The sequence below is a fragment of the Pontivivens nitratireducens genome, assembly GCF_011290545.1.
GTDB classification, from domain to species: Bacteria; Pseudomonadota; Alphaproteobacteria; order Rhodobacterales; family Rhodobacteraceae; genus Pontivivens; species Pontivivens nitratireducens.
In genome coordinates, this window is the sequence record NZ_CP049811.1 from 1,576,836 (window position 1) to 1,687,751 (window position 110,916).

Genomic DNA, 110,916 nt, shown 5'->3' on the forward strand with positions numbered 1-110,916 from the left:
GACGTGATGCGATCATGCGGTCAGCCATGCAAGCGTAAACAGGGTGATTCCAGTCGAAATCAGGATCGCCCGGGCGATCGTATCCGTTTTGATCCCGTATTGCAGCGCGATGACGAAGGGCATGGCGCCGCATGGCCCCGCAGCGACCAGCAGGGCAATTTCCGCCTTGTCCACATCCACCTCGGTCATGGCGAACATGCTGATCAGCAGGATCGGATGCGCCAACGTCTTGATCGCCACGACGGACCATGTGGCACCGCCGGGGCGGCGGAAATCGGTGCCCGCCACGATTATTCCCAACGCGAAGAGGGCGCTTGGCGGTGCGGCACGACCGACAAACTCGGCGAAGGTAAACGCGCCCTGCGGGGTGAGCGGTTCGAGCGCGTAGGTGCCCAGCCCGGCAACGATAGCGAGCAAGGCCGGATTGCCTATTGTCATCCTCGCCACCTTGCCCGGTGCAGCGTTGCCTGCCTTCATGATGTCGAGGATCAGGATCGTGCCGCAGAACAACAATGCGATGTCCACGATGATAATGCCCGCGACGGTGGCGGAGGCTTCCTCGCCATAGATCCGCTCCGCGATTGGCAGGATGTAGAAGAGGTGATTGACTAGGGCGCAGGTCATGCCCAGCAGCAACGCTTCGGGTCGGGTTCGTCCGAAATAACGCCGCACCACCCAGTAGCCGAGGGCGTAGACCGCGATTTCGGATGCCAGATACAAACCGAGGGCACGGTAGTCGAACGCCGCGAACGGGGCGCGGGCGACCACGAAATACACCAGCGCGGGTTGCGCCACGTAATAGGTGAACCGGTTGAGGTTGCGGGCAAAGTCCACATCGAACCATCCGCGCCAACCGGCCAAAACGCCGAGGGCCAGAATGACGAAAACCGGCAGGATGGGATCGGAGAAGGTGGAAAGCATTACAGGTCCGTATGTTACCCGATCATATGGGCGGAACCGGGCCGCGACTGCAATGCAGAACGCCGCCCCGCGTGAACGGGACGGCGTATCATATCAGGTCGATCAAGGGCCGATCAGAGCGAGTTGACCCATTCGTCAACATCGCGCTTGGCTTCTTCCTTGGACTTGCCGTAACGCTCCTGAATCTTGCCTTCGAGCACCTCGCGGTTGCCCTCTGCCTGATCCAGATCGTCGTCAGTCAGCTCGCCCCACTTCGCCTTGGCGTTGCCTTTGACTTGTTTCCAGTTGCCTTTGAAAATATCGTTGTTCATCTGAAATCTCCCGAAATACTTAAACTCACAACGGCTTGAACCGTCACCATATCAACGTGCACCGGGCGTGAGCGTTCCAAGGTTTCGGATCAGTTTTTCGACTGGCTGGCACCGACTGTCCTCAGCACCAGACGGCGTGGCAGCAGAGCGAGATTGACCATTCTGCAAGCCTTTCGGGGATAAACAGCGTTGAGGATCAGGTGAGGGACACGACGCCACCTTTCAATAGGTGGCGTCGTGTGCTCATCCAGTCGGCCCCGACGGGCAGCATCCGTCCTTCACGCCGCGTAAGTCCTCGCTACCTGCCCTCGCGGCACCTTACGATTCCCGTAGGGCCTATCGGCCCTCGCGCGACCTTACGATTCCCGAAGGACCTATCGGCCCTCGCGCCGGGCCATGAAGGCCAGCCGTTCGAACAACTGCACGTCCTGCTCGTTCTTGAGCAAGGCGCCGTGCAACTTGGGCAGGGCATCCTTACCGTCACGTTTCAGGTCGGCAGGGTCCAGATCCTCAACCAGCAGCAGCTTCAGCCAGTCCAGCGCTTCGGAGGTGGAGGGCTTCTTCTTCAGCCCAGGCGTGTCGCGAATGTCATAGAACTGCGTCAGCGCCTCGTGCATCAGGGTTTTCTTGATGCCGGGGAAGTGCACATCGACGATGCGCGCCATGACGTCTGCCTCGGGGAACTGGATGTAGTGGAAGAAACAGCGGCGCAGGAACGCGTCGGGCAGTTCCTTCTCGTTGTTGGACGTGATGATGACAATGGGGCGATGTTTGGCCCGGATTGTCTGCCCCGTTTCGTAGACGTGGAATTCCATCCGGTCGAGTTCCTGCAACAAGTCGTTGGGAAATTCGATGTCGGCCTTGTCGATCTCGTCGATCAGCAGAACGACACGCTCCTCCGCCTCGAAGGCCTGCCACAGCATCCCCTTGCGGATGTAATTCGCGACGTCCTGTACGCGGGAATCGCCCAGCTGGCTGTCACGCAAGCGCGACACGGCATCGTATTCGTACAGGCCCTGCTGCGCCTTTGTCGTGGATTTCACCGTCCATTCCAGGATCGGCAACCCCAGCGCTCCGGCAATCTGACGCGCCAGTTCCGTCTTGCCGGTGCCCGGCTCACCCTTGACCAGCAGCGGGCGCTGCAATGCGATGGCTGCATTCACCGCGACCGTCAGATCGCCTGTGGCAACGTAGTCTTTCGTACCTTCGAATTTCACTTCCATACCCTTTCGTGCGTGTCTCGTACCTCCGTGGGAGAGAACGAAACCTGTCCAATTCGCGCGTGACATCGGCGGATTTACGCTTTATGCCCCGGACCTATAGAGGGATAGGGCGCATGTACATTGCCCTGCAAGGCAATGATCGTTCGCTTCGTTGAAAACGTAAGGTGATAACGATGAAAGCTGAAACGGTTCTGGATTCGGACTACAAACCGGCCGAGGACGAACCCTTCATGAACGACCGGCAGGTCGAGTATTTCCGCCGCAAGCTGCTCGATTGGAAATCTCAGTTGTTGTCCGACAGCAAGGACACGGTGACCGGAATGCAGGAAGGTACCCGAAACATTCCCGACGTGTCGGACCGCGCGAGCGAGGAAACCGATCGCGCGCTGGAATTGCGCACCCGTGATCGTCAACGCAAGCTGGTCTCCAAGATCGACTCGGCCCTGCGCCGAATCGAGGATGGCTCCTACGGCTATTGCGACGTGACCGGAGAGCCGATCAGCCTGAAACGGCTGGACGCGCGCCCCATCGCCACGTTGAGCCTTGAGGCGCAGGAGCGTCACGAGCGTAAGGAAAAGGTCTATCGTGACGACCGCTGAGAGGCATCGCGACGGGTGATCGAGGGGGGCGGTCCGCACAGGGCCGCCTTTTTGCGTTTGGGTCGCACCGGATATGGCCGGTGCGGGAAGGGGAGCTGACATGCAGATCGCAATCGTCGGAGCGGGTATCGCCGGGCTGGCTACCGCCGTGGCCTGCGCCCGTCGAGGCATGCAGGTTACGGTATTCGAGCGCGCCCCCGAACTGGGCGAGGTCGGTGCCGGCATCCAGATCGGCGCGAACGGCATGGCCGTGCTGACCGCCTTCGGCCTGGCGGATGCCGTGCGGCGGGTGGGGGTCAGCCCCTCCGCCGTGCAGATGCGCAGCGCGGATGCGACACCCCTGATGCGGATCGCAATGGGTGCGGATGCGGCGCGGCGCTGGGGCCACGTGCCGGTCAATCTGCACCGCGCGGATCTGATTGCGCTTCTGGCCGATGCCGCCCGCGCGGCCAAAGTGCAGCTGGTAACGGGTGTGGATGTCGGCGGTGCGCAGGCCACGGATGGCGTGCTGCATGTCGGCGGGCGAACGGAACGCTTCGATTTGATCGTCGGCGCAGACGGGGTTCGATCCGGCCTGCGAGCGCAGATAGCCGGGGTCAGCGAGCCGCGCTATACCGGCCACGCGGCCTGGCGCGCGCTGATCCCGCATGAGGGTACCGGCACAGTGACAAACCTGACCGTGGGCCGCGACCGGCATCTGGTGACCTATCCGATCCGGGGCGGCCGAATGCTCAACGTCGTGGCAGTGGTGAAACGGCGCGAATGGACCGGGGAGGGCTGGGCACAGGAGGACGACCCCGACAATTTGCGCGCAGCCTTCGCCAACTGGAACGACATGGCCGATGCGGTGCTGGCGCAGGTGCGCGAAACCTATCTGTGGGGATTGTTCGACCACGCTCCGTTGCAGAGCTGGTCACGGGGCAAGCTGGTGCTGGTCGGCGATGCCTGCCATCCGATGCTGCCGTTTCTGGCGCAGGGCGCCACGCAGGGTCTGGAAGATGCATGGGTGCTGGCTGAGACGCTGGCCGCGGGCGCCCCCGTATCCGCCTACGAGGCTGAGCGCAAACCGCGTGCGACGCGGGTACAACGGGCGGCGCGCGCGCAGGGGCGGCTCGACCATGTGGGCTTTCCCTGGCGGCCCTTCGTGCATCTGGGAATGCGGGGCGTGGGCGCGGTCGCGCCGGATTTCGCGGCGCGGCGCTTCGACTGGCTCTATGCGCATGACGTGACGCGGACGGCGATCCCGAACTGAGCTACCGGTACCGGGTTGTGGGACCGGGTTTCACTTTCCCCAAATATCCCCGCCGGAGGCATCAGTCAGAAATCCAGCGTTACCTTGATCGGCACGTGATCCGAAGGTTTCTCCCGGTCGCGCACATGGGCATCGATCTCGCATGATTGCAGGCGGTCGGCGCATTGCGGGCTGAGCAGGAAGTGGTCGATGCGAATGCCGTCGTTCCTTTGTCGTGCGCCGGCCTGATAATCCCAGAACGTGTAGGTTTGGGCCGCGCGGGTCTTGGCGCGTAAGGCGTCGGTCAGGCCGAGGTTCAGCAGGCGGCGATAGGCGTCGCGCGTTTGCGGCAGGAACAGCGCGTCATCGCGCCATGCGTCCGGGCGGGCCGCGTCCTCGGCCTGCGGGATCACGTTGTAATCGCCTGCCATCAGGAAAGGCTCCTCGGTGGCGAGCAGGTCACGGGCACGGGATTCAAGCCGGGCCATCCATGCCAGTTTGTAATCGTATTTCGGCCCCGGTGCCGGGTTGCCGTTGGGCAGGTACAGCCCGCAGATGCGCAGGCCGTTCACCGTCGCCTCGATATAGCGGGCCTGTTCGTCCGCCTCGTCTCCGGGCAGGCCGCGCATCACATCCTCCATCGGGGATTTCGACAGGATGGCGACGCCGTTGAAGCCCTTTTGTCCGTGGGTTTCGAGGTTGTAGCCCAGATCCTCGATCGGTTCGCGGGGGAAGCCCTCATCCACCGATTTGACCTCTTGCAGGACGACGACGTCGGGTTTTGCCTCCTCCAGCCATTGCAGCAGGGCGGGCAGGCGGGCCTTTACGCCGTTGATGTTGAAGCTTGCGACGATCATGGTCCGGCCCTCCGCTGAATGGGGTTCAGCTTTAAGACGCGGGGCGACGGTAGGGAAGGGGGATCAGACCAGATTGTCGGTCCCGCTGAGCCAGGCGCGGGCACGGTCATGTTCGTGCGACTGATAGATGCGGATGTCGAGAGCGGGGAATCGGTCAGCCTCACCTTTTGCCGCCTCGGCGATCCAGGCCTGATTTGTGACGACGGCCGCCTTGTCGATCTTGCCCAGCAGGCCTTCCACCTTGGGCAGGCGGTCGATCTCGGCGCGAATGGCGTCCGCGTCGGGCAGAGTGACGTCGGTCATGTCCGCCAGGCAGGTGACGTGTTTCAGCGGTTCGGCAAGCGTGATCAGCCGGTCGAGCGCGGCTTTCATCGCCTGCATCTCGACCCGACCGGAGGCCGTGATCTCAATGCGGTTGGACGCCTTCAGTTCCACGTTCAGCATGACAGGTCCCTACATCGAGAAAGACGTGCCGCAGCCGCAGCTGGACGTGGCATTCGGGTTCTCGATCACGAAACGTGCGCCGATCAGCTCCTGTGTGTAGTCGATCACCGCATTGGTCAGGAACGGCAGAGAGACGCTGTCCACGAAAACGCGCTGGCCGTCCTTTTCCAGCACCAGATCATCATCGGCGGGCTTGTCCTCCAACTTGATCTCGTACTGGAAGCCGGAACATCCGCCCCCCTCGACCGCGACGCGCAGCGCCTGCGGGGCGTCCGTGGCCTCATTGATCTCGGCCAGACGCGCAAAGGCGCGGTCCGAGACTTTCGGTGGCAAGGTCAGGTCCATCATTGCGTCCCTTCGGCTCTCATGCGATTCCCTTATCGAAATAGGCGCGGATATGTCGCCTCGCAAGGGAGAGGGATCATGCTGGCCCCCTATGCCACCATCGAACGCGAAAGCCGCGGTCGTTTGCACGCCGAGGACGGCAGCGCCCACCGCTCCGCCTTTCAACGGGATCGCGACCGGATCATCCACTGCTCGGCGTTTCGGCGGCTCAAACACAAGACGCAGGTTTTCGTGGAACATGAGGGTGATTATTTCCGCACCCGCCTGACCCATTCCATCGAGGTGGCGCAGGTGGCGCGCACGATCTCTCGCACCCTGGGTCTGAACGAGGATCTGGCCGAGGCGGTGGCGCTGGCTCACGATCTGGGCCACCCGCCGTTCGGCCATACCGGTGAGGATGCTTTGGCGGAGGTGATGGCCCCTTACGGCGGCTTCGATCACAATGCGCAGGCGCTGAAGATCGTGACCGATCTGGAACAGCACTACGCCGAATGGGACGGGCTGAATCTGACTTGGGAGACTCTCGAAGGCATCGCGAAGCATAACGGCCCGGTTTCGGTTCAGACGGACGGGGACGCGCTGCCCTTCGCGCTGGCCGAATATGATGCGCGTCACGATCTGGAACTGGACAGCCACGCCGGGGCGGAGGCGCAGGTCGCGGCGCTGGCCGACGATATCGCCTATAACAATCACGATCTGCATGACGGATTGCGCGCGGGGTTGTTCACTGCCGAGGATATCATTCGGCTGCCCATAATTGGCAGATGCTTTGCGCAGGTGGATCGCCTGTGGCCCGGTCTGGATGCGGACCGGCGGCGGCACGAGGCGCTGCGCCGGGTGTTCGGGGTAATGGTCGAGGATGTCTTGCAGGAAAGCCGGCGTTTGCTGAGGGAGGCACAGCCCGGATCGGCGGCGGAGGTTCGCGCGCTGGGCGCGCCGGTGATCCGGTTTTCACCCGCGATGTGGGCCGATCTGAAGGTGATCCGGGCCTTTCTGTTCGCCAACATGTATCGTCACTGGACCGTGCGGCGGATGCGGCGCAAGGCAGCGCGGGTCGTGCGTGAGTTGTTCGAGGATTTCATGGCAGACCCGGGTATGTTGCCGCAGGACTGGTCCGTGGCGGCACTGGAGGCGCGATCCGACACCTTGCGCGCGCGGATCGTGGCGGATTACATCGCCGGCATGACGGACCGCTTCGCCATCGAGGAACACCGGGCCCTGCGTGGAGAGATGAAGCGGGGATAGCCGTTTGCGTTGACCTCCCATATGCCCGTGCTAAACCGCGCAGGTACAAGGAGAGATGCGATGAACCTGTTTGCCGAGATCAAGACGCTGGTGCTGGAAACGCTTGGGGCCATGGCTGCCGAGGGTGTGCTGCCGGAAGGTCTCGACTTGCGAAACGTCTCGGTCGAGCCGCCGCGCGATCCCTCGCATGGCGACATGGCGACCAATGCCGCGATGGTCCTGGCGAAACCGGCGAAGATGAACCCGCGCGCAATCGCGGACGGGCTGTCGGCACGGCTGGCAACAGACGGCCGCATCGCCTCGGTCGAGGTGGCGGGACCGGGCTTCCTAAACCTGCGTCTGGCGGCAGGGCAGTGGCAGCGGGTCATCCCCTCGGTCATCGCGGCAGGCACCGATTTCGGACGCTCGGACATGGGCGGGGGGGAGAAGGTGAACATCGAGTTCGTCTCCGCCAATCCAACGGGGCCGCTGCATGTCGGTCATACGCGCGGGGCGGTGTTCGGCGATGCGCTGGCCAGCCTGCTGGACTTTGCAGGTTACGACGTTACCCGCGAATATTACATCAACGATGGTGGCGGGCAGGTCGATGTGCTGGCCCGCTCGGTTTACCTGCGGTATCTGGAGGCGCACGGGCAGAAGGTCGCCTTTCCCGATGGGACCTATCCCGGCGATTACCTGATCGCGGTGGGGCAGGCACTGAAGGACCGCGTCGGCGACGCCTATGTGGATCAGCCCGAGGACGTCTGGTTGCAGGACGTGCGGCTGTACTCGACGGATGCACTGCTCAATCTGATCAAGGCTGACCTCGCGGCGCTGGGCGTCACGATGGACCACTGGTTCAGCGAAAAATCGCTCTACGGCACAGGCCGGATCGAGGATGCGCTGAAGGCGCTTGACGACAAGGGGTTGATCTATCAGGGCACGCTGGAACCGCCCAAGGGCAAGCTGCCCGAGGATTGGGAGGCGCGTGAGCAGACCCTGTTCCGCTCCACCGCGCATGGCGATGACGTGGACCGTCCGGTGCGCAAATCCGACGGGGCGTGGACCTATTTTGCGCCCGACATCGCCTATCACTACGACAAGATCGAGCGCGGCTATGACCAGCTGATCGACGTGTTCGGCGCGGATCATGGCGGCTACGTCAAGCGGATGAAGGCCGCAGTCTCCGCCCTGTCCGATGGCAAGGTGCCGCTGGACGTGAAGCTGTGCCAACTGGTCAAGCTCTACAAGAACGGGGAGCCGTTCAAGATGTCCAAGCGGGCCGGCACCTTCGTCTTGCTGCGCGATGTTGTGGATGAGGTCGGACGCGACGTGACCCGCTTCATGATGCTGACGCGCAAGAACGACGCGCCGCTGGATTTCGATTTCGACAAGGCCCTGGAACAGTCCAAGGACAATCCGGTATTCTACGTCCAGTACGCCTATGCCCGCGTGAATTCCGTCATGGGCAAGGCGGAGATCGCGACGGATGACGCGACATTGGCTAAGACGGACCTGTCCGCCCTGACGCATGAGGCGGAACTGGCGTTGGTCGGAAAGATCGCGGAATGGCCGCGCTTGCTGGAAACGGCGGCGCGCACTCATGAGCCGCACCGGATCGCGTTCTACCTTTATGATCTGGCATCCGATTTCCACGCGCTGTGGAACCGGGGCAATGACGCACCCGAATTGCGTTTCCTGCAGGATGACGCAGCCGCGACCGCGCCGCGACTGGCCCTGATCCGGGCCTGTCAGCTTGTGATCGGCGCTGGACTTGGTATCCTCGGCGTTACCCCGATGAACGAGATGCGCTGAGCGCACGAAGCAGAGAATTCGCGCCCCGTTCGGCGCTGGGTTTTGGGGTTGGAGCAGGGCTGCGCACCAGATAGGGTGTGGGCAGAGGATCGAGTATGCGCAAACAGGCATCTGACGGCACGGAATCGACCGGACTATGGGGGCGCATCGGCCGCGGGGTCGCGGCGCTCGTCTCGCTGGCGCTGGTTGTCGGGCTCGGCATGTGGGTATGGCGTATCGGCACGCAGGACGTGACGCAGGTTCCCGTGATTCTGGCGCAGAACGGTCCGATGCGTGTGCAGCCGGAGGACCCGGGCGGCACGCAGGCCCCCCATCAGGGGTTGGAGGTCAACGACGTGGTCGCGGGTGGTGGCACCCCGCTGATCCGCGATGAGGTCACCCTCGCCCCCGCGCCCATGGACCCCGGTGAGCCTGAGGTCGAGACCGACACGCCCGAGGAGCAGGAGGAGCCCGCGACCGAGGATGTCGCCGCAGCCCCCGGTTCGCGCCTGTCGCCCGTGACCAGCCTGAACCCGCGCGCCCGGCCCGACGACCTGTCCACCGTGGTGACGGAGGCGCCCCCGGCCCAGCCCGTCGAAATCGAGGACAGCGCCATTCCGCAAGGCGCGCACATGATCCAGCTCGGCGCATTTGACAGCGAACAGGTCGCGCTGCTGCAATGGGCGGGCCTGATCGACGCTCAGCCCGATCTGCTGGAAGGCAAGCAACGCTATATCGAACAGACGACCTCCGGCGGGCGGACCCTGTTTCGCCTGCGCGCGGTCGGCTATGGCTCCGCTACGGAAACGCGGGCGGCCTGTGCCGCGCTCGCGGCCCGCGGGTTGCAGTGCATTCCGGTGCAGAAGCGATGACCACAGCTTTCATCATGGGCGTATCCGGCCCGGTTTTGACTGCGTGGGAGCGGGATTTCATTCGTGAGGCTCAGCCTTGGGGCTTTATCCTGTTCGATCGCAATCTGACGGATGCCGATCAGATCAGGGCACTGAACGCGGACTTGCGACAGGCAGTCGGGACGGATGCGCCGATCCTGATCGATCAGGAGGGTGGTCGCGTGCAGCGATTGCGCCCCCCCCTGGCCGAGGAACGGATGCCGCCGCTGGATTTCATGCGGCTGCCTGCGGGAAAGCGTGCGCAGGCCATGGCCCTGCGCTATCGCCATATCGCATACGAGTTGCACGATCTGGGGATCGACGTGAATTGCGCCCCGATGCTGGATGTGCCGGAGGACGAAACGCATCCGTTTCTGATGAACCGTTGCTACAGTCGTGATCCGGGCGAAATAGCTGAAATCGGTCGCGCGGTCATGCAGGCGCACCTTGCGGGTGGCGTCCTGCCCATCGCCAAGCATATTCCCGGCCATGGGCGCGGCACCGTGGACAGTCATTTCGGCCTGCCCGTTGTCGAGGCGGATCTGGATGAACTGCAACGGGATTTCGCGCCCTTCGCGGCCCTGTCCGACATCAGGATGGCGATGATCGCGCATGTCGTCTACACCGCGCTGGACGCGCAGGCCTGCGCCACCCTCAGCCCGGTGGTGGTGCGCTATATCCGCGATGTTCTAGGCTTCGGCGGCTTGCTGATGACCGACGATCTGTCGATGCACGCGCTGGGCGGCTCGTTCGAAAACCGGGTGCGCGGATCGCTGGACGCAGGGTGCGACATGATCCTGCATTGCAATGGCGACCCGGCGGAAATGGTGGAGATCGCAGCCGCCGTCCCCGTTTTGAGCGGCCCCGCCGCCGCGCGGGCTGAGGCTGCCTTGGCGGAACGTCGCCCTCCCGAACCATTCGACGCGCAGGCGGCTTCTATCGCCCTGGCCGCGCTGGAAGCGGAGGCGCGCGATGCCTGACGACCTGCTGATCCGCGACCGCAACGAACGGTTGGCAGCCGAGGCATTGGTCGTGGATGTGGGCGGGTACGAGGGGCCGCTGGATGTGCTGCTGACGTTGAGCAGGACACAAAAGGTGGACCTGCGGCGCATCTCGATGGTGGAGCTTGCGGATCAGTATCTCTGCTTCGTGGACCTCGCCAAGGAATTGCGGATCGAACTGGCGGCGGATTATCTGGTGATGGCGGCCTGGCTTGCCTTTCTCAAATCGCGCTTGCTGCTGCCGCCGGACCCGACCGAGGACGGCCCGAGTGGTGAGGAGCTGGCCGCGCATCTGGCCTATCAGCTGGAGCGGCTGGAGGCGATGCGAAACGCGGCGGCAAAGCTGATGGCGCGCGACCGGCTGGGCCGCGATTTTCTGGCGCGCGGGCAGACGGAGGATGTCACCATGAAGCGGCGCATCGTCTATGATGCCAGCCTCGTGGAACTGCTGCGCGCCTATGCCGGTGTGAAAACACGTGAGGATTTTCAGCCGCTGCACTATCAGCGCGACGCGATCTACACGATGGAACAGGCGCTGGAGCGGATGAAAGGACTGATCGGCGCGGTTCTGGACTGGTCCGATCTGGAGGAGTACCTGCCCGAGGCATGGCGGTTGGACCCGAAGAAACGCCGCTCGGCCCTGGCATCGACCTTCGCCGCGTCGCTGGAGATGGTGAAGGCGGGAACCGTGGATATGCGGCAGGCCGAAACCTTCGGCCGGATCGAGTTGAGGGCGCGGGCATGAGCACCGAAACTCTCTTCGAGGCACCGCCGATGGCGGAGCAGGAGCGCATGGTGGAGGCGATCCTGTTCGCGTCCTCCGAACCGCTCGACACGCGCGCGCTGGCCGCCCGGTTGCCACATGGATGCGACGTAGCGCAGGCGCTGGCGCTGTTGCAGAAACGATATGCGGGGCGTGGCGTGCATCTGCTGCGATCGGGCGACAACTGGGCGTTCCGCACCGCTGCGGACCTGTCGTTCCTGATGCAGAAGGAAGTGGTCGAGACGCGAAAGCTGAGCCGCGCTGCCATCGAGACATTGGCAATCGTGGCCTATCACCAGCCGGTAACGCGCGCCGAGATCGAGGAAATTCGCGGCGTCTCCGTCTCACGCGGGACGGTGGATTTGCTGATGGAACTGGATTGGATCCGGCTGGGACGCCGCCGACAGACGCCGGGCCGGCCCGTCACGTTTACCACAACGCCGGGATTTCTAGCGCATTTCGGCCTTGAAACGGCCCGTGATCTGCCCGATCTGAAGGAATTGCGCGCGGCGGGGTTGCTCGACAATCGCCCGCCACCCGGCACTTCGGTGGAGCGGGAGGTGGACGACGACCACGATCAGGACGATATGTTCGAGTAGGTTTATGGAAGAGGTTCGGCAATGAACATGAATTCGATTATCAACATGGTGATGCGTCAGGTGATGCGCCGGGGCGTGAACTCCGCCTTCAAGAAATCCGATCAACTGCTGTCGCGCACCCGGCAACGCCCCGACCCATTGGCGGATCGGGAGCGGGCCTTGCAGGAGCGTGAGGATGCCCTCGCCCAGATGGATCGTGAGGATGCCCTGCGCCAGCGCGAGGAAGAGATCGCGCGGCGAGAGGCCGAATTGCGCAATCGTTGAACGGGACCCGTCAGATTAGCAGCCGAAGCCGCGTGCTGAGGGCTGCGTCTCCGACGGGGATATTTCGAGAAAGTAAAATCTAGAGTTTGAAGTGCTTCGCCAGCTTCAGACCCTGACCCTGATAGTTTGAATTCATGTCGGCACCGTAGAGTTTCTCGGGCCGCTGCTGCATCTTCTCATAGACCAGACGCCCGACGATCTGCCCGTGTTCCAGAGCGAACGGGGCCTCGTGGCACCGAACCTCCAATACCCCGCGTGAACCTGCGCCGCCGGCATCGGTATTGCCGAATCCTGGGTCGAAGAAGCCCGCGTAGTGCACGCGGAATTCCCCAACCATGGCGAGGTAGGGCGCCATTTCGGCGGCATATTCCGGCGGCACGTGCACCGCCTCACGGCTGACGAGGATGTAGAACGCGCCGGGGTCCAGGATGATATGGCCGTCCGTGGCGTGCACCTCCTCCCAGAACGCATCGACCGGGTAGTGATTCAGGCGATCGAGGTCGATCAGAGCTGTGTGAGGCTTCGCCCGATAGCCCACCGGCCCCTCAAGGCTGAGATCGACGGAGAAGCCAAGCCCGCCGTCGATATGGGCTGGTCCATCGACCAGCCGTGTGGAGGCGTGCAGAACCCTCAGGGCATCGTCGTCGAGCATGGCCTGGCCCTGGCGAAACCTGATCTGGTTCAGACGCAGGCCGGGCCGTACCAGCACGGAGAATGAGCGGGGGCTGATCTCCGCCCATAACGGCCCGGTATACCCGGCGTCGATCCGGTCGAACTCCTCCCCCTGATCGGTGATCAGGCGGGTGAACAGGTCCAGACGGCCGGTGGAGCTTTTGGCATTGGCCACCGCGTCGATTTCCGGGGGCAGGGCGAGGCTCTCCATCAGGGGCACCAGATAGACGCAGCCCTTTTCCAGCACAGCGCCGTTTTCCAGCGCTATGTCGTGCATGGCGAAATCGGCCAGACGCTCGGTCACGGTGGCGGTTCCCGGCAGGAACGAGGCGCGCACCCGGTGCGCCACTGTTCCCAGCCGCAGATCGAGGCTGGCGGGCTGAATCTGCTCCATCGGGATCGGTTGGGTCGCGGTGATCGCATTTGCCGCGATCAGCCGGGATATCGCCTGCGAAGGCAGCACACCCACGGCATCGTTGATCGGGGTGGCGTTCATCGGGCTGGCGTCGGTCGTCACGGGCCGGGTCATACGGGTAGCCTCGCAAGCGAAACGCCGGGGCTGGGGGCACCGGCGTTCAAAAAATCAATTGGTCGGGCTAGCAGGACTCGAACCTGCGACCTTCCGTCCCCCAGACGGACGCGCTACCAGGCTGCGCTATAGCCCGACCGTGGGCGAGGTATTGCCTCAAACGGCGGGCGGCTTCAAGCGCGTTTTCTATCATTCTTCGGTATTGGGGGCAGGATGAGTGTCCATCCGCTGTCGAAGGTTTTCCAGACGGGTCAGGATCGAGCGCATCGCGGCGGCGCGGGCGGGATCGGACGGTTTTGATTCAGTCGGCGTGGCGGGCATGTCATCCTCCTGTTCGGCCAGCCCCTCGACCGGCACGTCGTTCCACAGATCGGGTTCCTCCACCACGTCATCGGCATCAGGGCTGGCGTCGGGGGTTCCGTAGCGTTTTGACAGGGATTTCACTCCTTGTTCGCGCAGCATTTTCTGAACGCCGCGAATGGTCATGCCCTGCGTATAGAGCAGCTCGCGAATCGCGATGAGGAGCTGGACGTCCTCGGGGCGGTAGTAGCGACGTCCGCCGCCCCGCTTGACGGGTTTGATCTGGGTGAACTTGCTTTCCCAGAATCGCAGGACATGCGCGGGGACGGCGACCGTCTCCGACACTTCGGAGATCGTCCTGAAGGCCTGCGATGATTTTTCCATATGCCCTGCGGCGACCTCAGGCCTTGTTGCCTGCGTCCACCCTGTCCTTCATGAGGTGAGAGGGGCGGAAGGTCAGCACGCGGCGCGGGTCGATCGGGACCTCCTCACCGGTCTTGGGGTTCCTGCCGATGCGGGCGGTCTTGTCCCGGACGGAAAAGGTGCCGAAGGACGAAATCTTGACCTGCTGGCCGCTGACCAGTGCGTCAGACATGTGTTTGAGCACGTCCTCAACCAGTTGAGCGGATTCATTGCGGCTCAACCCGACCTCACGATAGACAGCCTCGCTGAGGTCCATACGTGTCAATGTCTTCTCGCCCATGGGGAATCCTTCGTAATCCGCGAAACGTTCCGGAAAGCGTATTGGGATTCACGAAAGAGAGTCAATATCAGGGGTTTGCAAGACGATGCGAAAGCGGCGCTTTACCAGCGCATCAGCGCGGCACCCCATGCCAGGCCGCCGCCGATCGCCTCCATCAAAATCAGGTCGCCAGACTTGATTCGGCCATCCGCGCGCGCGACGGACATGGCCATAGGTATCGAGGCGGCCGACGTGTTTCCGTGATCCTGGACCGTCACCACGATCCGATCGATAGGCAACGACATCTTGTTTGCGACAGCCGAGATGATGCGCAGATTGGCCTGATGCGGCACCACGTAGGATACGTCGTCGGGCGATACGCCGGCCTTTTCCATCGCTGTGTTGCCAGCTGCCGAGAGTTTGCCGACCGCGTGCTTGAAGACCTCGGGTCCCTGCATCCGCAACACGCCTATCGTCCCGGTGGATGAGACGCCGCCATCGACATAGAGCAGGTGGTTGTACTTTCCGTCGGAGTGCAGGTCGGTGCTGAGGATGCCGGCATCCGCGCTGGTTCCGTCACCCTCACGCGCTTCGAGAATCACGGCTCCCGCGCCGTCCCCGAACAGGACGCAAGTTCCCCGGTCGGTCCAGTCGAGAATGCGGGAGAAGGTTTCCGCCCCGATCACCATGATCCGTTTGGCCTGCCCGGCCTTGATCATCGCGTCCGCATTGGCGAGCGCATAGATGAAGCCCGCGCAAACCGCCTGCATGTCGAAGGCGAATCCGCCAGCGCCGATGGCATGCTGGACGCGCGTGGCGGTAGAGGGGAATGTCTGGTCGGGCGTCGCTGTGGCCAGGACGATGGCGTCGATGTCGGACCCCTGCAGCCCGGCATCGTTCAACGCGGCCCGTGCGGCCTCGATCGCGAGATCGGAGGTTTTCTGATCATCGGCGGCGAAGTGGCGGCGCTCGATGCCTGTGCGGGCGCGAATCCACTCATCCGTGGTGTCCAAGGTCGCCTCGAACTCCGCGTTCGAAACGACACGTTCTGGCAGATAGTGGCCGCAACCGACGGGAACCGCACGTAATATTGTCATTCGTTGGGCTCCGCTGCCTTCGCCACTCGCTCCGCGACCTTTTGGGTGAAGCCGTTCTGGGCCAGCCGGAAAGCCAGCTTGATCGCCGCAGAGACGCCCGTCGCGTCCGCGCCGCCGTGGGATTTTACCACGGCGCCGTTTAGGCCGAGGAACACCCCGCCATTCCGGCGGCGCGGGTCCAGGCGTTTTTGCAGTCGGCGCAGCGAGGTCAGGGCGAACAGGGCACCGATGCGGCTGAAGACTGAATGCCCCATCGCCTCACGCAGGAAGCTGTGAATCAGGGTTGCCGTGCCCTCGGCCGTTTTCAGAGCCACGTTGCCGGTAAAACCGTCGGTCACGATGACATCCACCTCACCCGTGCCGATGTCGCTGCCTTCGGCAAAACCGACGAAGCGCATACCACTGTCCGGTTCGGCGGCAAGGGATTCGAGCAGGGTCGCGGCCTCATGCAAGGCCGCACGGCCCTTGTGCTCCTCCGTCCCGACATTCAAAAGCCCGACGCGCGGCTGGTCGAGGTTGAGATCGAGGCGGGCATATTCCGTCCCCATGATTGCGTATTGGACCAGATCGCGTGCCTCCGCCCGGATGTCGGCACCCACGTCCAGCACGACGGTATGACCCGTCTTGCCGCGCGACGGCCACAGGACCGCGATTGCGGGGCGGTCCACGCCAGGTGCACGCCGCAACCGCAGCATGGAAATCGCCATCAGCGCGCCGGTATTGCCACAGGACACAGCGACGGTCGCATCGCCCTTTTCCACCGTCTGGAGCGTACCCCACATGGAACTGTCCTTGCCCGAGCGCATGGCGCGGGAGGGTTTCTCCGTCATGGAGATGACATCATCACAGTGTCTGATCTCGACAATACCGTCGAGGGCCTGCTGTTTTTCGATGAGGGGGCGAAGCTCCGCCTCGTCACCATGGACGATATAGCGGATTTCATCATTCTTGCTGGCGGAGATTACCATCCCACCAACAATGGCTGCCGGGCCGCTGTCGCCGCCCATGGCATCAATCGAGATTACGATATCGCGGGCCATAGTTCTGGTCTGCCTCCCATGGGTGCGGTCTGACCGCACCCCGTTTGACTACCAGCTAACTTACGCGGCGTCTTCGTCCAGATCGATTTCGTCAGCAAGTGCCACGACTTCACGATCTGCATAGTGACCGCAGGAGGGGCACACGTGGTGGGGGCGACGCAGTTCGCCGCAATTGCCGCACTCGTTCGGGTTGGATGCAACCAGCGCATCGTGGGAACGACGCATGCCGCGCTTGGAGCGCGTGATCTTGCTCTTTGGAACTGCCATGACTAACCTCGGTCGTTTTCGCGGGTCTCGCGTGACCCTGATATGTTTCGTGGCGCCCGGAGGGATTATCGCGCCGCGACTCCACCCGTAAAACGTCTCTTGAATGAGAGCGGCAAAATACGCATCACGCGCAGCGGTGCAAGGGGAATCTTACGACTTGTCCGAGAGTTTCTCCTTCAACGCTGCCAAAGCGGCAAACGGCTTCTCCTTCTCGGGGTCGTCATCGGCTGTATTGGTGATGTGATCGCCGGTTCCCACGCCCTTCGCCTTGGGGTAGGCGGGCAGGGCCAGGGCGGCGGCCTCCGTCGCGACCAGACCCACGTCCAGCGTGCGGGTCAGCGGTTCCAGCGCGTCCTCCTCGTCGCTGTCCAGGTCGATGTTTTCGGGGTCGATATCGGGGGAATAGACCCGCTCGACCTTCTCATCCAATCTGGTTTTGACCGGGGCGAGTGTTACGACGCAGCTTTGCACGACGGTGCCGCGCAGGCGGCCGTTCAGGCGCAGACCGTCGTGCCCCTCTCGTTCGATCATGCCCGAGAAACTCAGCTCATCGACCGATATCGCGCCGAACAGGTCCGCCAGGGCGGCGCGCTCCTCCTCCGTCGCGGTCTCATCAAAGCTGTGCTGTCCGTCGCGGATCAACCGTTGAGTGGCGAGCGGGCGGGGAAACTCGATCCTGGTTCCCCGGTGCGGTGCGTTAGCCATGTGATCGCTCCTGTCATCTGTTCTGCTTGCCCTGCGAAGATGCGCAGGTTAGCAACGTTTGGAAATAGCCTGACGCCCGTGGGAGGCCAACCTTATGATCCGTATTTCCGATTTTAACGTGCCCGGCCTCAACTTGGTGGGGGTGGCGCTGGCCGCAGCCCTGGTTCTGGGGGCCTGTGCACCGCGATTTCAGAGCCATGGCTACGCCCCGCCCGATGTCGAGCTGGACCGCATCGTTGTCGGACAGGACACCAAGCGCACCGTCGGCACCGCGTTGGGGCGTCCTGGGGATACCGGGATCCTGACCGACGACGCCTGGTATTACGTCGCGACCAATACCGAGACCTATCTGTATCGCGCCAAGGAAGTGACCGAACGTCGCGTGGTCGCCGTGCAGTTCGACGACGATCAGATCGTGCGCGATGTTTCCGTCTACGGCATTCAGGACGGGCGGCCGGTCGAGCTGGTATCGCGCACGACCGAGACGTTCGGCAACGAGCTGTCCGTGGTTCAGCAGATTCTGGGTAACGTCTTCAATCCGGGGAACCTGATCGGCGAGTGAGACCGATCAGTCCCGGCGCACGTTACCGGCGCGCATTAAGGGTCCGGGCGCGTTAAAGGTCAGCTTTCCTTCGTCTCGCCTCCGTCGGGCTCGAAGGTCAGCGCCACGCCGTTCATGCAATAGCGCAGGCCCGTCGGCTGCGGTCCGTCGGGAAAGACATGGCCCAGATGACCGTCGCATCGTGCGCAGACGACCTCCGTCCGGCGCATAAAGAAACTGCTGTCGTTATGTTCCTCTACCGCGTCTTCGGTCGCGGGGCGCACGAAGCTGGGCCAGCCGGTGCCGCTCTCGAACTTGTCGGCCTGCGTAAACAGGGGCTGGCCGCACCCGCGACAGTAGAACGTGCCGGGCTGTTTGGGAAAATCGTCATGTGTTCCCGCACGTTCCGTCCCCTTTTTGCGCAATACCTTGTATTCCAGCGCGTCCAGCTCCTCGCGCCACTGGGCCTCGGACTTTGTGAACTTTTCTTTCATGATCGACCTTTTCCTTGCAATGCGGGGCGGGCCCGCCAGTTTTGCTATACATAGGTCATGTATCGCGGGAGACACCCCATGAAGGTCTTCAGGAAAGGTCGCTATCGCGTGAGGTTCTCGCAGGATGTGGCGGATGTCTCTGCGGCACAGCGCCTGCGCTCCAGAACCTTTCGTGGTGAGCAAAGCGGCGTCGATGCCGATGATTTCGACAGGTCGTGCACTCATGTCCTGATCGAGGAGGAGCGCACCGACACCCTTGTCTGTTGCTATCGCCTGATGTCCTTCGCCACGGGGGGCGACATCCAGACCAGCTATTCCGCGCAATATTACGGGTTGGAGGCGCTGAGCGTCTATCCCGGCGCAATGGTGGAGATGGGCCGATTCTGCATCGCTCCGTCCCATAGGGACCCCGATATCCTGCGCATCGCCTGGGGGGCGATGGTGCGATATGTCGACGATCACGATGTGGAAATGTTGTTCGGCTGCTCATCGTTTCCCGGTGTGCAGGAGGAGGCCTACATGGATGCGTTCGACCTGCTGAGGGAGCGGCACCTTGCGCCCAAGCGTTGGTTGCCCCGGGTCAAGGCACCGCGCATCTTCCCCTTTGGTCAGCGGTTGAAGAAGCCGGATCTCAAGAAGGCGATGAAGGGGATGCCGCCGCTCTTGCGGACCTATCTTCTGATGGGGGGGTGGGTGTCGGATCATGCGGTGGTGGATGACGACATGAACACGCTGCACGTCTTCACCGGGTTGGAGATCAAGGGCATTCCGCCCATGCGACAAAAGCTGCTGCGCGCAAGCGCGCTGTAAAATCGGGCCGCGCGGATTCGGAAAAGTGCGAGGGAGCATCTCCTTGGGATGGACCGGATGCCGTCGTGGCCCTAACCTCCACCAGCAAAGCGGAGGGGCATATGAGCATCGAGATCGACCCGGACTGGTTCGTGGATGAGGCGATTACCGAGGAAACCCGCGCCTTCGTCGCGCGATTTGTGGAGCAGGTGTCGAACCTGCCCCCCACCCACACGATCCCACCCGAGGTGACGCGCAAGGCCCGCGACGATGGGCGCGGGGTCTTTCCCTCCGCCGGTCCCGACGATGGCTCCCACTGGCACGAATTCGAAAACGGGCGGTTGCGCATTTCGCCCGGGATTCCGGGGCGGGGGGTGTATCTGCACGTGCATGGCGGCGGCTGGACGCTGGGGCGGCCCGCGCATTACGATCGCCTGAACCAGGCGATTGCCGCAAAGACCGGTCTGACGGTCGCATCGGTCGAATACCGTCTGGCCCCCGAACATCCCTGGCCCGCCTGTCTGGAGGATTGCCGGTCGGCAGCAGTGCATCTGATCGGTCAGAAACCGTTTGGTGAAGGCCCCCTGTTCATCGGCGGCGAATCCGCCGGTGGCCATCTGGCCGCGCTGCTGGGGCTGGAATTGCGCGGCATGGTCGCGGGGCTGTGCCTGAACTATGGTATCTACGATCTGGATTTGACGCCCTCTGCCGCGCAGTGGGGCAGCCGGTCGCTGGTGCTGTCCACCCCGACGATCCAGTGGTTCGTCGGCAATCTGGCAATGAACGCCGAGGCGCGCCGCGCCGCGTCGCCGCTTCATGCCGATCTGGCCGGATTGCCGGCCGCATTGTTTCAGGTCGGCACGTTTGATCCGCTGAAGGACGACACGCTTATGATGGCCGCACGCTGGGCCGGGGCGGGGAACGAGACGGACCTGGCGGTCTATCCCGGCGGTATCCATGTGCTCGACGCCTTCGACATCGAGATTGCGGCACAGTTTCATGCGCGGCAGGCGGCGTTCCTCAACCGGGTGTTGGGGTAAGGGCCGCTTCGCTCAGACTGAGCAACTTGCGCAACCCGCGTCCGTGCTGCCCCCGGCGGGCGAGCAAAAGGCGGCGTGTCGCGGGGCGCGATGACCGTTTGATTTCCGCCAGCAGAATATTGGTCAGGATGAACAGCTCCGTCATCGGTTCGGCACTGATCGCGCGGCCATAGGCCTCATCGAATGGCTGCGTCACGTATAACGGCAGCCCGATGCGATTGACCGGGCCCGGATCGCGCACCGACAGCGCATAGATGGCGGCACGGGTGAGGAACTGCGCGGCGTCCACGCTGGCGGGGCGAAAGCGGGTGTTGCGAAAGTCGATGGCGCAGGTGCGCCCATCTGCGAGCATCACGTTGTCTGGCTTGTAATCGTTGTGAAACTTGACCTGACGCACGGGAAGGCCGGTCAGTTCCCGCGCCAGCCGTGCGATCTCAACCCCCATGGCCGGTGGGGCGTCAACTGTGGCGACCTTCACCCGCCCGGTGAAGTCGTGCGCGGCATCGGGCCGCTCCACCAGATCGTGAAGAGTGGTGAGCCAGATCGCCGCAGCCCGGATCGCCGCGTCGCTGGAGGTGGAATCGGCGCGGATCAGATCTGCGGCCGTTTGCCCCCGAACCTGTTCGCTGATGACCAGACCTGCCTGCTCGACATGGGCGATCAGGGCGGGCACGGCACCGGCGGGCAGGCGTTCGGTCAGCAGCTCATGCGCGGCGGCAACCCCCTCCGGTCGTTGGTCGAGCGATTGCGGGCCAAAAAAGCTGGCCACCACAGGGCCGCGCGCACTGTCGAGCGCAAGAACCGTCTTTGCCGGTTTGGCGCGCAGCAGGCGTACATTGTCGAAGGGCAATCCTTCGGGCCAAGCCTGTTCCAGCCGGGCGAGGTGGGCGCGACGCGTGCGGGTCTGGCGGATCATCCGCCGGTATGGCTCATATGGCGGCCCATCTCGCCAGAGACAGTTTGACGGGAATAGTCGAAATCGTGCCCCTTGGGCTTGCGCGCGATGGCGCGGCGGATGGCGTCGTGCAGGGGGGCGTCGTCGTCCGAGGCGCGCAGCACCTTGCGCAGATCGGCGTCGTCGTCCTGCCCCAGACACATGTAGAGCTGACCCGTGCAGGTCAGCCGCACCCGGTTGCAGCTTTCGCAGAAATTATGGCTGAGCGGCGTGATAAAGCCGATGCGCCCGCCGGTTTCCTCCGCCCGCATGTAACGGGCCGGACCGCCGGTGTTCAGCGGAATGTCCGTCAGGGTGAACTGTTCGGCCAGTGTCGCGCGCACATCGTCCAGGGACCAGTATTCGTCCAGCCGTTCGATATCGTCGCCCATCGGCATCACCTCGATGAAGGTCATGTCCAGCCCGCGGGCGTGACACCAGCGGACCATGTCCACGGCCTCATCATCGTTGATGCCCTTGAGCGCGACGGCGTTGATCTTGACCTTCAGCCCAGCCTCCAACGCCGCATCTATGCCGTCCATGACCTGCGCGAAACGGCCCCAGCGGGTGACGGCGGCGAACTTCTTCTCATCCAGCGTGTCGAGCGAGACGTTGACCCGCCGCACGCCCGCATCGAACAGCGGTTGCGCGAAGCGGCGCAGTTGCGAACCGTTCGTGGTCAGCGTCAGCTCATGCAGCGCGCCGGAGTCCAGATGCCGCGACATGCCCTCGAAAAACGACATGATTCCGCGCCGCACCAGCGGCTCCCCCCCGGTCACGCGCAGCTTCTTGACGCCCAGATCGACGAAGGACGTGCACAGACGGTCCAGCTCCTCAAGGCTCAGCAATTCCGCCTTGGGCAGGAAGGTCATATGCTCCGACATGCAATAGGTGCAGCGGAAATCGCAGCGGTCCGTGACGCTGACGCGCAGGTAGTCGATGGTTCGCGCGAAGGGGTCGATCAAGGGGGCGTTTTGTGTGTTCATGTGCCCAAGACTATGCATGGCCGACCTCTCTTGCAAGCTGGACGAAGGCGCTGTTGTGTAGGGGCAGGAGGGTTGCGGATGCTGCGTAAATGGATCGTACCGGCGCTGGCGGGCACAGTGATCGGATGCGCGCCCGTCGCGCCTGTTGGATCGACGGTGGAGCAGGTGCTGGGCCCGGCGGTGGAGGAATCGCGCCCGTCCCCGGTTACCGCGCGACTGATCGGATCGACCCTAGCGGAGGTATCGACGGAGGGTTCGGGAAAATGGCTTGCCATGGCAACGGTGGACCGGCGCGTTCCCGGCTGGATCACCGATCAGGAAACCGGGGTCAGCACGCAGGTCGAACTGCGCCCCTTGCAGGGCGACGGGATCGACCGCATCTCGCTCGACGCTTTGCGGGCCCTGGGCATCGAAGAGGCCCGTCTGGTGATCGGCGATGTCTATTACGATGTTTCCGCCCTCAGGTTATCTGATTGAACTGAAAAGGATTTTTAACATGATACTCTACGGACGCGATATGTCGCCCTTTGCCCGCCGCGTCGCGATCTGGTGCGCCTTGCAGGATCGCACGATCGAGCGGCGACAGATACAGGTCGCAGGGCCTGAGTGGGAGGAGGTCAAGGCCGTCAATCCGCTGGGCCGGGTGCCTGCGCTGGTCCTCGACGACGGGGAGGTGCTGGTGGAGACTTGGGCCATCACCGATTATCTGGAGGAAACCGCGCCCGAGGATCGGCGCCTGATCCCGGCCAGCGGTGCCGCCCGGCGGTCGATGTTGCAGGACATCGCCTATGCCACCTCAACCGGGGAGAAGATCGTCGCGCTGGTCTATGACAAGCTGCGCCGCCCCGTCGAGTTTCACTATCCCGCCTGGATCGAACGGCTGGAGGGGCAGATCATCGCGGGCTTGCGCGCGATGGAAGGTCGCGTTCCGATCGAGGGGTGGATGTCCGGCACGGATGCGCCGGGCGGTGGCGATATCGCCACGGTGGTTTCGGCCGATATGGCGCGGCTGGTCTTTCCCGGCATCGACGCCGGTCCCCTGCCGCATCTGGACCGGTTGATCGCGGACGCGCAGGCGATCCCCTGTTTCGCGCAAACCCGGCCGAAGATGTGAGGCTCGCGCCCTCGCGCAGGACGTTTCTGGCGGGGTTGTCCGGGATGGCCCTGCCGGCAAGCCTGCGCGCACAGGAACGGCGGGTCATCGCGCGGGCGCCGCATCAAAGCTGGCTGGGGCGGCGCACCGTGTCGTTCCTGTGCATCGAGGGCGCGGGCAGTGTCGCGCATATTCTGGAGGGCAGCGATCTGGGCGCGCGACACCGGCCCTATGGCACCTTCGACATTGCCAACGCGCTGATCGCGCTGGATCTGGGGGTTGAGAGCGGGGCGCAGGGTGCGCGGGAGTGGGATCGCTTTCGCCGCCCCTCCGCGCCACACTGGCCGGGCATATGGCGGCGGGACCACACGCTGGCCTCTGCGTTTGCAGCGTCGGTTCTGTGGTATTTTCAAGACATGGCGGTTGAGGTTGGCGATGCCTATGCCGCGTATCTGCGCCGCTGGGGCTATGGCACCGCGCAGGGGCAGGGCGATGCCTTCTGGATGGATGGCACGCTGGAGGTCAGCGTAACGGAACAGGTGGGCTTTCTGGCCGCATTGGGGGCCGGGGCGCTCAATGTCTCAATAGACGCGAGCGAAACCGTGATCGCCATCGCGCAGGACGGTTCGATTGCAGGGGTGGACGTGCACGGGGTGTCGGGGGCCGGGCCGGTTTACGGACGGGGCTTCGGCGGCCCATACGGGGGATGGTATGTCGGCTGGATGCAGCCGCCGGGGCGGGCGCAACTGACATTCGCGCTGTATGTGGAGGCTATGACCTACCGCGAGATTGACGGCTATGGCCGGGCGATGAGCGAACGTCTGCTGGCGCCGATCGTGTCGAATACGCTATGACCGAGGGGAGGAGCCGCCGCGATGACTGAAACCCTGTATCAACCACTGGTGCCTGCGCGCGAAAGCTGGTCCGCGATGCGCCGAGATTTCCGGTGGCCGCGCCCCGCGCTCTACAACATCGCAGAACAGGCCTGTGAACGGTGGGCGCGGGCGCAGCCGGATCGGCTGGCGTTGACCTATCTGCGCCCGGACGGAGAGTTGCGGGATTACAGCTATATCCAGCTCAGCCGGGCATCGTCTCGACTGGCGAATGCCTTCGCAGCGCGTGGCGTGAAACGAGGCGACCGGGTGGCGGTACTGCTGCCCCAGACGCCCGAGACGGTTCTGACCCATCTGGCGGCCTACAAGCTGGGCGCGATCGCGGTTCCGCTGTTCACCCTGTTCGGCGAGGACGGGCTACACTACAGGCTCCACGATTCCGGGGCCAAGGTCGTGGTCACGGACGGCGCGAACCTGCCGAAATTGCTCAACATCCGTGACCGGTTGCCGGATCTGGAGTTCATCTATTCCATCGACGAACGCAATGCCGGGTCCTTCGGGTTCTGGCAGGAACTGGGCAAGGCGGCGGATCATTGCCCCGTCGCCCCCACCACGCTGAACGATCCGGCGTTCATCTCCTACACCTCTGGCACGACCGGGCCGCCCAAGGGGGCGCTGCACGGGCATAAGGTCCTGCTCGGCCATCTGCCGGGGGTCGAGACGCATCACGAGGGCCTGCCGCAAGCCGGGGACCGGATGTGGACGCCTGCCGACTGGGCCTGGATGGGCGGGCTGACCAATGTCATGTTGCCCGCGCTGAGCATGGGCGTGCCGCTGGTGGCGCACCGGATGGCCAAATTCGACCCGGATCAGGCCTTTGACCTGATTGACAGGCTGGCGATCCGCAACGTGTTCCTGCCCCCGACAGCGCTGAAACTGATGCGTCAGACCTCGGGGGACCCTGCGAAGCTGCGCACGGTCGGATCGGGGGGCGAGGCGCTGGGTGCCGATCTGCTGGATTGGGGGCGATCGCGTCTGGGCGTGACCATCAACGAAATCTATGGCCAGACCGAATGCAATCTGGTGTTGGGCAACATGAGCAGTCTGGACCCGCCGCGTCCGGGTTCCACGGGGCGTGCGGTGCCGGGGCATGAGGTTGCCATCCTCGACAGCTCCGGCAATGCACTGCCACCCGGTGAGGAAGGGCAGATCGCCATCAAGCGGCCCGACCCCGCGATGTTCCTCGAATACTGGAACAACCCAGCAAAGACAGCGGAGAAATTTGTCGGTGACTGGATGCTGACCGGCGACGTCGCGCGGATGGACGCGGACGGCTTCGTTTTCTTTGCCTCGCGCTTGGACGACGTGATTACCTCCAGCGGATATCGCATCGGGCCGAGCGAGATCGAGGAATGTCTGACCGCCGACCCCGACGTGACGATGGCAGGCGTGATCGGCGTGCCAGATCCCGTCCGGACCGAGGCGGTGCGGGCCTACGTCGTCCTACGCGCCGGTACAGCCGAGCAGGGCAAGGCGGCAGCGTTGATCGCACGGGTCCGCGAAAGGATCAGCCCGCATGTCGCCCCGCGCGATGTCGTCTTTGTCACGGAGCTGCCGATGACCGCCACAGGCAAGATCCTGCGGCGTGAACTGCGCGACAGGGCGCATCGCGGGACGTGAGCACCATTGCGTTCATACTGTGTGGCTACGCGGCGTTGTGCCTGACGATGGCGGCCTATGGCTGGACCAGACCGACAGGCGGAATCGACCCAAGGACGCAGGTCGTCGTGGTGCTGGGCGGTGGCGCGCGCGGCGGTCAGTTGCAGCCGGTCGGCCAGGCCCGCGTTGCGGCCGGCGTGGCGTCACTGGGACCGGGCCAGACCCTGCACCTGACCGGCGGCTTGGCGGGCGGCGGGTCCGAGGCGGCGCTGATGGCGGCGGAGGCTATGCGTCTGGGCGTGGAATCGCACAGGATCACGCAGGAGCATGAAAGCCGCACCACACAGCAGAACGCCCTGTTTTCGCAGCCCATCATCGGGGATCGCGCCGTTGTCATCGTCAGCGACAATTTTCATCTGGCCCGGGCGGCGATGCTGTTTCGCGGGCATGGGTATACCGTCACGGCACTGCGCGGCACGACTTATCGTCGTGGGATGCGGCGTGCACTATGGTTCTTCGCGCGTGAAGGACTATCTGGACCGATCAATCTCTTGCGGCTGATCGCCTGGGGGCTGGCCGGAGGGCTGGGTGCCTCACGCGATTGGCGTATTCGAACCCTGACCTGAGGATAATCCATGGATCCCGTTACCACATTCGCGCTGATCGGCGTCCTGGGCATCGGCTCGCAATGGCTGGCGTGGCGGTTCCAGTTGCCGGCGATCGTCCTGATGTTGCTGGCGGGCGTCCTGGCAGGACCCTTGACCGGGCTGATAGATCCGGAGGCCAGCTTCGGATTTCTGCTCAAGCCCATCATTGCGGTTGCGGTCGCAGTCATCCTGTTCGAGGGCGGATTGACCCTGAACTTCAAGAGCTTGCGTGATGCGGGCCCGTCGGTGTTGCGGTTGGTTATGATCGGAGCGCCGGTCGGCTGGCTGCTCTCCGCGATAAGTGTGCACTACATCGCCGGGCTGAGTTGGGAGACCGCCATCGTGTTCGGTGGCATCATGATCGTCACCGGCCCCACCGTGGTGACGCCCCTGCTGCGACAGGCGAGGATGGAGCCGCGCGTCGCCAGAATCCTGAAATGGGAGGCGATCGTCAACGATCCCATCGGTGCCCTGGCAGCCGTTCTGGCCTATGAAATGGTGGTGGCGCTGCGAACCTCCACCACCGTGGGGGGCGCGATCTGGCACATGGTTCTGGGCATCGTCGTCGCCAGTGTGCTGGGCTATCTGGGGGGGCGTGTGATTGCATGGGCGTTCAACCGGGGCAAAGTGCCGGAATATATGAAGGTGCCTGTGATGTTTGGCGCGCTTCTGGCGATTTATGCGGCGTCCGACTATATCCTGCATGAAAGCGGCTTGCTGGCCGTGACCATCATGGGCGTCGTTCTGGCGAACACGCATTTGCCGTCTCTGGACGAAATCCGGCGGTTCAAGGAACACGCGACCGTCATTCTGGTCTCGGGCGTTTTCATCCTGCTTGCGGCGTCACTGACCATGGCGGAACTGGCCAGCATCGACCTTCGCATCGTGTTGTTCGTCGCCATCGTGATCTTCATCGCCCGGCCCCTGACCGTGCTGCTGTCGCTGATGGGCAGCGGTCTGCCGTGGACCGAAAAGTCGATGATCGCCTGGATCGGACCGCGGGGCGTCGTTCTGGTCGCTGTGTCAGGCCTTTTCGGAACGCAACTTGCCGAACTGGGGATCGAGGACGGGCGAAGCCTGACGACCCTGTCCTTCGCGCTGGTCGCGGGCACGGTGGTGCTGCACGGATTTTCGATCGGTCCGTTGGCGCGGCGGTTGAAGCTGACATCCGAGGCCGTTCCGGGCCTGTTGATCGTCGGCGGTTCACGCTGGGCGGTCAATCTGGCGCGGGCGTTGGAGAAGGCGGAAATCCCTACGATGATCGTGGATCGCAACTGGTTCCGCCTGCGCGCCGCGCGTGAGGCCGGGGTGAAGGTGTATCACGGTGAGATCCTGTCCGAGACTGTCGAGCATACGCTGGATCTGAGCGCATATGGTGTCGTTCTCGCCGCGACGGACAACGATGGCTACAACGCGCTGGTCTGCACCGATCTGGGCCCGGAATTTGGCAGAAGACAGGTGTTTCAGGTTGGCCGCTGCGATGAGACGGAGGGCCGCGCGGCCCTGCCGGTCACCATCGGGGGGCGCGCCTTTGGATCGGGTATGCCCTATGAGGATTTCATGCGGCTGGAGGCAGCAGGCTGGGCGTTTCGCGTGACCAGACTGACCGAGGAGTTCGGGCTCGACGATTACCTCGCCCTCAACGAGGACGCCCGGATTCTGGGGCGGATCAATGACAGCGGCTTGCTGTTTTACGATGGTAAGCCACCTGAGAAGATTCCTGCCGGAACGCGGATTTTGGCATTTCATCACAAGGATAAGGATCGCGGGTCCGGTTCGTCCTGATCTGCGGCCCGCCTTCGCGGGGTGGGGGCAACACTCAAAGGTGTTTTGCCGCCTCCTTGCGCGCGATTGCCCGCATTCCGTCCGAATGCAGGCTCAGGAATTCAGCGACGCGCGCGGGATCCTGTCGGGACAGGGTCCGCAACCACCATCCGATCGCCTTTTGCGTGAACCATTCGTGATCGGAAACCAACGCTGCGATCCACGTCAGCACCTGCTCGCGCCGTTCCAGATGCGCGGCGTCGGGGTGTCGTCCCTTTGCCCAATGTAATGTGCAGACCAGGGCGGCGCGGCGCGTCCACATGTTCTGATGTTCCGTCCACATCGCCACGGCATCAAGGCGAGAGGGGTCTGCGATCAGGCGACGCTCGATAGGCTTTGCAGCCGCATCGGCAATGGCCCAGCTGTCGAACTGAACGACCCAGCGTTGCACCTCGTCCCAGACCGGCGCGTCATCCGGTTTGATCCGCGCCTGGGTCAGAAGTTTGGTCGCGGCAATCCGCGCCTCGTAAATGTTACTGTCCCATAAAGCCGCGGCCAAGGTGACCTTCGCATCGCGGTCCAGATCGGCACGCCAGGAGCGAACGAGGTTTTCCACCGTGTCATTGCCCAGACCGAGGTAGCGGCGTTCGACCTTGTGATAGGTCGCCATTTCAGCCGCGCGGACAGGATCCGCGCGGGAGATGAGAGCGTCGAGCGCCTCGACCGGGGTCGGCATCAAGACGATTGCGGTGATAGAATGACATGATCCGTACCACCGCTCCGCCGGAAACGGGTGCCGCGCAGGCGACCGTTTTCATAGCTGTAGACGGTCGGACCATTGCTGCCCGGTACGATCAATCGTCCATTGCGATCGATACGTCCGGTGCGTCGGTGGCTCTCGGCGCGCAGCGTCTCGTATGGGGCGACGGTGTCGATCACCACGACGGAGCCGTCCTGGTTGACCTCCGTCACGTGAATTTCATGACATTGGCCCCCGTTCCACGCACCCTCACCCCAGACGCCCAGATAGCGGTTCCAATTGTCGGACAGGCCGACCTTGGCGGGTTGAATCTCGTTGCGCCGATACGGATCGTCATACAGATCGACAGTATAGCACCCCGCCCTGATGAGCGCGGAATCCGGCAGACTTGCCTGCGGTTCGACACATGCCGACAGCAGAACCAGCAGCGATGCGCTTGCCACGATGCGTTTCATAATCTCTCCTCGAACTACTCGAACGTCCCGATCTTGGCGTCGGATACGAATGGAACTTTACTCTACCGTGACCGATTTGGCGAGGTTTCGCGGTTGGTCCACGTCCGTCCCCTTGGTCACGGCCGTATGATAGGCAATCAACTGCGCAGGTATAGCATAAACCATAGGTGCGAGCCGGGGATCTACCGTCGGCATCACCAGAACCTCAGCCGTGCCGTGCCGTGCAATTTCGGCGCCTTCGGCATCGGTTACCAGCAAGACACGCCCGCCGCGGGCCATGACCTCCTGCATATTGCTGACCAGTTTTTCAAACAGCGCGTCGCGCGGCGCGAAAACGATCACGGGAACGTTTTCGTCGATCAGGGCGATGGGGCCATGCTTCAACTCGCCCGAGGCATAGCCCTCGGCGTGGATATAGCTGATTTCCTTGAGCTTCAGCGCCCCTTCGAGTGCCATGGGATACATCAGGCCACGGCCCAGGAACAGAATGTCGCGCGCACCGGCAAGCCATTGGGCAAGCTTGGCAATCTGGGGTTCGGTCGCGATCGCTTCGTTCATCAGGCGGGGCAGTTCAAACATGCGCGAGACCAACTGCGCCTCGTCCGCCGCGCTCAGGTGTCCGCGCGTGCGACCCGCGTGAATTGCCAGCGACAACAATACGGTAAGCTGGCAGCTGAACGCCTTGGTCGAGGCGACGCCGACTTCGACCCCCGCATGGATCGGCAACGCCGCGTCCGAGGCACGGGCGATGGAGCTTTCCATGGCGTTGACGACGGAAACGATGCTGCCAGCCTTGCCCTTGCAGTAGTTGAGGGCGGCCAGCGTGTCCGCCGTCTCACCCGATTGTGATACGAACAGTGCCATGTCGCTGTCTCGCAGCGGCGGGTTGCGGTAGCGGAACTCGGACGCGATGTCGATTTCGACGACCATGCCCGCGATCTGTTCGAACCAGTATTTCGCGACCTGACAGGCATAAAAGGCCGTGCCGCACGCCACCATGATCAGCCGGTCGGTTCCGGTGAAGTCCACCGCGTCGGCTGCACCTTCGATCCGGTCACGGCCCGGACCGGCGTAATGTTGCAGTGCGTAGGACAGCACCTCGGGCTGTTCGTGCACCTCTTTGGACATGAAGTGGCGATGCTCGCCCTTCTCCGCGATCATGTTGTCCAGCGCGACGGTTTTCGTCGGCCGGTCGGTCGCGGCGCCATCGGTGTCGAAGATTTCCGCACCGGCGCGGGTCAGAACGACGTGATCGCCATCGTTCAGATAGGTGATCCGGCGGGTAAACGGCGCCAGCGCCAGAGCGTCGGAGCCGACGAACATTTCACCCTCCCCATGACCGATCGCCAGAGGGGAGCCGCGTCGCGCCGCCACGATCAAATCGTCCTCCCCCTCGAACAGGAAGCACAGCGCGAACGCCCCTTCGAGACGTTTGAGCGTTGCCACCGCAGCCTCGATAGGAGGCAATCCGTCCGCCAGGTTTTGTGCGCACAGGACGGCCACGGTCTCGGTATCCGTTTCCGTGACGAAGGTATGCCCCTTGCCCTCCAGCTCCGCCCGCAATTCGCGGAAATTCTCGATGATGCCATTGTGCACGACCGCGACGGGGCCGGAGCGGTGGGGGTGGGCGTTTGCCACCGTCGGTTTTCCGTGGGTCGCCCAGCGGGTGTGCCCGATGCCGGAACGGCCCTGGATGGGATCGACCACCAGCAGATCGGCCAGCGCGCCCAGCTTTCCCACCGCGCGACGACGGCCCAGAACGCCGTCGTGCACCGTGGCGATGCCGGCGCTGTCATAGCCACGATATTCCAGACGGCGCAGGGCCTCGACCATCAGGGGGGCGGCGGAATGCTCACCCAGGATACCGATAATGCCGCACATCAGCGTTTCTCCTTAAGGGCGCGCAGTCGCGCCACCATGCGGGCGCCAAGGCCCGGCTTGTTGACTTGCCGCGCGCGCCCGATGGCCAGATCGCCCGGTCCCACATCGCTGGTCACGACCGAGCCGGAGGCGACATAGCCGCCATCCGCGATGGTCACGGGTGCCACCAGGGCGGAGTTCGAACCGACGAAAGCATCCGCGCCTATGATCGTCTTGTGCTTGAACACCCCGTCGTAATTGCAGGTAATGGTGCCCGCGCCGATATTCGCACGCTCACCGATTTCGGCATCGCCGATATAGGTCAGGTGATTGACCTTCGCGCCTGCGTGCAGGACGGCATTCTTGACCTCGACGAAATTGCCGACGCGCGCGCCGCCGCCAACCTCCGCGCCGGGGCGCAGGCGGGCATAGGGGCCGATCTGGGCTCCCTCGGCGATGTGACAGCCCTCAAGATGGCAGAAGGCACGGATTTCCGCCCCGGTTTCCACCGTGACCCCGGGGCCGAACACCACGTTGGGCGCGATGGTGACATCGCGGCCGATATGCGTGTCAAAGGCGAAATGCACGGTTTCTGGGGCGGTCAGGGTGATGCCTTCCTCCAGCGCGCGGGCACGGCGAGTCCACTGGAACACGGCCTCCGCCGCTGCCAGATCGGTGCGGGAGTTTACGCCCATCGTCTCCTGCTCGGCGCAGGTCACGGCGGCGCAAGTCATCCCGCGCGACCGGGCGAGGCCGACGATATCGGTGAGGTAATATTCCCCCTTGGCATTATCGTTGCCGACCGCCCGGACCAGATCAAGCAGGATGGCGGCATCGGCCATGACGACGCCGGAATTGCAAAGCGTGATGGCGAGTTGTTCGGGCGTGGCTTCCTTCGCCTCGACGATGGCCTGCAAACCATCGGGGCCGGTGACGAGGCGACCGTAGCCGCCTGGGTTCGCCGCCTCGAACCCCAGCACCACCACTGCGGTACCATCTGCGCGCGCATCGCGCATTGCGGCCAACGTATCGCCCGAGATGAACGGCGTATCGCCGTAGAGCACCACCGCGTCGCCGTCGAACCCCTCCAGACCCGCCGCCGCCTGCTGCACGGCATGGGCGGTGCCCAGCTGTTCGGCCTGCACTGCGAAGATCGCATCGTCGCGCCAATCACGCACCGCCCCCTCGACCAGATCGCCGCCGTGACCCGTCACGACGATCAACCGCTCTGGCTCAAGCGTGTTCGCGCTGGCCATGGCGTGGACCACCATGGGCGCACATCCGATCTGGTGCAGAACCTTGGGCAGGTCGGACTGCATCCGCGTGCCCTGGCCGGCGGCGAGAATGATTGCGGCTGTTTTCATTATGATGTGGTCCCTCGTGTTGGCGGGCTTATAACAGCGGCATGCGGTGCCGGAAAGCGCACCGACGATCAGGTTTCGTTTCAGTCGATTGCATCGGCACCATTTCGAGGAGTTCCCATGCGCACCGCAATATTCGACCTGGACGGCACGCTGGCGGATACCAGCGCAGACCTGATTGCGGCGGCGAACGCCTGTTTCGTCGGGCGCGGGCACGCGGCGCCGCTGGATCATGCGACCGACGCGTTGACCGCTTTTCGCGGCGGGCGGGCCATGCTGGGACTGGGGGTCGAACGACTTGGTCTGACCGATCTGACCATCGACGAGGAATACCAGACGCTGCTGGATCATTACGACGCCCATATCGACGTGCACACGCGTCTCTATCCGGGGGTGGAGGCCGCACTGGACCGGTTGGCGGCGGATGGATGGGTTCTGGGCGTCTGCACCAACAAGCCCGAATGGCTGGCCGAAACCCTGCTGCAAAAGATCGGCATCCGCGACCGGTTCGCCGCGATGCTGGGCGCGGATACGCTGCCGGTGCGCAAACCCGACCCCGAACACCTGATCGAAACGGTGCGCCGCGCCGGAGGCAACATGGCGCGTACCGTGCTGATGGGCGACACCACCACCGACCGTGACACGGCGCGCAATGCCGGCGTTCCGGTGGTGCTGGTGGGGTTCGGCCCGCTGGGGGCGGGGATCGCGGAGTTGAAGCCGGACGCGATCCTGACGCATTACGATGAACTCGGCGATCTGCTGGACGGATTGGTGCCGCGCTGAAATCCGCCTGATTAGGCTTGACCCCTTTCGCGCAAGGTGCGAAATGCACCGCCAGAGACGGGACGTTAGCTCAGTTGGTAGAGCACAGTGTTCACATCGCTGGGGTCACTGGTTCGAATCCAGTACGTCCCACCATCTCTGAAAATTCCTGTATTTTTCAATAGTTTTCATCTGTTGCGATTGTGTCCAACGAAGCAGGCGAGCAAGGTTTGGATGCGCGCATTCCCGAAGGATGCTTGTGCGCGTTCGATGCGCATTTCCCCCCGCCGGTGGGGGTGACAGACGGCCCGCATGCGGATTATGGGGTTGCATTGCCCTGTAGGTCCACCGTCTGATGGCTTATCACTCAAGAAATCTGGAGTTCCAAGATGCGTTTCAAAACCACCCTGTCCGCGATTGCACTGGCCGCTATCGGCACACAGGCCGCAGCACAGTGCGAAAGCGTCACCTTCTCCGATGTCGGCTGGACGGACATCACGGCGACGACCGCGACTGCATCGGTCGTGCTTCAGGCGCTGGGCTATGAGACGGATGTGAAGATCCTCTCCGTGCCCGTGACCTATACCTCGCTGGCCGAGGGCGATATCGACGTGTTCCTCGGCAATTGGATGCCGACGATGGAGGCCGACATCGCCCCCTATCGTGAGGCCGGAACCGTAGACATCGTGCGCACCAACCTGACGGGCGCGAAATACACATTGGCCACCAATGCGGCGGGCGCGGAACTGGGCATCGCGGATTTCGCGGACATTGCCGGGCAGGCCGACGCGCTGGATTCCACGATCTACGGCATCGAGCCGGGCAATGACGGCAACCGCCTGATCCTCGACATGATCGAGGCGGAGGCATTCGACCTTACCGAATTCGAGGTCGCGGAAAGCTCGGAGCAGGGGATGCTGGCGCAGGTGGAGCGGGCCAGCCGCCGGGGTGAGCCGATCATCTTCCTCGGCTGGGAACCGCACCCGATGAACGCCAATTTCGACATGACCTATCTGACCGGGGGCGACGACTGGTTCGGCCCCGATCTGGGCGGCGCATCCGTGATGACGAACACGCGCGCGGGCTATGTCACGGAATGTCCGAATGTCGGCACCTTGCTGGAAAACCTGGAATTCTCCCTTGAGATGGAGAACGAGATCATGGGCGCGATCCTCAACGATGGTGAGGATCCCGAGGATGCCGCGAAGGCCTGGCTGGCCGCGAACCCCGATGTGTTGGACACTTGGCTGAAGGACGTCACCACGCTGAACGGTGAGAGTGATGCGAAAGCTGCCGTCATGGCCGTGATCGAAGACTGACCCAATCATTGAAAGAAACGGCGCGGGGCCCCCTCGCGCCGTTTTCACGATGAACGACAGGAGCGACGGATGGAGTGGCTGACCAACAACAAGATCCCCGTCGGCGATACGGCTGAGATCGTGTTCGACTGGTTGCAGCGCAACGGCACCGAGGTGTTCGACGCGATTTCCGACGGCATGGAAGCGACGATCGACACCTTGCTGTGGATTTTCCAGACGCCGCATCCGCTGATCATCATCGCGGTATTCGTTGCGCTGACATGGGTTTTGCAACGCAGTTGGCAGACCTGTCTGCTGGTGTTCGCGGGGTTCCTGTTCATCCTCAATCAGGATTACTGGGAGGAGATGACCGAAAGCATGACGCTGGTCCTGTCGGCCTGTATCGTCTGCATGGCCATCGGCGTGCCCATCGGCATCGCCGCCGCACACCGGCCCCGGCTCTATGCCGTGATGCGGCCCGTGCTGGACCTGATGCAGACGCTGCCGACCTTCGTCTATCTGATTCCGGCGGTGATCTTCTTTGGCATCGGGATGGTGCCGGGATTGTTGGCCACTGTGATCTTCGTGTTGCCCGCACCGATCCGGCTGACGCAACTCGGCGTATCCTCGACCCCTGCGCCGTTGCTGGAGGCGGCGGATGCCTTCGGCGCGACGCCGCGACAGAAACTGTTCAAGGTCGAGCTGCCCTACGCCGTGCCGCAGATCATGGCCGGGCTGAACCAGACGATCATGCTGTCGCTGTCTATGGTGGTGATCGCCGCGCTGGTCGGGGCGGACGGGTTAGGCGTGCCGGTGCTGCGGGCGCTGAACCGCGTGGATTCCGCGCTCGGCTTCGAAAGCGGCTTCATCATCGTGGTGGTGGCCATCATGCTGGACCGGATGTTGCGGGTCAGGGGACGGAAATGAGCGTTGCGATCTCTTTCGATGCGGTGAACATCGTCTTTGGCGCGGAGCCGGAAAGCGCGCTGCCGCTGATGGATGCCGGGCAGAGCCGCGCGCAGATTCAGGAGCAGACGGGGCAGGTACTGGGCGTGCACGATTGCACGCTCGACGTGAACGTGGGTGAAATTCTGGTGCTGATGGGCCTGTCGGGATCGGGAAAATCCACCTTGCTGCGGGCGGTCAACGGCTTGAACCCGGTCGTGCGCGGATCGGTGACGGTGCGCGCTGGCGACTGGTCGGCGGAGGTTACCTCGGCCAGCAAGGCGGACCTGCTGAAGGTGCGCCGCGAATGCGTCACCATGGTGTTCCAGCAATTTGGCCTGCTGCCGTGGCGCAGCGTGGCAGAAAATGTGGGACTGGGCCTTGAGCTATCAGGAATGAAGAAGACGGAGCGGGCAGACCGCGTGCGCGAACAGCTCGATCTGGTGGGCCTGTCGGAGTGGGCGGACCGCAAGGTTGGGGAGTTGTCGGGCGGAATGCAGCAGCGGGTCGGGCTTGCGAGGGCCTTTGCCACGCAGGCGCCGATCCTGCTGATGGACGAACCTTTCTCCGCGCTCGACCCGCTGATCCGCACCCGGTTGCAGGATGAACTGCTGGAATTGCAGCAACGGCTGAAACGCACGATCCTGTTCGTCAGTCACGATCTGGATGAGGCGTTTCGCATCGGCGACCGCATCGCCATAATGGAGGGCGGGCGCATCGTGCAATCGGGCACGCCACAGGATATTCACGCCGATCCCGCAAACGAATATGTCGCTGATTTCGTGGCGCATATGAACCCGCTGGGCGTTTTGCGCGCGCGGTCGGTCATGGTCCCCGCGCAAGGGACGGAGGATGGTCGGATCGGGGCGGATGCCAGCGTCAATGATGTGATCCATGCACTCGATACGGCGCAAAGCCTCGCCGTGGTTGAGGAGGGCGCGGTGGTGGGCCGGATCACGCAGGGCGATGTTCTGAACGGACTGGCGAAACCGCAGACCTAGAAACGCAGGCTTAGACAGTGCCGAGCGGTTGGAAGATCGGGCCTTGGGGCGTCTCCTCGAAATGCGCCGTGATGCCGAAGACCCGATGCAGCAGGGCAGGGGTCAGAACTTCCCGCGGCGGACCGTCGGCGGCAATGCGCCCCTGATCCAGCGCGATCAGCCGCGTGCAATGACGCACGGCAAGGCCCAGATCGTGGATCGAAACCAGCACCCCGTGACCGCCTCGCGCCAGATCGCCCAGAACCTGCATCGTGGCAATCTGATGCGCCGGGTCCAGACCCGCCACGGGCTCATCCGCCATCAATAGCGGCGCTTGCTGTGCCAGTGTCCTTGCGATCAGGACGCGGGCCTGCTCACCGCCTGACAGCTCCGTCGCGGGGCGGTGGCGTAGCGCCTCCAAATCCATCCGGTGCAGAGCGGCGGTTACGGGGGCAGGATCGGTGTCCTCATGGGGCAGACGACCGAGGGCGACGAGCGCCTCGACACTGATCGGCCAGGCAATTTCCCGCGATTGCGGCAGCCACGCGACATGCCGCGCACGTAGTCGCGGCCCCATCTGCATCAGTGAACTGTAGCCGGAAAAGGGGATCAAGCCGAGTGCTGCGCGCATCAACGTCGTCTTGCCCGCCCCATTCCGCCCGATCAGGCCCACGACCTCCCCCGCCGCGATGTGTAGCGATATGCCGTCCAAAACGATCCGGTCACGCCGGAATGACTTGAGATCGGTGAGGGTCAGCAGGCTCACATCTCCCTCCGCTGGGTCAGGATCAGGCGCAGGAAAAACGGCGCTCCGACCAAGGCGATCAGAACGCCCAGCTTCAGGTCCCGTTCCGGTGCAATCAGGCGCACGGCGATGTCCGCCGCCAGAACCATCGCCGCCCCGCCGAGCGCGGAGGCAGGCAACACCCGCGAGGGTTTCGCGCCAACCGCGCGGCGCAGAATATGCGGTGCGACCAGCCCGACGAAGCCGATGGACCCGGCCACCGCCGTCGCCGCCCCGACCGTCGCCGCAACGCCGAGGATCAGCATCAGGCGCAAGCGTGCCAGATCTATTCCCAGCGCCGCTGCCGCATCCTCGCCCAGTGTAAGTGCGTCCAGACCCCGCCCGAGGCTGAGCAACGCAACGGCCCCCGCCGCCATGAAGGGTGCGACCAGCCCCACATGCTGCATCGAGCGATCCGCGAGGGAGCCGAGCAGCCAGAACACGATCTCGCTTGCCGCGAACGGGTTCGGGCTGAGGTTCAGAACCAGAGAGGTGCACGCTCCCGCCAATGCACTGATCGCGATCCCGGCGAGGATCAGCGTCAATGCCGACCCGCGCGGTCCAGCCAGCAGCAGGATCAGGACGACCGCCCCAACCGCGCCGCCCAACGCCGCGAGGGGCAGGGCCAAGGCGAAAGCCGCTGCAAGACCCGACTGGATCGCCAGAACCGCGCCCAGCGCGGCAGAGCCGGAGACCCCGATCAGCCCCGGTTCGGCCAGCGGGTTTCGCAGATAGCCCTGCAACGCCGCCCCCGACAGACCCAGAGATGCCCCAACCATGACCGCGAGCAGCGCACGGGGCAGACGAATTTCGCGCATCACAAGGGTGATCGCCTCCCCCTCACCCCGAAACAAGGCGTCGATGCTGTCGGAGACGGGCAACCCCGCCGGTCCGATCAGAAGCGACGCCGCGAACAGCAAAAGCACCAGCGCGCCAAGTCCTGCGAAGACCCGTATCATCGCGCGGCTTCCTGCAAATCGCGAATGGCACGCAGGACGTAGGGTGTGCCGCAAATCCAGTCCGGTCCGGTATTCGCGCGGGGCAGGGCCATTGCCTGCAACACGGGATGGGACAGGATTTCCTCGGATCGCGACGCGCCCGGATAGGGGGTGGAGGTTATCAGCATGTCGGGCGCGCGCGTCACCAGCAGCTCCAGCGGCAGACGCCCCCCGCCGGGGCGATCAGCCATGACGTTGCGCAATCCGGCCGCCTCCATGATATCGGCCGCCATCGTTCCGCTGCCCAGAGTGTAGCCATTCGCCTGATAGATCGCGGCGCGCACCGCGCCGACCTCATAGCGCAGGGACAGCAGATCGGCCTCGAACCGGGCGATCAGCGCGGTCGCCGCAGCCTCGCGCCCCAGCGCCTCACCCATTTTGGTGATCCTGTCAGGCACCTCGTCCAGACCGCTGGCGGGGTCGAAACGTTGTACGGGAATGCCCAGCCGCTCCAGCATCGAAACGGTGGCCCGCGCGGTATAGCGACCGGCCAGAACCAGATCGGGGTTCAGCAGAAAAATCTCCTCCGCCTGACCCGCGTTGCGCGGCCAGGAGGCAGCCTGCCGCGCCATGGCGGAGGGTCGCGGATCGGAGGCGAGGCGCGAAACGCTGATCAACTGACCGGGCGCGGCCAGCAGCATGGCAAGCTGATCCGTGCACAGGTTCAGCGACACGACGCGCTGCGGGGCGTCGCCCCCGGGGGGTGCATCCAGAAAGTTGTCCCCGGGGGGCGCACCCAGAAAGTCGCTCATGGCGGGCGCACCCAGAAAGGTGCACAACAGCCAAACGTGCCAGAACCGGCTCAGAGCCTGTTCGCCGCCCGTTGTCGGGCCAGCGCGCTGTCACGGTCCGTCACGCCGATCAGGTTTGCGACCATGCGCAGCAGGGCGTTTTCATCCTCGCTGCGATCATCGTCGGACAGGGCGACATACCACATTGCCTCGATCACGGCGTCGCGTTCCTCGTAGGGGACGGCGTCCTTGATCAAACGGGTGAAGCGTACGGTATCGGATGCTTGCGCTTCCAGGGCCTCCGCCTCGGTGCGCAAGCTCACCGCGTCCGCCTCGATCAAGTCGTAGCGATGGCGCAGGACCGCGTCGATCCGCGCGACCTCGGCCGGGTGATACAGATCGTCCGCCCGCGCCACGCGCACCAGCAGTGCCGCCATTGCCAGACGGGCATCGTTGGCATCCAGCGTCGTATCATCGGGGGTGCCGGTCAGTTTTCTCAACAGGTCAGCGAACATCAGTCCTTGCCCCGATACGGTTGCACGTATTGCAGCGCCATGTCCCACGGGAAGAATATCCACGTATCCTGCGAGACGCCGGTGATGAAGGTATCCACCATCGGCTCCCCCTGCGGTTTTGCGTAGACGGTCGCGAAATGAGCCTTGGGATACAGGGACCGAACCAGTTCCAGCGTCTTGCCGCTGTCCACCAGATCATCCACGATCAGCACGCCCTCGCCATCGTTCCGCATCAGGGCATCGTCGGGTTTCTTGAGCACCTCAGCCGTGCCCTGATCCTGATGCGCGTAGGATTTGACGCTGATCGTATCGACCGTGCGAATGTCCAGTTCCCGGGCCACGATCATGGCAGGGGCCATGCCACCGCGGGTGATGGCCACCACGGCGCGCCATTTGCCGCCCGCACCCGGACCATCGTTTTCCAGCCGCCAAGCAAGGGCGCGGCTGTCACGGTGGATTTGATCCCAAGAAATATGGAAGCCCTTTTCGTGGGGCAGACGGTCGGCCATGCGGCGTCCTTTCGATTATTCGGCAGCGGGTTTGCGGCCGACGGCAACGTCGATGTCGGGCGCGTCCTCGGCCTTCATGCCGACGACGTGATAGCCGCTGTCGACATGGTGGTTTTCACCCGTGACACCGGAGGATAGGTCGCTGAGCAGGTAGAGGGCGGATTTGCCCACGTCCATCGTCGTCACGTTGCGCCGCAGCGGGGAGTTCAGCTCGTTCCACTTGAGGATATACCGAAAATCACCGATTCCTGACGCGGCAAGCGTCTTGATCGGGCCGGCGCTGAGCGCGTTGACGCGGATGTTCTTTGGCCCCAGGTCCATGGCCATGTATTTGACCGAAGCCTCCAGCGCCGCCTTGGCCACGCCCATCACGTTGTAATGCGGCATCACCTTTTCGGCGCCGTAATAGGTCAGTGTCAGGGCGGCTGCGCCGTCGTTCATCATCTTTTCCGCGCGCTGCATGATCGCGGTGAACGAATAGACGGAGATGTCCATGGACATGCGGAAGTTGTCGGGCGAGGTGTCCACGTAGCGGCCGCGCAATTCGTTCTTGTCGGAAAAGCCGATAGCGTGCACGACGAAATCGAGGCTGCCCCATGTGTCCTTCAGCTCAGAGAAGACGGCGTCCATGCTGGCCGCATCCGTCACATCGCAGGGCAGCACGATGTTGGAGCCGAGGCTTTCCGCCAGGGGTTTCACCCGTTTGCCCAGCGCATCGCCCTGATAGGTGAACGCCATTTCGGCCCCGGCCTCGTGCAGGGCACGTGCGACGCCCCAGGCGATGGACTTGTCATTGGCCAGACCCATGATCAATCCGCGCTTCCCGGTCATCAATCCCGACATATCTGCCATTTCGCCTCGCGCTCCACTCTTGTTCTGCTGGTCAGTCCGCTTTACGTCAAAGGATCGGCAGCATCAAGAATATGTCGGTGTTCGCACCAACTTGGCGGAGGATCACGCGATGAGCGACGACACGGCCCGGACCGGTATTTTCGCCGGCGACGATCCTTTCGCGCTGGCACGGCAATGGCTGGCGGAGGCGGTGAAGTCCGAACCCAACGACCCCGATGCCATCGCCCTAGCGACCGCAGACCCCGACGGTCTGCCCAATGTGCGTATGGTTCTGCTCAAGGAAATCGAGGCGGATGCCTTCGTTTTCTATACCAATTTCGAAAGCGCGAAGGGGCGGGAGATTGCGGCGACTGGCAAGGCGGCGTTCGTGCTGCATTGGAAAAGCCTGCGCCGCCAGATCCGGGTGCGTGGCCTGACCGAGCAGGTCGAGGACGCGCAGGCGGATGCCTATTATCACTCCCGTGCGTTGCAAAGCCGCATCGGTGCCTGGGCATCGGAACAATCCCGACCGCTCGATAGTCGGGCGACGCTGATGGGCAAGGTAGCGCGGTTGAGCCTTGAAAAAGGTCTGAACCCCGACCGTCCGCCATTCTGGGGCGGCATCCGCATCCGCCCGGTCGAGATCGAGTTCTGGGCAGACGGCGCGTTCCGCCTGCACGACCGCTTCCGCTGGACGCTGGGGGATGAGGGCTGGACGGTGCAGCGATTGAATCCTTAGCGCTTCGGTCGTGGCCGGACCGGAGGAGGGTGACAGCGCCCGCCCCTCAGGGGCCGACGATAATCCGCAACGGCGTTCCGTTCTGTTGCGTGGTGGTAAAACTCTCACGCAGGCGCCCTCTGTCATAGCCTACCGGCGCACGCTCCGCAGGGATTTGCGTGCCGTCCGGATAGGTGACGACAGCGTGCCGTGCCCCAGGGTCGGAATAGCTGACAGCCATTAACTGCGTATCTCCCAGCTCCACGAGGATGGCGCGCGTACCGGACCCATCCGTGCCGGCGCGGCTGAAATAGGTGATCGGGTCCAGCCTTCCGTCGCGAAACAGGCGCACGGGCAGATCGACCGCATATTCGAAGGTTGCAGGTGCGGCGTGCAGGATCGTTCCCTGCGCCAGAAGCCGGCAATCGCAACTGTCCTGCAACCCCAGCGCGCTCAGATCCTCATGGCACGATTGCAGCGCCTGCGTGATCGAGGCTTGCGCGTTGTCACCGCCGACAACCGAGACTTCGACCGGGCACTGCGCCTGCGGTGCGCCGCGTACGATCGCCTTGGGTCCCTCGGCCAGCAGATAGGCGCGACCATCGGCGGAGCGGAAGAAATATGCGAGTTGGTCCAGCCGGATTTCCTGCGTGCGCCGGTGCTCGGCAATCTCGGCATAGCTGCGGCTGGTGGCGTCCTGCACGACCCGCGATATGTCATCGGTCGTCGTGGAAATCAGATCGCTCTGGAACGGTGTATACAAAAACTCCCGCGTCACCCCGTCTGCATCCGGCAAGGGGCCGACAGGTGCGGTTGCGCAACTGGTCAGGGCCAGAAACGCAAGGAAAAGCAGGGTGCGAGGTTGCCGATTTGCCACGGTCGGTTGCATGTATGCTCCGGTATTCAATGGGGACCGGTGGTTTGCTTGACACGCATGTCGCGCGATATCTATCCTTTTTTCAGTCTCTACGGGGGGCGGTCCACCATGATCGCGACGTAGCTTGGGACTGCGGTGCGTAGGGTGCGGATCGGATTTTGGACGCTTTCTCTGTCATGCGCATGGGTTGCATGTGCTTGGCGGACAATAAGAAAATGGTATTTGGATGATTACGGGACAGGTGAAGTGGTATGACACCACGCGCGGGTTCGGATTCCTGGTGACGGAAGACGGTGCCGGAGATGTGATGATCCATGCAAGTGTGTTGAAGGCCGCCGGCCTGCGCGATCTGGTCGAGGGGATCGCGATAACCGTCGAGGTTGAGGAAACCGATAAGGGCCGTCAGGCCTGCGCGGTGATCGAGGCGGATGTGCCAGACGGTGGCGACGGAATGATGGCGGACCTGCTCGAAGCCATTCCGGGCCCGCAGGAGGTTGACTACGTGCCGGCCCGTGTCAAATGGTTCGACAGGGTCAAGGGCTTCGGTTTTCTGAACATCTTCGGGGATGATGAGGATGTCTTTGTCCACATGGAAACGCTGCGCCGCTGCGGTATCGTCGATCTGCAATCGAACGAGGCCATCGCGGCCCATATCGGGGACGGCCCGCGTGGTCGAATGGTGATGTATGTTCGCGACTGGGACAGCGTCGTTTCGTAGTGCCCTTTGCCTTGTCTTGCTGCTGGCTACGCCCGTTGCCGCACAGCAATGTCGTGAGGACCGGGTGGACATTCGTCAGGACGGTCTGCGTGTTTCCATTGAGGTCGAGATTGCGGACACCGATGAGGAACGCGCGCGCGGACTGATGTTTGTCGAGGACATGGCGCAGCTGGAGGGCATGTTGTTCGTCTATCAGGACGAACCGCGTCAGCGCAGCTTCTGGATGCGCAATACCCTCATCCCGCTGGATATGCTGTTCGTGGCGGCGGACGGGACCGTCCGTGATATTCACGTCAATGCCACTCCGCTGGATGAAACGCCGATCCCATCCGCAACCAACGATATTTTTGCGGTGCTGGAGGTCAATGGCGGCCTGACGGAAATGCTGGGTCTGACACCGGGTGCGCAGTTGCGACATCCCGCTTTCGACACCAACCCGATCTGGCCGTGCGATTGACCCTTTTCATCCCGGCGCGCATTCGCTAATCCCTGCTGCATGGTCGGGGTGTGGCGCAGCCTGGTAGCGCACCTGTTTTGGGTACAGGGGGTCGTGAGTTCGAATCTCGCCGCCCCGACCAGTTAAATAAGGCCTTTGCGGGGGATAGGCTCCCGAGGTTGCAACAGCGTTGCAACGGTTGTTGAATCAGCAGTTTCAGATGTAGACCCGCGCGAGCATGCGATCTGCTGCTGACCGGCCACGCACTGACCGCCACCTTCCACGATGCTCAAACCGCTCAGAGCGCCAATATGGTCGCAGTCGATGCGCTGCTGCAGATCTGGGCCATGAGCGGCACTGCGATGAAAGCCACCACCGGCAAGAAAACCGCGCTGTCCTATCGGGGATTGAGCTGATCGAGGATATCCGCACACCGCGCCATGTGTTCGCTGGGGTGGTATCGTGAGGCCGCATCCGGATCGGCGCATTGAATGGTGTCTGGCGCTGCAAACGTTGGCCTTTGGCCTGTTCCTGACACTGCCTGCGGTCTCGATGGATGCGATTGCCTTTATGCAGCTGTGGATGCCGGGGGCGTGGTGGGGCGTGACCTTTGCTGCGACCGGCGCGCTGCATTGCTTGGCTCTGCTTTTAAATGGCCGCCGCTGGTGGACGCCTTATGTGCGCGCCGCGATGACGATCAGCAACCTGCTGGCCTATACCTTACTACTGGCGGGGTTCTGGCTGCTGGATCCCCATACCACGGCCGTGGCGACCTATGGCGGGCTGTGCGTGGCGGCATGCACTTGTTTGTACGGCGCGATCAAGGACAGCGTTCACGCCGGAGACACCCATGCTGTCCGCCGCTGAGGAGGCGGGTCTGCTGACGGCGCTGGCCGCGATTATTGCGGCGATCAGCGGGGCTGCGATCCGGCAAGGGGGCAAGGAGCGCGACCCTCAGCGCAGCACCGAGGATGAGCGCCTGCGCCACGACCTGGAGCGTGCGATCGCAGGACTGCACCGCAAGTTGACCGTGATCGACGATCAGGTGGAGCGGTTGGGCGACTTGATGGTGCGTATCGCCACAACTCTGGACTTAATCATCAGAAAACTGGGGAGCTAGAATGCTGACAGTAGATGAAATGATCCGCGATATCTTGCTCAGCGAGGGCGGCTTTGTGAACGATCCCGATGATCCGGGCGGGCCGACCAATTGGGGCGTGACGATCTATACAATGTGCCGCCTGGGGCTGGATCTGGACCGCGACGGCGATATCGAGGATGTGCGCGCCCTGCCGATGGGGATGGCGCGCAGATCTTCGCGACCGAATATCTGTGGAAACCCAGCATCGATGCGCTGCCAGCACCGCTGCAACCGGCAGTGTTTGATATGTAGGTCAATGCGGGATCGCGGGCGATGCGGCTGCTGCAGCAACTGCTGCGCGATTGCGGCTATGCCGTCGGGGCGATCGACGGGCTGATCGGGCCGCGCACCATTGTCACGGGATCACGCCCCTCATGGGTGCCCAGCAGGTCGAGGATTTTGTCGCCTCCTATAATTCGCAATAGCTATAGATGATTTTGGTGAAGCTGCCTTCGTCATCGGGGCGCAGCACTAGAGCGGCATTGCCTGAGAAATAGCTCCCGGTCATCGTCATCACAGGACGCTACGTGCGATTAATCAGGCTGCGCAGGATCACCCTAGGCGGTTATTGTCGAGGCCGGAACATGGTGGAGTTCGTCGATAGCAATGAAGCAGCGCTCGAAGACCGCGATCACCTCGTCAAAGCCGAGGCGATAGGTGTTACGTAAATTCGTCTTCGCTGAAGGGGCTAGCTCTTTGCAGCGTATACGTGCTCCCTGACTATTGGTATTGTTGCAGCTCCCTGAACCCAAACGATTTTTTGCAGATTTGGGTACAGGGGGCCGTGAGTTCGAATCTCGCCGCCCCGACCACTTTCTTCACGCAACTTTTCTCTCGATGCGGATGCGGTCTTGCCTCTGCCAGATCCTTCGCAAGTGGCCACCCCACCGTGCAGGGTGGCCGGTACGATCAGTTGCCTACTGCCAAGAACATGCCCGAGAAGATCTCGCTCTCGTTGTCATCACGAACGCGGAAGGCGGCGCCCATCTCCTGCGTCGCGCCGCCAGGGCCATAGAAGCGCCCGGAAATATCGCTGTCGGCTGCCGCTGAGAAATCCGTTGAATCGTTGTCCTGGTTGGTCGCGACCAGTTCCGCATCCCATTGGTTGCCATCGATCGCCGTAGTCGAACCGTTGACGATGTTGAACTCGTTCAATTCCTCGCCGGGCAGGTCGGTCAGGACGAGGTTCGTAAGAAAGCTGTTGGCCCCCTCAACGATATCGCCGGTGACGAAGTTCATCTCAACCGAGGCGTTGCCCGTGACCTCACTGATGACCAGCGGGATCGTATCGCCCGGATTGACGTTGTCGTTGCGCACGTAGAGGCCCAGAACATTGCCGGTGAAGGTCACGCTGTTTGACGTCGGCAAATCCGCAACATCCGTCAGCGACCCGGCATGCCAGCCCCCGACGAAGGTCTGTGGGTTGGACGAGGGGGGCACATAGCGCCACATCCCGCCGAGAACAGAATCGTAGGCACCCAGATCGAGCGCCTGAAGCTCCAGATCGCCGTTTGCGTAGTCTGTGGAAACGTAAACGCGGTTGACCAACTGTACGGCGCTGGATGTTTCCCGGTCGTTGAACGCGGCGTTGATCAGCCCTGTTTCGGAATCGTCGGTGAACAGGATGCCCTGCAGCTTTCGCGCGTCCGACTGAATCCGGCCCAGAACCGCATCGGGCGAATCGCCAGCCGGCGGCGCTGGATTCGCCTCGCGATAGCGTAGGGATTTTCCGATTCCCCCGCTCGCCCGCGAACTGGAAAACTGCCCTTCAGACAGCTGAGCCAGCGTCAGACTGGTAGGAGGGGTCGGTCCGGGGGCGCTGGCTGAACCGCCACCACCGCCGCCACATCCGGCCAGAACACCCGCTGCAGCGAGCAAAGGCCACATCCGCAAACACATCTTGAAACTCCTCCTTTGGACTTGACCCAGTAGACCGTCGGATCTCTCATGGAGCAAGCATTCGATCACCGGACCATGATTAAACTTCCAATGTTATTGGTGCGATGCAACATTCCTGCACGTCCGTGTTGAAAAGGACGCGGCGCGCACCATTGTTGCCTCTACGGTATGTTCAAGGAGATGATCACGAATGCAGGGTACGAACCAGGCTCAGCCGCCGGCGGAGGAATTGGCCTATCGGCGTATCTGTGTTGTGGGTGGCGGCGCGTGGGGGACCGCGCTGGCCTCGGTCGCGCGGCATGCCGGACGCGATGTATCGCTGTGGTGCCGCAGTGCCGAGGTGGCGGAGGCGATCCGGGACCGGGCCGAAAATCCACGCTACCTCAAGGGGATCAAGCTGGCCTCCGGTATCAAGGCCACTACCGATATGGCGCAAGCCCTGCACGAGGCGGAGGCAGTCCTGCTGATTACACCATCCCACAGCATCCGGGAAATGACCCGTGCGATTGCGCCGCTGACATCGCCGCACTGCCCGATCTTTACCGGGGCGAAAGGGATTGAGGCGGACAGTGGTCTGCTGATGACCGGCATCATGGCCGAGGAGGCGCCGGGCCGGGTGATCGGCGCCATCTCCGGCCCCACATTCGCGGTTGAAACCGCAGCCGATCAACCGACGGCAGTCACCATCGCATGTACTTCGCGTGCGACGCAGCCCGGCAGCATGGCGGCCGCGCGTCTGGCAGCGGCACTGACCACTTACAGTTTCCGTCCCTACATCTCGGACGATCTGACGGGCGTGGAAATCGGCGGAGCCATGAAGAACGTCATCGCCATCGCCTGCGGCATGTTGCACGGCGCCGGATACGGAGAGAACCTGCGGGCCGCTCTGATCACCCGTGGTCTCAGTGAGATCAAGGAACTGGCCGTCACCATGGGCGGCTCGCGTGAGACGGTCACGGGGTTGAGCGGTATCGGGGACCTGATGCTGACATGTTCATCCCCGAAATCGCGCAACTTCTCCTACGGAACGCAGCGCGGGCAGGGGTTGAGCGATGCGGAGGTTTTCGAAGGGCGTCCTGTCGTTGTCGAGGGTCGCACCAACGCCGTGACCGTGACCGATCTGGCGCGCAAAAAGGGTTTGCACATGCCGGTCTGCGAAATGGTCCGCTCCATCGTCGCTGACGGTGCCCCAATAGGCGAGGCCTTCGCCAATTATTGGAGCGCGCCGATTGAGGGCGAACCTCGGGCCCTCGATTTCAAGATCGCGCATCCCGCGACGTCTGCCGCACATTCCCGCTTCGGAGGATCGAAGACATGAGCACCCCACCCTCAGACGCGACTTTCACGCTCGCCACGGATCTGGACGGCACCTTTCTGGGCGGCAGCGACGCGGACCGAGCTGCCCTTTATGACTGGATCGAGGCGCGCCGTGACAGTGTCAGCCTGGTCTTCGTATCGGGGCGCGATCCCGAGTTCATCCACTCCCTTTGTTCCGACAACTGGGTGCCCTGGCCCGATTATGTCATCGGTGACGTCGGCACCACCGTCGCCCGCGTGGACCGGCACGATGAGGACAAGCGAACCCTGACCCATCTGCCCGAGCTGGAGCATGAGATCGCCGCACGCTGGGGCGATGCCGGTGAGCAGGTGCGCAAGGCCCTCGCAGATGCGCGCGGGCTGAAACTTCAACCGACGAAATTCCGCTACCGCGTCAGCTATGACATGGACCCGGATGCATTCGATCCCGGCGCATGTGAGGTCGTCACGGGCATGGGGCTGGACTGGCTGGTCTCGGACAATCGCTATTTCGATGTCTTGCCACGTGGCATCAGCAAGGGCCCGACGCTCGAGCGGTTCATCACCGCTTTCGGGATGTCGCGCGGGCGCGTATTGGTTGCGGGGGATACCCTTAACGACCTATCCATGTTCAAGACGGGTCTGAACGGAGCCGTGGTCGGTGGTGCGGAGCAAGCCTTGCTCGATGCGACCAGGGACATACGGACAGCCCGCAAATGCAAGGCGATCGGCGCCGCAGGAATCATGGAGGCGATTGCCGCCTTCAACCTGCACCCCGACGCGAATGGAGAACAGGAATGAGTTCCGATCTGGTCATAGTCTATCACCGTCAACCTTACGAAGAGGTCGAGGTCGACGGCAAGATCGAGTTGAAGGAGAATTCCAGCCCCAACGGGATCGTCCCCACCCTCAAGAGTTTCTTCGGTCGCGTGGAAAAGGGCAGTTGGGTGGCGTGGAAGTACGCCGACGACCCCTCGAACCCCGATTTCGAACGGGTGGTGGAGATTGACGACAGCTACGGCAAATATTCCGTGTCCAGATTGCCCCTGACCGAGGAGCAGGTGCAGAGCTTCTATCACGTCAGTTCCAAAGAAGCCTTCTGGCCTATCCTGCACGGGTTCAAGGAACGCTACAATTACGATCCGGTTGACTGGCCCACTTTCCGTCAAGTGAACTGGGCCTTTGCCGAGGCTGCAGCGGCCGAGGTCAGCGACGATGGCGTCGTCTGGATACACGACTACAACCTGTGGTTGGTGCCAGGCTATCTGCGGCAGTTGAAACCGTCCGTGAAGATCGCGTTCTTTCATCACACACCCTTCCCGAATCCCGACATCTTCAACGTCCTCCCCTGGCGGGAGGAGATCGTGAAAAGCCTGCTTCAGGCAGATGCAGTCGGATTCCACATCCCGAGATATTCCAACAATTTCAAAGCTGTGGCGCGCTCCATCACCTCCGCTCGCTCAACGGATGAGACACCGACGCCTGAGGCGATGTCGCCGCGCGGAATGGCCCTGTCCGAACGCCATACCGTACGCGCCATGCGCCACCACGACCACGATATCCTGATCGACACTTCTCCGGTGGGCGTCGATACCGACTATATCGCGTCCGTCGTCGCTGACCCGGAAGTGCAGGCGAAGGTTGCCGATATCCGCTCCGAAATCGGAGAGGATATGCAGCTGATCGTGTCCGTGGCACGAACCGATTACACCAAGGGCAATGTCGAACAGCTTGAAGCTTACGAGCGGTTGCTGGTTTCCCGCCCCGATCTGATCGGCAAGGTTCGCCTGATGCATGTCTCCGTCGGTGCGAACCGCAACATGACGGCGTATGAAGAGGTACAGCAGCGGATCGAGGAACTCTCGGGCCGGATCAACGGCACGTTCGGCTCGTTCGAGTGGCAACCGGTTTCGCTGATCTCGACCGCGATACCCTTCCGTGACCTGATCGCGTATTATCGTGCTGCGGATGTCGCCTGGATCACACCTCTGGCGGATGGCTTGAACCTGGTTGCCAATGAATTCTGCATGGCGCGGGACGATTTGGGTGGAGCGCTGGTCCTGTCGGAATTTGCCGGAACTGCCGTTCTGTTGAAAGGCGCCATTCCCGTTAATCCGTTCAGCTTCGCGTCGATGGATCGCGGCATTCAACAGGCGCTGGACATGGATGACGAAGAAAAGCGTAGCCGTATGAAGGGCCTGCGTGAAAGCGTTCAGAAGTTTGACATCAATGCCTGGGTCACGTCCCAGACTGAACTGTTCGACCGTCTGCGTAAATTGCCATCCAAAGAGGCAAAATCATGAGGCGGATCATCGCGGCGCTGGCACTTATCGGGGCCACATGCCCGTTGAGTGCTCACGAGTACTGGCTCGAAGCTCCGAGCCATCAGATCGAGACCGGGGATGGGATCGAAGTCGGCATTTTCGTCGGATCAGACCTTGTGGGGCAGCAAATGCCCTATTTCCCTCAGGCATTTCGCAGCCTGCAGCATTATGCTCCGGGTGAGGATGGTCAGTTCATTTCCGGGCGAATTGGCAACATGCCGGCCTTGGGCTTGGCGGATCTGCAGGAAGGGCTTCACATCGTTGCTCAGGAAACGCGTGACTCTCGCCTGACCTACGAGGAAGAGGGCAAGTTCGAGAGTTTCCTCGCAGCGGAAGGTATCGAGTATATTCTGGATGAGCATCGGGCGCGTGGCTTGCCTGAGGTCGGATTTTCCGAAACTTATTCCCGCTCGGTAAAAGCCTTGATCGGTGTCGGCTCCTCCGAAGGTGATGATTTCCGGGTCGGTCTGCCGGTCGAATTGGTCGCGCTGGACAATCCCTTCACCACCGAGGGCAACATTCAGCTGCAGTATTTCGTTCGTGGGGAGCCTGCATCGAACGCCCGCATCAATCTGTTTCATCGAAGCATTGGTGGAGACGTCATCGAAGTTCCGTTGACCACCGACAGTCAGGGCATCGCCGTGGTGCCTGAGAGCGGAGCCGGGTTCTATCTGGCCAACGCGGTGCATATGGATGCGGTCAGCAATGCCGGACCGACCGCCTGGCATTCGAGCTGGGCGTCGTTGAGCTGGACGAGGTGATCAATCCAGCGTTTGAGCCGAGGATTGTAATAGTTGCAGGGTCGCGGATCTGAGCGAGCCTCCGCTTTCGAGCAGATCTCTGGCTGCGGCAAGTGTCACGGGCTCTTCCACTCTGGGCGCAAGTTCCGTCGCGTTGGGTCGGAACGGCTCGGGGCGGGGTGTGACACGGTTAGCCGAAGCAATGATTTCAGATGCTTCGTCGTTTCCCCTCAGGTGCGCCGGAGATGCCATTTCGATCGCATCGCTGGGCAAACCGAGCGTGAGTAGACCACGCGCCGCACTTACCCTCGCGGCATCCCCGGCGACCCCTTCGGGCAAAAAATTCGCGTGGTGCAAAACCGCACGAGCGTAGTCCGGATTGCCCGGTGCTGTGGACTCGATCAGGTCGGCAGCAACCCTTCGCCAGATCTCCGCCATTTCCGGCTCACGGTCCGCGCTGGCAGTAAGCAGCTGCAACGATTGCGACAGTGCCCCATCGCGCGCCCGGATCGAAGCCAGTAGCCTGATCGCTTTGCGGCCGAGTGGGGTTCCCCGCATCTGGAAAGCCGTGGCGGCGAGATCCAGCTCTGCCCCGCGGTCCACGGATATGTCATCGTTCAACTCAATTTCGATCAGATGCGCCCTGGCATGATGACCAACCAGATCCGTGCCGGCTGCAAGAGCCTCGAACCCCGTACGGGCTGTTTGAACATCACGACGGCGCAGTGCAATCCGGGACGCGGTCAGTTGCATTTCGCGGGACCCGGGGATTCCCGAACGGTTGGCGAAATCCAGTGCCCGTTGCGCACTGGCGAGAAGTGAAAGCTCCAGCCATTTTTCGGCAACGCGCTGCGCGATCAGTATGCGGTGTTCGGGAGGGAACGTGCCGAGGGTCGCAAGATCGCCATCGACATGGCGCCTCGCCAGAAATGCCTCATCGTTCGCCAGCCGTGCCCAAAGCCCCAACACGCCCGGGCATTCGACATGGGTGAGCAATGCGATGCCCGGTTCCATGCCGTCGACGATCCGCGCCATATCTGTATAGGTAGCTTCCGCCCCTAGGATGCCCTTATGGCGACCAAGGATCGCCAGACTCTCCGCTCCCAATCCAAGTCCGATCGCCTGTTCGATCGTATCGCTTAGAATGCGTTCATTCAGCGCATCGAACTCACCGTAGAGCGCAGTCCGATTCGACACATAGGTGGAATATTGCTCCTGTAGAGTTGCGAATGTCTGGGGAACGGGGGCGTTGCAGCCTGGGTCATTCGCCGGATAAGAGCGCGTCGGCGTATCGAATGCAGTTCGGATATCGACATTTGGCGTCGAGGCAAGTTCGGGCACAACGACGTCTTCGATCGACTCCTCGGGTTCGCGCTCAGGCTCAGGCTCCGGCTCCGGCACGGGTTCTTCCACGACATCCTGCGTGTTTGGCGCATCCTCCGACAATTTGAGAAGCCCTTGATCCGCAGCGCGGGTCAGTTGCTCCACGAGCCGATCGCGAACGTCGCTCAGGTCAGGCCGGGAAAAAATCTCCGGGGTAGCAGGCGGTTCGGACGGCAACATATACGAAGCTGAATCGTCGATGACTGTCCCTGCCTGCGATAGATCCGGTGCCTTCACGGCGGGTTCGCTTCCCGTATCGCGAATATCGACCACGAGGTTACGGTCCACTTGGGGAAAAACCTGAACCGGGCAATTGCAGCCCAGCCGCAGAATGAGGTCGTCGCCAACAACGTTTATATCCAGCAATCTCGTACGGGGAATGCGGTCAAAGATAGTGTCGAGGGACAGATTCCCTATGTCAGGCAGATTGATCGTAACAATCCGATCTTTCTGTATCGCGGACCACTCATCGGGAGGGGGCGTGTCTATGACCAGCCTGGTAAATGTAGCGTGTTCACCGGAGCGTACAGTGGTAAGATCCTGTGCGCAGGCCTGATTGGCAATCAGGAAAACAGCAATTGCGAGCCACCTCATGCCGCAACACTCTCACTTCGCAACGCCGTATCGAGGTCGTCGAAACTGGGGCGGAGTTCCGATGACATGCACTGCCGTCCGATTTCCACACACATATTCGGGGCATGACCGTGAAGGCTGGCCACGAGAACTTCACGGATCAGCATGTAGAAATTGTGATCTGCCTCGGCCAGTTCATTGGCCTTTGTCGCGAATGGGCCCACCAGCGCATAGGCGAGAAACACGCCGAGGAATGTGCCGACCAGGGCACCACCGATCATCTTGCCCAATACCGCGGGCGGTTGGTCGATTGACGACATCGTCTTGATCACACCCAGAACCGCCGCGACGATACCCAATGCGGGAAGCCCGTCCGCCATGTTCTGCAAGGCATGACTGGGCTTGAGAGCATGATGCAGATGCGCCTCCAACCGCTTGTCTATGACCTCCTCAACCTGATGCGGGTCGTCGTAGTTCATCGAGGCTGCGCGGAGCGTGTCGCAGATGAGGGTGACGGCCGTCGCATCGGCCAAAATGCGAGGAAACCGTTGGAAGTGAACGCTTTCTTCCGGTTGCTCGATATGCTCCTCGATCTGCACGGGATTGTTGCGCGCTATGCGGAGCAGTTCGAACAGCAGGATCAAAACATCGGAATAATCACCGGCTTTCCATTTTGGCCCGGTAAACACCCGTCCCACATCGCGCAAACTGCCGCGAATCGTGTCTCCTCCGTTGGAAATGATGAAGGCACCGACAGCGGAGCCCCCGATAATCATCATTTCATAGTGCAGCGAGGAAAAGATGATGCCGAGCTTTCCGCCCCCCCAAAGGTACCCTCCGATAACCATGGCAAATACGATCGCAAGGCCGAAAAAACCGGTCATTTATCTGCTCCAACTCTGCTGTACACGATCTATTCCTGTACGACTGCGGCATGACGCCCTGCCATGACGGCGCTCAACGCGTAGGCCTGTTCGGGCGTAACGGCGGAAAGGATAGCCCCTGCTGCCTCAGGCTCCATACGCATCAGGAAACCGGCTGCAAAACTCGGCTCCATTGCGCCGAAAAGGGGGGCGGCGGTGGCAGGACGCATACTTTCGTAGACGGAAACCAGACGTACGACATCTGTCTCCGCTGCGCCGGAGGCCACGGAAAGCGTATCGCGAAGCGTTTGCTCGGCCTGCTCCAGCTGTTCTATCTGCAGGGCCAAAGCACGCTCCGCATCGGCAAGTTCGCGGGTTCGCTCATTTACCTGCTGTTCGAGCAGATCGAGTTCGGCCTCACGCCTTTGAAGCGACTCGAGGAAGACATCCTGCTGCGAGGTGTCTGCAGGAGGCTCCCCGAGATTGGCATGTGCGGGCCCGATTGCCCCGGACAGGGCGCTTGCCCATTGCGGGCCCTCGGTGGCGATCCTCAATCCCGCGGATGCCGCGAAGATACAGATGATCAGGACAAGAGCCGGGACTCTGGAGCGGCTCATCGTTTCATAGCCTTGTAGGCATCGCGCAAACTGCCGTCGAAGGAGGACGGCGTAGGCTTTTCCGGCCGCGTTACGGGAACGGCTGTGCCGGAGCGGGAATCATGTAGCGTGGCGAGCAGAAGCTCCAGCCGGCCGGCGGCTTGCTCCGCGCGCGCTGTTTGTACGGTCATGTCCGCCACCGCATCGACCGATTGTTTCTGAGCGGTCGCGACCGCCGATGTCATTTCATCGACCCTGTGCGAGAGGCTTGCAATCGCAGCGCCCATGCCGCGATCCAGACGGCCGAGAGCCTTTAGCCGTCGAGATACGACCATGCAGTAAACGGCGAGTGACACCGTAGCGAGGATAAGAAGTCCGTCGGCAAGTAGCGACATGGTGATACCTTCAGTTGAGTATGAATTCCGCGATGAGAAGATCGTGCACCCTGTCCGGGCCCACGATTACCGAAATCCGACGCAGCATCTGGGCGCGCAGCGTCAGCAAAGCGGCAGGCTGCTCCAGCATCGTCGGCTCCACCGCGCGCAGATAGGTTGCGATCATATCGGCGATGCGAGGTTTCACCGCCATGACCTCCGCTTCGTATTGCGGCCGGATGTCGAGCGTGGCGGAAAACCGCAGATGATCCGCGCGTGAGTTCGGGCCGAGGCTGATCACTTGCGGGTCCAGAGGAACGAAGGACGTTTGATTCGGGCTCGGCCTGTCGACAGCGGCTGCAACCTCCACCGGTTCAGCCTCCTCCGGCATCAGATGGAGAGGATCCAGCGTGACGAAGGCGAAGCTGCCCGCACCCGTCAGGACGCATAGAATCAAGGTCACCACCACGGGAAACCGCTTCTTGGCCTTGGGGTCAGTTTCGTCCGACGGTTCGCTCATCAAATTACCCTCATCGTGTTCGGGATCCGTTCTAGCGGCGCACCACTAACCAATTCTTAAGAAGCCGGAGCTTATCGATGAGTACGGACGAAGGCCGGAAGCGCCGTCGAAGACCCTGGAACGAGGTATATAAGTGAGCGATCTGATCTCCCGATTCGAGGCTATGCCGGGCCGTTTTCGTCTTATCGCCGGCGGGGCCGCCATAGCAGTGATGGCGCTGCTCCTGCTTCTCGCTCGTGTGGCGGGCACGCCGCAGATGGCGCTGCTGTATTCCGGGCTGGAACCGAGCGTCGCCGCCGAGGTGCTGACCGCGCTTGAGGCGGAACAGGTCGAACATGACGTGCGGGGCAACGCGATTTATGTGTCCGAGGATCGTCGCGACAATTTGCGATTGCAGCTGGCGGGCCGTGGATTGCCCGCGAGCGGCGGAGCGGGATATGAGCTTCTCGACGAACTTTCTGGATTCGGCACCACGTCCCAGATGTTCGATGCGGCCTATCGGCGCGCGCAGGAGGGCGAAATCGCCCGTACGATCGCCTCGGCCCCGGCCATACGTTCGGCGCGCGTCCATCTTTCACGAACGGAGAACTCTCCGTTTCGCAGGAATCAGCAGGCGACAGCCTCGGTGACGGTGACCATGGCCAATGCGCCGCTGTCATCTGACCGGGCCCGCGCGCTCAGACATCTTGTGGCATCGTCGGTGCCCGATCTGATGCCCGAGGCTGTGTCGATCATCGACGCGCAGGCGGGCATCATCATTGGCGAGGATTCCGATGATCCCGCAGCCAATGCCAGCGATCGGGCAGCGCAGATGCGGGCGAACGTACTGCGCTTGCTGGAGGCGCGCGTGGGCCCCGGGCGGGCGTTTGTCGAGATCAATGTAGATACGACTCTTGATACTGAAATCGTTACGGAACGTGTCATCGATCCGGACAGCCGTGTCGCGATAAGCACGGATGTCGAGGAGGATTTGGAGCAGGCCACCGGATCCGGGCCGGGTGCCGTAACAGTCGCCAGCAACCTTCCCGACGGGGACGCCGCCGCCGAAGGCAACAGCAATTCGCGAGAGGTTACCCGCACGAGGGAGCGTGTGAACTACGAGGTGTCCGAAGTCCTGAGGGAAAGGACCAGCAATCCCGGCCGGATCAGCCGCCTGTCCGTCGCAGTTCTGGTCGATGGGATGGAAACTGCCGGACCTGACGGGACCACATGGCAGCCGCGGCCCCAAAGCGAAATCGCCGCGATGGCGGAGCTTGTCCGCGCTGCTGTGGGTTTCGATGCGGCCCGAGGCGACGTTCTGACGATCGAATCGATGCAATTTCCCGAACGCGGTGAGGTGGGGACTGTCGCCAACGCGCCTGCATTTATTGGAGGTACGATACCTTTGAGCCTGATTTTGCAACTCGGCGTTCTCTCGGCAGTCGTATTGCTTTTAGGCCTGTTCGTCCTGCGTCCAATTCTGCTGACGCGGCGCGACCTGGATACCTTGCCCAATCCGGCTGAGCTGCCGTCACCCGAAAACGGGGCGGCTATCTCGCCGGAGCTTCTGATGCTGGAAAACATGCCCAGCGAGCAGGAGGCCGAGAAACCTGAGACTCCGCTGGCGCGTCTTCGCGGAACGGTCGAGGGCAGGAGACCTGAATCCGTCGATCTGCTGCGCAATTGGATCGACAGCGGAATGACCGAAGGAGTGCCGTGATGAGCGCCCGATTGTTCCGCCTCGATGACATCGAACGTCCCGCCGCCGCAGCTGCCACCACCGAACCAGTTTGCGGTGAGCAATTGCGCAAGGCTTATGATGAGGGGTACGCCAAGGGGTTCACCGACGCAGCTACGCGCGCGACGGAAGCGGTCACACAGCAATCCGAACGCGTGACCACCGCGATATTCGAAGCTGTGTCCGACGCCCAGATCACAATGCAAAGCGCACGGGCAACGGCGGAGGCCGATCTTCTCGATCTGATTTCGGAGATAGCACGGACTGCGTTGTCCGAAGCTGCGGCACGCGATTTTTCCGAGCAGGTCGCAACGGCGGTAAGGCGCGAACTCGATCTCGCGCCAGGGACCAGCATCACGGTCAGCCTTTGCCCGGAAGAAGCCGGTATGATCACGGAGGCTATTCCGGAAGGTATCGTTATCCGCAGCGCGCCTGACCTGTCGCCTGGATGTGCGACCATCGCCACCGATAGCGGACTTACCAAGCTCGACATTTCTACTGTCCTCACCCGCATCTCGCAGACACTTTACCCAAATTCGACACAGGAACCTGAATATGACCAGCGAAACCACGCCTGAGGCAAATGACATGAACCGCCTGGGGGAGATTGAAACACTCACCCCCCGGCGCAGTGGCGGCCCGTCGCCGCAGGCCTTTCGTGGCGTTCCGATCGAGGTGATCGTCGCTGTGGGGCGGGCCCGCCCGATGATCGCGGACCTCGCACGATTGCGGCGCGATTCTGTGCTGTCGCTGGATACGACATTGACCGATCCGGTCGATCTGTATGTCGGGGATCGGCTGATCGCGCGGGGCGAGTTGCAGGAAATGGAGGACGGAAGCGGCAGACTGGGTGTGCGGCTGACGGAAGTGGCGGATCTGGAAGATGCGGTTTAGCGCCGCCGTCCTGTTTCTGCTGCTTCTGGCGGCTCCGGGTCATGCGCAAAGCATCGCTGTCGACCTCGGCGGCGACAGCGTTTCGATGCGCACGGTACAGCTTTTCCTCATGGTGAGCGTGTTGAGCCTGGCGCCGGGGCTGGCGGTGATGGTGACCTGCTTTCCGTTTATCGTGACGGTCCTGTCGATCCTGCGGCAGGCGATCGGCGTTCAGCAGGCGCCGCCGAACATGCTGATCGTCAGCCTCGCATTGTTTCTGACCTGGTTCGTGATGGAACCGACGCTGGAGGCCGCGTGGGAGCAGGGAATATCGCCCGTGATCGAGGGCACGCTTGAGGTGCGGGACGCCATTCCGATCACGATCGAACCCTTTCGCGGCTTCATGCAGGCACGAGTAGACGTGGATACGCTCGATACACTGGCGGATGCGCGCGGGATCACGCTGGAGGAGGGCGCGCCCCCGCTTCACATGCTGGTGCCGGCGTTCATGCTGACGGAGGTTCAGCGCGGGTTCGAAGTGGGCTTTCTGATTTTCCTGCCCTTTCTGGTCATCGACCTGGTGATCGCCGCAATCCTGATGTCCATGGGAATGATGATGGTGCCGCCCGCCGTCGTCGCGCTGCCCTTCAAGCTTGCCTTTTTTGTGCTCGCCGACGGCTGGGCCCTGCTGGCGGGCGCACTGATAAGGAGTTATGCCCCGTGAGCACAAAATTGGCACACGCGTTGCCTGTTCCCGACCGGGCGCAGCTCGACTTCACACCTACGCAAAAGGCCGCAATCATTCTCGCCGCACTCGGTCCGGAGCAGTCAGCGCCTCTGATAAGCGACTTGAATGAGGCTCAGCTGCGCCGGTTTGCCGTGACGATCAGCGGATTGAAGCGCATTCCTCAATCCGCAATTCTGGATGTGATCGACGAATTCATGAGCACACTCGGTGACGGTGCGGACATCTCGGGCGGTGCCGAGGTGGCCCGGCGGATGCTGGAGGGAGCACTCGATTCCAAGCAGGTCAATCGCATCATGGGCGATGTAGACAGCTCGATGAACCGTTCGTTATGGGACAAGATGGGCCTGGCCCCGGCGGCGGCTGTTGCCCGGTTCCTTCAGAATGAACATCCGCAGACCGCAGCAGTGGTGTTGAGTGAATTGAGGTCGGATCGTGCCGCGGCAGTTCTGGAACTACTCGACAGCACATTTGCGCAGAACGTGGTGTTGCGGCTGTCGCGGGCACCGCGGCTGGAGCCTAAGGTCGTCGCGATGGTCGAATCCGTGATCATGCGCGACTTCCTGTCCATCGCGCTGGAAGGGGGCAACACCCGCAGCCCGGCCGACTTGATCGCTGGGCTAATGAACAATGTGTCCGGGACCATGCGCGGCGACATGCTGGGTCATCTGGAAAATCGTGACCCAGACCTGACCACGGAAGTGAAGCGTGTGATGTTCACCTTTACGGACATCGTGAAAAGGGTGGAGCCGCGCGACGTTGGCAACGTCGTACGCAACATGGATGAGGCCGTTCTACTCGCGGCATTGAAATCAGGTCAGACGGTCAGCCGCGAAAGTGTGGAGTTCATTCTGTCCAATATCTCCAAGAGACTGGCAGAAAGGTATGTCGAGGAGATCGGACAGATGCAGGACATCAAGATCAAGGACGGAGAGAAGGCTCAAGCCGACTTGATCGCGGAAATTCAAGCACTGGCGCAAAAGGGCGATCTGACGCTGATCATGCCCGACAGCGACGGCTGATATGCCCTGTGGCAAGTCCTTCGCGAGGGGCCAGTGAAACGCGTTCGCGTCAGAACGCAAACACTGGTAAAATGGCGGAGGCGGTGAAAGCGCGAGATCTGCTTCGTCTGCCCCCACCTGCCGTCACCCGAATCCTTTTAACCATAGGAATTCATATAAATTATTCGCCGCGTGCCCTCTCCCGCCCCGAGGTGGCACTGATACAGGCCAAGGCGGTTTTGTACCCTCGATTTGCACCACAAACCGGGGGACCACGCCATGTTGACAGTCAAGCAGATCGAAGCCGCGCGGTACGGTGTTTCCCCGGTGCGCCTGTCCGATGGCAATGGTCTCTATATCCGGCTGAACAAGGGCGGCGGCAAGGGGACTGTTGCATTAATAGAAAGCCATGACAAATTTCATGTTTTCGAGGTCGGCCATGCCGTGTAAGTCCCCATTTAAGCACCACCGGTTTCCACGTCAGATCATCCTTTGCGCTGTTCGGTGGTATCTGCGTTACCCGCTATCATATCAGGATGTGGTTGATCTGCTCGAGGAGCGTGGGATCAACGTGGATCGGTCAACCGTGTATCGCTGGGTGATCAAGTTTGGCCCACAGATCACCAAACGGACAGAGAAACATCTGCGCCGCGCCAGCGTCGATTGGCACGTAGATGAGACCTACATCCGTGTTAGCGGTAAGTGGCGTTACTTGTGGCGCGCCGTTGATGCCAATGGCCAGATGATCGATTTTCGCCTGACTACTAAGCGAGATGCAAAGGCGGCAAAAGCCTTTTTGAATAAAGCGATTGAACGCGTAAGACTACATCGGCCGGTGACTATCGTCACAGACAAAGCGCAAAGCTATCGACGTGTCATCCGCGAGATCAATCACCGTTACGATCCACATTTTGACAGCATCCGGCACATCGATCAGAAATGGCGGAACAACCGCATCGAGAGCGATCACGCAGCCATGAAACGGCTACTCGGATATCGGCAGAGCTTCCGATCCTTACGATCGGCCAAGGCGACCCTCAGCGGCATCGAGACAATCCGAACCATCAGGCGAGGTCACGTCCATCACAAGATATCAGGCGTCAAAGGTGAGATCGAATTCATCCGCAGACTATTCGAGACCGCTGCATAACCCAACGCGCGCCCCAGAGTAGATCCGCGGTAACAGAATTAACGCAACAGTCCCGGATAACCTCCCCGAAGAGAGATTCGAAGCCCTAGTCAGCTACCTACAGAAACGGATTGACAGCACCCGCCTCGGCAAGACCCGGAAGGCGCGCTGCCAAGGCCGATATTCGACCTTTGAGGAACATCAGGCCAAATGAGTGTCATGCTTTCCAAGCATCAACGATATTTTTGAAGCCACTACCCTGTCGCACGATTAAGAACCTCTTCGGCCCACTGGTTCAGGCTTTTTCCCGATAGCTCGGCCGCGAGCGCAGCCTTTCGATGCACTTCGGGATCGACACGGAACATGACCTGGCCGGAAAAGGCCTTCTGCGGTTCCTTGCCAACTTTCGCGCACGTTTCGATGTAGTCTTCGACAGCCTCATGGAAGGCTTCGCGCAATGCTTCAACCGTGTCGGCATGAAAGCCAACACCATCACGGATACCGGCGAGACGTCCGGTGAAGATTCCATCGTCGTCATCATACTCGATGCGGGCCGAGTAGCCTTTGTAGGTCATGGAATTGGTCATGGTGTTACTCCGATCCGTTCCAGAAACGCCCGCGCGGCGCGCACTTGGTAGCGTTTGGCTTCCTTGGCGGGGTGCGGTCTGTGAAACGTCTCGACCTCGCCATCCTTCTCGAACCGCACCCGCGAGCCGCGCCCTTCAATTACCTGTGCGCCAGCGGCGACAAGCAGACGCTCGACCGCTGACCATTCGATTGTTCCCGATACCGGGTCTGTAAAGACAACGGCCAGAGTCTTGCGGTGTTTGCTGTTCATCAGGTTATGTAGCTCTTGCTTGCAATTTTTGCAAGCATATCTTTGCCCCGGGACTGTTGCATTAATTTTGGCAGGCTGATCTGCGGCTGCTGGATGCCGCTCGGTCAGGCAGCCGCAGCGAACAGGCTGGCGATGAACGCGATCTCGCCTTTGACGCCGGGTTGTTTGTGGTGGATGTGACCGCGTTTGATGGATCGGATCGTTTCGATGCCACTCAGGGTCGCTTTGGCGGTTCGCAATGAACGAAAGCTCTGACGATACCCCAGGAGACGCTTCATCGCGGCGTGATCGCTCTCGATCAGGTTGTTTCGCCACTTCCGGTTGATGTGTCGGATACTGTCGAAATGCGGGTCATACCGATGATTGATGTCGCGAATGACGCGCCGGTAGGCAGGCGCTTTGTCCGTGCATATTGTGACTGGCCGATGCAGCCGGACCCGCTCGATGGCCTTGTTGAGGAAGGCCCTGGCCGCCCTCGCGTCCCGTCTGGCGGTCAGTCGGAAATCGACCATCTGACCGTTCGCATCGATCGCCCGCCAGAGGTAGCGCCATTTGCCTTCCACGCGGACGTAAGTTTCGTCGACGAGCCAATCGACGCTTGCGCGGCGCAGGTGTCTCTCGGTTCGTTTCGTCAGTTCCGGGCCGAACTTCTGAACCCAACGATACACCGTGGATCGATCAACCACCACGCCGCGCTCAGCCAGCAGATCCACAACATCCTGGTAGGATAGCGGATAGCGCAGATACCAGCGCATCGCGCAAAGGATGATCTCTCTGGGAAAACGGTGGTGTTTGAACGGTGATTTGCGCGGCATCGTGGACCTCCGGAACGGACCATCAGCAGGTAGCCCGAATTAATGCAACAGTCCCGAAAATCTTCACCGAAGCGGCTATTCTACAAAATGTAGAGCCACACCAAGGTTTCGCAAAACTGTACCTTGAAATGTACCCGACATAATGTGGATCAGAAAAAACCAAGGAATCCCAGCATGTTCGCTAGAATAAATGGCGGAGCCGATGGGATTCGAACCCACGGAACCTTTCGGTTCACACCCTTAGCAAGGGCGCGCCTTCGACCACTCGGCCACAGCTCCGCAGATGGGTCTATCAGGGGTATCGTGCGGAGAACAAGGGCCAAAATGCGCTAATTTTCAGGAATGCGCACTTCTCTACTTTTGCGCGGCCGCACGCATTTGCGATATAGTCTGACCCGGTGTCAGAGCCTCGGTTGCGATATCGAGATGCAGCACAGCCGCCGTTCCGCTGTTACAGGCATCGGCAAATGCGCTGGCGAAATCTGCGGTCTGCGTCACACGACGTCCGAACAGTCCGCATGACTGCGCGAAGGCCGCGAAATCGGGATTTTTCAGATCGGTGCCGCTTACCCGAGCGGGATAAGTCCGCTCCTGATGCATCCGAATGGTGCCGTAGGTCTGATTGTCCAGGACGAGGATGATCGGTGTCGCGCCTTCCTGGGCGGCGGTGGCCAGTTCCATACCTGTCATCTGAAAATCGCCGTCACCGGCAAAGCATATGACGCGGCGGTTCGGTGCTTCGATCGACGCGGCGATCGCGGCGGGTATGCCGTATCCCATTGCCCCCGATTGCGGCGCGAGCAGCCGGCGCGCACCCCCGACTGGTATATGCCGTGAGGGCCAGACCGCGAAATTACCCGCGCCATTGGTCAGGATCGCATCGTCGGGCAGGACTTCGCGCAGATGGGCGCACACTTCGACCATATCGACGGGGGAGGGTTGCGCGCGCGTATCGAGGACCGCTTCGACGCCGGATCGGGCCTGTTTGCGCCAGGCGGACCGCGCATCGCTGTCGGACAGGTTCATATCCTTCAGCGCGGCGATCATGCGGTTGGGCCCGGCATGAAGGGTGAGATCCGCCGCATAGACCTTGCCCAGCTCGCTATCGGCTGCGTGGCTATGGATCAGCGTTTGATCCGGGCTGGGGACGCGCAGCAAGGTGTAGCCGTCCGTCGTCATTTCCCCGAACCGGGCATTGATCGCCAGAATCACATCGGCTTCGCGCAGCAGGTTCGCGGTGGCGGGCGTCATGCCGACGCCGGCATCACCAGCATAACAGTGTGAGGTGTTGTCAATCAGGTCCTGCCGCCGGAACGAGACGACGACAGGCAGGTCCAGCCGCTCGGCCAAATGTTTCAGATCATGTCTGGACGCATCGGACCATCCGGCACCGCCGGCCAGCAGGATCGGGCGTTCCGCCTGTTCGAGCAGGGCGGCGATCCGCGCAATATCGGCCGGGTCCGGGGCGGCCTCGACATGGGGCAGGGCGGGAACCGGGCTGGCATCCACCTCGGCACGCAGAATATCCTCGGGCAGGGCGATGACGACCGGACCGGGTCGACCGCGCGTCGCAACGGAATAGGCGCGAGCGATGATTTCGGGAATGCGACGGGCGTCCTCGATCTCGACCGCCCATTTGGCCATGCTGCCGAAAACGGCGCGGTAGTCGAGTTCCTGAAACGCCTCGCGTCCCTTCATGTCGCTGCCCACCTGACCGACAAACAGGATCATCGGAGTGGAGGCTTGCATGGCCGAATGCACACCGATGGCGGCGTTGGTGGCACCGGGCCCGCGCGTGACGAAGCACAATCCGACCTGACCTGTCAGTTTGGCCCAAGCCTCGGCCATGAACGCGGCGCCGCCTTCGTGGCGTGCATTGACGAAACGGAAATCGCGGTCGTGCATGGCGTCGAGCACGGCAAGATAGCTTTCCCCGGGCACACCGAATCCGATATGCGCCCCCTGTGCCAACAGACACTCCATCACCATTTCGCCGCCGGTCATCATCTGCTCCCTATCTTGATGGCAACACACAAGGGCGCACTGACGATCGGGTCAAGCCCCAGTGATAGAGGGCCTTGTAGATGCGGTCAGGATGGGTGACGTTAAACGAAAAAGGGGAGGCGACATATGGGTCCGCTCAAGGGTATTCGGGTTGTAGAGTTCGCAGGTTTGGGTCCGGGGCCGTTTGCCGCGATGTGGCTGGCCGATATGGGGGCCGATGTGGTGCGCATCGACAGGCCCGACGGTCGCGCTCCGTTTCCGATGAAATACGACGTGCTGGCCCGGGGCCGCAGGTCCGTCACCGCGGATCTGAAAACGGACGAAGGGCGCGCCCGTGCCGCCAGCCTGATGCAGGCGGCTGACGTTGTGATCGAGGGATACCGCCCCGGCGTAATGGAGCGTCTGGGTCTGGGGCCGGAGGAGATCTGCGCGAAGAACCCTCGCTTGATCTATGGCAGGATGACCGGCTGGGGGCAGGATGGGCCTCTGGCGGAAACCGCCGGTCACGACATCAATTATATTGCCCTGACCGGCGCGTTGCACGCGATCGGCGAGGATCGACCGCAGCCGCCTCTCAATCTGGTAGGGGATTTCGGCGGCGGATCAATGTACCTGATTGCAGGCATTCTGGCCGCACTGGTCGAAAGGGGCGTGTCCGGCGAAGGGCAGGTCGTGGATGCGGCGATCGTCGATGGCACCGCGCACATGATGGCGATGATCTATGGCATGCAGGGAAATCGACTGTGGCGGGACGCGCGGCAGGCCAATTTCCTGGACGGCGGCGCGCATTACTATCGCTGCTATGCCTGTGCGGATGGCCAGTGGCTGGCGGTGGGGGCGATAGAGCCTCAGTTCTACGCCCTTCTTTTGGAGCATAGTCAGGCCGAAGGGATCGAGGGTCAGCTCGATCCTTCCGATTGGGCGCGCAGTGCTGCAGTGTTGGAGGAGGTTTTCCGCAGTCGCCCGCGCGACGAATGGCTGGATCTGATGGAGGGGACGGACGCCTGTGTCGCGCCGGTCCTGTCCCTGCACGACGCTCCTGAGCATCCGCACATGGCCGCACGGCAGATATTCGAGCGGCGCGACGATATCGTTCAGCCCGCACCCGCGCCGCGCCTGTCGCGTACGCCCGGCGCATTGAATCGCCCCCCGCCCGAGAAGGGCGCCGACCTCGCCGATGTCCTGCACGAATGGGGAATTGAATGAAGCAGGAGGCTCTTGATTTCCTGCAAGAGGCCCGCGCCCTGCACCGCCTGATCGCGGCGCGTCCCACGACATTTCTGAACGAGGCGACCCTGTTCAAGGGCTGGACCGTCGAGGAGATCGTGCGTCACCTACACGTCTGGAATGTGATGGCCGATCTTTCGCGGACCGATCCGGAGGCCTTTGCCGCACAGATCGAACATGTCGGGGCAGGCATCATGTCGGGTACGACACGGCAGGTGGAGCGTCAGGTCTGTACGCTGCACGGGCGACCTCTCATCGTGGCCTGGCAGGACCGATATGAGCGTATGGGTGCTGAATGGGCCTTGGTGGACCCCCGCTTGCGCCTGAAATGGGTCGGTCCCGATCTGTCTGCCCGGACTTCGATTTCCGCCAGTATCATGGAGGTGTGGGCGCATGGACAGGCTGTGTTCGATATCGCCGGCGTTTCGCGCAGCCCCACACCCCGGTTGTGGAATATCGTGGCGCTGGGCCTGAATACGTTCGGGTGGAGCCATCAGGTCAACGGTTACGAGGTGCCGCCCGCCATGCCCCTGGTGCGTTTGACATTGGGGCAGGAGGTGCGCGAATGGGGCGACCAGACGGTCGGACGGATCGAGGGCCCGGCGGAGGCTTTCGCCCAGGTCGTCACCCAGACGCGCAGCATCGCAGATGTCCCGCTGACAGTTATGGGTGACGTGGCGCAACGGTGGATGCAGATGGTGCAGTGTTTTGCCGGCCCGCGCAATGCACCGCCGTCCGCGGGTACGCGGCATATCGCTCAGACAGGATAGTCAGTCGGGGTAGGGAGCACCGGAGGCAGCCCACTCATATTGTGCGCGCGTCTCGACCGCACAGGGACGAACGGCGCGCAAACGTTTCAGAGCGACGGCGGCCTCCTCCCCACGTTCCACCAGTAGCCGCAGAAGGATCATTCCCGACCGCCCGCAGCCGCCGCGACAATGCACGATGACACCTTCACCGGCATCGAGGCGGGCATTGATATCCTTAGCCATTTTCGCCCAGTCCAGACGGGTCTGCGGGGCGGGTGCGCCGAAGTCGGGGATGGGCAGATGCGCCCAAGCCGCCCCAATCGCGGCGAGAGTCGGCGCAAGCGGTCCGGACATTTCGCGCGTGGTCGTCAACGACACCACCAGCGTCGCGCCCCAATCGGTAATGTCCTGCATCGTTTCTTCGTCCGGCAGGGGCATGATGCCGATGCGTCCTGCACCGGCAGCGATCGTGGGTATCCCGAAATGCACGCCATCCCTCACCATGTTTAAGTGGTGGAGAGTGTTCTGCGCACGGCGTCGCGCCACCCGGCATATTTGCGGTTGGCGGTTTCGGTATCCATCTGCGGCGTGAACTGCTTGTCACGTTGCCAGCTCTTGGCGAAATCCTCGGGCGGACCGGCGATATCGCTCTGCATCGCGGCGAGGTAGGCGGCGCCCAGCGCCGTAGTCTCCCGCACGATGGGGCGATCGACGGGGGCCTGCAATTGATCTGCCAGCGCCTGCATGGTCCAATCACTGGCCGTCATGCCGCCATCGACGCGCAGAACGGTGGCATCGGTCGCGGCACCGTCCTTTTTCATAGCCTCGAACAGGTCGCGGGTCTGATAGGCCACGCTTTCCAACGTTGCCTTCGCGATTTCCTTGGGCCCCGTGTTGCGCGTCATGCCGAAAAGGGCACCGCGCGCGTCTGCGTCCCAGTAAGGTGCGCCCAGGCCCGTGAAGGCCGGAACCAGATAAACGTTCTGATGGGGATCAGCATCCTGCGCCAGACCGCCTGTCTGCCCCGCCGATCCGATCAGACCCAGCCCGTCGCGCAACCACTGCACCGCAGCCCCGGCCATGAAGATCGACCCTTCCACTGCGTAGGTCGGCTTGCCCCCGATCTGATATCCGATGGTCGTCAGCAGGCGGTTCTGTGACCGCACGGCGGTATCGCCGGTGTTGAGCAGGGCGAAACAACCCGTGCCATAGGTCGATTTCATCATGCCCTTCTCGAAACAGGCCTGACCCACGGTTGCGGCCTGCTGATCGCCCGCGACACCCCGGATCGGAACGGCGGCACCCAGCGTCTCACCACTGGTCATGCCGAACTCGGCGGCGCAGTCCATCACCTCGGGCATCATCGAGGCGGGAATGTTCCACATGTCCAGCATGTGATCGTCCCATCGCCCCTCGTGAATATTATAGAGCATCGTGCGGGCCGCGTTCGTCGCGTCCGTTACATGACGCTTGCCGTCCGTAAGATTCCAGATCAACCACGTGTCGATCGTGCCGAAGGCCAGACGCCCCTCTCGCGCCGAGGCGCGCGCGCCCTCCACATTGTCGAGCAGCCACGCCAGTTTCGAGGCGGAAAAATAGGGGTCCAGCAACAGGCCGGTGCGGGTGATGACCTCTTCCTCATGCCCCTCGTCCCGCAGGCGGTCGGTGGTCTGCGCGGTGCGCCGGTCCTGCCAGACGATGGCGCGGTGGATCGCTTCGCCGGTGTCCCTGTCCCAGACCACGACGGTTTCGCGCTGGTTCGTGATGCCGATGGCCGCGATCTGGCGCGGGGTCAGGTCTGCATCGGCCAGCGCGGTGCTGATGGCCTTACGGGTGGTGGACCAGATTTCCTGGGCGTCATGTTCGACCCAGCCTGATTGCGGAAAATGCTGGGTGAATTCGTACTGCCCGGTCGCGATGGGCCGCAGCTTGTCATCGAACACGATCGCGCGTGAGGACGTGGTGCCCTGATCCAGGGCGAGGATATGCTCACCGTTTTTCATGAGTCTCTCCCCTTCTGACCGAACAGGACGCTGTGCGTTTCCCTCTTGTCCTGAAGGTTTCCGCGCAGATCCAGCCTCAACCTGCGGCCGCGATCCAGTGCGGGACGGGCGCTACAACGATCCAGCCAGGCTTGCATGTGGGGGGTTGAGGCGATGTCGTGCTGCTGCCCCTCCCACAGCGAGGCCCAAGGCCAGATCGCCATATCTGCGATGGAAAAGAAATCTCCGGCAACATATTCACGATCCGCCAGCCGTCTATCCAGCACCCCGTAGAGGCGCGAAGTCTCCTTGCGGTAGCGATCCTTGGCATAGGGTAGGTCGTTGGGCGGTTCCATCGCCGGCGCGTATTTCAGGAAATGATGCGCCTGTCCCGCCATGGGCCCCAGTCCGCCCATCTGCCACATCAACCATTGATCGACCTCGATACGCTGACGCTGGGTGTCGCCGCAGAACGTGCCGGTCTTGCGGGCCAGGTATTGCAGGATCGCGCCGCTTTCAAAGATCGAGATCGGCTCCCCATCCGGCCCGTCGGGGTCGATGATCGCTGGCATGCGGTTGTTGGGCGCGATCTTCAGATATTCCGGCGCGAACTGGTCGCCCGCGCCGATGTCGATCAGATTGACGTTGTAGGGCAGTCCCATTTCTTCGAGCGCGATGGATACCTTCCATCCGTTCGGGGTCGGCCAGTAATACAGCTCAATGGGTCTGCTCATGTCTTCCTCCGCACAGGTCGGGTTCAGCATGCCGAGGATGAGACGACGTGCAACCCCCTGATGTTAGCGAAGCAAGACTACGCGCCGCGCATCCTGTTGGTTGGCAACAAGGCGCTGAGCGTCGAGACCACCGCGTTGCGCGCGGTTTGCTGTGCAGGGACGGGTTCGTCAGACAGTGCCGCAATCCTGTCGGCAGTCCAGACCCCCGGCTGGTCCAGCAACGCGGCGTACAGAGGGCCTGTACCCGGGCGGGTATAAAAGCTCCAGTGACAACGACCGCGGGACGTTGCGCCGAGGGGAAGGCCCCGTGCCTCCAACGCCTGCTCGGTTCTGGGATCGTCCAGAGTGAGCGTCGCCACGCCGTCCACGGGCCCGGCCGCACCCAGCGCGGGGCCTTGACCGGGGGCGGCCCATTCGAACATCCGATCGAACGGGGCGTTGGTGCGGGCGCGGACATTGATGATTTCGGTGCGTCCGGTGCCCCGCTCGATATGCATCCGTGCGATTGTCGCGCGTTCCGCGGCCCCCCACAGCAGAATACGCCCCGGCTCGGCCAGCTTCATATGGGGCAGGGACGCCAGGGCGATGCGGCCTCCCAGCGAATGACCGATCAGATCGATCCGGCGATCCGGGTCGAGTGTGGCGATACGGTCGGCAAGACGGGCAACCTGCCGCGCGATGGAGTCCGCGCGCGCATACACTTCCGCAAAACCCCGGATCGAGTTCAGCGTGCCGTGACCCGTGTGCATCCCCGGCCAGCCGATCCCCAGCGTCGGACCCGCCCGGTCGAGCATCCCGGGCCAGCTGATGATCCTGTCACAGGTGGTTTCCGGTGTTTCGGCGTAGATCAGGCGATGCGGATCGCGCAATGTCGGATCGGCGGCGCTGGGCTGGTGAAACGGGCAGTATTTGTACCCATGCAACAATAGCGTAACCGGACTGGCCTGACGGTTCAGAAGCCTGTCCAGCGCCGGTTCCAGCGGCGCACCTGCGGCATCCGCCGTCAGATGCTCGGGTGTCGCCACACATTGCATCGTACCTGCCTTGGGTCGAGTTGCTGTTTACTGAGGGGTAGAACGAATGTGCGACGGAAAGGTTCAGATTCGATGAAGATGCCGTGACTGCGGGCCGTTGACCGGGCAAAGGCACAGGCGTAAACACGTCCCGTGGCGATTTGTAGAACCGGATTGCGGGCCACGTTAAACACGCCGCTAAAGAGGTCGGACCCCGTGCGGCCCGATCATTCGCGCAGGGAAAGGACCCCCCCGATGACTGAACCGACAAAGACTCACGCCTCGTGGAATGACCGGACCAAGCTGGTGCATTCGGGGGCCCGCCGCTCGCAATACGGCGAAGTGGCCGAGGCGATCTATCTAACGCAAGGCTTCGTCTATCCCACTGCGGAGGCTGCCGAGCAACGCTTCGTCGAACTGGGCGAGGATGAATTCATCTATGCCCGCTACGGCAACCCCACCGTCGCCGCGTTCGAGGACCGCATCGCCGCGATCGAAGGGGCCGAGGCCGCGTTCGCGACCGCATCGGGCATGGCGGCCGTCAACGGCGCGCTGTTTTCCATGCTTAGCGCGGGGGATCACATCGTCAGCTCCCGCGCGCTGTTCGGCTCCTGCCTGTATATCGTGGAGAACCTGTTGCCACGCTTCGGTGTCGAGGTGACATTCGTGGACGGCACCGATCTGGACGCCTGGCGCGAGGCCGTTCGGGACGACACGAAACTGGTGTTTTTTGAAACGATGTCGAACCCGACGCTGGAGGTGATCGACATTGCCGCCGTGTCCGAAATCGCCCATGCGAAGGGTGCGATGGTCGTGGCGGACAACGTATTCGCCACGCCGGTTCTGATGCGCGCGCTGACGCTGGGTGTGGACGTTCTGATCTATTCCGCGACCAAGCATATCGACGGGCAGGGGCGCTGTCTGGGGGGTGTCGTGCTCGGGGCCGAGGACTTCATTCGCGGGACGCTGGAGCCCTATCTCAAGCATACTGGTGGGGCGCTCAGCCCGTTCAACGCCTGGGTGATGCTCAATGGCATGACGACGCTGGATCTGCGGGTGCGCGCGCAGGCGGCCAGCGCGGCGCGGCTGGCCGATACGCTGGCGGGCCATTCCGCAGTCGAGCGGGTGATCTATCCCGGTCGCGCGGATCATCCGCAGCACGCGATTTCCTCCCGTCAGATGGAAACGGGCGGCACGATGCTGGCGCTGATCCTGGCCGACAAGGCGGCGGCGTTCCGGTTCCTGAACGCGTCGAGCATTGCGGTAATCTCCAACAACCTGGGCGATGCGCGCAGCATCCTGACGCATCCATCCACCACGACCCATCAACGGTTGAGTGAGGGGACCCGCGTGGAGCTTGGCATCATGCCGGGCCTCGTGCGCTTCTCCGTCGGGTTGGAGGGCGTTGCGGATCTGGAGGCAGACCTGCTCGCGGCCCTCGATCAGGTGTGATCGCGGCGTTCGCAGCCGTGGCGTGCGCGGGTTCGCAAATGCGTCGAAACGCGCCTATATTGGTCGAAACCCGTCGGGATCGGTGATCCGTGACGATACGCTTGCCGTATCAGTGGTATAAATTCGAATTCAGGAATCCCGCCATGAATGTTCATGATCCTCAGTCCGACAGTGACGATATCCCCGGCTCCCGCCCCACCCGTGAACAGGCTGAGGAAGCTGTGCGCACCCTGTTGCGCTGGGCCGGCGACGACCCCAACCGGGAGGGGCTGCTGGACACGCCCAAGCGAGTGACCAAGGCCTATGGCGAATGGTTTCGCGGCTATGATGAGGACGCCGAGCAATTGTTGCAACGCACCTTCGAGGAGGTCGAGGGATACGACGAAATGGTCGTGTTGCGCGACATCCGGTTCGAATCTTATTGCGAGCACCACATGGCCCCTATCGTCGGCAAGGCGCATGTCGGCTATATTCCGCAGGGGCGCGTTGTGGGAATCTCGAAGCTGGCGCGGGTCGTCGATGCCTTTGCCAAACGGCTGCAAGTGCAGGAGAAGATGAACGCGCAGATCGCGCAGGTCTTGATGAACACGTTGCAACCGCAAGGTGTGGCCGTCGTGCTGGAGGCGGAGCATCATTGCATGGCCACCCGTGGCGTTCATAAGCCTGGTGTCAGCATGGTCACCTCCACGATGCTGGGCGCGTTCCGCGACGATCCGGCAACGCGCAAGGAATTCCTGTCGGTAATCGGCAATCCCACGAACCGGATGAGCTGACGCCGACCGCACCGCCCCATGTGTGCCCCATGTGTGGACGGGCGAAAGGGCAACACAGCCGGGCGGTCACGATGCCGCCCGCTTGACAGCATGGTGCGCGGCGGCGAAGGCTCCCTGATGATCTCCTTTAGACCCATCGGTTACGTTGTCGGGATGTTGGTGCTCGCGCTCGCGGCGTCCATGATGCTGCCTATGCTGCTCGATCTGCTGGATGGTCAGCGGGGTGAGGCGGTGGCGTTCGGTATTTCGGGCATCGTCACGGCAATGGTTGGTGCGATGTTGTACTTGGGATGCTCCGACAGTCGATCCATGGGACTGTCGATCCGCCAGACCTTTCTGCTGACCGTGGCCTGCTGGATCACACTGCCTATTTTCGGCGCATTGCCATTCTGGATCGGCCCGGCTCAGGTCAGTTATACCGATGCGTTTTTCGAGGCGACCAGCGGGCTGACGACCACCGGTGCCACGATATATCCCGATCTCGACGTCCTCAGCCGTGGGCTTCACCTGTGGCGCGGTCTGATGCAGTGGATGGGCGGCATCGGGGTGATCGTGTTCGCGGTGGCGTTCCTGCCGATGCTGAAGGTTGGCGGCATGCAGCTGTTCCGCTCGGAAGCATTTGATACCTTTGGAAAAATTCTGCCTCGCGCGGCGGAGATTGCAGGCTCGATCTCCACCATATACCTGTCCATGACCTTGGTCTGCGCGATCATCTATAACTGGTCGGGAATGGATCTCTTCGAATCCGTCGTCCACGCCATGACGACGATCAGCACGGGCGGTTTTGCAAGCGAGAATGCATCGTTCGGAGCCTTCAGCGCGCAGGCCGAATACATCGCCACAGGTTTCATGATCCTCGCCAGCCTGCCATTCGTTCGCTATGTGCAACTGGTCGCAGGCTCCGCCACGCCATTGCTGCGCGACACCCAGATCCATGCCTTTCTAGCCATTCTGGGGACCGTAGTCCTGATCCTGACCGCGTGGCAAATCTTCATGAACGATCAGTTGAGCGAGCTGGCCTTTCGCAAGGCGCTGTTCAACGCCACATCCATCATTACCGGCACCGGCTATGCCAGTGCCGATTATGGCAGTTGGGGCAGCTTTTCGGTCACGGTCTTCTTTCTGATAGGTCTGATCGGCGGATGTGCGGGTTCGACGTGCTGTTCGGTCAAGGTGTTTCGCTACCAGCTTCTGGTGGCGGCACTCGTGACCCAGATCAGACAGTTGCACCATCCCGCCGGAGTGTTTCGCCCCCGATACCAAGGGCGCGCCATCGAGGAGGACGTGATTTCCTCCGTTATGGCGTTTTTCGTGATGTTCGTGATCTCACTGGCCGGGGTCACGGCGATTCTTGGCCTGATGGGGCTGGATACCATGACCGCGCTCAGCGGTGCGGCCTCCGCGCTGGCCAATGTCGGGCCGGGGCTGGGGCCAGAGATCGGCCCCGCCTCTACCTTCGCTGGGTTGCCCGATCAGGCAAAATGGGTGCTGGCCTTCGCCATGCTGATCGGACGGTTGGAGTTGCTGAGCGTCTACGTCTTGTTCACGGCGGCGTTCTGGCGCGGGTGAGCGTGCCCCGCCGCATTGACCGTCCGGAGGCGCAGAGGCATAAGGGCGGCGATTTTGAAGCGGAGTTCGCACCCATGACCGCCCCCACAGCCACCGACCGTCCCCGCTCGTTTCAGGAGATCATCCTGCGCCTGCAAGCCTATTGGGCCGCGCATGGCTGCGCGATCATGCAGCCCTATGATATGGAGGTCGGGGCAGGGACCTTCCACCCGGCGACGACCCTGCGTTCGCTCGGCACGAACCATTGGGCGGCCGCCTATGTGCAGCCCTCGCGCCGTCCGACGGATGGCCGCTACGGCGAGAATCCCAATCGCTTGCAGCATTACTACCAGTATCAGGTGCTGATCAAACCCAGCCCGCCGAACTTGCAGGAGCTGTATCTCGGTTCGCTGGAGGCGATCGGCATCGACATGCAGTTGCACGACATCCGCTTCGTGGAGGATGATTGGGAAAGCCCGACCCTTGGCGCCTGGGGCCTGGGATGGGAGGTCTGGTGCGACGGTATGGAGGTCAGCCAGTTCACATATTTCCAACAGGTCGGCGGCCACGACTGCAAACCTGTCTCGGGCGAACTGACCTATGGGTTGGAGCGGTTGGCGATGTACGTTCTGGGTGTCGATCACGTGATGGACATGCCCTATAACGATCCCGACGCGGCCATCCAGCTCAGCTATGGCGACGTGTTCAAGCAGACCGAGCAGGAATATTCCCGCTGGAATTTCGACATCGCCGATACCGACGTTCTGCTGCGCCATTTCGAGGAGGCGGAGGCCGAATGCGCCCGCATTTTGGACGCCGCGGATGACGACCCCAAGACCGGCAAGCGCATCGTCATGGCGCACCCGGCCTATGACCAGTGCATCAAGGCCAGCCACATCTTCAACCTGCTCGACGCGCGGGGCGTCATCTCCGTCACCGAACGGCAGGCCTATATCGGGCGGGTGCGCACATTGGCCAAGGCCTGCGCGGATGCCTTCGTCCGCACGACTGCTGGGGGGTACGCGGCATGAACGGCAAATGGCTCGTCGGCATATCCGGCATCGTCATCGCGGCACTGGGCGCTGGGATGTATTATGCGCAGGTCTATGCGTATTACGAGGAAACTCAGGCGGATGCGGTCACGGTCGCGGGGCGGGAAGTTCCCGTTTCCGACTGGCAGGGCATTGACGCGGGCACCTCTCCGAACAAGATCCGCGCCTGCTTTACCGTCGATCCTGCGGCGTTTGAGGGGGTCGCACTGGCCCCTTACCCCGAACCGCTGCTAGCCCCCGGCTGGTTCGACTGTTTCGACGCGCGGACCATCGCCGCCGATCTCGAATCCGGTGCCGCCACCGCCTATCTGGCCGAGGATGAGACTCCCGCCGGGGCCGACGACTACGAAATCCTCCGCATGATCGCCGTCTACCCCGATGGCCGCGCCTATATGTGGCGCCACTACCGCGAGCAAAGCTGATGTCCGACCTGCTGATCGAACTGTTCTCCGAGGAGATCCCCGCCCGCATGCAGGCCAAGGCCGCCGACGATCTGCGCCGCCTGATGACCGACGGCATGGTAGAGGCCGGCTTGACCTATGGCGGGGCCGCCGCCTTTGCCACGCCGCGCCGTCTGACCCTGGCCGTGGAGGGGCTGACCGATGAAAGCCCCACCGTGCGGGAGGAACGCAAGGGCCCGCGCACCGACGCCCCGGAAAAGGCGCTGGCGGGCTTCCTGCGCTCCACCGGTTTGACCAAGGATCAGTTGGAGGTGCGCGACGACAAGAAGGGTCAGGTCTATTTCGCCGTGATCGAGAAGCCGGGCCGCCCGGCGGCGCAGATCGTGGCCGAAACGCTCGAATCCACGATCCGCAATTTTCCGTGGCCCAAATCCATGCGCTGGGGCAGCGGCTCCCTGCGCTGGGTGCGCCCGTTGCATTCCATCCTGGCGATCCTGACGGATGAGGAGGGGGCGCAGGTCGTCCCGCTCGACATTGATGGCATCGCGTCCGGCGACACCACGCGCGGGCATCGTTTCATGGCACCCGACACGATCAAGGTGACCTCGTTCGAGGATTACGCCAGCAAGCTCAAGCGCGCCCATGTCATTCTGGATGCCAAGGAACGCGCCGACATCATCTGGGGCGAGGCGACCAACATGGCCTTCGCTCAAGGGCTGGAGATCGTTGAGGATAAGGGCCTGCTGGCCGAGGTTGCAGGTCTGGTCGAATGGCCCGTGCCGCTGATGGGCAGCATCGGTGAGCAGTTTCTGGACCTGCCGCCCGAGGTGCTGCAAACCTCGATGAAGGAGCATCAGAAGTTCTTCTCGGTCCGCGATCACGCTGGCAAGATCGTGAAATACGTCACTGTCGCGAACCGCACCACGGCGGATGATGGCACGACGATTCTGGCGGGCAACGGCAAGGTCCTGACCGCCCGCCTGTCCGACGCCAAGTTCTTCTGGGAGAACGATTTGCAAACCGTGCGGGAGCGTGGGTTGCAGGGCATGGCCGCGCCGCTGGCCAACGTCACCTTCCACAACAAACTCGGCTCTCAGGCGGAGCGGATCGCGCGCATCGCGGCGCTTGCCCGCGAAATCGCGCCGCTGGTCGGCGCGGACGCGGATATGGCGGAGCAGGCGGCGCAGATCGCCAAGGCGGACCTGTCGTCCGAGATGGTCTATGAATTCCCCGAACTGCAAGGCCTGATGGGCCGCTACTACGCCGAAGCTGCGGGCCTGCCGCAGGAGGTCGCGAACGCCGCGCAATACCACTACTCCCCGCTGGGGCCGAGTGACGACGTGCCGAGGGAGCCGGTAAGCGTCGCCGTGGCGCTGGCGGACAAGCTGGACACCCTGACGGGTTTCTGGGCGATTGATGAGAAGCCCACGGGGTCGAAGGATCCCTATGCGCTGCGTCGAGCGGCGTTGGGGGTTATTCGCCTCATTTTATCATCTGGTGCTCGTAATAATTGGGAAGGCCTTTTCTTAGCCCTTATTTTTGCACATTTGTCTGGGCGCAAAGTACTAGACGTTGCGGCGGAACTCGAATCTGAAACGGGTGAAGCAAGCGTTACGCTCAAGCGCTCTGAGGTTATACAAAGTGAAGTCAAAAAGATTATGTCTCTTGATGTCCCAGATTTAGTCCTGTCTGCACTTCAGGCTGATCGTGACCGCACTGCGAATGCGAGAGAAAATATTATTTTACTTAAAGGATGGATGGACACAACACGTGTTGAAGCATCCAACCTCCTCTCCTTCTTCGCAGACCGCCTCAAGGTTCACCTGCGCGCCGAGGGCATTCGCCATGACGTGATCGACGCCGCGCTCCCCGAAAACTGGGACGGGGATATCGTTCTGCTCGTCAACCGGGTCCGTGCGCTGCAAGCGTTCCTCGATACCGAGGATGGGGCGAACCTGCTCGCCGCCTATACCCGCGCGTCGAATATCCTGCGGGCGGAGGAGGCGAAGGACGGGGTTGAATACTCCCTCGATCCCAATCCCGATCTGGCCGAGAATGACAGCGAGAAGGCGCTTTTCGCCGCTCTCGACGTCACCGATCCGCAGATCGACGCGGGCTTGGCGGCCGAGGATTTCGCTGCCGCCATGGCCGCGATTGCAGCGCTGCGCGGGCCGCTGGATGCTTACTTTGAGGCGACGCTGATCAACTCCGACAACCAGATCATCCGCCGCAACCGCCTGTGCCTGCTGAACCGGATCCGCACCCTGTTCGCGCGCATCGCGGATTTCGGGCGGATCGAGGGCTGAACCACGGTTTCAGAACGATGCCCGGCCACCGCGCCGGGCGTCGAATTTTCGCGGCACGCGCACTTTCCGCATGACCCGGCAGGGGCCGCGGCCTACTGTCCGGTCATGGACATTCCTCACGATTACATCCGCCTGCACGAAGTTCCTGAAGGCTGCCTCCTGTCGCCGGAAAGATGGGGTGCGCGGGGCGCGCGTCTGGCCCGGCTGGCCGGACTTGGCCTGCCGGTGCCGCGCGGTCTGTTGCTGACCACCGATCTGACCCGACAGATCGCGCAGGACGGTGCACGGACGCATTTCGATGGCGTGTTGCGCGATACCTTCCAGACCCTGGGGGATGAGGTTTTGCTCAGCCTGCGCGCCTCGCCCCCGCGTCCCGAATGGGGCGGGCCGGAGGCGCTGCTCAACATCGGGATCACCGACGCACGGCTGCCCGCACTGATGACCCGCGTGGGCAAGCCCGGCGCGCTGGAGCTGTATTTCCGCCTGATCGAGGGCTACGCCACGATGGTGGAAGGGGTAGACCCCGAAGATTTCGAGAATCTGATGGCCGATCAGGTGAAATACTGGTCCGTCGCCTCCGAGGGGGACCTGCCCGAGGATGCACGCGTCACCCTCGTCGATCAGGCCAAAGCGCTGTATCTGGACGAGGTCATGCAACCGTTTCCGCAGGACCCGGTGGACCAGTTATGCGCCGCCGTGGATGCGATGGCGCGCGGCTGGAACGGCGTCAGCGCCCGCATCCTGCGCGAAAGCCATGGCGCCCCGCCCGAGGCCGGTCTGGGCCTGATCGTGCAACGGATGGCGTTCGGCATCGGGCAGGGTGTGTGCGGCGCAGGTGTCGTGCATCTGGTGGATGAGCGGACGGGCACGCCTGCGCTCTCGGGCCGGTTCCTGACCCAGGCGCAGGGCTATGACGCGCTGATGGGGATGCGCACGCCGCATCTCATCACGCGTGAGGCGCGTGAGACAGCTCGCCAATCCGCCCCCTCGCTGGAGGAGATCGCCCCCGACGCCCTGACCGATCTGCGAACGCATGGCAGCACCGTCGCCGCCGGTCTGGGCGATATTCACGGGTTCGAGTTTACGCTGGAGGACGGCAAGCTGTGGTTGCTCGATGCCGTGTTGACCCCTCGCTCCGCCCGTGCGGCGGTGCGCATCGCCACCGATCTGGCCCGCAACGGCGCAATATCGCGTGATGATGCGCTGTTGCGGATCGAACCGCGCACCCTGATCGAACATCTGCACCCGCAGATCGACCCGCGCGCGCCGCGCGATGTCTTCGGCTCCGGCCTTCCCGCCAGCCCCGGTGCCGCGACGGGGCGCATCGTTTTCTCGCCCGAGGCGGCGATGCAAGCCGAGGCTCAAGGCGACAATGCCGTTCTGGTGCGCATGGAAACCAGCCCCGAGGATATTCGCGGCATGCACTCCGCCTGCGCGGTTCTGACAGTGCGTGGCGGCATGACCAGCCATGCGGCAGTGATCGCGCGGGGGCTCGGCCTGCCTTGTGTGGTTGGCGCCGGGGATCTGCGCCTCGACATCCGCAACCGTCAGATCATCAGTCAGGACGGGCGCAGCTTCGCCGAAGGCTCCCTCATCACGATCGACGGCACGCGTGGCGAAGTGCTGGCCGGCGCGCCCGAGATGATTCAGCCGGAACTGGACGGCGCGTTTGCCACCTTGATGAGCTGGGCCGATCAGGCGCGCGAAATGGGGGTGAGGGCCAATGCCGACACGCCGCAGGACGCCCGCGTCGCCCGCGGGTTCGAGGTGGACGGAATCGGCCTGTGCCGCACGGAACACATGTTTTTCCAGGAGGATCGCATCACCTCGATGCGTGAAATGATCTTGGCCGATTCGTCTGAGGATCGCCGCCGCGCGCTGGCCGCACTTCTACCGATGCAACGGGGCGATTTTGTCGATCTGTTCGACATCATGCGCGGTTTACCCGTCTGTATTCGCCTGCTCGACCCGCCCTTGCACGAGTTCCTGCCGCACAGCCGTGAGGAAATGCATGATCTGGCGGAGGCGATGGACATTCCCGTTTCGCAGGTTGTCGAGCGGGCCAAGGCGCTGGGGGAGTTCAACCCGATGCTGGGCAAACGCGGCGTGCGTCTGGGCGTCACCATGCCCGAGATCTACGAGATGCAGGCCCGCGCGATTTTCGAGGCCGCCGCCATCGTGAACACCCGCAATCTGGAACAGATCGTGCCCGAGATCATGATCCCACTTGTTTCCGCCAAGCGTGAGGTTGAGGTGGTCCGCAAGAACATCGAGGCCGTGGCAGCACAGGTCATGGCGGAGAGGGAGGTCACGTTGACCTATAAGCTCGGCATCATGGTCGAGACCCCGCGCGCCGCCCTGCGTGCCGCCGATCTGGCCGCCGATTCGGCCTTCTTTTCCTTCGGAACGAACGATCTGACGCAGATGACCTATGGCCTCAGCCGGGACGACGCTGGACGTTTCATGCGTGATTACGTCAATCAGGGCGTCTTTGCGGAGGATCCATTCCACTCCCTCGACATCGAGGGTGTGGGTGAATTGTTGTTAATTGCCGCAAAACGCGGTCGTAAGACAGATCCAGACCTTGTGCTTGGGCTGTGTGGGGAGCATGGTGGGGATCCGGGCTCGATTCACTTCTGCAAGCTTGCAGGCTTCGATTACGTGTCTTGTTCACCCTTCCGTGCGCCCATAGCACGGCTCGCTGCTGCACAGGCGACATTGCTGTCGCGGAAGTCCGGTCAGGCATGACTGGTGGCTATGTCTTGCGCGCAATGCTCAAGGGTAGACTTTTTCGGAAAAAACCGTAAAACAGCGGAAATTGTCCCGGCCCTATCCGTTATGGGCCTCAGCGCCTTCTAGGTAAAACCCGGATCGATCGCCCATGTTTGTACTACGGATTGTGAAATCTGCGCTTGCCGCAGCTATCGTTTCTTCTGCTTTCAGCGTGCCAGTGTTGGCGCAACAGCAGGTTGAGGATCAGATCAGCCGCCAGATTTCGCAGATGCTGACGCAGGAACGAGCTGTGCTCAATGCCACCACGTCCGACCGTCTGCGTGAGCTGGGTGGCGCGGGGGATGCGCGAATCAGCGTGTCGCTGCCGACCGACGCCGCGATCGGGGCGGATGTGCGCAGTGAGCTTGCCCTTGAAATGCAGGACGATGCCAACGGCTTTGCCGAGCGGCGTGTTACGGTCATACAGCCGATGGATCTGTTAACCCTCGACGCTATGCCCGCTGCCACCGGCGGCGCGGAGTGGGAGTGTCTGGCAAAGGCGCTCTACTTCGAAGCACGTGGGGAGACGATCGCCGGTCAGATCGCGGTGGCGGAGGTTATCCTCAACCGGGTCGATCATTCCCGCTATCCCAACTCCGTCTGCGGTGTCGTCTCGCAGGGGGCCAGCCGCATGAACGCCTGCCAGTTTTCCTTCATGTGCGATGGCCGCAACGAAGTAATGAGCGAGCGCGCCGCGTGGGAGCGTATGGCGAAGATCGCCCGCGTCATGCTGGATGGTCGCCCGCGAATGCTGACCGCAGGCGCGACGCATTACCATGCCGTTTCCGTCAATCCCGGTTGGGCAAGCCGGTTGGAACGGACCGTCTGGATCGACGATCACAAATTCTACCGTTTCCCGACCTAGGCGTCGCTGCGAAACTGGGTGTCGTGCAGGTGGCGGTAAAGCCCGCCTGACGCCATCAGCGCCTCGTGATCGCCGCTTTCGACCAACGCACCTTCGTTCAGCACGTGAATGACATCCGCATCGCGGATCGTGCTGAGCCTGTGCGCGATGACAACCACAGTGCGTCCGTGCATCAACCGTTCGATCGCTTCCAGAACCTTGCGCTCGGACATGGTGTCCAGGGCGGCGGTCGGCTCATCCAGCAGCAGGATCGGCGCGTTCTTGAGCATGGCGCGCGCAATGGAGATTCGTTGTCTCTGCCCGCCGCTCAACCGACCGCCGCCTTCACCGACGGGCGTTTCATAGCCGAGGTTTTGGCGCATGATGAAGTCGTGAGCGTTCGCGGCCCGTGCGGCGTCCTCAACCTCGGCGTCCGTCGCGTCCGGCCGTCCCATGCGGATATTGTCCGCAATGGTGGTGTCGAACAGGAACGCATCCTGACCCACCAGCGCCACGTTGCGGCGCAGGCTGTCGGTCGTGACCGCGGAGACATCCTGACCGTCGATGGCGATGCGCCCCGACTGCGCCTGATGCAGGCGTGATATCAGGGACAGCACCGTCGATTTCCCGCCCCCCGACGGCCCGACCAGTGCCGTAACCTTGCGGGCGGGTATGGTCAGGGACAGGTCGTGCAGCACAGCCTGCTCACCATAGGAAAACCGGGCGTTCTCGATGACGATTTCACCCTCACGCACTTTCAGATCAGCCCCGTCCATGCGTTCGCTGCTGTCCGGCGCGGTGTCGAGGATGTCATAGACCATGCGCACACCGACAAGATGTTTCTGGTAATCCACGTTGAACTTGCCCAAGCGTTTCGCGGGCTCGTAGACCAGCATGAATGCGGTGATGAACGAAAACAGCGATCCCGCGTCCAATTCGCCGGCGGCGATCTGCGTGCCGCCATACAGGATGATCGCGGCAAAGGCGAAACCGCCCAGCATGTCCATGATCGGAGAGGTCGCATTGCTGAGCCGGGCGATCTTGTTGTTCAGTTTGCGCACCCGCTCGACCACCTGTCCCATGTCATGGGCAAGCCGCTGTTCGATACGGAACGACTTGATGACACGCGCGCCCAGCACGACCTCCTTCACCATACCGATCAAACGGCCGACGGATGCGAATTCGGTGCGCGCGACGGTGGTCATACGACGCATCACGGTAACGATTACGAAGATGGCGGGCGGTGCCACGAACAGCGCGATGAACGCCATGATCGGGTCCTGATAGAACATTATTCCGACCAGACCCGCCATGGTCAGCAGATCGCGCCCGACCGATTGTACGAGAACCTGAATGGCCTGCCTGACGGCGGTCACGCCTGTCTGGAACCGCACGACCAAATCACCGATATCCTGCGCGTCCACCCAGCTTAACGACTGGGCCTGCGTTCGCTCGAACATCCGCAATTGCATGTCGGCCACGATACGGTTGCCGATACGGGCCAGCACGATTGCGGCGGCGTAGGTGGTCACACCGCGCAGGACGAAAATCACGATGACACTGATCGCCACGGTCCAGACCATAGCCGGCTGCGGATCGATGAAGACGTTGTTGATCACGTCCTCCATCACATAGGCAACCAACGCCGTCATGGCGGAGGAAACAGCTAGCAGAACGAAGCCCACCGTATAGCCGACCCAGTGTTGCCGGGCGTTTTCCCCCAGCAATCTGCGTGTCAGGGCCCAGGTCGGGACGTCGTTCTCCATCGGGCGCTCTTTCCTGTGTGACATGGCACTTCAGATGGTCATGGGGTGGGGATTATCCAGTTATTCCCACTCGATGGTGCCCGGAGGTTTAGAGGTAATGTCGTAGGTCACGCGATTGATGCCCGGAACCTCGTTGATGATCCGCGTCGCGGTCTCACCCAGGAAATCGTGGCTGAACGGATAGTAATCCGCGGTCATGCCATCGACACTGGTGACGGCGCGCAGGGCGCAGGCGAAATCATAGGTTCGCCCGTCGCCCATCACGCCCACCGTGCGCACGGGCAGGATCGCGACGAAGGCCTGCCAGATCTCATCGTACAGGTTATGTCTGCGGATCTGGTCGATATAGACCGCGTCCGCCTCACGCAAGATGTCGAGTTTCTGGCGCGTGATCTCACCCGGGCAGCGAATGGCGAGGCCGGGGCCGGGGAAGGGGTGCCGACCGATGAAGGCATCGGGCAGGCCCAGTTCATGCCCCAGCGCACGAACCTCGTCCTTGAACAGTTCGCGCAGAGGCTCCACCAGCTCGAGACCCATCTTCTCAGGCAGACCGCCTACATTGTGGTGCGACTTGATGGTGACACTGGGGCCGCCGCTGAACGAGACGCTCTCGATCACGTCGGGGTAGAGGGTGCCCTGAGCCAGAAACTTTGCCCCGCCGACCTCAGCCGCGTGTTTCTGGAACACGTCGATGAACAGCTTGCCGATTGTCTTGCGCTTGGTTTCCGGGTCGGACACGCCGTCCAGCTCACCCAGGAACAGGTCCTGCTCGTCCGCGTGGATCAGGGGCATGTTGTAGTGGTCGCGGAACATCTTCACGACCTCCTCCGCCTCACCCTTTCGCAGCAGGCCGTGGTCCACGAAGACACAGGTCAGCTGGTCGCCGATCGCTTCGTGGATCAGCACGGCCGCGACGGAACTGTCCACGCCGCCGGACAGGCCGCAGATGACTTTTGCGTCACCGACCTGTTCACGGATCAGGCGGATCGCCTCATCCTTGTAGGCGTCCATCGTCCAGTCGCCGGTGAAGCCTGCCAGCTTGACGAAGTTCTCGTACAGCGTTTTCCCGTTCGGGGTGTGGTGCACCTCGGGGTGGAACTGCACAGCGTAGAACTGACGCTCCAGATCGGCGGTCACGGCAAAGGGCGCGTTGGGTGACGTGCCGTAGACGGCAAATCCTGGCGCAAGCTCGCTGACATGGTCGCCATGGCTCATCCAGACCTGCTCCCGCGTGTCCAGGAACCAGCCCGTCAGCAGGTCGATCCGTTGTTCCGCCGGGGTGACATAGGCGCGACCGAACTCAGACGTGCCGTGCCCGCGCAGGACCTTGCCGCCCAGCTCCTGCATCATCACTTGCTGACCGTAGCAAATGCCCAGGATGGGAACGCCCAGCGTGAACACGCTCCGGGGCGGACGGGGCGAATTTTCGTCCATGACACTGGCCGGACCCCCTGAAAGGATCACGGCCTTAGGGGCGAACTCCTGCAAGAACGCGTCGGTCACGTTCTGGAAAGGGTGGATTTCGCAAAAGACGTTCAGCTCTCTCAGGCGACGCGCGATCAGCTGCGTAACCTGTGATCCGAAGTCGATGATGAGAAGGCGGTCATGGGCGATGTCTGTCATGGGCATCCGATACGGTGCGGCGCGGATTCGGGCAAGGCCGCGATGCGCCCGCAGACGCTTTCCCAGCAGAAATCCCGTATGGTAAAGTCGGATCGGTTGCAGCGGAGGGCGTATCGCCCACAATTTTCGCAGTCCCGCTCACCACGGGTTACACCGCGATCCCCGGACGCAATCCTGCAAACGTTCCGCTCGGTTCGCCGCTTACGCCGAACGGAGGGGGTTGAGGACCGCCGTCCAGCATCTTATCTTTCTGGTCAGGTATTTTGAGGAGTTCGCCCATGTTCGCCATTCCCGGCAAGCAGGCCGTCACCATCACAGATCGCGCCGCGTCGCAGATCCGCAAGTTGATGCAGAAGGGGGAGACGAAGGGTCTCCGCGTCGGTGTCAAGAAGGGCGGCTGCGCTGGCATGGAATACACCATGAACTACGTGGATGAGGTCGATCCTCTGGATGAGGTGGTCGAGCAGGACGGCGCACGGGTCATGATTGCCCCGATGGCCCAGATGTTCCTGTTCGGGACTGAGATCGACTATACCACATCGCTGCTCGAATCCGGCTTTGCGTTCAATAATCCCAACGTGACGGAAGCTTGCGGCTGCGGTGAATCGATCAAGTTCGCCGATATGTGAGGCGCGCGCCGTCCCCGGTCCAGGGTGCAATTCCGGATGCGCTGCGCTAAGTGTGTCGCAACGCAATGAACCCAAGGACCGACCATGCCGCAAATTCGCCCTCTCGTCGCTGGAAATTGGAAGATGAACGGCCTGCGCGCCGCCTTGAGCGAGGTTGAGGCGCTCGCCTCGACGCATCCTTCACCCGCCTGCGATGTCTTGCTGTGCCCGCCTGCAACGCTGATCGGTGCGATGGTCGATGCGGCGCAGGGCAGCCCGATTCAAGTCGGCGGGCAGGATTGTCACGCGGCGCAATCGGGTGCTCATACTGGCGATATCGCGGCGGAGATGATTGCGGATGCGGGCGGCACGGCAGTGATCGTCGGTCATTCCGAACGCCGCGCCGATCACGCCGAGGATGACGCGATGGTCAAGGCGAAGGCCGAGGCCGCATTGCGGGCCGGTCTGCTCGCCGTGGTTTGTGTCGGAGAAACGGAGGCGGACAGGGATGCGGGCCGAACGCTGGACGTCGTTCTGGGCCAGCTCGCCGGTTCGCTGCCCGACGGTGCATCGGCGGAAAATACCGTCATCGCGTATGAACCGGTCTGGGCCATCGGTACGGGTCGCGTGCCTCAGATCTCGGACATCGCACAGGTTCACGATGCCCTGCGCGGCGCTCTCACCGATCGGTTGAGCGATGGTGCTTCGGTTCGTCTGCTCTATGGCGGGTCGGTCAAGCCGTCCAATGCCGCTGAGATTTTCGCGGTTGAGAACGTCAATGGTGGTTTGGTCGGCGGCGCCTCGCTGAAGGCCGCCGATTTCGGTGGGATCATCGCCGTAACGGCGTGATCGCGATCAGGTGCGCTGCCCCATCAGGGCGCGTGCCTGACCGACCCAGTCGTCACGGACCGGGCGGTCGCGGAAGGCGGTGAGGTTCTCGCTCAACTCAGCGATATTCGCCTCGGTCATCTGTGCCAGCTGTGCGAAGGAAGTCAGCCCCATCGCATTCAGTTCGGCGGCCATCTTGGGGCCGACACCCTTGAGCGCGGTCAGATCGTCGGCTTCGGCAGCCTCGACAGCCTTGGCCTCTTCCTCGGCTTCCTCCAGATCCTCATCATGCAGGTCGCCCTCGGTCAGGACGACCGATCCGGCCATCGCCGGTGTCGATGCCATGTCGGGCATGACCTCACGAAACAGGGGGGAGAACCGCCATTCGAGACCGAACACCGGTGCGACAGGCGACATGCTCATCCAATAGTCGATTACCGTTTCACCCTTTTGCGGAACGAGCAGGGCGGGAAGCGTTTGCATCATCATGGCGATACCTTCTGGATATGCTGCACCGCAACAATACAGCACTTTCTGCTGCGGTGCAACTTTTAGGATATCAGGCCATGTGCTGATTGCCCTGAACCAGGCCATAATGCCGTGCGAGACGTTCCAGTGCGATTTTCAGAACGACCTTTCCCGACCGTGCCGACCACCCCATTCGACGTTCGGCGGTTTCCAGCCCTTCCAGAAAGCAGCAGCACCGCATTGTGATATCGGCGAGCCCCGGCCCGAGGGCGCTGAACGCTTCCGTCACGCGGTTCCGCGCATCCTGCGGCCCGGCCAGGCGGTCACCGCCGCCGGACATTCCGCCATCGTGCACGGTCAGGAACCGGTCCCAGTTCTGCCCGACACGCGGGCCCATTTGCGCCCGCTCGAATTCCTCGCGCAGTCGCTCACCGGCCTCAAGTTCCACCGGGTCCAGGAACGGTTTGCCGTCGCTGCCCTTGCGACGTGCCAGCAGGGCGAGGGGGCTTTCCGCCAGATTGACGCGCATTGTGCGCGTGCTGCCGTCTTCCCCCATCACCAGACGTTCACCGGAAACCTGATGAGGAGCCGCTTCCGCCCCCCTCTTGCGCGCGGCGTCGCCCTCCAGCAGGCGGGCCAGCGCCGTGCGACCCGGGGCAGTGATTGTATAACGCATGATCTTTCCGCGGTCGGCGGGGGCGATCCAGTCGCGCAGGCGAAAGGCCTCGACAACGGTAACGGGGCAGGTGGCTATACGGGTGGTGGTGGTGCCGGACTTGCGGAACACCACGGCCAGTTCCATGCCGCCACTGACGGCGAGGAAGGCACCGGTCTCGCTCAACCGGCGCAGGATACGACGGGCCTCCCGCTCGATCTGCGAATCCGAGAGAGGCGTGGCGAGTGCTTGCGTGGTCATGGTCATGATCTCCTCGAACGGAAGATCGCTCACATCGGTCCTGCCTGGCAGATTCGCTGTGGCACGGTCGAGACAACGGTCGAGGATCGGATCCTCTCGCAATTGTTCGATACGCCGCATGGCGCGGGAAAAGGAGGACGCATGGCGCCCGGTTTCGCGCGCCAACCTGCGCAGCGGCACCGACAGGCCGACATGCGCAAGATAACCGAGATAGCTCGCGGACGGGCAACCGGTAAATCCGGCGCACGCCTTCGCATCGGCTGCGATGGCAAGAGGGGGAATGAGCAAGGGTCTAACCGTTCTGAAATTTAAAAAGTGATAAAAAGGCTTCTAAAAATGTCGGTAATCCATGGGTAACCGCCGAATCCTTCCAAAGCGTTAACGCGACCGCACAACCGCGCGCTGAATGGTATTCAGACGCAACACCCGTGTTGGGCGGACGATGATCCCGGTATTCAAACGCATATTCCGGAAGGTCATTTCATGAAGATCATCGCTCAACCCACCCTTCGCCGCCCCCGTTCCCTGATCGCCGCCGCCACGCAGGTCGCGGCCGCCCTCAAAGGGCAGGGGTCGGATATTACCTCCCTGACGCAGCGCGAGGGGCATCTGGATCAGTTGCGTCGCATGGGCGATGCAGCCTATTCGCCGCTCGCCCATGTGACCGCGCTGGCCCGATTGCTGGCCGCGCGTCGCTGTCTGCTCTGAGGGTCAGCCGAACGCGTCCGGCTCGCTCGCCTTGCGTCGATCGCTATAGTCCTGCAAGCCGTCGGCGATGCCCTGCTCGATGGGGGGGGCGACATATTCGTCGAGCATGCGTTGTACGCGCACACTGGCCAGAGCTTGCGAATCCGGTCCTCCGCCATCGACCCATGTCTCATAGGGACGATAGTCGAGCACGTCGGAGCGCCAGAACGCATCCTTGAAATTCGCCTGCGTGTGGGCACAGCCGAGGTAGTGCCCCCCCGGGCCGACCTCACGAATTGCATCCATCGCCTGACCGTTTTCGCTGACATCCACACCGGCGGCGATGGAATGCAGGATGCCGAGCTGATCGGCGTCGAGCACGAATTTCTCGAAGCTGGCGACCAGACCGCCCTCCAGCCAGCCGCAGGCGTGCAACATGAAGTTCACACCGCCCAAAAGGGAGGCATTCAGCGTGTTCGCCGTCTCATAGCCCGCCTGCGCATCCGGCAGCTTCGAGCCGCACAGCCCCCCGCCGGACCGGAATGGCAGGTTCAGCCGCCGTGCGAGTTGCCCCGCACCCCACAGGATCTTGGATGCCTCGGGCGTGCCGAAGGTCGGCGCGCCGGAATTCATGTCGATCGAGGTCACGAACGCGCCGAAGATTACCGGCGCTCCGCGACGCACCAATTGGGAATACGCGATTCCCGCCAGCGCCTCCGCCAGCACTTGCGTCAGGGTGCCCGCCACCGACACAGGCGCCATCGCACCGCCCACGATGAAAGGGGAGATGATGCAAGCCTGCATGTTCTCGGCATAGATCTCCAGCGCGCCCATCATGGTGTTGTCGAAGGTTAGGGGGGAGTTGACGTTGATCAGCGACGTCATGTGAGGGGCCTCGGTCGCGGCGTGACCAAACAGGATCTTGCACATCTCCACCGAGTCGGTGGCCCGGATCGGCTCCGTCACGCTGCCCATGAAGGGTTTGTCCGACAGCGTCATATGCGCCTGCAACATATCCAGATGCCGCTTGTTCACTGCGATATCCGTCGGCTCGCAGACCGTACCGCCGGAATGGTGCAGCCATTTCGACATGTAGCCCAGCTTCACGAACTTGCGAAAATCGTCCATCGTCGCGTAGCGCCGCCCGCCATCGATATCGCGCACGAAAGGCGGGCCGTAGACTGGGGCGAGAACCAGCGACTTTCCGCCAATCACCACGTTGCGATCGGGATTGCGGGCATACTGAGTAAATTGCGCGGGAGCGGTGGCGCACAGAGCACGGGCCAACCCACGCGGAATGTGCACCCGTTCGCCCTGCACATCGGCCCCGGCCTCGCGCCAGCGGTCCAGGGCCGCCGGATTATCGACGAAGGCAACGCCGATCTCCTCCAGAATGGTCTCGGCGTTGTGCTCGATGATTTCGATGGCTTCGGGGGTGAGAATCTCGAAATTCGGTATGTTCCGTTCGATATATCTTGCGGCTTCGATACGGGGGGCTGTCCTCTCGGCCCGGCGCGCGGCACCGCCGCCGCCCCGTCGCCCGGTTCGCCGTGCACCCTGAACGTCTGCCATATCCGTCATGTCTGCCCCCGAAGGTCCGATGCCGTTCTCTGAAGACATCTTAAGGGACGTCGTGTCGAATCCGGCGAGGAATGCGGCTTTCCGCATGTCGGAAGCGACATGGACGCAACCACCTGACACGTTCATGCGTTGAGCGGTGAACGACATAATTTTGAATCGGAGATTTCATGCGCCGCACCGCCCTGATGCTGACAGTCGCGTCCCTCGCCCTCGCCGGATGTTGGGAGGACGAGGACGAAGCCGCCGAAACCCAGACCACACAGTCCACCGAGGAACTGGCCGCGTCCGAAGGCCAGCAGGAAACGCAGGAACTCGACGGAGAATTGCCCATTGAGACCGTAACCGCTGAGGAAGAACTGCCGGATCCAGAGGCAGAGGCCTTGTCACAAGCGCTGGCCGATGCGGATGAGGAGCGTGAGGCCCTGATCGCGCAACGTGTCGCCCTGGAAGACGAAATCGCGGCATTGAGGGCTGAATCCGCGTCGCGTGCCCGCGAATTGCAGGCCAGCCGGACGGACGCAGACGCGCGAGAGGCTGCTATTCGCGCCGAACTTGCGGCACAACGGGCCGAAAATGCCTTGGCCGAGCTTCGCACGTCCGAAACTGATGCCGATACAACAGCGCCCGCCAGCACAGGCACAGCCGAAGACCTCGCACCAGAGCGGCTGAAACCATATCTGGGTGCGTGGGCTCAGGACGCGGACGCACAAACGCCCGACTGGGTGATCGGACCGGACTTCCTGATTTGGAGCGATGGCGCCTGCACCATTACGCCCACCCAAACCACAGCACGTTTTGAATTGAGCGATTGTCGTGGCGGCGCGGAAATCGATGTCGTTGATCTGCGGATCGCGGACGATGTTCTGACCGTGATTGTGAATGATCGGGATTACGTTCTGAACGAAGTGCAGATTCGATAGATTCGACGCATTTCGACGACGTTGCATCTTTACGACAAAGGCCGCGCAAATTGCGCGACCTTCGCATTTCGACGGGTGTTATGGTACCGCAGAAGCAGGCTTACATGAAGCCAAGCTCCAGCCGTGCCTCGTCCGACAACATTTCCATGCCCCAGGGCGGCTCCCAGATCAGTTGGACATCGACCGTTTTTACCCCGGGCAGCGGGGCGACGGCGTCGGCGACCCAGCCCGGCATCTCACCCGCGACGGGGCAGCCCGGAGCGGTCAGCGTCATCAGGATATCGACCGCTCCGTCCTCCGCGATCTCGATGGTGTAGACCAGACCCAGATCGTAGATATTGACCGGAATTTCAGGGTCATGCACGGTCCGGCACGCCTCCACGATGGACTCGTAAAGCGGATGATCGGTGCTGGATGGTTTGATGAGGGGCGTACCCTCCATCGGTGCCTCGGCGTTCATGCGCGGCTCCTCAACTATATACCTGAGTGAATATATAGGAAACGTCGCCCCATCGTAAAGGTGCGCTTTTATCGCGACGTTGCAGCCTCCGGCGGGGATATTTGGGGAAAGTGAAATATTTGATGAGAGTGAACTGGCAGGGCAGTTGACGGCGCGCGGCGCGCACGGCATCCCCGCTACAGATCGGGAGAGTACCATGAGCCGTTTCAGCTTCACCATCGCCGCGACCGACGGCAAGGCCCGCACCGGGCAGATCGACACACCGCGCGGAGAGATCCGCACCCCCGCCTTCATGCCCGTGGGCACGGCGGCGACGGTCAAGGCGATGCTGCCCGAAAATGTTCGCGCCACCGGTGCCGATATTCTGCTGGGCAACACTTATCACCTGATGCTGCGTCCGGGAGCAGAGCGGGTGGCCAATCTGGGTGGTTTGCACAAATTCATGAACTGGGACCGGCCGATCCTGACGGATTCCGGCGGCTTTCAGGTCATGTCGCTGGCCGATCTGCGCAAGATGAGCGAGGAGGGCGTACGCTTCAAATCCCATATCGACGGGTCCGAGCATTTCCTCAGCCCCGAGCGGAGCATGGAGATACAAAAACTCCTCGGCTCCGACATCGTGATGTGTTTCGATGAATGCCCGGCCTTGCCCGCGGATCGTCCTGCGATTGAAAAAAGCATGGAATTGTCGATGCGATGGGCGCTGCGCAGCCGCGAAGCCTTTGGCGATCGTCCCGGTCATGCCCTGTTCGGCATCCAGCAGGGCGGACTGGAGCAGGACCTGCGCGCCAGATCGGCGAAGGCGCTGACGGCCATCGGCTTTGACGGCTATGCGGTGGGCGGTCTGGCCGTGGGGGAGGGGCAGGACGCGATGTTCGGCTGTCTGGATTATGCGCCGGACCAGTTGCCGGCGGACAAGCCGCGCTATCTGATGGGTGTGGGCAAGCCGGACGACATCGTCGGCGCGGTCCAGCGCGGCATCGACATGTTCGACTGCGTGCTGCCGTCCCGCTCCGGTCGTACGGGGCAGGCGCAGACCCGCTTTGGTCAGGTCAACATTCGCAACGCCCGTCATGCTGATGATCCGCGCCCGCTGGATCCGGAATGCACGTGCCCCGCCTGTAGCAACTATTCTCGGGCCTATTTGCACCACGTCAACAAGGCGCAGGAGATCATCGCCTCGATGCTGCTGACCTGGCACAACCTGCACTACTATCAGGAGCTGATGCAGGGTCTGCGCGACGCCATTTCGGCTGGAAATCTGGACGATTTCGTCGCGGCGTTTCATGCCAGGCGCGCGGATGGGGACATGGAGCGTCTGTAGGTCCCTTGCCGCCGCGATCCTCACAGCGCAACATGCCCCGATGACTCGCCGCGCCCCTTGAACGCACCGTGAACGAAGCACAGTTACATTTGCATGATGGAGGAGCCTGCGTTGCCGATGATCGGGGCCGGGCCCCTTGCTAGAAAGGACATTTTATGACCGAGACTCCGAAAATTACCCTTCCGGTCCTTCCCCTGCGCGACATCGTCGTCTTTCCGCACATGGTCGTCCCGCTGTTCGTAGGCCGCGAACGGTCGGTCAAGGCATTGGAAGCCGTGATGACCGGCGACAAGAAAATCCTGCTGGCCGCGCAGCGCGATCCGGCCGAGGATGAGCCGACCGAGGCGTCGATCTACACCACCGGCGTGCTGGCCAGCGTTCTGCAACTGCTCAAACTGCCGGACGGGACCGTCAAGGTTCTGGTCGAGGGGCAAACCCGTCAGAACCTCGATACCATCCGCGACGCCGGTGAATATTTCGAGGCCGATGCCACGCAGATCATCGAAACGCGCGAGGACGAGGACGCCATCGAGGCGCTGACCCGCAACATCGCCGCCGATTTCGAACGCTATGCCAAGCTGAACAAGAACATTCCTGACGAAGCGGTCGCTGCCGTAGGTGAGATCGCGGAGGCGCAGAAGCTCGCCGACACCGTCGCGGGCCATCTGGGTGCGAAGATCGAGCAGAAGCAGGACTTGCTGGAAACCGCCGACCTCGGTGCGCGGCTGGAGAAGATCTTCGGCATGATGCAGGGTGAGATTTCCGTCCTGCGCGTGGAAAAGAAGATCAAGTCCCGCGTCAAGACACAGATGGAGCGTACCCAGCGCGAATATTATCTGAACGAGCAGATGAAGGCGATCCAGAAGGAACTGGGTGACGGCGACACGAACGAGGACGCCGTAGCCGAGTACGAGGAAAAGATCGCCGCGACCAAGCTGTCCGACGAGGCGCTGGAAAAGACATTGGCGGAGTTGAAGAAGCTCAAGAACATGTCCCCGATGTCTGCCGAGGCGACGGTCGTGCGCAACTACCTCGACTGGATGCTGTCGATCCCCTGGGGCAAGAAATCCCGCGTTAAAAAGGATCTGGGCAAGGCCGAGGCGGTCCTCGACGCGGATCATTACGGGCTTGAGAAGGTCAAGGAACGCATCGTCGAATACCTCGCCGTGCAGCAGCGCAGCCAGAAACTGCGCGGGCCGATCCTTTGCCTCGTGGGCCCTCCCGGCGTCGGCAAGACGTCGCTGGGCAAATCCGTGGCCAAGGCGACGGGGCGCGAGTTCATTCGCATCTCGCTGGGCGGTGTGCGCGACGAATCCGAGATCAGAGGCCACCGCCGCACCTATATCGGCTCGATGCCCGGCAAGATCATCCAGTCGATGAAAAAGGCGAAGACCACGAATCCGCTTATCCTGCTCGATGAGATCGACAAGATGGGGCAGGACTTCCGCGGCGATCCCGCCTCCGCCATGCTGGAGGTGCTGGATCCGGAGCAGAACTCGACCTTCAACGACCACTACCTCGAAGTGGACTACGACCTGTCCAACGTGATGTTCATCACGACGGCCAATTCGTACAACATGCCACGGCCGTTGCTCGACCGGATGGAGATCATCTCCGTCGCGGGCTACACCGAGGATGAAAAGGTTGAGATCGCGCGTCGTCACCTGCTGCCCAAGCAGGAAAAGGGCCACGGTCTGCGCAAAAAGGAGTTCGCGCTGACCGATGAGGCGCTGCGCGACATCGTGCGCTACTACACGCGTGAAGCCGGGGTGCGGAACCTTGAGCGGGAATTAGCGAAGCTGTGCCGCAAGGCCGTCACCCAGCTGGTGAAGAAGGAAACGGACAGGGTCGAAGTCACCTCCGACACGCTGTCCGACTTCTTGGGCGTGAAGCGGTTCAAGTTCGGTCTGGCCGAGGAGGAGGACGTTATCGGCGTCGTCACTGGCCTCGCCTGGACGGAGGTCGGCGGTGATCTGCTGTCAATCGAGGCGCTGCGCCTGCCAGGCAAGGGCCGGATGAAGACCACGGGCAAGCTGGGCGATGTGATGAAGGAAAGCATCGACGCGGCCTCCTCCTATGTCCGTTCGCGCTCCGTCTCGCTGGGGGTCAAGCCGCCCGAGTTCGAGAAGATGGACATCCACGTCCACGTTCCCGAGGGCGCCACGCCCAAGGATGGACCCTCCGCCGGGATCGGCATGGTCACATCCATCGTCAGCGTGCTGACCCAGATCCCGGTGCGCCGCGACGTGGCCATGACGGGTGAGGTAACGCTGCGCGGCAATGTGCTGCCAATCGGGGGGTTGAAGGAAAAGCTGCTGGCCGCCCTGCGCGGTGGCATCAAGACTGTCCTGATCCCCAAGGATAACGCAAAGGACCTTGTGGACATTCCCGACACCGTGAAGGACGGAATGGAGATCATTCCCGTCGCCAACGTGACGGAGGTTCTGAACATCGCACTGACGCGCAAGCCCGAACCGGTGGAGTGGGACGAAACGACTGAACTGGTCGCTTCGTCCGGGTCCAGCAAGAACGAACACGGACTGGCTGCCCATTAATCGCGCTCGTTTGCGTGAGTGTAGTTGACATGCGTGTGGAGCGGGTGCTTGTGGAAAGCAGCCGCTCCATTTTTTTGATCAACTGGGAAGAATGCCAAATGACGGACAACGACGACATCAACGACGTGCCCGCCGATGAGACCGCGACCGAGGCAGAAGAAACCGCCATGCTGCGCAAGCGTGAGATTGTCGCGCACGTGTCACAGGATACTGGGCAGAGCAAGGCAGACGTGCGCCTGATCCTCGATTCCGCGCTGGGTTACATGCGGCAGGGCTTGCTGGACGGAAACGAACTGCACTACCCGACGCTGGGGAAAATCCGCATCAAGCATCCCAACCGTGAGGGCGCGAAGCCTATGTACCGTCTGATTCCGGCAAAGGACGCGCGTATCGCCGCAATGCAGGAGTCGGATGACGACTGATCCCGTACGGCCTCTACATCAGCCGTGCATCGTTCCGCGTGACGATTCTCACGCGGTTCCAGACTTGGAACGCGCAAACTGTGTCACCACGTGAATTTGCCGCTAGACGTGCCCGTTAGGGTGTCATAAACATCGCCTCCAAGGGCGGTTAGCTCAGTTGGTAGAGCAATTCGTTTACACCGAATGGGTCGGGGGTTCGAGCCCCTCACCGCCCACCATTCCTCACTCCTCCTTCCGCATGGCGGAGCATTATCGTGTCACTCACCGGCATCCTGGATATCGAGAAATGCGCCTTCGTCGCGGCGGGGTCATTGCGTGAGGTTTATGTCCACCCTGTCGATGACGACGTGCTTGTCAAAGTGGTCCGTGCCGATGTGGTTGGTCCGGACGGGCATCCGGTGCAGCGCAATCGGAAACGCCGGCGTCCCTGGGGGGTGTATCTGTCGTTTCGACGGGAAATCGACGAGTATCTGATCGCGGCACGCAACCAGATCTCGACACCGGATTTCAGGCTACCATTCGCCCGACCGCTCGGCCTGGCGGCGACGACGCGGGGGTTGGGGCTGTTGGTCGAGCGGATTTCGGACAATGGTGCGACGGTTCCGACCCTTGCGAGTTTGCACAAGGATGGCAAACTGACTCCGGAACATATCGCGGCGCTACATCGCTTCTTTGAATATTGTATCGAACACCACATCGTATTGGGGGATGCCCATCTGGGCAATCTGGTCGTGGATCCACAAGATTCGGATCGTCTGATCTGTATCGACGGTTTCGGGGAAAAGACCTTGATCCCCGTTCACAGATATTCGCGGCGACTCAATGAGCGGATGCTCAGACGCAAGATGGCTCGGGTTCTGGCAAGCATAGGCTAGGGAAGGGCACCAATGGCGGTTCAGACCGGTTCGTTCAACAGGATCGAATCCGCCTGAAGCTTGTAGAAAAAGCCATTCGGCCCGAACCCCTTGTCCAGCGTTCCACCCAGTTCCATCGGGATGATACGGTACAGCAAGGTACTGCCAAAGCCGACACGATGCCGATCCGACTGCGTTTCGTCACATTGCGGGACGTGGGCAACGGTATTTTCGACCCATTCGATATGGAATCGGGACTCATCCTGACGCCATGACAAGTTCACTCGCCCGTCCGCATCGCGCAAAGCGCCGTGCTTCAGGGCGTTCGTGCCCAGTTCATGTATCATCAGTGCGATGGACATAGCGCTGCGGGGATTGATCGAGCAGGGCGCACCATCAATCACGATCCGTTCCGACGCGCCGTGAGTTCCGCCGAAATCACGCACGGCGTCACCGACGAGGGCAGACAGATCGGTGGAGCGGAAATCACGCTCCGCCAGTCGCCGTTGCGCATGCGCCATCATGTTGACCCGGTTTTGCAACTGCGTGCTGAAATCCTCACGCGAGGCCAGCCCGTCATCCGAATTGCGGATCAGTGCCGCTACATTGGTGTAGAGGTTGCCCATGCGGTGTTTCAATTCGGCGATGACGATCTCCTGATCAGCCATGGCCTGCACCCGCTTGGAATCCTTGGTATGGGCCTCGATCTCAAGCGTCAGGGTCTGCGCCAGATCTTCCAGTTCGCGAAGCCCGGTCAGCTCATCGCCCGAACGCGGTTTCCGGTCGATCACGCACAGCGCACCGATACAGTGACCACTGGACAGCCACAGCGGCACGCCTGCATAGAAACGAATGAACGGATCACCCGTGACGAGGGCGTTGTTGACGAACCTGGGGTCCTTCAGCGTGTCCTCGACGATCATGAGATTCTGGCCGCGAATGGTATAGTCGCAGAACGCGTCGGAGCGTGGCGTCTGCTCCACATCCAGCCCCACACGGGATTTGAACCACTGCCGTTTGTCGTCGAGCAGCGTAATCAGCGCGATGGGGCAATCGGTCAGCGCCGAGGCAAGGCGCGTATAACGATCGAACCGCTCATCCTGCGACGTGTCGAGCAGGCCGGTCTCAACCAGCGCAGCTATGCGATCCGCTTCTATATCAGACGTATAATTCATAATAGCTGGCATGATCCCCTGGTCCGCCAAACCCCTATTGACGTGGCAGAACCATACTTCATTTTCACTCGAATTGTTAGTGCGTTGCGATACGGTATCTGTGAAATTCGTGACCTTGACGCAGCAACAATGCCCTTTTCCCAGCATCGTTTGGGAATTGCGACAGTACACCCCCCGTAGGTGCGTCACAAATTTCGTGAAGATAATTCCACAGTGCTGTAAACCACGGCGCTTTCGTGCTTGACGGTGCCGCCCCTCGATTCTAAACACCCCCACACCAAGGCGACACCGGTTTCCATGGTCGAGGCGAGCGGTTGTAGCTCAGTTGGTTAGAGTGCCGGCCTGTCACGCCGGAGGTCGCGGGTTCGAGCCCCGTCAACCGCGCCATCGCCTCATCTTATCTCCATGTTTTATCGCGCTACAGAGCCGTTGAATCCGGACTGGTGATGCGTTCCGCCCCGTCCACGATATCTTGTGGATTTGTGCCCAGAAACCGCTTGACGGTCCAACGGTGTCTGACTAAACCGCCCCCATCCCCAACAGGGGACTGCGCGGTTGTAGCTCAGTTGGTTAGAGTGCCGGCCTGTCACGCCGGAGGTCGCGGGTTCGAGCCCCGTCAACCGCGCCACTTATCCCCGAATTTTATCCCGAACTTCGGGACTGACTGGTTTCGGACACACCCACGCGCCTGAATTTCGTCCTTCACATCGGTTTGAACGTGATTTCGCGTGCCGTGCGCACATACCGCACATGAAACGCCACGCCTATGCGTTGACCCCCACCGGGCACGGGTTTAGACCAGCCTAAAGAGATTACGGTTCGAGACGAAAGGAATCGCGGTATGGATGGTCTGCTTCGCGAATATCTGCCAATCCTGATCTTTCTGGGGCTGGCCATCGCACTGGGCCTCATCCTTATTTTCGCGGCCCTCGTCATTGCGGTGCGCAATCCGGATGCGGAAAAGGTTTCGGCCTATGAGTGCGGATTCAACGCCTTTGACGACGCACGGATGAAGTTCGACGTGCGGTTCTATCTGGTTTCGATCCTGTTCATCATCTTCGACCTCGAAGTTGCTTTCCTGTTTCCCTGGGCCACGTCCTTTGCTGAACGTGCGCAGTCGGGGGACATGACCGGCTTTTGGTCCATGATGGTTTTCCTCGGCGTTCTGACCGTCGGGTTCGTCTACGAATGGAAGAAAGGGGCCCTCGAATGGGAGTGAGCACCGCAGTCAATACCGCAGGCGGCGATCGTGAGGTCGCGACGCGGCAATTGTCCAACGAGTTGGCGGACAAGGGGTTTCTGCTGACCTCTACCGATGACATCATCAACTGGGCGCGGACGGGTTCGCTGCACTGGATGACGTTTGGTCTGGCGTGTTGCGCGATCGAGATGATGCACACCTCGATGCCGCGCTACGATCTGGAAAGGTTCGGCACCGCTCCCCGCGCATCGCCGCGCCAGTCCGACCTGATGATCGTGGCGGGCACATTGACCAACAAGATGGCACCGGCCCTGCGCAAGGTTTACGATCAGATGCCTGAGCCGCGCTATGTCATTTCGATGGGATCCTGTGCGAATGGGGGTGGCTACTATCACTATTCCTATTCCGTGGTACGTGGCTGCGACCGGATCGTTCCTGTCGATATCTACGTCCCTGGCTGCCCCCCCACGGCGGAGGCTTTGCTGTACGGCATCCTTCAGCTTCAGCGGAAAATGCGCCGTACCGGCACGATTACGAGGTAGGTCATGTCAGACGCGCTCAACGAACTCTCCGCCCATATCGCGGCCCATCAGGGCGATGCCGTGCTGGACGCCGCAATCCGGAATGACGAGCTGACGATCACGGTCGTGCCGTCTTCCCTAGCGAAATTCCTGTCGTTCCTGCGGGGGGACACGTCGTGCCAGTTCCAGACCCTCATCGACATTACGGCGGTCGATTGGCCAGGACGTGAAAAGCGTTTCGATCTGGTCTATCACCTGCTGTCGATGACCCAGAACATCCGCATCCGGGTCAAGGCAGGCGTGCGGGAGAAGGAAATCGTGCCGTCGATCACATCCGTCTACCAATCCGCCGATTGGTATGAGCGTGAGATCTTCGATATGTTCGGAATCCTGTTTTCAGGCCATCCGGATCTGCGCCGTATCCTTACGGATTACGGATTTCGCGGCCATCCGCTGCGCAAGGATTTTCCGACCACGGGCTATACCGAGGTTCGGTATGACGAGACCACGAAGCGGGTCGTCTATGAGCCGGTGAACCTGACGCAGGATTACCGCAGCTACGATTTGATGAGCCCTTGGGAGGGTGCCGAATACATCCTTCCCGGTGACGAGAAAGCGCCCGAAACCCCCAAGGGGTGAGGCCAAGAGTGTCCGCCGCAGCGCAGCCGCAGCGCAGCCAGTGATTTAGGCCTGAGGAGGGCTGACAGATGGACGGTTCGAAATTCGACGACGTGCTGACCGGCGAGCAGCAGATTCGCAATTTCAACATCAATTTCGGTCCGCAACACCCGGCGGCTCACGGCGTTCTGAGGTTGGTCCTCGAACTGGACGGTGAGATCGTGGAGCGGTGCGATCCGCATATCGGCCTGCTGCATCGCGGCACCGAAAAGCTTATGGAATCGCGGACTTACCTGCAGAATTTGCCTTATTTCGATCGGCTGGACTACGTGGCGCCGATGAATCAGGAGCATGCCTGGTGCTTGGCGATCGAGAAGCTGACCGGAACGCCTGTGCCGCGCCGCGGGTCTCTGATCCGTGTGCTGTTCTGCGAAATCGGACGTATTCTCAATCACTTGCTGAACGTGACGACGCAGGCGATGGATGTCGGCGCGCTGACCCCGCCGCTGTGGGGCTTTGAGGAACGTGAAAAGCTGATGATCTTTTGCGAGCGGGCCTGCGGTGCACGGCTGCACGCGGCCTATTTCCGCCCCGGCGGTGTGCATCAGGATCTGACCCAGCAATTGTGCGACGATATCTGGCAGTGGACGGAGGAGTTCCACCAGACGCTTGACGATATCGACGGCCTTCTGACCGAGAACCGTATCTTCAAGCAGCGCAATGTCGATATCGCTGTCGTGTCGCAGCAGGAATGCTTCGATCTCGGCTTCTCCGGCGTGATGGTGCGCGGGTCGGGGCTGGCGTGGGATTTGCGCCGGGCGCAGCCTTATGAATGTTACGACGAGATGGATTTCCAGATTCCCGTCGGAACACATGGCGATTGCTACGACCGGTATCTGTGCCGGATGATGGAGATGCGCGAGAGCGTGAAGATCATGCGCCAATGCCTTGAAAAGATGGAACTCGTCAAGGGCGAACCGGTTCAGACGAAGGGCAAGATATCCCCGCCGCCCCGGGCCGAGATGAAGACCTCTATGGAAGCGTTGATCCATCACTTCAAACTCTACACCGAAGGGTTTCACGTGCCGGAGGGTGAGGTTTACGCCGCCGTTGAGGCCCCCAAGGGTGAATTCGGTGTGTACCTCGTGGCCGACGGCTCGAACAAACCTTACCGCGCCAAGATCCGGGCCCCCGGTTTCGCGCATCTCGAAGCGATGGACCATTTGTGCAAGGGCCACCAACTCGCTGATATTTCCGCAATTCTCGGTTCGCTCGACGTCGTGTTCGGCGAAGTCGATCGCTGAAGCCAAGGAAGACCGATATGCTCCGCAGACTTCACAAGAATCAGCCCGACAGTTTCGCCTTCACCGAGGCGAACCTCGCATGGGCCGAAAAGCAGATCGCCAAATATCCCGAGGGTCGTGCCGCATCCGCCATCATCCCGTTGCTGTGGCGCGCGCAGGAGCAGGAGGGCTGGCTGAGCCGCCCCGCGATCGAAACTGTGTGCGGGATGCTCGGTCTTGCGAATATTCGCGGGATGGAGGTCGCGACCTTCTACTTCATGTTCCAACTGCACCCCGTCGGCGATATCGCCCATATTCAGGTTTGCGGCACCACGTCCTGCATGATCTGCGGTGCGGAGGACCTGATGGCCGTCTGCAAGCAGAAAATCGCGGCGAACGCCCACGAACGGTCCCCCGATGGCAAGTTGAGCTGGGAGGAGGTCGAATGCCTCGGCGCCTGTTCGAACGCCCCCATGGCGCAGATCGGCAAGGATTATTATGAGGATCTGACGGCGGAGAGCTTCGCCCAGATCATTGATGAGCTTTATGCCGGTAAGGTTCCGGTGCCCGGTTCGCGCAACGGCCGCTTCGCCTCGGAGCCGAAATCCGGCCTGACCTCGTTGACCGAACATGGTGAGAACCGGCAGGCTGCGAACATGTCCGTGACGCTCGCCACCGAAAAGGGTGACAGCATCGCGCGGATCACCGAAGGCTGAACAGGGAGCGAACCATGTCAGACGATAACCCATTCACGGCCTCGAAATTGCCATTCGCGTTGCTGGTCAGCGTCGCGGTATCGTTCATCCTCGCCGTCATGCTGATGTTCGTTCTGGGCTTGTCGGGTATATTGGCGATTTTCGCCGGCGTGATGATCCTGATCGTGCTGTTCGCGGTGCTGATCTATTTCCTGGGCGACGACGACACCATTCATAAGGCGGAGGAGGTTCTGGGCGTCAAGTTGACGGACCCCGAGCCGGTTGCGCCCTCCGATCCTGATCCTGTGGTTCCCGCGGAACCCGCTCCGGCTGTCGTGCCGACCGAGACCGAGGCTGCGGCCGATCCGGCGGCAGCGCCGGTGGCCGACCCCGCCGAGGTGCCCGAACCGCGCGGCGCAGAGGAAGAGGTCGCGCCGGTCGCATCCTCCGCACCCGCACCTGTGGTTGAAGAGGAGACGGCTCCAACGCCGGGTGGCAAGCCCGAAAGTCTCTCCGCCCCGCGCAACGGCGATGCCGACGATCTGAAGCGCATCAAGGGCGTGGGCCCCAAGCTGGAGCAGATGTTGAACTCCATGGGGTTCTGGCATTTCGATCAGATCGCGTCATGGTCCGAGGCCGAGGTGGCATGGATCGACGCGAATCTCGAAGGTTTTAACGGACGGGTTTCGCGTGACGAGTGGGTCGCGCAGGCGCAAACGCTGACCTCCGCTAAGGCGGACGATGGCAGGGCCTCCTGAGGGTCCGATGAACGAGGAACGGAACGCCAGCCTGAAACGGCAAACCCGCCAGGCATCGATTGTGATCGTCGCGGGATTTCTGGGCTGGATGGCGTTTCAGCTGGTGGGCGGAGCGATCGGGTTGCCGGTGCGTTTCGCTTTTCTAGCGGATTTGGCGATGCTGGCCGCACTGGCTTGGGCATTGTTCGTATTGATAAATGTCTGGCGTGCACGCCGGAGCGAAGGGGACTGAAATGCTGACCGATCAGGATCGCATCTTCACCAACATCTACGGCATGGCCGATCGCAGCCTGAAGGGTGCTCAGTCGCGCGGAGCCTGGGACGGAACCGCCGATATCATCGGCAAGGGCCGCGATTGGATCATCAACGAGGTAAAGGCTTCGGGGCTGCGCGGGCGGGGTGGTGCAGGTTTCCCGACCGGGCTGAAGTGGTCCTTCATGCCGAAGGAAAGCGATGGCCGCCCGTCCTATCTGGTGGTCAATGCGGATGAGTCGGAGCCCGGCACCTGCAAGGACCGTGAAATCATGCGGCACGACCCGCATCTGTTCATCGAGGGCTGCCTGATCGCCTCCTTCGCGATGAACGCCAACACCTGCTATATCTATATCCGGGGCGAGTACATTCGTGAGCGTGAGGCGATGCAGATCGCCATCGACGAGGCGTATGATGCAGGGCTGCTGGGCAAGAACGCCTGCGGGTCCGGCTGGGATATGGACATCTACCTGCACCACGGTGCCGGCGCCTATATCTGCGGTGAGGAAACCGCGCTGCTGGAATCGCTGGAGGGTCGCAAGGGGATGCCCCGGCTCAAGCCGCCATTCCCCGCGAATACCGGCCTTTACGGTGCACCGACGACGGTGAACAACGTGGAATCCATCGCCGTGGTGCCGACGATCCTGCGCCGGGGCGGCGCGTGGTTCGCGGGCTTCGGTCGTGAAAACAACGCGGGCACGAAACTGTTCGCGATTTCGGGCCATGTTGAAAACCCGTGCGTGGTCGAGGAAGCGATGTCGATCCCGTTGCAGGAACTGCTGGAAAAGCACTGCGGCGGCGTACGCGGCGGTTGGAAGAACCTCAAGACAGTGATCCCCGGTGGATCGTCGGTGCGCTGCCTGCCGCACACGATCTGTGACGAGGCGATCATGGATTTCGATTGGCTGCGCGGGCAGGGCTCCGGCCTCGGCACGGCGGCGGTCATCGTGATGGATCAAAGCACGGATATCATCAAGGCGATCTGGCGGTTGTCGAAATTCTACAAGCACGAAAGCTGCGGGCAATGCACCCCGTGTCGTGAGGGCACAGGCTGGATGATGCGCGTGATGGACCGTCTGGTGACCGGCGACGCGGAGGTCGAGGAAATCGACATGCTGCTCGACGTGACCAAGCAGGTCGAGGGCCACACGATCTGCGCGCTCGGTGATGCCGCAGCCTGGCCTATTCAGGGCCTGATTCAGCATTACCGTGACGAGATCGAGGATCGCATCAAGCACAAGCGCACGGGCCGCGTGTCCGCTGTCGCTGCGGAGTAACAATATGTCCGACCTACGCAAAATGATCATCGACGGGGCTGAGATCGAGGTTGATCCGGCGCTTACCATCCTTCAGGCCTGTGAGCAGGCGGGCATCGAGGTGCCGCGCTTTTGCTATCACGAGCGGCTGAGCATCGCGGGCAACTGCCGCATGTGTCTGGTCGAGGTTGTCGGCGGCCCGCCGAAGCCTGCGGCCTCTTGCGCCATGCAGGTGCGCGATCTGCGCGGCGGTCCCGATGGTGAGCCGCCCGAAGTGAAAACCAAATCGCCGATGGTCAAGAAGGCGCGTGAGGGGGTGATGGAGTTCCTGCTCATCAACCACCCGCTGGACTGTCCGATCTGCGATCAGGGCGGCGAATGCGATCTTCAGGATCAGGCGATGGCCTATGGCGTCGATTTCTCACGCTTCCGCGAGGAAAAGCGCTCCGCTATTGATCCCGATCTGGGCCCGCTGGTCGCCACAAAAATGACGCGCTGCATTTCGTGCACGCGCTGCGTCCGCTTCACCACCGAGGTTGCCGGTGTGTCCGAAATGGGCCAGACTGGTCGCGGTGAGGACAGTGAGATTACCTCCTATCTGGGCCAGATGCTGACCTCCGAATTGCAGGGCAACGTGATCGACCTGTGCCCGGTCGGTGCGCTGACGTCGAAGCCTTACGCCTTTACCGCGCGCCCGTGGGAACTGTCCCATACCGAGAGTATCGACGTGATGGACGCGCTCTGCTCGAACATTCGGGTCGACACGCGTGGCCGTGATGTCATGCGTTTCCTGCCGCGCAACCATGATGGTGTGAACGAGGAATGGCTGTCGGACAAGTCGCGCTTCGTCTGGGACGGATTGCGCCGTCAACGGCTGGATCGCCCCTATGTGCGCAAGGGCGGCAAGCTCACGCCCGTGGGCTGGAACGAAGCGTTCGCGGCAATCGCATCGGCGGCAAATGGCAAGAAAATCGCCGGTATCGCGGGCGATCTGGCCCCGGTCGAGGCGATGTTCGCGCTCAAGCAACTGGTCGAGGGGCTCGGCGGCGCTGTGGAATGTCGTACCGATGGCGCGAAGCTGCCTGCGGGCAACCGCTCGGGCTATGCCGGCACCGCCCGGATCGAGGATCTGGATGAGGCGGAGAAGGTGCTGCTGATCGGCACCAATCCCCGTATCGAGGCACCGGTCCTGAACGCCCGTATTCGCAAGGCCTGGCTGCGCGGCGCACAGATCGCGCTGGTGGGTGAAGCGGCGGATCTGACCTACGATTACCACCATGCAGGCGATACCACGGCCGCGTTGAACAAGATGATCGACGAGGGTGTCTCCGACGAGGAGAAGGGCAAGCCCTCCGTCGTCGTGATCGGTCAGGGCGCCCTGATTGGCGATGACGGGACCGCCAATCTGGCGGGCGCGATGCGCATGTGCGAGCTTCTGGGCGCCAAGTTGCTGGTATTGCATACTGCGGCCAGTCGCGTGGGGGCCATGGATATCGGCTTTACCAATGACAGTGCTCTGGGCGTGATGAACGACGCGGACGTGATCTGGAACCTCGGTGCGGATGAGATCGAGATCGGCGCAGGGGCCTTCGTGATTTATCAGGGCAGCCATGGCGACCGGGGCGCGCATCGTGCGGATGTGATCCTTCCCGGCGCTGCGTGGACTGAGGAAAACGGCCTGTTCGTCAACACCGAAGGCCGCCCGCAGCGGGCCAACCGGGCGGGATTCGCCCCGGGTGAGGCGCGCGACAACTGGGCGATCATCCGCGCGGCGTCGGCCCATTTGGGCCAGACCTTGCCCTATGACAACCTGCTCGCGCTGCGAAAGGCTCTGTTCGAGGCTGTACCGCATCTGGCCAGCATCGACAGCGTTCCCGAAAATGAGTGGCGGCCGGTGGAGGGCGGGCAGGGCGGTGAGCAGCCCATGCGCAGCCCTGTCGAGGATCATTACCTTACCAACCCGATCGCCCGCGCATCCGAGGTGATGGCGGAGCTGTCGAAGTTGGCTCACGAACGCGCGCTGCCGATCGCGGCGGAGTAGACATGATCCGTCATGCCTTTTCCCCGCCGGATTTTGGCAAGGGATGTGCGACGGTGAGGGATGGCTCAAGACGTATCTGTGCCGCCATCCCGGCACAAAATGAGTGGCGGAGAAGTGGATCATGAGTATTTTTGCACGTGTACTGATCGTGGCAACCCTCGCGCTCGGCGCATGTGCGACGAGCCAGAGCAACAATTTCGCGGGTGAGCCCATCGAACGGGTCGCCCGCAAGATCGGCTTTCCCACAAGGGTGATGGAGTTGCCGGACGGTCGTCGAACCTATCAGTGGGACATTACGCAGACCGCGCAGGTCGGGCCGCTGCGGCCATCCCTGCGGGGGCTAGTCCTCAGCACATCGGGTGATGCCGGTGTCGGAATCGGACTGGACCGCGATACCGTGACGACGGGCGTGTGCACCTATACCCTGACCGCAGCACCGGTCGGGGAGACCTACATAGTGGAACCATTTCCGGTCGGAAATCCCGGCTGTCTGTCCTGATTGGGCAACATCGGGAAATCTGGGCAAGGTTTCACTGGAAGACGGCGCGGAATTGACTTAGCACCGCGCTAGAACGACGACGGCGAGACGAAGGAAGACACATGGATTTCTGGGACGGCAATTTCGGGGTTTTCCTGATCATCCTGGCGCAATGTCTGGCGGTCACGGTCAGCGTGCTGGTCGCGCTGGCGTTCCTGATGTACGCGGATCGCAAGGTCTGGGCCGCAGTGCAGATGCGCAAGGGGCCCAACGTCGTCGGCGTCTTCGGCCTGCTGCAAAGCTTCGCGGATTTCATCAAATATATCGTGAAGGAGGTCGTGATTCCCGCCGGGGCGGACAAGACGGTCTTCTACCTCGCACCGATGATCGCCTTCGTTCTGGCGGTCATCTCGTGGGCCGTCATTCCCTTCGCAGATGGCTGGGTCGTGGCCAACTTGAATATCGGCATCCTGTATATCTTCGCGATATCTTCGCTCGAAGTCTACGGCGTCATCATGGGTGGCTGGGCCTCGAACTCTAAATATCCGTTTCTCGGCTCGCTCCGCTCGGCGGCGCAGATGATTTCCTATGAGGTGTCACTGGGCCTGATCATCGTCGGCGTGTTGATTTCGACCGGATCGTTGAATTTGACGGAGATCGTGCGGGCGCAGGACGGATCGTTCGGCTTGTTCTCATGGTACTGGCTGCCGCATTTCCCGATGGTCTTCCTGTTTCTGATCTCCGCGATGGCGGAAACGAACCGCCCGCCCTTCGATTTGCCCGAGGCGGAGTCCGAACTGGTGGCCGGTTATCAGGTTGAGTATTCCTCGACCCCGTTCCTGTTGTTCATGATCGGCGAGTTGATGGCCGTCGTGCTGATGTGCGCGCTGACCACCTTGCTGTTCTTCGGCGGTTGGTTGAGCCCGGTCCCGTTCCTGCCCGACGGGGTCCTGTGGTTCGTGCTCAAGGTCCTGTTCTTCTTTTTCATTTTCGCGCTGACCAAGGCGGTTGTCCCCCGGTTCCGTTACGACCAGTTGATGCGGGTCGGTTGGAAGGTCTTCCTGCCGCTGTCGCTGGGCTGGGTGGTACTCGTCTCGGTTTTCGCACAATACGGTTGGTTCTGGGGTGCCTATGCGCGCTGGACCACGGGGGGCTGATTCATGGCATTTACCTACACACGCGCCGCAAAATATTTCCTGCTGGCTGATTTTTTCGGCGGGTTCAAACTGGGGCTCAAGTATTTCTTCGCCCCCAAGGCGACACTGAACTATCCGCATGAGAAGGGCCCCTTGAGCCCGCGCTTTCGTGGGGAGCACGCCCTGCGCCGCTATCCCAACGGTGAGGAACGGTGCATCGCCTGCAAATTGTGCGAGGCGATCTGCCCCGCGCAGGCGATCACCATCGAATCCGAACCGCGCGAGGACGGATCGCGCCGTACGACGCGTTACGACATCGACATGACGAAATGCATTTATTGCGGTTTCTGTCAGGAGGCCTGCCCGGTCGATGCCATCGTCGAGGGGCCGAATTTCGAATTTTCGACCGAAACGCGCGAGGAACTGTTCTACAATAAGGACAAGCTGCTCGCGAACGGGGAACGTTGGGAGGTCGAGATCGCTCGCAACCTCGAACTCGACGCGCCGTATCGCTGAAGGACTACCCACTGCCCCGGACTTGAGCCGGAGCGGTCGCCACGTTAGAGAGACGCCGAACCGGCGCAACACACCGCAAGGGCGACTCTCGTGTTCGCCTGTACCGGCCAAGACCAAGGGACTGCCATGACCGTCGCAGCCGTCATCTTCTACCTCTTCGCCTGCACGGCGGTGGCCTCCGGGCTGCTCGTCGTCTTGGCACGCAACCCGGTACACTCGGTATTGTGGCTGATCCTCACATTTTTCTCCGCTGCGGGGCTTTTCGTGCTGATGGGGGCGGAGTTCGTCGCCATGCTGCTGCTGATCGTCTATGTCGGTGCGGTGGCGGTGCTGTTCCTGTTCGTGGTGATGATGCTCGACATAGATTTCGCCGAACTGCGGCAGGGCATGGCCCAGCACATGCCGGTTGCGCTGTTGATCGGTATCATCCTCATCATGGAGCTGGTCCTGATCATCGGCGGAACGTTGTGGGCCGACGATTCCAGCCCGCTGCGCGTCGCAATCGCCCCCACGCCCGAGATGGTCGAGAATACCAAGGCCTTGGGCAGCATCATCTATACCGATTTCATCTTCATGTTTCAGACCGCCGGTCTGATCCTGTTCGTGGCCATGATCGGCGCGATCGTTCTGACCCTGCGCCATCGCGCGGATGTGAAGCGTCAGAACGTCGTGCAACAGATGCATCGTGACCCGGCCGAAGCCGTGGTGATGAAAGACGTGAAACCGGGACAAGGACTGTAAACCATGGACAACGCGATCTTCTATATTCTGATCATTGCCGCCGTGGTCGTCGGCTACGGTCTGGGACGGCTGGCCGGCAACAAGGACAAAAACGAATGATCGGGCTTGCTCATTACCTGATCGTGGCGGCCTTGCTGTTCGTCACGGGGATTTTCGGGATCTTTCTCAACCGCAAGAACATCATCGTCATTCTGATGTCGATCGAGCTGATGTTGCTGGCGGTAAATATCAATATGGTCGCGTTTTCCGTGCACCAGGGCGATCTGGTGGGGCAGGTGTTCACCCTGTTCATCCTGACCGTCGCTGCGGCCGAGGCTGCTATCGGTCTTGCGATCCTCGTCTGCTTCTTCCGCAACCGCGGGACGATTCAGGTCGAAGACGTCAACGTGATGAAGGGCTGACATGTATCAGATCATCCTGTTCGCGCCGCTGATTGCGGCAATCATCGGCGGTTTTGGCTGGCGCATCATCTCCGAGAAGGGGGCGATGCTCCTGACGACCGGTGCGGTAATGCTGGCCGCATTGCTGAGCTGGATCGCCTTTCTGGGCGCGGATGCGGAGCTGGAGATCATCCCCATCGCCCGCTGGATTGACAGCGGCTCCATGGTGGCGGACTGGGCGATCCGGGTGGATATGTTGACTAGCGTCATGTTGGTCGTCATCACGACGGTATCGGCGCTCGTTCATCTGTATTCCTTCGGCTACATGGATCACGATCCGCAATGGCGCGAGGGCGAGACGTACAAGCCGCGCTTCTTCGCCTATTTGTCATTCTTCACCTTTGCGATGCTGATGCTGGTGACGGCGGACAATCTGCTACAGATGTTCTTCGGCTGGGAGGGCGTCGGCGTGGCGTCCTATCTTCTGATCGGCTTCTACTGGCGCAAGCCCACGGCGGGGGCTGCGGCGATGAAGGCGTTCATCGTAAACCGGGTCGGTGATTTCGGATTCATCCTGGGCATCTTCGCCCTGTACATCCTGACCGACAGTGTCGATTTTGCGACGATCTTCGGTGAGATGGACCGCTTGACGACAACGTCGATCAGCTTCCTCGGGCTTGATCTGCCGGCACTCGAAGTGGTCGGTTTCCTGTTGTTCATCGGTGCGATGGGCAAATCGGCGCAGTTGTTCCTGCACACATGGCTGCCCGACGCGATGGAGGGGCCGACACCCGTTTCCGCGCTGATCCACGCGGCGACCATGGTGACGGCGGGTGTCTTCCTGGTCTGCCGGATGTCGCCTGTTTATGACGAGGCGATCTATGCCGCCGGGTTCATCACGACGATCGGTGCGCTCACCGCATTCTTCGCCGCCACCGTCGGTCTGGTGCAAAACGACATCAAGCGCGTTATCGCCTATTCCACCTGCTCACAGCTCGGCTACATGTTCGTGGCGGCGGGCGTCGGCTTTTATCAGGCAGCGATGTTCCACCTGTTCACCCATGCCGCCTTCAAGGCGATGCTGTTCCTCGGC

Annotated in this window: 119 protein-coding genes, 7 tRNA genes, 1 pseudogene and 1 riboswitch (1 of these 128 cut by a window edge); of the genes and pseudogenes, 77 read left to right on the top strand and 50 right to left on the bottom strand. The window is 62.1% G+C overall.

Translation table 11 applies throughout. The annotated features are described in order from the left end of the window. Positions 1–12: 12 nt before the first annotated feature. The 3 genes from G8E03_RS07690 to G8E03_RS07700 all read right to left on the bottom strand — a co-directional run bounded on the left by G8E03_RS07690 (position 13) and on the right by G8E03_RS07700 (position 2,449). Positions 13–921 carry an AEC family transporter gene (locus tag G8E03_RS07690; protein WP_166190367.1) on the bottom strand — a complete coding sequence of 303 codons (909 nt, stop codon included), beginning with the start codon at positions 919–921 and terminating at the stop codon, positions 13–15. A gap of 113 nt (positions 922–1,034) precedes the next feature. Continuing rightward, positions 1,035–1,232: a CsbD family protein gene (locus G8E03_RS07695; RefSeq protein ID WP_166190368.1), complete on the bottom strand. Its 198-nt coding sequence runs from the start codon at positions 1,230–1,232 to the stop codon at positions 1,035–1,037. 374 nt (positions 1,233–1,606) lie between these two features. Next, complete coding sequence (locus tag G8E03_RS07700; RefSeq protein ID WP_166193982.1) at positions 1,607–2,449, bottom strand: AAA family ATPase; 843 nt, start codon at positions 2,447–2,449, stop codon at positions 1,607–1,609. Positions 2,450–2,628: 179 nt separating this feature from the next. Here G8E03_RS07700 and dksA point away from each other — a divergent pair, with 179 nt between their 5' ends. Together dksA and G8E03_RS07710 are read left to right on the top strand one after the other, a co-directional pair. Beyond that, positions 2,629–3,054: an RNA polymerase-binding protein DksA gene (gene dksA, locus G8E03_RS07705; protein WP_166190369.1), complete on the top strand. Its 426-nt coding sequence runs from the start codon at positions 2,629–2,631 to the stop codon at positions 3,052–3,054. Positions 3,055–3,154: 100 nt separating this feature from the next. Next, complete coding sequence (locus G8E03_RS07710; RefSeq protein WP_166190370.1) at positions 3,155–4,306, top strand: FAD-dependent oxidoreductase; 1,152 nt, start codon at positions 3,155–3,157, stop codon at positions 4,304–4,306. Between the two features lie 65 nt (positions 4,307–4,371). Here G8E03_RS07710 and xth read toward each other — a convergent pair whose 3' ends face one another. From xth to erpA, 3 genes are all read right to left on the bottom strand, one after another. Continuing rightward, a complete protein-coding gene (gene xth, locus G8E03_RS07715) occupies positions 4,372–5,142 on the bottom strand; it encodes an exodeoxyribonuclease III (protein ID WP_166190371.1) in 771 nt (256 codons plus the stop codon). Between the two features lie 63 nt (positions 5,143–5,205). Further along, on the bottom strand, positions 5,206–5,586 hold the full coding sequence (locus G8E03_RS07720; RefSeq protein WP_166190372.1) for a SpoIIAA family protein: 381 nt from the start codon (positions 5,584–5,586) through the stop codon (positions 5,206–5,208). 9 nt (positions 5,587–5,595) lie between these two features. Then, positions 5,596–5,925, bottom strand: coding sequence for an iron-sulfur cluster insertion protein ErpA (gene erpA / locus G8E03_RS07725; RefSeq protein WP_166193985.1), 330 nt, complete (start codon positions 5,923–5,925; stop codon positions 5,596–5,598). Positions 5,926–6,009: 84 nt separating this feature from the next. Here erpA and G8E03_RS07730 point away from each other — a divergent pair, with 84 nt between their 5' ends. The 7 genes from G8E03_RS07730 to G8E03_RS07760 all read left to right on the top strand — a co-directional run bounded on the left by G8E03_RS07730 (position 6,010) and on the right by G8E03_RS07760 (position 12,466). Further along, on the top strand, positions 6,010–7,176 hold the full coding sequence (locus tag G8E03_RS07730; protein ID WP_166190373.1) for a deoxyguanosinetriphosphate triphosphohydrolase: 1,167 nt from the start codon (positions 6,010–6,012) through the stop codon (positions 7,174–7,176). A 60-nt stretch (positions 7,177–7,236) separates the two neighbouring features. Then, positions 7,237–8,970, top strand: a complete 1,734-nt coding sequence (gene argS, locus G8E03_RS07735) for an arginine--tRNA ligase (protein ID WP_166190374.1) — start codon at positions 7,237–7,239, stop codon at positions 8,968–8,970. A gap of 95 nt (positions 8,971–9,065) precedes the next feature. Then, the gene (locus tag G8E03_RS07740) at positions 9,066–9,821 is read left to right on the top strand and encodes an SPOR domain-containing protein (RefSeq protein WP_166190375.1); all 756 of its coding nucleotides are present in this window, start codon (positions 9,066–9,068) and stop codon (positions 9,819–9,821) included. Beyond that, the gene (locus G8E03_RS07745; RefSeq protein ID WP_166190376.1) at positions 9,818–10,819 is read left to right on the top strand and encodes a glycoside hydrolase family 3 protein; all 1,002 of its coding nucleotides are present in this window, start codon (positions 9,818–9,820) and stop codon (positions 10,817–10,819) included. Before G8E03_RS07740 ends, G8E03_RS07745 begins: the two co-directional genes overlap by 4 nt. After that, the gene (locus G8E03_RS07750; protein WP_166190379.1) at positions 10,812–11,585 is read left to right on the top strand and encodes a segregation and condensation protein A; all 774 of its coding nucleotides are present in this window, start codon (positions 10,812–10,814) and stop codon (positions 11,583–11,585) included. Before G8E03_RS07745 ends, G8E03_RS07750 begins: the two co-directional genes overlap by 8 nt. Then, on the top strand, positions 11,582–12,202 hold the full coding sequence (scpB, locus tag G8E03_RS07755; RefSeq protein WP_166190382.1) for an SMC-Scp complex subunit ScpB: 621 nt from the start codon (positions 11,582–11,584) through the stop codon (positions 12,200–12,202). The genes G8E03_RS07750 and scpB overlap by 4 nt, the downstream gene beginning before the upstream one ends. Before the next feature lie 27 nt (positions 12,203–12,229). Next, a complete protein-coding gene (locus G8E03_RS07760; RefSeq protein ID WP_205793035.1) occupies positions 12,230–12,466 on the top strand; it encodes a hypothetical protein in 237 nt (78 codons plus the stop codon). A 79-nt stretch (positions 12,467–12,545) separates the two neighbouring features. Here G8E03_RS07760 and G8E03_RS07765 read toward each other — a convergent pair whose 3' ends face one another. The 8 genes from G8E03_RS07765 to G8E03_RS07800 form a co-directional block, all read right to left on the bottom strand. Next, the gene (locus G8E03_RS07765; protein ID WP_166193988.1) at positions 12,546–13,634 is read right to left on the bottom strand and encodes a 2'-deoxycytidine 5'-triphosphate deaminase; all 1,089 of its coding nucleotides are present in this window, start codon (positions 13,632–13,634) and stop codon (positions 12,546–12,548) included. A 92-nt stretch (positions 13,635–13,726) separates the two neighbouring features. Next, positions 13,727–13,803, bottom strand: a tRNA-Pro gene (locus tag G8E03_RS07770). Positions 13,804–13,856: 53 nt separating this feature from the next. Then, a complete protein-coding gene (locus tag G8E03_RS07775) occupies positions 13,857–14,351 on the bottom strand; it encodes a MerR family transcriptional regulator (protein WP_166190384.1) in 495 nt (164 codons plus the stop codon). 16 nt (positions 14,352–14,367) lie between these two features. Next, positions 14,368–14,670: an integration host factor subunit alpha gene (gene ihfA, locus G8E03_RS07780; protein ID WP_166190386.1), complete on the bottom strand. Its 303-nt coding sequence runs from the start codon at positions 14,668–14,670 to the stop codon at positions 14,368–14,370. 101 nt (positions 14,671–14,771) lie between these two features. Beyond that, positions 14,772–15,740, bottom strand: coding sequence for a beta-ketoacyl-ACP synthase III (locus tag G8E03_RS07785; protein ID WP_185803056.1), 969 nt, complete (start codon positions 15,738–15,740; stop codon positions 14,772–14,774). Between the two features lie 2 nt (positions 15,741–15,742). Then, positions 15,743–16,786 (bottom strand): phosphate acyltransferase PlsX, encoded by a 1,044-nt coding sequence (gene plsX, locus G8E03_RS07790; RefSeq protein WP_166190390.1) that lies wholly within the window; start codon positions 16,784–16,786, stop codon positions 15,743–15,745. A 60-nt stretch (positions 16,787–16,846) separates the two neighbouring features. Next, positions 16,847–17,053 (bottom strand): 50S ribosomal protein L32, encoded by a 207-nt coding sequence (gene rpmF, locus G8E03_RS07795; protein WP_166190393.1) that lies wholly within the window; start codon positions 17,051–17,053, stop codon positions 16,847–16,849. A gap of 150 nt (positions 17,054–17,203) precedes the next feature. Next, positions 17,204–17,758: a YceD family protein gene (locus G8E03_RS07800; protein ID WP_166190395.1), complete on the bottom strand. Its 555-nt coding sequence runs from the start codon at positions 17,756–17,758 to the stop codon at positions 17,204–17,206. A 94-nt stretch (positions 17,759–17,852) separates the two neighbouring features. Between G8E03_RS07800 and G8E03_RS07805 the strand changes: the two genes are divergently transcribed. Further along, positions 17,853–18,320, top strand: a complete 468-nt coding sequence (locus tag G8E03_RS07805) for an outer membrane protein assembly factor BamE (protein WP_166190397.1) — start codon at positions 17,853–17,855, stop codon at positions 18,318–18,320. Between the two features lie 59 nt (positions 18,321–18,379). Here G8E03_RS07805 and msrB read toward each other — a convergent pair whose 3' ends face one another. Beyond that, the gene (gene msrB, locus G8E03_RS07810) at positions 18,380–18,793 is read right to left on the bottom strand and encodes a peptide-methionine (R)-S-oxide reductase MsrB (RefSeq protein ID WP_166190399.1); all 414 of its coding nucleotides are present in this window, start codon (positions 18,791–18,793) and stop codon (positions 18,380–18,382) included. 78 nt (positions 18,794–18,871) lie between these two features. Here msrB and G8E03_RS07815 point away from each other — a divergent pair, with 78 nt between their 5' ends. Both G8E03_RS07815 and G8E03_RS07820 read left to right on the top strand, forming a co-directional pair. Continuing rightward, positions 18,872–19,603: a GNAT family N-acetyltransferase gene (locus G8E03_RS07815; protein ID WP_166190401.1), complete on the top strand. Its 732-nt coding sequence runs from the start codon at positions 18,872–18,874 to the stop codon at positions 19,601–19,603. A 101-nt stretch (positions 19,604–19,704) separates the two neighbouring features. Continuing rightward, entirely contained in the window at positions 19,705–20,622 is a 918-nt protein-coding gene (locus G8E03_RS07820) for an alpha/beta hydrolase (RefSeq protein ID WP_166190403.1), read from the top strand. On the opposite strand, the gene G8E03_RS07825 is transcribed toward G8E03_RS07820, so the two are convergent. Together G8E03_RS07825 and moaA are read right to left on the bottom strand one after the other, a co-directional pair. Continuing rightward, positions 20,603–21,538, bottom strand: a complete 936-nt coding sequence (locus G8E03_RS07825; protein WP_166190405.1) for a phosphotransferase — start codon at positions 21,536–21,538, stop codon at positions 20,603–20,605. The genes G8E03_RS07820 and G8E03_RS07825 overlap by 20 nt on opposite strands. Beyond that, positions 21,535–22,542 (bottom strand): GTP 3',8-cyclase MoaA, encoded by a 1,008-nt coding sequence (gene moaA / locus G8E03_RS07830; protein ID WP_166190407.1) that lies wholly within the window; start codon positions 22,540–22,542, stop codon positions 21,535–21,537. Before moaA ends, G8E03_RS07825 begins: the two co-directional genes overlap by 4 nt. A gap of 78 nt (positions 22,543–22,620) precedes the next feature. Between moaA and G8E03_RS07835 the strand changes: the two genes are divergently transcribed. Genes G8E03_RS07835 through G8E03_RS07860 form a run of 6 tightly spaced genes read left to right on the top strand, consistent with a single transcriptional unit; the run spans position 22,621 to position 28,559 of the window. Beyond that, the gene (locus G8E03_RS07835; protein ID WP_166190409.1) at positions 22,621–23,019 is read left to right on the top strand and encodes a hypothetical protein; all 399 of its coding nucleotides are present in this window, start codon (positions 22,621–22,623) and stop codon (positions 23,017–23,019) included. A gap of 19 nt (positions 23,020–23,038) precedes the next feature. Then, entirely contained in the window at positions 23,039–23,656 is a 618-nt protein-coding gene (locus tag G8E03_RS07840; RefSeq protein ID WP_166190411.1) for a glutathione S-transferase family protein, read from the top strand. A gap of 44 nt (positions 23,657–23,700) precedes the next feature. Further along, the gene (locus G8E03_RS07845; RefSeq protein ID WP_166190413.1) at positions 23,701–24,489 is read left to right on the top strand and encodes a penicillin-binding transpeptidase domain-containing protein; all 789 of its coding nucleotides are present in this window, start codon (positions 23,701–23,703) and stop codon (positions 24,487–24,489) included. 21 nt (positions 24,490–24,510) lie between these two features. Then, positions 24,511–26,148 carry an AMP-binding protein gene (locus tag G8E03_RS07850; RefSeq protein ID WP_240910304.1) on the top strand — a complete coding sequence of 546 codons (1,638 nt, stop codon included), beginning with the start codon at positions 24,511–24,513 and terminating at the stop codon, positions 26,146–26,148. Beyond that, positions 26,145–26,753 (top strand): YdcF family protein, encoded by a 609-nt coding sequence (locus tag G8E03_RS07855; RefSeq protein WP_166190415.1) that lies wholly within the window; start codon positions 26,145–26,147, stop codon positions 26,751–26,753. The genes G8E03_RS07850 and G8E03_RS07855 overlap by 4 nt, the downstream gene beginning before the upstream one ends. A 9-nt stretch (positions 26,754–26,762) precedes the next feature. Beyond that, entirely contained in the window at positions 26,763–28,559 is a 1,797-nt protein-coding gene (locus tag G8E03_RS07860; RefSeq protein ID WP_166190417.1) for a cation:proton antiporter, read from the top strand. 34 nt (positions 28,560–28,593) lie between these two features. On the opposite strand, the gene G8E03_RS07865 is transcribed toward G8E03_RS07860, so the two are convergent. From G8E03_RS07865 to glmU, 4 genes are read right to left on the bottom strand one after another with little or no spacing between them, the layout of a single operon-like run. Further along, positions 28,594–29,274, bottom strand: coding sequence for a DNA alkylation repair protein (locus tag G8E03_RS07865; protein WP_166190419.1), 681 nt, complete (start codon positions 29,272–29,274; stop codon positions 28,594–28,596). Then, positions 29,274–29,753: a hypothetical protein gene (locus G8E03_RS07870; protein WP_166190422.1), complete on the bottom strand. Its 480-nt coding sequence runs from the start codon at positions 29,751–29,753 to the stop codon at positions 29,274–29,276. The genes G8E03_RS07865 and G8E03_RS07870 overlap by 1 nt, the downstream gene beginning before the upstream one ends. A 57-nt stretch (positions 29,754–29,810) precedes the next feature. After that, entirely contained in the window at positions 29,811–31,634 is a 1,824-nt protein-coding gene (gene glmS, locus G8E03_RS07875; RefSeq protein WP_166190424.1) for a glutamine--fructose-6-phosphate transaminase (isomerizing), read from the bottom strand. Continuing rightward, complete coding sequence (gene glmU, locus G8E03_RS07880; protein WP_166190426.1) at positions 31,634–32,977, bottom strand: bifunctional UDP-N-acetylglucosamine diphosphorylase/glucosamine-1-phosphate N-acetyltransferase GlmU; 1,344 nt, start codon at positions 32,975–32,977, stop codon at positions 31,634–31,636. Before glmU ends, glmS begins: the two co-directional genes overlap by 1 nt. Positions 32,978–33,094: 117 nt before the next feature. On the opposite strand from glmU, the gene G8E03_RS07885 reads away from it, so the two are divergent. The 5 genes from G8E03_RS07885 (at position 33,095) to choV (ending at position 36,980) form a co-directional block, all read left to right on the top strand. Next, positions 33,095–33,757, top strand: coding sequence for an HAD-IA family hydrolase (locus G8E03_RS07885; protein WP_166190428.1), 663 nt, complete (start codon positions 33,095–33,097; stop codon positions 33,755–33,757). Between the two features lie 59 nt (positions 33,758–33,816). Beyond that, positions 33,817–33,892, top strand: a tRNA-Val gene (locus G8E03_RS07890). 233 nt (positions 33,893–34,125) lie between these two features. Further along, positions 34,126–35,055, top strand: coding sequence for a choline ABC transporter substrate-binding protein (gene choX, locus G8E03_RS07895; protein ID WP_166190430.1), 930 nt, complete (start codon positions 34,126–34,128; stop codon positions 35,053–35,055). 69 nt (positions 35,056–35,124) lie between these two features. Further along, positions 35,125–35,961: a choline ABC transporter permease subunit gene (choW, locus tag G8E03_RS07900; protein ID WP_166190432.1), complete on the top strand. Its 837-nt coding sequence runs from the start codon at positions 35,125–35,127 to the stop codon at positions 35,959–35,961. Next, the gene (gene choV / locus G8E03_RS07905) at positions 35,958–36,980 is read left to right on the top strand and encodes a choline ABC transporter ATP-binding protein (RefSeq protein WP_166190434.1); all 1,023 of its coding nucleotides are present in this window, start codon (positions 35,958–35,960) and stop codon (positions 36,978–36,980) included. The genes choW and choV overlap by 4 nt, the downstream gene beginning before the upstream one ends. A gap of 10 nt (positions 36,981–36,990) precedes the next feature. Here choV and G8E03_RS07910 read toward each other — a convergent pair whose 3' ends face one another. From G8E03_RS07910 to fabI, 6 genes are read right to left on the bottom strand one after another with little or no spacing between them, the layout of a single operon-like run. Further along, the gene (locus tag G8E03_RS07910) at positions 36,991–37,725 is read right to left on the bottom strand and encodes an ABC transporter ATP-binding protein (protein ID WP_166190436.1); all 735 of its coding nucleotides are present in this window, start codon (positions 37,723–37,725) and stop codon (positions 36,991–36,993) included. Further along, positions 37,722–38,702 (bottom strand): FecCD family ABC transporter permease, encoded by a 981-nt coding sequence (locus tag G8E03_RS07915; RefSeq protein ID WP_166190438.1) that lies wholly within the window; start codon positions 38,700–38,702, stop codon positions 37,722–37,724. Before G8E03_RS07915 ends, G8E03_RS07910 begins: the two co-directional genes overlap by 4 nt. After that, the gene (locus tag G8E03_RS07920) at positions 38,699–39,493 is read right to left on the bottom strand and encodes an ABC transporter substrate-binding protein (RefSeq protein WP_166190440.1); all 795 of its coding nucleotides are present in this window, start codon (positions 39,491–39,493) and stop codon (positions 38,699–38,701) included. The genes G8E03_RS07915 and G8E03_RS07920 overlap by 4 nt, the downstream gene beginning before the upstream one ends. A 50-nt stretch (positions 39,494–39,543) precedes the next feature. Beyond that, positions 39,544–39,987, bottom strand: coding sequence for a tellurite resistance TerB family protein (locus tag G8E03_RS07925; RefSeq protein WP_166190442.1), 444 nt, complete (start codon positions 39,985–39,987; stop codon positions 39,544–39,546). After that, positions 39,987–40,496, bottom strand: coding sequence for a xanthine phosphoribosyltransferase (gpt, locus tag G8E03_RS07930; protein ID WP_166190444.1), 510 nt, complete (start codon positions 40,494–40,496; stop codon positions 39,987–39,989). Before gpt ends, G8E03_RS07925 begins: the two co-directional genes overlap by 1 nt. A 15-nt stretch (positions 40,497–40,511) precedes the next feature. Beyond that, positions 40,512–41,339, bottom strand: coding sequence for an enoyl-ACP reductase FabI (gene fabI, locus G8E03_RS07935; RefSeq protein ID WP_166193994.1), 828 nt, complete (start codon positions 41,337–41,339; stop codon positions 40,512–40,514). A 118-nt stretch (positions 41,340–41,457) separates the two neighbouring features. On the opposite strand from fabI, the gene pdxH reads away from it, so the two are divergent. After that, positions 41,458–42,066 carry a pyridoxamine 5'-phosphate oxidase gene (gene pdxH, locus G8E03_RS07940; protein ID WP_166190446.1) on the top strand — a complete coding sequence of 203 codons (609 nt, stop codon included), beginning with the start codon at positions 41,458–41,460 and terminating at the stop codon, positions 42,064–42,066. Positions 42,067–42,112: 46 nt separating this feature from the next. On the opposite strand, the gene G8E03_RS07945 is transcribed toward pdxH, so the two are convergent. Further along, complete coding sequence (locus tag G8E03_RS07945) at positions 42,113–42,934, bottom strand: hypothetical protein (protein ID WP_166190449.1); 822 nt, start codon at positions 42,932–42,934, stop codon at positions 42,113–42,115. A gap of 214 nt (positions 42,935–43,148) precedes the next feature. On the opposite strand from G8E03_RS07945, the gene G8E03_RS07950 reads away from it, so the two are divergent. From G8E03_RS07950 to G8E03_RS07975, 6 genes are all read left to right on the top strand, one after another. Continuing rightward, complete coding sequence (locus G8E03_RS07950; protein WP_166190451.1) at positions 43,149–43,640, top strand: cold-shock protein; 492 nt, start codon at positions 43,149–43,151, stop codon at positions 43,638–43,640. A gap of 16 nt (positions 43,641–43,656) precedes the next feature. Further along, entirely contained in the window at positions 43,657–44,097 is a 441-nt protein-coding gene (locus tag G8E03_RS07955; RefSeq protein ID WP_240910305.1) for a DUF192 domain-containing protein, read from the top strand. Between the two features lie 44 nt (positions 44,098–44,141). Continuing rightward, positions 44,142–44,218, top strand: a tRNA-Pro gene (locus G8E03_RS07960). 320 nt (positions 44,219–44,538) lie between these two features. Then, a complete protein-coding gene (locus tag G8E03_RS07965; protein WP_166190455.1) occupies positions 44,539–44,943 on the top strand; it encodes a hypothetical protein in 405 nt (134 codons plus the stop codon). Further along, a complete protein-coding gene (locus G8E03_RS07970; RefSeq protein ID WP_166190457.1) occupies positions 44,927–45,196 on the top strand; it encodes a hypothetical protein in 270 nt (89 codons plus the stop codon). Before G8E03_RS07965 ends, G8E03_RS07970 begins: the two co-directional genes overlap by 17 nt. 1 nt (position 45,197) lies before the next feature. Next, positions 45,198–45,554 carry a glycosyl hydrolase 108 family protein gene (locus G8E03_RS07975; RefSeq protein WP_166190459.1) on the top strand — a complete coding sequence of 119 codons (357 nt, stop codon included), beginning with the start codon at positions 45,198–45,200 and terminating at the stop codon, positions 45,552–45,554. A gap of 572 nt (positions 45,555–46,126) precedes the next feature. Here G8E03_RS07975 and G8E03_RS07980 read toward each other — a convergent pair. Beyond that, complete coding sequence (locus tag G8E03_RS07980; RefSeq protein WP_166190461.1) at positions 46,127–47,095, bottom strand: transferrin-binding protein-like solute binding protein; 969 nt, start codon at positions 47,093–47,095, stop codon at positions 46,127–46,129. 211 nt (positions 47,096–47,306) lie between these two features. Between G8E03_RS07980 and G8E03_RS07985 the strand changes: the two genes are divergently transcribed. Genes G8E03_RS07985 through G8E03_RS08000 form a run of 4 tightly spaced genes read left to right on the top strand, consistent with a single transcriptional unit; the run spans position 47,307 to position 51,497 of the window. Next, positions 47,307–48,434 (top strand): NAD(P)H-dependent glycerol-3-phosphate dehydrogenase, encoded by a 1,128-nt coding sequence (locus tag G8E03_RS07985; RefSeq protein ID WP_166190463.1) that lies wholly within the window; start codon positions 47,307–47,309, stop codon positions 48,432–48,434. After that, a complete protein-coding gene (locus tag G8E03_RS07990) occupies positions 48,431–49,213 on the top strand; it encodes an HAD-IIB family hydrolase (RefSeq protein ID WP_166190466.1) in 783 nt (260 codons plus the stop codon). Before G8E03_RS07985 ends, G8E03_RS07990 begins: the two co-directional genes overlap by 4 nt. Next, positions 49,210–50,715: a glucosylglycerol-phosphate synthase gene (gene ggpS / locus G8E03_RS07995; RefSeq protein WP_166190468.1), complete on the top strand. Its 1,506-nt coding sequence runs from the start codon at positions 49,210–49,212 to the stop codon at positions 50,713–50,715. Before G8E03_RS07990 ends, ggpS begins: the two co-directional genes overlap by 4 nt. After that, complete coding sequence (locus G8E03_RS08000; protein WP_166190470.1) at positions 50,712–51,497, top strand: DUF4198 domain-containing protein; 786 nt, start codon at positions 50,712–50,714, stop codon at positions 51,495–51,497. Before ggpS ends, G8E03_RS08000 begins: the two co-directional genes overlap by 4 nt. Here G8E03_RS08000 and G8E03_RS08005 read toward each other — a convergent pair whose 3' ends face one another. The 5 genes from G8E03_RS08005 to G8E03_RS08025 are packed head-to-tail and all read right to left on the bottom strand — an operon-like array spanning position 51,498 to position 55,785. Then, on the bottom strand, positions 51,498–53,453 hold the full coding sequence (locus tag G8E03_RS08005) for a hypothetical protein (RefSeq protein ID WP_166190472.1): 1,956 nt from the start codon (positions 53,451–53,453) through the stop codon (positions 51,498–51,500). It abuts the gene before it with no gap. Beyond that, positions 53,450–54,316, bottom strand: a complete 867-nt coding sequence (gene motA / locus G8E03_RS08010) for a flagellar motor stator protein MotA (RefSeq protein WP_166190474.1) — start codon at positions 54,314–54,316, stop codon at positions 53,450–53,452. The genes G8E03_RS08005 and motA overlap by 4 nt, the downstream gene beginning before the upstream one ends. 29 nt (positions 54,317–54,345) lie before the next feature. Then, positions 54,346–54,912, bottom strand: coding sequence for a MotE family protein (locus tag G8E03_RS08015; protein WP_166190476.1), 567 nt, complete (start codon positions 54,910–54,912; stop codon positions 54,346–54,348). Beyond that, a complete protein-coding gene (locus tag G8E03_RS08020) occupies positions 54,909–55,286 on the bottom strand; it encodes a hypothetical protein (RefSeq protein ID WP_166190478.1) in 378 nt (125 codons plus the stop codon). The genes G8E03_RS08015 and G8E03_RS08020 overlap by 4 nt, the downstream gene beginning before the upstream one ends. A 10-nt stretch (positions 55,287–55,296) precedes the next feature. Continuing rightward, positions 55,297–55,785 (bottom strand): flagellar basal body-associated FliL family protein, encoded by a 489-nt coding sequence (locus G8E03_RS08025; protein ID WP_166190480.1) that lies wholly within the window; start codon positions 55,783–55,785, stop codon positions 55,297–55,299. 133 nt (positions 55,786–55,918) lie between these two features. Between G8E03_RS08025 and fliF the strand changes: the two genes are divergently transcribed. From fliF to G8E03_RS08060, 7 genes are all read left to right on the top strand, one after another. After that, positions 55,919–57,484, top strand: a complete 1,566-nt coding sequence (gene fliF, locus G8E03_RS08030) for a flagellar basal-body MS-ring/collar protein FliF (RefSeq protein WP_166190482.1) — start codon at positions 55,919–55,921, stop codon at positions 57,482–57,484. After that, on the top strand, positions 57,484–58,080 hold the full coding sequence (locus G8E03_RS08035) for a FliH/SctL family protein (protein WP_166190484.1): 597 nt from the start codon (positions 57,484–57,486) through the stop codon (positions 58,078–58,080). The genes fliF and G8E03_RS08035 overlap by 1 nt, the downstream gene beginning before the upstream one ends. Next, on the top strand, positions 58,058–58,396 hold the full coding sequence (locus G8E03_RS08040) for a FliM/FliN family flagellar motor switch protein (protein ID WP_240910306.1): 339 nt from the start codon (positions 58,058–58,060) through the stop codon (positions 58,394–58,396). The genes G8E03_RS08035 and G8E03_RS08040 overlap by 23 nt, the downstream gene beginning before the upstream one ends. Beyond that, the gene (gene fliP, locus G8E03_RS08045; RefSeq protein WP_166190487.1) at positions 58,386–59,099 is read left to right on the top strand and encodes a flagellar type III secretion system pore protein FliP; all 714 of its coding nucleotides are present in this window, start codon (positions 58,386–58,388) and stop codon (positions 59,097–59,099) included. Before G8E03_RS08040 ends, fliP begins: the two co-directional genes overlap by 11 nt. Beyond that, complete coding sequence (locus tag G8E03_RS08050; RefSeq protein ID WP_166190489.1) at positions 59,096–60,142, top strand: flagellar motor switch protein FliG; 1,047 nt, start codon at positions 59,096–59,098, stop codon at positions 60,140–60,142. Before fliP ends, G8E03_RS08050 begins: the two co-directional genes overlap by 4 nt. 258 nt (positions 60,143–60,400) lie before the next feature. Next, a complete protein-coding gene (locus G8E03_RS08055) occupies positions 60,401–60,571 on the top strand; it encodes an Arm DNA-binding domain-containing protein (protein ID WP_166190492.1) in 171 nt (56 codons plus the stop codon). After that, positions 60,561–61,271, top strand: coding sequence for an IS6 family transposase (locus tag G8E03_RS08060; protein ID WP_166194000.1), 711 nt, complete (start codon positions 60,561–60,563; stop codon positions 61,269–61,271). The genes G8E03_RS08055 and G8E03_RS08060 overlap by 11 nt, the downstream gene beginning before the upstream one ends. Positions 61,272–61,504: 233 nt before the next feature. On the opposite strand, the gene G8E03_RS08065 is transcribed toward G8E03_RS08060, so the two are convergent. The 5 genes from G8E03_RS08065 to G8E03_RS08085 all read right to left on the bottom strand — a co-directional run bounded on the left by G8E03_RS08065 (position 61,505) and on the right by G8E03_RS08085 (position 64,907). Continuing rightward, positions 61,505–61,837: a type II toxin-antitoxin system HicB family antitoxin gene (locus G8E03_RS08065; RefSeq protein ID WP_166190494.1), complete on the bottom strand. Its 333-nt coding sequence runs from the start codon at positions 61,835–61,837 to the stop codon at positions 61,505–61,507. Next, on the bottom strand, positions 61,834–62,088 hold the full coding sequence (locus tag G8E03_RS08070; protein WP_166190496.1) for a type II toxin-antitoxin system HicA family toxin: 255 nt from the start codon (positions 62,086–62,088) through the stop codon (positions 61,834–61,836). Before G8E03_RS08070 ends, G8E03_RS08065 begins: the two co-directional genes overlap by 4 nt. Before the next feature lie 104 nt (positions 62,089–62,192). Continuing rightward, the gene (locus G8E03_RS08075) at positions 62,193–62,903 is read right to left on the bottom strand and encodes an IS6 family transposase (protein WP_166190498.1); all 711 of its coding nucleotides are present in this window, start codon (positions 62,901–62,903) and stop codon (positions 62,193–62,195) included. A 191-nt stretch (positions 62,904–63,094) separates the two neighbouring features. After that, positions 63,095–63,182 (bottom strand) — tRNA-Ser (locus tag G8E03_RS08080). Between the two features lie 75 nt (positions 63,183–63,257). Beyond that, positions 63,258–64,907, bottom strand: coding sequence for a thiamine pyrophosphate-dependent enzyme (locus tag G8E03_RS08085; protein ID WP_347340492.1), 1,650 nt, complete (start codon positions 64,905–64,907; stop codon positions 63,258–63,260). Positions 64,908–65,033: 126 nt separating this feature from the next. On the opposite strand from G8E03_RS08085, the gene G8E03_RS08090 reads away from it, so the two are divergent. Together G8E03_RS08090 and G8E03_RS08095 are read left to right on the top strand one after the other, a co-directional pair. Next, positions 65,034–66,113 carry a CaiB/BaiF CoA transferase family protein gene (locus G8E03_RS08090; protein ID WP_166190502.1) on the top strand — a complete coding sequence of 360 codons (1,080 nt, stop codon included), beginning with the start codon at positions 65,034–65,036 and terminating at the stop codon, positions 66,111–66,113. Beyond that, the gene (locus tag G8E03_RS08095) at positions 66,110–66,904 is read left to right on the top strand and encodes a maleylpyruvate isomerase family mycothiol-dependent enzyme (RefSeq protein WP_166190504.1); all 795 of its coding nucleotides are present in this window, start codon (positions 66,110–66,112) and stop codon (positions 66,902–66,904) included. The genes G8E03_RS08090 and G8E03_RS08095 overlap by 4 nt, the downstream gene beginning before the upstream one ends. On the opposite strand, the gene G8E03_RS08100 is transcribed toward G8E03_RS08095, so the two are convergent. The 4 genes from G8E03_RS08100 to G8E03_RS08115 form a co-directional block, all read right to left on the bottom strand. Beyond that, positions 66,905–67,372, bottom strand: coding sequence for a protein-tyrosine phosphatase family protein (locus G8E03_RS08100; protein WP_240910307.1), 468 nt, complete (start codon positions 67,370–67,372; stop codon positions 66,905–66,907). 17 nt (positions 67,373–67,389) lie between these two features. Further along, positions 67,390–68,886, bottom strand: a complete 1,497-nt coding sequence (gene glpK / locus G8E03_RS08105; protein ID WP_166190510.1) for a glycerol kinase GlpK — start codon at positions 68,884–68,886, stop codon at positions 67,390–67,392. Then, on the bottom strand, positions 68,883–69,599 hold the full coding sequence (locus G8E03_RS08110) for a glutathione S-transferase N-terminal domain-containing protein (RefSeq protein WP_166190512.1): 717 nt from the start codon (positions 69,597–69,599) through the stop codon (positions 68,883–68,885). The genes glpK and G8E03_RS08110 overlap by 4 nt, the downstream gene beginning before the upstream one ends. A 77-nt stretch (positions 69,600–69,676) precedes the next feature. Further along, entirely contained in the window at positions 69,677–70,624 is a 948-nt protein-coding gene (locus G8E03_RS08115) for an alpha/beta hydrolase family protein (RefSeq protein ID WP_166190515.1), read from the bottom strand. A gap of 131 nt (positions 70,625–70,755) precedes the next feature. Continuing rightward, positions 70,756–70,835, top strand: a riboswitch (SAM riboswitch). 32 nt (positions 70,836–70,867) lie between these two features. Here G8E03_RS08115 and metZ point away from each other — a divergent pair. From metZ to G8E03_RS08155, 8 genes are all read left to right on the top strand, one after another. Beyond that, positions 70,868–72,064: an O-succinylhomoserine sulfhydrylase gene (gene metZ / locus G8E03_RS08120; protein ID WP_166190518.1), complete on the top strand. Its 1,197-nt coding sequence runs from the start codon at positions 70,868–70,870 to the stop codon at positions 72,062–72,064. A 143-nt stretch (positions 72,065–72,207) separates the two neighbouring features. Next, positions 72,208–72,837: a GTP cyclohydrolase I FolE gene (gene folE, locus G8E03_RS08125; protein ID WP_166190520.1), complete on the top strand. Its 630-nt coding sequence runs from the start codon at positions 72,208–72,210 to the stop codon at positions 72,835–72,837. A 117-nt stretch (positions 72,838–72,954) separates the two neighbouring features. Then, positions 72,955–74,406 (top strand): TrkH family potassium uptake protein, encoded by a 1,452-nt coding sequence (locus G8E03_RS08130; protein WP_166190522.1) that lies wholly within the window; start codon positions 72,955–72,957, stop codon positions 74,404–74,406. Positions 74,407–74,480: 74 nt separating this feature from the next. Further along, positions 74,481–75,416, top strand: a complete 936-nt coding sequence (locus tag G8E03_RS08135; protein WP_166190524.1) for a glycine--tRNA ligase subunit alpha — start codon at positions 74,481–74,483, stop codon at positions 75,414–75,416. Beyond that, entirely contained in the window at positions 75,413–75,859 is a 447-nt protein-coding gene (locus G8E03_RS08140; protein WP_166190527.1) for a DUF6446 family protein, read from the top strand. The genes G8E03_RS08135 and G8E03_RS08140 overlap by 4 nt, the downstream gene beginning before the upstream one ends. Continuing rightward, positions 75,859–78,144 (top strand): glycine--tRNA ligase subunit beta, encoded by a 2,286-nt coding sequence (gene glyS, locus G8E03_RS08145; protein ID WP_166190529.1) that lies wholly within the window; start codon positions 75,859–75,861, stop codon positions 78,142–78,144. The genes G8E03_RS08140 and glyS overlap by 1 nt, the downstream gene beginning before the upstream one ends. A gap of 105 nt (positions 78,145–78,249) precedes the next feature. Then, the gene (gene ppdK, locus G8E03_RS08150; RefSeq protein WP_166190531.1) at positions 78,250–80,892 is read left to right on the top strand and encodes a pyruvate, phosphate dikinase; all 2,643 of its coding nucleotides are present in this window, start codon (positions 78,250–78,252) and stop codon (positions 80,890–80,892) included. 133 nt (positions 80,893–81,025) lie between these two features. Beyond that, on the top strand, positions 81,026–81,781 hold the full coding sequence (locus G8E03_RS08155) for a cell wall hydrolase (RefSeq protein ID WP_240910308.1): 756 nt from the start codon (positions 81,026–81,028) through the stop codon (positions 81,779–81,781). Here the strand turns inward: G8E03_RS08155 and G8E03_RS08160 are convergent. Then, positions 81,778–83,550: an ABC transporter ATP-binding protein gene (locus G8E03_RS08160; protein ID WP_166190534.1), complete on the bottom strand. Its 1,773-nt coding sequence runs from the start codon at positions 83,548–83,550 to the stop codon at positions 81,778–81,780. The two genes, G8E03_RS08155 and G8E03_RS08160, sit on opposite strands and share 4 nt — an antisense overlap. Positions 83,551–83,586: 36 nt before the next feature. Then, positions 83,587–85,149, bottom strand: a complete 1,563-nt coding sequence (gene guaA, locus G8E03_RS08165; RefSeq protein WP_166190536.1) for a glutamine-hydrolyzing GMP synthase — start codon at positions 85,147–85,149, stop codon at positions 83,587–83,589. A 278-nt stretch (positions 85,150–85,427) separates the two neighbouring features. Between guaA and G8E03_RS08170 the strand changes: the two genes are divergently transcribed. Together G8E03_RS08170 and tpiA are read left to right on the top strand one after the other, a co-directional pair. After that, on the top strand, positions 85,428–85,778 hold the full coding sequence (locus tag G8E03_RS08170; RefSeq protein WP_166190538.1) for a HesB/IscA family protein: 351 nt from the start codon (positions 85,428–85,430) through the stop codon (positions 85,776–85,778). Between the two features lie 93 nt (positions 85,779–85,871). Next, positions 85,872–86,606 carry a triose-phosphate isomerase gene (tpiA, locus tag G8E03_RS08175; protein WP_205793371.1) on the top strand — a complete coding sequence of 245 codons (735 nt, stop codon included), beginning with the start codon at positions 85,872–85,874 and terminating at the stop codon, positions 86,604–86,606. Positions 86,607–86,612: 6 nt separating this feature from the next. Here tpiA and G8E03_RS08180 read toward each other — a convergent pair whose 3' ends face one another. Beyond that, positions 86,613–87,068 (bottom strand): hypothetical protein, encoded by a 456-nt coding sequence (locus tag G8E03_RS08180; protein ID WP_185802835.1) that lies wholly within the window; start codon positions 87,066–87,068, stop codon positions 86,613–86,615. 76 nt (positions 87,069–87,144) lie between these two features. Further along, a complete protein-coding gene (locus tag G8E03_RS08185; RefSeq protein WP_240910309.1) occupies positions 87,145–88,257 on the bottom strand; it encodes a DUF6456 domain-containing protein in 1,113 nt (370 codons plus the stop codon). 195 nt (positions 88,258–88,452) lie between these two features. On the opposite strand from G8E03_RS08185, the gene G8E03_RS08190 reads away from it, so the two are divergent. Next, positions 88,453–88,677: a DUF6477 family protein gene (locus G8E03_RS08190; protein WP_166190544.1), complete on the top strand. Its 225-nt coding sequence runs from the start codon at positions 88,453–88,455 to the stop codon at positions 88,675–88,677. A gap of 3 nt (positions 88,678–88,680) precedes the next feature. Here the strand turns inward: G8E03_RS08190 and G8E03_RS08195 are convergent, their stop codons facing one another. Then, positions 88,681–90,228: a trimethylamine methyltransferase family protein gene (locus G8E03_RS08195; protein ID WP_205793373.1), complete on the bottom strand. Its 1,548-nt coding sequence runs from the start codon at positions 90,226–90,228 to the stop codon at positions 88,681–88,683. A 176-nt stretch (positions 90,229–90,404) separates the two neighbouring features. On the opposite strand from G8E03_RS08195, the gene G8E03_RS08200 reads away from it, so the two are divergent. Beyond that, positions 90,405–91,157: a hypothetical protein gene (locus G8E03_RS08200; RefSeq protein WP_166190548.1), complete on the top strand. Its 753-nt coding sequence runs from the start codon at positions 90,405–90,407 to the stop codon at positions 91,155–91,157. A 100-nt stretch (positions 91,158–91,257) separates the two neighbouring features. Here G8E03_RS08200 and G8E03_RS08205 read toward each other — a convergent pair whose 3' ends face one another. After that, the gene (locus G8E03_RS08205) at positions 91,258–91,617 is read right to left on the bottom strand and encodes an SUF system Fe-S cluster assembly protein (RefSeq protein WP_166190550.1); all 360 of its coding nucleotides are present in this window, start codon (positions 91,615–91,617) and stop codon (positions 91,258–91,260) included. A gap of 196 nt (positions 91,618–91,813) precedes the next feature. Between G8E03_RS08205 and tgt the strand changes: the two genes are divergently transcribed. From tgt to G8E03_RS08230, 5 genes are all read left to right on the top strand, one after another. Then, positions 91,814–92,941 carry a tRNA guanosine(34) transglycosylase Tgt gene (gene tgt, locus G8E03_RS08210; protein ID WP_166190553.1) on the top strand — a complete coding sequence of 376 codons (1,128 nt, stop codon included), beginning with the start codon at positions 91,814–91,816 and terminating at the stop codon, positions 92,939–92,941. Between the two features lie 155 nt (positions 92,942–93,096). After that, on the top strand, positions 93,097–95,496 hold the full coding sequence (lon, locus tag G8E03_RS08215; protein WP_166190555.1) for an endopeptidase La: 2,400 nt from the start codon (positions 93,097–93,099) through the stop codon (positions 95,494–95,496). 98 nt (positions 95,497–95,594) lie between these two features. Beyond that, positions 95,595–95,918 carry an HU family DNA-binding protein gene (locus tag G8E03_RS08220; protein WP_166190557.1) on the top strand — a complete coding sequence of 108 codons (324 nt, stop codon included), beginning with the start codon at positions 95,595–95,597 and terminating at the stop codon, positions 95,916–95,918. 142 nt (positions 95,919–96,060) lie between these two features. Further along, a tRNA-Val gene (locus G8E03_RS08225) sits at positions 96,061–96,136 on the top strand. A 36-nt stretch (positions 96,137–96,172) separates the two neighbouring features. Next, the gene (locus G8E03_RS08230) at positions 96,173–96,793 is read left to right on the top strand and encodes a YrbL family protein (protein WP_166190560.1); all 621 of its coding nucleotides are present in this window, start codon (positions 96,173–96,175) and stop codon (positions 96,791–96,793) included. A 20-nt stretch (positions 96,794–96,813) separates the two neighbouring features. Here the strand turns inward: G8E03_RS08230 and G8E03_RS08235 are convergent, their stop codons facing one another. After that, entirely contained in the window at positions 96,814–97,947 is a 1,134-nt protein-coding gene (locus G8E03_RS08235; protein WP_166190563.1) for a sensor histidine kinase, read from the bottom strand. Between the two features lie 310 nt (positions 97,948–98,257). Between G8E03_RS08235 and G8E03_RS08240 the strand changes: the two genes are divergently transcribed. The 17 genes and pseudogenes from G8E03_RS08240 to nuoL all read left to right on the top strand — a co-directional run. Beyond that, positions 98,258–98,334 (top strand) — tRNA-Asp (locus tag G8E03_RS08240). A gap of 164 nt (positions 98,335–98,498) precedes the next feature. Then, a tRNA-Asp gene (locus tag G8E03_RS08245) sits at positions 98,499–98,575 on the top strand. Between the two features lie 213 nt (positions 98,576–98,788). Then, positions 98,789–99,166, top strand: coding sequence for an NADH-quinone oxidoreductase subunit A (locus G8E03_RS08250; protein WP_166190567.1), 378 nt, complete (start codon positions 98,789–98,791; stop codon positions 99,164–99,166). Next, the gene (locus G8E03_RS08255) at positions 99,157–99,690 is read left to right on the top strand and encodes a NuoB/complex I 20 kDa subunit family protein (RefSeq protein ID WP_166190570.1); all 534 of its coding nucleotides are present in this window, start codon (positions 99,157–99,159) and stop codon (positions 99,688–99,690) included. The genes G8E03_RS08250 and G8E03_RS08255 overlap by 10 nt, the downstream gene beginning before the upstream one ends. 3 nt (positions 99,691–99,693) lie before the next feature. Further along, positions 99,694–100,308 carry an NADH-quinone oxidoreductase subunit C gene (locus tag G8E03_RS08260; protein WP_166190573.1) on the top strand — a complete coding sequence of 205 codons (615 nt, stop codon included), beginning with the start codon at positions 99,694–99,696 and terminating at the stop codon, positions 100,306–100,308. Positions 100,309–100,376: 68 nt separating this feature from the next. Further along, positions 100,377–101,591: an NADH-quinone oxidoreductase subunit D gene (locus G8E03_RS08265; protein ID WP_166190575.1), complete on the top strand. Its 1,215-nt coding sequence runs from the start codon at positions 100,377–100,379 to the stop codon at positions 101,589–101,591. 17 nt (positions 101,592–101,608) lie between these two features. Next, positions 101,609–102,274: pseudogene (nuoE, locus tag G8E03_RS08270) on the top strand (NADH-quinone oxidoreductase subunit NuoE); the annotation flags it as partial. Between the two features lie 26 nt (positions 102,275–102,300). Further along, positions 102,301–103,023, top strand: a complete 723-nt coding sequence (locus tag G8E03_RS08275; protein WP_166190579.1) for an NADH-quinone oxidoreductase subunit E — start codon at positions 102,301–102,303, stop codon at positions 103,021–103,023. Between the two features lie 7 nt (positions 103,024–103,030). Beyond that, the gene (locus G8E03_RS08280; RefSeq protein ID WP_166190581.1) at positions 103,031–103,255 is read left to right on the top strand and encodes a DUF5337 family protein; all 225 of its coding nucleotides are present in this window, start codon (positions 103,031–103,033) and stop codon (positions 103,253–103,255) included. Position 103,256: 1 nt separating this feature from the next. After that, positions 103,257–104,552: an NADH-quinone oxidoreductase subunit NuoF gene (nuoF, locus tag G8E03_RS08285; RefSeq protein WP_166190584.1), complete on the top strand. Its 1,296-nt coding sequence runs from the start codon at positions 103,257–103,259 to the stop codon at positions 104,550–104,552. Positions 104,553–104,556: 4 nt separating this feature from the next. Then, positions 104,557–106,572 (top strand): NADH-quinone oxidoreductase subunit NuoG, encoded by a 2,016-nt coding sequence (gene nuoG, locus G8E03_RS08290; RefSeq protein WP_166190587.1) that lies wholly within the window; start codon positions 104,557–104,559, stop codon positions 106,570–106,572. Between the two features lie 121 nt (positions 106,573–106,693). Then, positions 106,694–107,071, top strand: coding sequence for a hypothetical protein (locus G8E03_RS08295; RefSeq protein WP_166190589.1), 378 nt, complete (start codon positions 106,694–106,696; stop codon positions 107,069–107,071). 101 nt (positions 107,072–107,172) lie between these two features. Further along, positions 107,173–108,207, top strand: coding sequence for an NADH-quinone oxidoreductase subunit NuoH (gene nuoH, locus G8E03_RS08300; protein WP_166190591.1), 1,035 nt, complete (start codon positions 107,173–107,175; stop codon positions 108,205–108,207). Between the two features lie 3 nt (positions 108,208–108,210). Next, positions 108,211–108,702, top strand: a complete 492-nt coding sequence (gene nuoI / locus G8E03_RS08305) for an NADH-quinone oxidoreductase subunit NuoI (protein WP_166190593.1) — start codon at positions 108,211–108,213, stop codon at positions 108,700–108,702. Positions 108,703–108,828: 126 nt separating this feature from the next. After that, positions 108,829–109,443, top strand: coding sequence for an NADH-quinone oxidoreductase subunit J (locus tag G8E03_RS08310; RefSeq protein ID WP_166190595.1), 615 nt, complete (start codon positions 108,829–108,831; stop codon positions 109,441–109,443). A gap of 95 nt (positions 109,444–109,538) precedes the next feature. Continuing rightward, positions 109,539–109,844 (top strand): NADH-quinone oxidoreductase subunit NuoK, encoded by a 306-nt coding sequence (gene nuoK / locus G8E03_RS08315; RefSeq protein ID WP_166190597.1) that lies wholly within the window; start codon positions 109,539–109,541, stop codon positions 109,842–109,844. Between the two features lies 1 nt (position 109,845). Beyond that, positions 109,846–110,916, top strand: partial view of an NADH-quinone oxidoreductase subunit L gene (nuoL, locus tag G8E03_RS08320; RefSeq protein ID WP_166190599.1) — the 5' portion only. It continues 1,047 nt past the right edge of the window; the window shows 1,071 of its 2,118 coding nt (coding positions 1–1,071); its start codon is at positions 109,846–109,848; its stop codon lies off the right edge, out of view.

Excerpts from the sequence above, each read along its gene's own strand:
- G8E03_RS07690 (WP_166190367.1), bottom strand. The coding sequence starts at position 921 with ATGCTTTCCACCTTCTCCGATCCCATCCTGCCGGTTTTCGTCATTCTG.
- G8E03_RS07695 (WP_166190368.1), bottom strand. The coding sequence starts at position 1,232 with ATGAACAACGATATTTTCAAAGGCAACTGGAAACAAGTCAAAGGCAAC.
- dksA (WP_166190369.1), top strand. The coding sequence starts at position 2,629 with ATGAAAGCTGAAACGGTTCTGGATTCGGACTACAAACCGGCCGAGGAC.
- G8E03_RS07710 (WP_166190370.1), top strand. The coding sequence starts at position 3,155 with ATGCAGATCGCAATCGTCGGAGCGGGTATCGCCGGGCTGGCTACCGCC.
- xth (WP_166190371.1), bottom strand. The coding sequence starts at position 5,142 with ATGATCGTCGCAAGCTTCAACATCAACGGCGTAAAGGCCCGCCTGCCC.
- G8E03_RS07720 (WP_166190372.1), bottom strand. The coding sequence starts at position 5,586 with ATGCTGAACGTGGAACTGAAGGCGTCCAACCGCATTGAGATCACGGCC.
- G8E03_RS07730 (WP_166190373.1), top strand. The coding sequence starts at position 6,010 with ATGCTGGCCCCCTATGCCACCATCGAACGCGAAAGCCGCGGTCGTTTG.
- argS (WP_166190374.1), top strand. The coding sequence starts at position 7,237 with ATGAACCTGTTTGCCGAGATCAAGACGCTGGTGCTGGAAACGCTTGGG.
- G8E03_RS07740 (WP_166190375.1), top strand. The coding sequence starts at position 9,066 with ATGCGCAAACAGGCATCTGACGGCACGGAATCGACCGGACTATGGGGG.
- G8E03_RS07745 (WP_166190376.1), top strand. The coding sequence starts at position 9,818 with ATGACCACAGCTTTCATCATGGGCGTATCCGGCCCGGTTTTGACTGCG.
- G8E03_RS07750 (WP_166190379.1), top strand. The coding sequence starts at position 10,812 with ATGCCTGACGACCTGCTGATCCGCGACCGCAACGAACGGTTGGCAGCC.
- scpB (WP_166190382.1), top strand. The coding sequence starts at position 11,582 with ATGAGCACCGAAACTCTCTTCGAGGCACCGCCGATGGCGGAGCAGGAG.
- G8E03_RS07760 (WP_205793035.1), top strand. The coding sequence starts at position 12,230 with ATGAATTCGATTATCAACATGGTGATGCGTCAGGTGATGCGCCGGGGC.
- G8E03_RS07765 (WP_166193988.1), bottom strand. The coding sequence starts at position 13,634 with ATGAACGCCACCCCGATCAACGATGCCGTGGGTGTGCTGCCTTCGCAG.
- G8E03_RS07775 (WP_166190384.1), bottom strand. The coding sequence starts at position 14,351 with ATGGAAAAATCATCGCAGGCCTTCAGGACGATCTCCGAAGTGTCGGAG.
- ihfA (WP_166190386.1), bottom strand. The coding sequence starts at position 14,670 with ATGGGCGAGAAGACATTGACACGTATGGACCTCAGCGAGGCTGTCTAT.
- plsX (WP_166190390.1), bottom strand. The coding sequence starts at position 16,786 with ATGGCCCGCGATATCGTAATCTCGATTGATGCCATGGGCGGCGACAGC.
- rpmF (WP_166190393.1), bottom strand. The coding sequence starts at position 17,053 with ATGGCAGTTCCAAAGAGCAAGATCACGCGCTCCAAGCGCGGCATGCGT.
- G8E03_RS07800 (WP_166190395.1), bottom strand. The coding sequence starts at position 17,758 with ATGGCTAACGCACCGCACCGGGGAACCAGGATCGAGTTTCCCCGCCCG.
- G8E03_RS07805 (WP_166190397.1), top strand. The coding sequence starts at position 17,853 with ATGATCCGTATTTCCGATTTTAACGTGCCCGGCCTCAACTTGGTGGGG.
- msrB (WP_166190399.1), bottom strand. The coding sequence starts at position 18,793 with ATGAAAGAAAAGTTCACAAAGTCCGAGGCCCAGTGGCGCGAGGAGCTG.
- G8E03_RS07815 (WP_166190401.1), top strand. The coding sequence starts at position 18,872 with ATGAAGGTCTTCAGGAAAGGTCGCTATCGCGTGAGGTTCTCGCAGGAT.
- G8E03_RS07820 (WP_166190403.1), top strand. The coding sequence starts at position 19,705 with ATGAGCATCGAGATCGACCCGGACTGGTTCGTGGATGAGGCGATTACC.
- G8E03_RS07825 (WP_166190405.1), bottom strand. The coding sequence starts at position 21,538 with ATGATCCGCCAGACCCGCACGCGTCGCGCCCACCTCGCCCGGCTGGAA.
- moaA (WP_166190407.1), bottom strand. The coding sequence starts at position 22,542 with ATGAACACACAAAACGCCCCCTTGATCGACCCCTTCGCGCGAACCATC.
- G8E03_RS07835 (WP_166190409.1), top strand. The coding sequence starts at position 22,621 with ATGCTGCGTAAATGGATCGTACCGGCGCTGGCGGGCACAGTGATCGGA.
- G8E03_RS07840 (WP_166190411.1), top strand. The coding sequence starts at position 23,039 with ATGATACTCTACGGACGCGATATGTCGCCCTTTGCCCGCCGCGTCGCG.
- G8E03_RS07845 (WP_166190413.1), top strand. The coding sequence starts at position 23,701 with ATGGCCCTGCCGGCAAGCCTGCGCGCACAGGAACGGCGGGTCATCGCG.
- G8E03_RS07850 (WP_240910304.1), top strand. The coding sequence starts at position 24,511 with ATGACTGAAACCCTGTATCAACCACTGGTGCCTGCGCGCGAAAGCTGG.
- G8E03_RS07860 (WP_166190417.1), top strand. The coding sequence starts at position 26,763 with ATGGATCCCGTTACCACATTCGCGCTGATCGGCGTCCTGGGCATCGGC.
- G8E03_RS07865 (WP_166190419.1), bottom strand. The coding sequence starts at position 29,274 with ATGCCGACCCCGGTCGAGGCGCTCGACGCTCTCATCTCCCGCGCGGAT.
- G8E03_RS07870 (WP_166190422.1), bottom strand. The coding sequence starts at position 29,753 with ATGAAACGCATCGTGGCAAGCGCATCGCTGCTGGTTCTGCTGTCGGCA.
- glmS (WP_166190424.1), bottom strand. The coding sequence starts at position 31,634 with ATGTGCGGCATTATCGGTATCCTGGGTGAGCATTCCGCCGCCCCCCTG.
- glmU (WP_166190426.1), bottom strand. The coding sequence starts at position 32,977 with ATGAAAACAGCCGCAATCATTCTCGCCGCCGGCCAGGGCACGCGGATG.
- G8E03_RS07885 (WP_166190428.1), top strand. The coding sequence starts at position 33,095 with ATGCGCACCGCAATATTCGACCTGGACGGCACGCTGGCGGATACCAGC.
- choX (WP_166190430.1), top strand. The coding sequence starts at position 34,126 with ATGCGTTTCAAAACCACCCTGTCCGCGATTGCACTGGCCGCTATCGGC.
- choW (WP_166190432.1), top strand. The coding sequence starts at position 35,125 with ATGGAGTGGCTGACCAACAACAAGATCCCCGTCGGCGATACGGCTGAG.
- choV (WP_166190434.1), top strand. The coding sequence starts at position 35,958 with ATGAGCGTTGCGATCTCTTTCGATGCGGTGAACATCGTCTTTGGCGCG.
- G8E03_RS07915 (WP_166190438.1), bottom strand. The coding sequence starts at position 38,702 with ATGATACGGGTCTTCGCAGGACTTGGCGCGCTGGTGCTTTTGCTGTTC.
- G8E03_RS07920 (WP_166190440.1), bottom strand. The coding sequence starts at position 39,493 with ATGAGCGACTTTCTGGGTGCGCCCCCCGGGGACAACTTTCTGGATGCA.
- G8E03_RS07925 (WP_166190442.1), bottom strand. The coding sequence starts at position 39,987 with ATGTTCGCTGACCTGTTGAGAAAACTGACCGGCACCCCCGATGATACG.
- gpt (WP_166190444.1), bottom strand. The coding sequence starts at position 40,496 with ATGGCCGACCGTCTGCCCCACGAAAAGGGCTTCCATATTTCTTGGGAT.
- fabI (WP_166193994.1), bottom strand. The coding sequence starts at position 41,339 with ATGTCGGGATTGATGACCGGGAAGCGCGGATTGATCATGGGTCTGGCC.
- pdxH (WP_166190446.1), top strand. The coding sequence starts at position 41,458 with ATGAGCGACGACACGGCCCGGACCGGTATTTTCGCCGGCGACGATCCT.
- G8E03_RS07945 (WP_166190449.1), bottom strand. The coding sequence starts at position 42,934 with ATGCAACCGACCGTGGCAAATCGGCAACCTCGCACCCTGCTTTTCCTT.
- G8E03_RS07950 (WP_166190451.1), top strand. The coding sequence starts at position 43,149 with ATGATTACGGGACAGGTGAAGTGGTATGACACCACGCGCGGGTTCGGA.
- G8E03_RS07970 (WP_166190457.1), top strand. The coding sequence starts at position 44,927 with ATGCTGTCCGCCGCTGAGGAGGCGGGTCTGCTGACGGCGCTGGCCGCG.
- G8E03_RS07975 (WP_166190459.1), top strand. The coding sequence starts at position 45,198 with ATGCTGACAGTAGATGAAATGATCCGCGATATCTTGCTCAGCGAGGGC.
- G8E03_RS07985 (WP_166190463.1), top strand. The coding sequence starts at position 47,307 with ATGCAGGGTACGAACCAGGCTCAGCCGCCGGCGGAGGAATTGGCCTAT.
- G8E03_RS07990 (WP_166190466.1), top strand. The coding sequence starts at position 48,431 with ATGAGCACCCCACCCTCAGACGCGACTTTCACGCTCGCCACGGATCTG.
- ggpS (WP_166190468.1), top strand. The coding sequence starts at position 49,210 with ATGAGTTCCGATCTGGTCATAGTCTATCACCGTCAACCTTACGAAGAG.
- G8E03_RS08000 (WP_166190470.1), top strand. The coding sequence starts at position 50,712 with ATGAGGCGGATCATCGCGGCGCTGGCACTTATCGGGGCCACATGCCCG.
- G8E03_RS08005 (WP_166190472.1), bottom strand. The coding sequence starts at position 53,453 with ATGAGGTGGCTCGCAATTGCTGTTTTCCTGATTGCCAATCAGGCCTGC.
- motA (WP_166190474.1), bottom strand. The coding sequence starts at position 54,316 with ATGACCGGTTTTTTCGGCCTTGCGATCGTATTTGCCATGGTTATCGGA.
- G8E03_RS08015 (WP_166190476.1), bottom strand. The coding sequence starts at position 54,912 with ATGAGCCGCTCCAGAGTCCCGGCTCTTGTCCTGATCATCTGTATCTTC.
- G8E03_RS08020 (WP_166190478.1), bottom strand. The coding sequence starts at position 55,286 with ATGTCGCTACTTGCCGACGGACTTCTTATCCTCGCTACGGTGTCACTC.
- G8E03_RS08025 (WP_166190480.1), bottom strand. The coding sequence starts at position 55,785 with ATGAGCGAACCGTCGGACGAAACTGACCCCAAGGCCAAGAAGCGGTTT.
- G8E03_RS08035 (WP_166190484.1), top strand. The coding sequence starts at position 57,484 with ATGAGCGCCCGATTGTTCCGCCTCGATGACATCGAACGTCCCGCCGCC.
- G8E03_RS08040 (WP_240910306.1), top strand. The coding sequence starts at position 58,058 with ATGACCAGCGAAACCACGCCTGAGGCAAATGACATGAACCGCCTGGGG.
- fliP (WP_166190487.1), top strand. The coding sequence starts at position 58,386 with ATGCGGTTTAGCGCCGCCGTCCTGTTTCTGCTGCTTCTGGCGGCTCCG.
- G8E03_RS08055 (WP_166190492.1), top strand. The coding sequence starts at position 60,401 with ATGTTGACAGTCAAGCAGATCGAAGCCGCGCGGTACGGTGTTTCCCCG.
- G8E03_RS08060 (WP_166194000.1), top strand. The coding sequence starts at position 60,561 with ATGCCGTGTAAGTCCCCATTTAAGCACCACCGGTTTCCACGTCAGATC.
- G8E03_RS08065 (WP_166190494.1), bottom strand. The coding sequence starts at position 61,837 with ATGACCAATTCCATGACCTACAAAGGCTACTCGGCCCGCATCGAGTAT.
- G8E03_RS08070 (WP_166190496.1), bottom strand. The coding sequence starts at position 62,088 with ATGAACAGCAAACACCGCAAGACTCTGGCCGTTGTCTTTACAGACCCG.
- G8E03_RS08075 (WP_166190498.1), bottom strand. The coding sequence starts at position 62,903 with ATGCCGCGCAAATCACCGTTCAAACACCACCGTTTTCCCAGAGAGATC.
- G8E03_RS08085 (WP_347340492.1), bottom strand. The coding sequence starts at position 64,907 with ATGACCGGCGGCGAAATGGTGATGGAGTGTCTGTTGGCACAGGGGGCG.
- G8E03_RS08090 (WP_166190502.1), top strand. The coding sequence starts at position 65,034 with ATGGGTCCGCTCAAGGGTATTCGGGTTGTAGAGTTCGCAGGTTTGGGT.
- G8E03_RS08095 (WP_166190504.1), top strand. The coding sequence starts at position 66,110 with ATGAAGCAGGAGGCTCTTGATTTCCTGCAAGAGGCCCGCGCCCTGCAC.
- glpK (WP_166190510.1), bottom strand. The coding sequence starts at position 68,886 with ATGAAAAACGGTGAGCATATCCTCGCCCTGGATCAGGGCACCACGTCC.
- G8E03_RS08110 (WP_166190512.1), bottom strand. The coding sequence starts at position 69,599 with ATGAGCAGACCCATTGAGCTGTATTACTGGCCGACCCCGAACGGATGG.
- metZ (WP_166190518.1), top strand. The coding sequence starts at position 70,868 with ATGACTGAACCGACAAAGACTCACGCCTCGTGGAATGACCGGACCAAG.
- folE (WP_166190520.1), top strand. The coding sequence starts at position 72,208 with ATGAATGTTCATGATCCTCAGTCCGACAGTGACGATATCCCCGGCTCC.
- G8E03_RS08130 (WP_166190522.1), top strand. The coding sequence starts at position 72,955 with ATGATCTCCTTTAGACCCATCGGTTACGTTGTCGGGATGTTGGTGCTC.
- G8E03_RS08135 (WP_166190524.1), top strand. The coding sequence starts at position 74,481 with ATGACCGCCCCCACAGCCACCGACCGTCCCCGCTCGTTTCAGGAGATC.
- G8E03_RS08140 (WP_166190527.1), top strand. The coding sequence starts at position 75,413 with ATGAACGGCAAATGGCTCGTCGGCATATCCGGCATCGTCATCGCGGCA.
- glyS (WP_166190529.1), top strand. The coding sequence starts at position 75,859 with ATGTCCGACCTGCTGATCGAACTGTTCTCCGAGGAGATCCCCGCCCGC.
- ppdK (WP_166190531.1), top strand. The coding sequence starts at position 78,250 with ATGGACATTCCTCACGATTACATCCGCCTGCACGAAGTTCCTGAAGGC.
- G8E03_RS08155 (WP_240910308.1), top strand. The coding sequence starts at position 81,026 with ATGTTTGTACTACGGATTGTGAAATCTGCGCTTGCCGCAGCTATCGTT.
- G8E03_RS08160 (WP_166190534.1), bottom strand. The coding sequence starts at position 83,550 with ATGTCACACAGGAAAGAGCGCCCGATGGAGAACGACGTCCCGACCTGG.
- guaA (WP_166190536.1), bottom strand. The coding sequence starts at position 85,149 with ATGACAGACATCGCCCATGACCGCCTTCTCATCATCGACTTCGGATCA.
- G8E03_RS08170 (WP_166190538.1), top strand. The coding sequence starts at position 85,428 with ATGTTCGCCATTCCCGGCAAGCAGGCCGTCACCATCACAGATCGCGCC.
- G8E03_RS08180 (WP_185802835.1), bottom strand. The coding sequence starts at position 87,068 with ATGCAAACGCTTCCCGCCCTGCTCGTTCCGCAAAAGGGTGAAACGGTA.
- G8E03_RS08190 (WP_166190544.1), top strand. The coding sequence starts at position 88,453 with ATGAAGATCATCGCTCAACCCACCCTTCGCCGCCCCCGTTCCCTGATC.
- G8E03_RS08195 (WP_205793373.1), bottom strand. The coding sequence starts at position 90,228 with ATGGCAGACGTTCAGGGTGCACGGCGAACCGGGCGACGGGGCGGCGGC.
- G8E03_RS08200 (WP_166190548.1), top strand. The coding sequence starts at position 90,405 with ATGCGCCGCACCGCCCTGATGCTGACAGTCGCGTCCCTCGCCCTCGCC.
- G8E03_RS08205 (WP_166190550.1), bottom strand. The coding sequence starts at position 91,617 with ATGAACGCCGAGGCACCGATGGAGGGTACGCCCCTCATCAAACCATCC.
- tgt (WP_166190553.1), top strand. The coding sequence starts at position 91,814 with ATGAGCCGTTTCAGCTTCACCATCGCCGCGACCGACGGCAAGGCCCGC.
- lon (WP_166190555.1), top strand. The coding sequence starts at position 93,097 with ATGACCGAGACTCCGAAAATTACCCTTCCGGTCCTTCCCCTGCGCGAC.
- G8E03_RS08220 (WP_166190557.1), top strand. The coding sequence starts at position 95,595 with ATGACGGACAACGACGACATCAACGACGTGCCCGCCGATGAGACCGCG.
- G8E03_RS08235 (WP_166190563.1), bottom strand. The coding sequence starts at position 97,947 with ATGAATTATACGTCTGATATAGAAGCGGATCGCATAGCTGCGCTGGTT.
- G8E03_RS08250 (WP_166190567.1), top strand. The coding sequence starts at position 98,789 with ATGGATGGTCTGCTTCGCGAATATCTGCCAATCCTGATCTTTCTGGGG.
- G8E03_RS08255 (WP_166190570.1), top strand. The coding sequence starts at position 99,157 with ATGGGAGTGAGCACCGCAGTCAATACCGCAGGCGGCGATCGTGAGGTC.
- G8E03_RS08260 (WP_166190573.1), top strand. The coding sequence starts at position 99,694 with ATGTCAGACGCGCTCAACGAACTCTCCGCCCATATCGCGGCCCATCAG.
- G8E03_RS08265 (WP_166190575.1), top strand. The coding sequence starts at position 100,377 with ATGGACGGTTCGAAATTCGACGACGTGCTGACCGGCGAGCAGCAGATT.
- G8E03_RS08275 (WP_166190579.1), top strand. The coding sequence starts at position 102,301 with ATGTCAGACGATAACCCATTCACGGCCTCGAAATTGCCATTCGCGTTG.
- G8E03_RS08280 (WP_166190581.1), top strand. The coding sequence starts at position 103,031 with ATGAACGAGGAACGGAACGCCAGCCTGAAACGGCAAACCCGCCAGGCA.
- nuoF (WP_166190584.1), top strand. The coding sequence starts at position 103,257 with ATGCTGACCGATCAGGATCGCATCTTCACCAACATCTACGGCATGGCC.
- nuoG (WP_166190587.1), top strand. The coding sequence starts at position 104,557 with ATGTCCGACCTACGCAAAATGATCATCGACGGGGCTGAGATCGAGGTT.
- G8E03_RS08295 (WP_166190589.1), top strand. The coding sequence starts at position 106,694 with ATGAGTATTTTTGCACGTGTACTGATCGTGGCAACCCTCGCGCTCGGC.
- nuoH (WP_166190591.1), top strand. The coding sequence starts at position 107,173 with ATGGATTTCTGGGACGGCAATTTCGGGGTTTTCCTGATCATCCTGGCG.
- nuoI (WP_166190593.1), top strand. The coding sequence starts at position 108,211 with ATGGCATTTACCTACACACGCGCCGCAAAATATTTCCTGCTGGCTGAT.
- G8E03_RS08310 (WP_166190595.1), top strand. The coding sequence starts at position 108,829 with ATGACCGTCGCAGCCGTCATCTTCTACCTCTTCGCCTGCACGGCGGTG.
- nuoK (WP_166190597.1), top strand. The coding sequence starts at position 109,539 with ATGATCGGGCTTGCTCATTACCTGATCGTGGCGGCCTTGCTGTTCGTC.